Annotated in this window: 105 protein-coding genes, 1 pseudogene and 1 riboswitch (1 of these 107 cut by a window edge); of the genes and pseudogenes, 49 read left to right on the top strand and 57 right to left on the bottom strand. The window is 61.9% G+C overall.

All coding sequences use genetic code 11. The features are described from left to right. Nucleotides 1–1149 carry the 5' portion of a hypothetical protein gene (locus J3P89_RS10200; RefSeq protein WP_434697441.1) on the bottom strand. Its footprint begins 273 nt before the window's first position, so the window shows 1149 of its 1422 coding nt (coding positions 1–1149); it begins with the start codon at nt 1147–1149; its stop codon lies off the left edge, out of view. Between the two features lie 821 nt (nt 1150–1970). Here J3P89_RS10200 and J3P89_RS10195 point away from each other — a divergent pair. The 7 genes from J3P89_RS10195 (at nt 1971) to J3P89_RS10165 (ending at nt 9144) form a co-directional block, all read left to right on the top strand. Next, on the top strand, nt 1971–3269 hold the full coding sequence (locus tag J3P89_RS10195) for an OprD family porin (RefSeq protein WP_434630184.1): 1299 nt from the start codon (nt 1971–1973) through the stop codon (nt 3267–3269). Between the two features lie 170 nt (nt 3270–3439). Then, complete coding sequence (locus tag J3P89_RS10190) at nt 3440–4261, top strand: NAD-dependent epimerase/dehydratase family protein (RefSeq protein ID WP_434630182.1); 822 nt, start codon at nt 3440–3442, stop codon at nt 4259–4261. A gap of 39 nt (nt 4262–4300) precedes the next feature. Then, the gene (locus J3P89_RS10185) at nt 4301–5206 is read left to right on the top strand and encodes an SMP-30/gluconolactonase/LRE family protein (RefSeq protein WP_434697440.1); all 906 of its coding nucleotides are present in this window, start codon (nt 4301–4303) and stop codon (nt 5204–5206) included. A gap of 56 nt (nt 5207–5262) precedes the next feature. Then, nucleotides 5263–6231 (top strand): TRAP transporter substrate-binding protein, encoded by a 969-nt coding sequence (locus J3P89_RS10180; RefSeq protein ID WP_434697439.1) that lies wholly within the window; start codon nt 5263–5265, stop codon nt 6229–6231. Between the two features lie 76 nt (nt 6232–6307). Next, nucleotides 6308–6835, top strand: coding sequence for a TRAP transporter small permease (locus tag J3P89_RS10175; RefSeq protein WP_434697438.1), 528 nt, complete (start codon nt 6308–6310; stop codon nt 6833–6835). Next, entirely contained in the window at nt 6835–8115 is a 1281-nt protein-coding gene (locus J3P89_RS10170) for a TRAP transporter large permease (RefSeq protein WP_434573451.1), read from the top strand. The genes J3P89_RS10175 and J3P89_RS10170 overlap by 1 nt, the downstream gene beginning before the upstream one ends. Nucleotides 8116–8274: 159 nt before the next feature. Beyond that, the gene (locus tag J3P89_RS10165; RefSeq protein ID WP_434697437.1) at nt 8275–9144 is read left to right on the top strand and encodes an aldose 1-epimerase; all 870 of its coding nucleotides are present in this window, start codon (nt 8275–8277) and stop codon (nt 9142–9144) included. 133 nt (nt 9145–9277) lie between these two features. Here the strand turns inward: J3P89_RS10165 and J3P89_RS10160 are convergent, their stop codons facing one another. Continuing rightward, the gene (locus J3P89_RS10160) at nt 9278–10078 is read right to left on the bottom strand and encodes a sulfite exporter TauE/SafE family protein (RefSeq protein ID WP_434697436.1); all 801 of its coding nucleotides are present in this window, start codon (nt 10076–10078) and stop codon (nt 9278–9280) included. A 207-nt stretch (nt 10079–10285) separates the two neighbouring features. Between J3P89_RS10160 and J3P89_RS10155 the strand changes: the two genes are divergently transcribed. Then, nucleotides 10286–11149, top strand: a complete 864-nt coding sequence (locus J3P89_RS10155; protein WP_434697435.1) for an MBL fold metallo-hydrolase — start codon at nt 10286–10288, stop codon at nt 11147–11149. Between the two features lie 134 nt (nt 11150–11283). Here the strand turns inward: J3P89_RS10155 and bkdR are convergent, their stop codons facing one another. After that, the gene (gene bkdR, locus J3P89_RS10150) at nt 11284–11772 is read right to left on the bottom strand and encodes a Bkd operon transcriptional regulator BkdR (RefSeq protein ID WP_003202929.1); all 489 of its coding nucleotides are present in this window, start codon (nt 11770–11772) and stop codon (nt 11284–11286) included. A gap of 194 nt (nt 11773–11966) precedes the next feature. Here bkdR and J3P89_RS10145 point away from each other — a divergent pair, with 194 nt between their 5' ends. The 5 genes from J3P89_RS10145 to J3P89_RS10125 all read left to right on the top strand — a co-directional run bounded on the left by J3P89_RS10145 (nt 11967) and on the right by J3P89_RS10125 (nt 18194). After that, complete coding sequence (locus J3P89_RS10145; RefSeq protein ID WP_434697434.1) at nt 11967–13202, top strand: 3-methyl-2-oxobutanoate dehydrogenase (2-methylpropanoyl-transferring) subunit alpha; 1236 nt, start codon at nt 11967–11969, stop codon at nt 13200–13202. A gap of 1 nt (nt 13203) precedes the next feature. After that, entirely contained in the window at nt 13204–14262 is a 1059-nt protein-coding gene (locus J3P89_RS10140; protein ID WP_305500321.1) for an alpha-ketoacid dehydrogenase subunit beta, read from the top strand. Then, entirely contained in the window at nt 14263–15543 is a 1281-nt protein-coding gene (locus J3P89_RS10135) for a dihydrolipoamide acetyltransferase family protein (RefSeq protein WP_434697433.1), read from the top strand. Between the two features lie 18 nt (nt 15544–15561). Further along, nucleotides 15562–16944 carry a dihydrolipoyl dehydrogenase gene (gene lpdA / locus J3P89_RS10130; RefSeq protein ID WP_434697432.1) on the top strand — a complete coding sequence of 461 codons (1383 nt, stop codon included), beginning with the start codon at nt 15562–15564 and terminating at the stop codon, nt 16942–16944. A 230-nt stretch (nt 16945–17174) separates the two neighbouring features. After that, nucleotides 17175–18194 carry a branched-chain amino acid aminotransferase gene (locus J3P89_RS10125; protein ID WP_434697431.1) on the top strand — a complete coding sequence of 340 codons (1020 nt, stop codon included), beginning with the start codon at nt 17175–17177 and terminating at the stop codon, nt 18192–18194. Nucleotides 18195–18393: 199 nt separating this feature from the next. On the opposite strand, the gene J3P89_RS10120 is transcribed toward J3P89_RS10125, so the two are convergent. After that, nucleotides 18394–19149 (bottom strand): ArsR/SmtB family transcription factor, encoded by a 756-nt coding sequence (locus J3P89_RS10120; RefSeq protein WP_434697430.1) that lies wholly within the window; start codon nt 19147–19149, stop codon nt 18394–18396. An 82-nt stretch (nt 19150–19231) separates the two neighbouring features. Here J3P89_RS10120 and J3P89_RS10115 point away from each other — a divergent pair, with 82 nt between their 5' ends. Continuing rightward, nucleotides 19232–20350, top strand: coding sequence for a cytochrome P450 (locus tag J3P89_RS10115; RefSeq protein WP_434697429.1), 1119 nt, complete (start codon nt 19232–19234; stop codon nt 20348–20350). Between the two features lie 15 nt (nt 20351–20365). Here the strand turns inward: J3P89_RS10115 and J3P89_RS10110 are convergent, their stop codons facing one another. Beyond that, entirely contained in the window at nt 20366–20707 is a 342-nt protein-coding gene (locus tag J3P89_RS10110) for an FKBP-type peptidyl-prolyl cis-trans isomerase (protein ID WP_434697428.1), read from the bottom strand. Nucleotides 20708–20848: 141 nt separating this feature from the next. On the opposite strand from J3P89_RS10110, the gene J3P89_RS10105 reads away from it, so the two are divergent. Further along, the gene (locus J3P89_RS10105) at nt 20849–21913 is read left to right on the top strand and encodes a M4 family metallopeptidase (protein ID WP_434657029.1); all 1065 of its coding nucleotides are present in this window, start codon (nt 20849–20851) and stop codon (nt 21911–21913) included. Continuing rightward, nucleotides 21910–22233 (top strand): protealysin inhibitor emfourin, encoded by a 324-nt coding sequence (locus J3P89_RS10100; RefSeq protein ID WP_305500309.1) that lies wholly within the window; start codon nt 21910–21912, stop codon nt 22231–22233. The genes J3P89_RS10105 and J3P89_RS10100 overlap by 4 nt, the downstream gene beginning before the upstream one ends. A gap of 4 nt (nt 22234–22237) precedes the next feature. On the opposite strand, the gene J3P89_RS10095 is transcribed toward J3P89_RS10100, so the two are convergent. Continuing rightward, nucleotides 22238–22546, bottom strand: a complete 309-nt coding sequence (locus J3P89_RS10095; RefSeq protein WP_434573428.1) for an RcnB family protein — start codon at nt 22544–22546, stop codon at nt 22238–22240. A 258-nt stretch (nt 22547–22804) separates the two neighbouring features. Here J3P89_RS10095 and J3P89_RS10090 point away from each other — a divergent pair, with 258 nt between their 5' ends. Then, nucleotides 22805–23899, top strand: coding sequence for a DNA alkylation repair protein (locus J3P89_RS10090; RefSeq protein ID WP_434697427.1), 1095 nt, complete (start codon nt 22805–22807; stop codon nt 23897–23899). Nucleotides 23900–23908: 9 nt separating this feature from the next. Here J3P89_RS10090 and J3P89_RS10085 read toward each other — a convergent pair whose 3' ends face one another. Beyond that, nucleotides 23909–25987 carry a putative bifunctional diguanylate cyclase/phosphodiesterase gene (locus J3P89_RS10085; RefSeq protein WP_434697426.1) on the bottom strand — a complete coding sequence of 693 codons (2079 nt, stop codon included), beginning with the start codon at nt 25985–25987 and terminating at the stop codon, nt 23909–23911. A 295-nt stretch (nt 25988–26282) separates the two neighbouring features. On the opposite strand from J3P89_RS10085, the gene J3P89_RS10080 reads away from it, so the two are divergent. Beyond that, entirely contained in the window at nt 26283–26924 is a 642-nt protein-coding gene (locus tag J3P89_RS10080) for a DUF1345 domain-containing protein (protein ID WP_305500305.1), read from the top strand. A 53-nt stretch (nt 26925–26977) separates the two neighbouring features. Here the strand turns inward: J3P89_RS10080 and J3P89_RS10075 are convergent, their stop codons facing one another. The 5 genes and pseudogenes from J3P89_RS10075 to J3P89_RS10055 form a co-directional block, all read right to left on the bottom strand. Further along, nucleotides 26978–28279: an ATP-binding protein gene (locus J3P89_RS10075; RefSeq protein WP_434697425.1), complete on the bottom strand. Its 1302-nt coding sequence runs from the start codon at nt 28277–28279 to the stop codon at nt 26978–26980. Nucleotides 28280–28282: 3 nt separating this feature from the next. Next, nucleotides 28283–28984, bottom strand: coding sequence for a response regulator (locus J3P89_RS10070; RefSeq protein WP_434697424.1), 702 nt, complete (start codon nt 28982–28984; stop codon nt 28283–28285). Between the two features lie 216 nt (nt 28985–29200). After that, the gene (locus tag J3P89_RS10065) at nt 29201–30385 is read right to left on the bottom strand and encodes a pyridoxal phosphate-dependent aminotransferase (protein ID WP_434630148.1); all 1185 of its coding nucleotides are present in this window, start codon (nt 30383–30385) and stop codon (nt 29201–29203) included. A 41-nt stretch (nt 30386–30426) separates the two neighbouring features. Further along, nucleotides 30427–31290 (bottom strand): methyl-accepting chemotaxis protein, encoded by an 864-nt coding sequence (locus tag J3P89_RS10060; RefSeq protein WP_434697971.1) that lies wholly within the window; start codon nt 31288–31290, stop codon nt 30427–30429. Further along, nucleotides 31282–32052 (bottom strand): annotated as a pseudogene (locus J3P89_RS10055) (MCP four helix bundle domain-containing protein); the annotation flags it as partial. The gene J3P89_RS10060 and the pseudogene J3P89_RS10055, both read right to left, overlap by 9 nt. A 178-nt stretch (nt 32053–32230) precedes the next feature. Continuing rightward, nucleotides 32231–32451, top strand: a riboswitch (cobalamin riboswitch). Nucleotides 32452–32548: 97 nt separating this feature from the next. Between J3P89_RS10055 and J3P89_RS10050 the strand changes: the two are divergent. The 4 genes from J3P89_RS10050 to cobM all read left to right on the top strand — a co-directional run bounded on the left by J3P89_RS10050 (nt 32549) and on the right by cobM (nt 34659). Continuing rightward, nucleotides 32549–32737 (top strand): CbtB domain-containing protein, encoded by a 189-nt coding sequence (locus J3P89_RS10050; RefSeq protein ID WP_420764493.1) that lies wholly within the window; start codon nt 32549–32551, stop codon nt 32735–32737. Between the two features lie 11 nt (nt 32738–32748). Further along, nucleotides 32749–33444, top strand: coding sequence for a CbtA family protein (locus J3P89_RS10045; RefSeq protein ID WP_434697423.1), 696 nt, complete (start codon nt 32749–32751; stop codon nt 33442–33444). After that, complete coding sequence (locus tag J3P89_RS10040; protein ID WP_434697422.1) at nt 33441–33845, top strand: cobalamin biosynthesis protein; 405 nt, start codon at nt 33441–33443, stop codon at nt 33843–33845. Before J3P89_RS10045 ends, J3P89_RS10040 begins: the two co-directional genes overlap by 4 nt. 67 nt (nt 33846–33912) lie before the next feature. Then, nucleotides 33913–34659 (top strand): precorrin-4 C(11)-methyltransferase, encoded by a 747-nt coding sequence (gene cobM, locus J3P89_RS10035; protein WP_434697421.1) that lies wholly within the window; start codon nt 33913–33915, stop codon nt 34657–34659. Between the two features lie 435 nt (nt 34660–35094). Here cobM and nfuA read toward each other — a convergent pair whose 3' ends face one another. Beyond that, nucleotides 35095–35679, bottom strand: a complete 585-nt coding sequence (gene nfuA, locus J3P89_RS10030; protein ID WP_003182850.1) for a Fe-S biogenesis protein NfuA — start codon at nt 35677–35679, stop codon at nt 35095–35097. 37 nt (nt 35680–35716) lie between these two features. Beyond that, entirely contained in the window at nt 35717–35965 is a 249-nt protein-coding gene (locus tag J3P89_RS10025) for a hypothetical protein (protein ID WP_434697420.1), read from the bottom strand. Nucleotides 35966–36016: 51 nt separating this feature from the next. Here J3P89_RS10025 and metH point away from each other — a divergent pair, with 51 nt between their 5' ends. From metH to J3P89_RS10005, 4 genes are all read left to right on the top strand, one after another. After that, a complete protein-coding gene (gene metH, locus J3P89_RS10020) occupies nt 36017–39727 on the top strand; it encodes a methionine synthase (RefSeq protein WP_434697419.1) in 3711 nt (1236 codons plus the stop codon). 95 nt (nt 39728–39822) lie between these two features. Beyond that, a complete protein-coding gene (locus J3P89_RS10015; RefSeq protein WP_024781254.1) occupies nt 39823–40041 on the top strand; it encodes a DUF2970 domain-containing protein in 219 nt (72 codons plus the stop codon). Between the two features lie 542 nt (nt 40042–40583). After that, entirely contained in the window at nt 40584–42242 is a 1659-nt protein-coding gene (locus J3P89_RS10010; protein ID WP_434573404.1) for a nitrite/sulfite reductase, read from the top strand. Continuing rightward, a complete protein-coding gene (locus J3P89_RS10005) occupies nt 42226–42720 on the top strand; it encodes a DUF934 domain-containing protein (RefSeq protein WP_305500286.1) in 495 nt (164 codons plus the stop codon). The genes J3P89_RS10010 and J3P89_RS10005 overlap by 17 nt, the downstream gene beginning before the upstream one ends. Nucleotides 42721–42937: 217 nt before the next feature. Here J3P89_RS10005 and sohB read toward each other — a convergent pair whose 3' ends face one another. Next, the gene (sohB, locus tag J3P89_RS10000; RefSeq protein ID WP_305500284.1) at nt 42938–43969 is read right to left on the bottom strand and encodes a protease SohB; all 1032 of its coding nucleotides are present in this window, start codon (nt 43967–43969) and stop codon (nt 42938–42940) included. Nucleotides 43970–44195: 226 nt separating this feature from the next. Here sohB and J3P89_RS09995 point away from each other — a divergent pair, with 226 nt between their 5' ends. The 5 genes from J3P89_RS09995 to J3P89_RS09975 all read left to right on the top strand — a co-directional run bounded on the left by J3P89_RS09995 (nt 44196) and on the right by J3P89_RS09975 (nt 47536). Next, on the top strand, nt 44196–44906 hold the full coding sequence (locus tag J3P89_RS09995; protein ID WP_434697418.1) for a histidine phosphatase family protein: 711 nt from the start codon (nt 44196–44198) through the stop codon (nt 44904–44906). A gap of 52 nt (nt 44907–44958) precedes the next feature. Beyond that, nucleotides 44959–45276, top strand: a complete 318-nt coding sequence (locus tag J3P89_RS09990; RefSeq protein WP_434573401.1) for an SCP2 sterol-binding domain-containing protein — start codon at nt 44959–44961, stop codon at nt 45274–45276. A gap of 140 nt (nt 45277–45416) precedes the next feature. Next, nucleotides 45417–45719: a transposase gene (locus J3P89_RS09985; RefSeq protein WP_223551295.1), complete on the top strand. Its 303-nt coding sequence runs from the start codon at nt 45417–45419 to the stop codon at nt 45717–45719. Beyond that, complete coding sequence (locus J3P89_RS09980) at nt 45716–46552, top strand: IS3 family transposase (protein ID WP_434694567.1); 837 nt, start codon at nt 45716–45718, stop codon at nt 46550–46552. Before J3P89_RS09985 ends, J3P89_RS09980 begins: the two co-directional genes overlap by 4 nt. A gap of 120 nt (nt 46553–46672) precedes the next feature. Beyond that, a complete protein-coding gene (locus J3P89_RS09975) occupies nt 46673–47536 on the top strand; it encodes a LysR family transcriptional regulator (RefSeq protein WP_305501220.1) in 864 nt (287 codons plus the stop codon). Nucleotides 47537–47649: 113 nt separating this feature from the next. Here the strand turns inward: J3P89_RS09975 and J3P89_RS09970 are convergent, their stop codons facing one another. Next, on the bottom strand, nt 47650–47883 hold the full coding sequence (locus J3P89_RS09970) for a YdcH family protein (protein WP_434573399.1): 234 nt from the start codon (nt 47881–47883) through the stop codon (nt 47650–47652). 217 nt (nt 47884–48100) lie between these two features. Here J3P89_RS09970 and J3P89_RS09965 point away from each other — a divergent pair, with 217 nt between their 5' ends. Beyond that, a complete protein-coding gene (locus tag J3P89_RS09965) occupies nt 48101–48622 on the top strand; it encodes a DUF4142 domain-containing protein (RefSeq protein WP_434573397.1) in 522 nt (173 codons plus the stop codon). Between the two features lie 51 nt (nt 48623–48673). Here the strand turns inward: J3P89_RS09965 and J3P89_RS09960 are convergent, their stop codons facing one another. The 16 genes from J3P89_RS09960 to J3P89_RS09885 all read right to left on the bottom strand — a co-directional run bounded on the left by J3P89_RS09960 (nt 48674) and on the right by J3P89_RS09885 (nt 66653). Beyond that, entirely contained in the window at nt 48674–48940 is a 267-nt protein-coding gene (locus J3P89_RS09960; RefSeq protein ID WP_434573395.1) for a hypothetical protein, read from the bottom strand. Between the two features lie 93 nt (nt 48941–49033). Further along, nucleotides 49034–51145, bottom strand: a complete 2112-nt coding sequence (locus tag J3P89_RS09955; RefSeq protein WP_434697417.1) for an ATP-binding protein — start codon at nt 51143–51145, stop codon at nt 49034–49036. A 282-nt stretch (nt 51146–51427) separates the two neighbouring features. Further along, nucleotides 51428–54505: an error-prone DNA polymerase gene (locus J3P89_RS09950; RefSeq protein WP_434697416.1), complete on the bottom strand. Its 3078-nt coding sequence runs from the start codon at nt 54503–54505 to the stop codon at nt 51428–51430. Continuing rightward, the gene (locus J3P89_RS09945; RefSeq protein ID WP_434697415.1) at nt 54502–55923 is read right to left on the bottom strand and encodes a Y-family DNA polymerase; all 1422 of its coding nucleotides are present in this window, start codon (nt 55921–55923) and stop codon (nt 54502–54504) included. Before J3P89_RS09945 ends, J3P89_RS09950 begins: the two co-directional genes overlap by 4 nt. A gap of 7 nt (nt 55924–55930) precedes the next feature. Beyond that, on the bottom strand, nt 55931–56554 hold the full coding sequence (imuA, locus tag J3P89_RS09940) for a translesion DNA synthesis-associated protein ImuA (RefSeq protein ID WP_434697414.1): 624 nt from the start codon (nt 56552–56554) through the stop codon (nt 55931–55933). Further along, nucleotides 56554–57171 carry a transcriptional repressor LexA gene (lexA, locus tag J3P89_RS09935; protein ID WP_305500270.1) on the bottom strand — a complete coding sequence of 206 codons (618 nt, stop codon included), beginning with the start codon at nt 57169–57171 and terminating at the stop codon, nt 56554–56556. The genes imuA and lexA overlap by 1 nt, the downstream gene beginning before the upstream one ends. 606 nt (nt 57172–57777) lie before the next feature. Then, entirely contained in the window at nt 57778–58047 is a 270-nt protein-coding gene (locus tag J3P89_RS09930; RefSeq protein WP_434698081.1) for a hypothetical protein, read from the bottom strand. Between the two features lie 250 nt (nt 58048–58297). Further along, the gene (locus J3P89_RS09925; protein WP_434697413.1) at nt 58298–58573 is read right to left on the bottom strand and encodes a DUF971 domain-containing protein; all 276 of its coding nucleotides are present in this window, start codon (nt 58571–58573) and stop codon (nt 58298–58300) included. After that, the gene (locus tag J3P89_RS09920; protein ID WP_434697412.1) at nt 58570–59532 is read right to left on the bottom strand and encodes a HEAT repeat domain-containing protein; all 963 of its coding nucleotides are present in this window, start codon (nt 59530–59532) and stop codon (nt 58570–58572) included. Before J3P89_RS09920 ends, J3P89_RS09925 begins: the two co-directional genes overlap by 4 nt. Next, entirely contained in the window at nt 59529–60347 is an 819-nt protein-coding gene (locus J3P89_RS09915; protein ID WP_434697970.1) for an ABC transporter ATP-binding protein, read from the bottom strand. Before J3P89_RS09915 ends, J3P89_RS09920 begins: the two co-directional genes overlap by 4 nt. Nucleotides 60348–60375: 28 nt before the next feature. Further along, a complete protein-coding gene (locus tag J3P89_RS09910; RefSeq protein ID WP_434601190.1) occupies nt 60376–61158 on the bottom strand; it encodes an ABC transporter permease in 783 nt (260 codons plus the stop codon). A 129-nt stretch (nt 61159–61287) separates the two neighbouring features. Beyond that, complete coding sequence (locus J3P89_RS09905; protein ID WP_434697411.1) at nt 61288–62694, bottom strand: ABC transporter substrate-binding protein; 1407 nt, start codon at nt 62692–62694, stop codon at nt 61288–61290. A gap of 218 nt (nt 62695–62912) precedes the next feature. After that, nucleotides 62913–63158, bottom strand: coding sequence for a 4Fe-4S dicluster domain-containing protein (locus tag J3P89_RS09900; protein ID WP_003180418.1), 246 nt, complete (start codon nt 63156–63158; stop codon nt 62913–62915). Nucleotides 63159–63182: 24 nt separating this feature from the next. Next, on the bottom strand, nt 63183–64922 hold the full coding sequence (locus J3P89_RS09895) for a fumarate reductase/succinate dehydrogenase flavoprotein subunit (RefSeq protein ID WP_434601192.1): 1740 nt from the start codon (nt 64920–64922) through the stop codon (nt 63183–63185). Next, the gene (locus tag J3P89_RS09890) at nt 64919–65671 is read right to left on the bottom strand and encodes a GntR family transcriptional regulator (RefSeq protein ID WP_434697410.1); all 753 of its coding nucleotides are present in this window, start codon (nt 65669–65671) and stop codon (nt 64919–64921) included. Before J3P89_RS09890 ends, J3P89_RS09895 begins: the two co-directional genes overlap by 4 nt. Nucleotides 65672–65768: 97 nt before the next feature. Further along, complete coding sequence (locus tag J3P89_RS09885; protein ID WP_434697409.1) at nt 65769–66653, bottom strand: LysR family transcriptional regulator; 885 nt, start codon at nt 66651–66653, stop codon at nt 65769–65771. 129 nt (nt 66654–66782) lie between these two features. Between J3P89_RS09885 and J3P89_RS09880 the strand changes: the two genes are divergently transcribed. Together J3P89_RS09880 and J3P89_RS09875 are read left to right on the top strand one after the other, a co-directional pair. Beyond that, nucleotides 66783–68426 carry a GMC family oxidoreductase gene (locus J3P89_RS09880; protein WP_434697408.1) on the top strand — a complete coding sequence of 548 codons (1644 nt, stop codon included), beginning with the start codon at nt 66783–66785 and terminating at the stop codon, nt 68424–68426. Nucleotides 68427–68630: 204 nt separating this feature from the next. Continuing rightward, nucleotides 68631–70253: an MFS transporter gene (locus J3P89_RS09875; RefSeq protein WP_434697407.1), complete on the top strand. Its 1623-nt coding sequence runs from the start codon at nt 68631–68633 to the stop codon at nt 70251–70253. Between the two features lie 41 nt (nt 70254–70294). Here J3P89_RS09875 and J3P89_RS09870 read toward each other — a convergent pair whose 3' ends face one another. The 4 genes from J3P89_RS09870 to J3P89_RS09855 all read right to left on the bottom strand — a co-directional run bounded on the left by J3P89_RS09870 (nt 70295) and on the right by J3P89_RS09855 (nt 74865). Then, entirely contained in the window at nt 70295–72772 is a 2478-nt protein-coding gene (locus tag J3P89_RS09870) for a TonB-dependent siderophore receptor (protein ID WP_434697406.1), read from the bottom strand. A 111-nt stretch (nt 72773–72883) separates the two neighbouring features. After that, complete coding sequence (locus J3P89_RS09865) at nt 72884–73834, bottom strand: FecR domain-containing protein (protein ID WP_434697405.1); 951 nt, start codon at nt 73832–73834, stop codon at nt 72884–72886. Continuing rightward, nucleotides 73831–74352: a sigma-70 family RNA polymerase sigma factor gene (locus J3P89_RS09860; protein ID WP_434573352.1), complete on the bottom strand. Its 522-nt coding sequence runs from the start codon at nt 74350–74352 to the stop codon at nt 73831–73833. The genes J3P89_RS09865 and J3P89_RS09860 overlap by 4 nt, the downstream gene beginning before the upstream one ends. Nucleotides 74353–74457: 105 nt before the next feature. Beyond that, nucleotides 74458–74865 (bottom strand): response regulator, encoded by a 408-nt coding sequence (locus tag J3P89_RS09855; protein ID WP_305500247.1) that lies wholly within the window; start codon nt 74863–74865, stop codon nt 74458–74460. Nucleotides 74866–75106: 241 nt separating this feature from the next. On the opposite strand from J3P89_RS09855, the gene J3P89_RS09850 reads away from it, so the two are divergent. After that, nucleotides 75107–77053, top strand: coding sequence for a DNA topoisomerase III (locus tag J3P89_RS09850; protein ID WP_434697404.1), 1947 nt, complete (start codon nt 75107–75109; stop codon nt 77051–77053). Between the two features lie 663 nt (nt 77054–77716). Continuing rightward, nucleotides 77717–78046: a hypothetical protein gene (locus tag J3P89_RS09845; protein WP_305500244.1), complete on the top strand. Its 330-nt coding sequence runs from the start codon at nt 77717–77719 to the stop codon at nt 78044–78046. A gap of 56 nt (nt 78047–78102) precedes the next feature. Here the strand turns inward: J3P89_RS09845 and glsB are convergent, their stop codons facing one another. Beyond that, nucleotides 78103–79011, bottom strand: a complete 909-nt coding sequence (gene glsB, locus J3P89_RS09840; protein ID WP_434573347.1) for a glutaminase B — start codon at nt 79009–79011, stop codon at nt 78103–78105. A gap of 226 nt (nt 79012–79237) precedes the next feature. Here glsB and J3P89_RS09835 point away from each other — a divergent pair, with 226 nt between their 5' ends. Then, nucleotides 79238–79432, top strand: a complete 195-nt coding sequence (locus J3P89_RS09835; RefSeq protein WP_434573346.1) for a hypothetical protein — start codon at nt 79238–79240, stop codon at nt 79430–79432. A gap of 6 nt (nt 79433–79438) precedes the next feature. On the opposite strand, the gene J3P89_RS09830 is transcribed toward J3P89_RS09835, so the two are convergent. The 12 genes from J3P89_RS09830 to J3P89_RS09775 form a co-directional block, all read right to left on the bottom strand. Continuing rightward, complete coding sequence (locus J3P89_RS09830) at nt 79439–80458, bottom strand: hypothetical protein (protein ID WP_434697403.1); 1020 nt, start codon at nt 80456–80458, stop codon at nt 79439–79441. Between the two features lie 231 nt (nt 80459–80689). After that, the gene (locus J3P89_RS09825) at nt 80690–82096 is read right to left on the bottom strand and encodes a saccharopine dehydrogenase C-terminal domain-containing protein (RefSeq protein WP_434697402.1); all 1407 of its coding nucleotides are present in this window, start codon (nt 82094–82096) and stop codon (nt 80690–80692) included. A gap of 101 nt (nt 82097–82197) precedes the next feature. Beyond that, on the bottom strand, nt 82198–83007 hold the full coding sequence (locus J3P89_RS09820) for a DUF3618 domain-containing protein (protein ID WP_434630095.1): 810 nt from the start codon (nt 83005–83007) through the stop codon (nt 82198–82200). Beyond that, the gene (locus tag J3P89_RS09815) at nt 83004–83435 is read right to left on the bottom strand and encodes a phage holin family protein (RefSeq protein WP_434573341.1); all 432 of its coding nucleotides are present in this window, start codon (nt 83433–83435) and stop codon (nt 83004–83006) included. The genes J3P89_RS09820 and J3P89_RS09815 overlap by 4 nt, the downstream gene beginning before the upstream one ends. Continuing rightward, nucleotides 83435–84115, bottom strand: coding sequence for a hypothetical protein (locus J3P89_RS09810; RefSeq protein WP_434697401.1), 681 nt, complete (start codon nt 84113–84115; stop codon nt 83435–83437). The genes J3P89_RS09815 and J3P89_RS09810 overlap by 1 nt, the downstream gene beginning before the upstream one ends. 350 nt (nt 84116–84465) lie before the next feature. Next, nucleotides 84466–84966 carry a ferritin-like domain-containing protein gene (locus J3P89_RS09805; protein ID WP_434601204.1) on the bottom strand — a complete coding sequence of 167 codons (501 nt, stop codon included), beginning with the start codon at nt 84964–84966 and terminating at the stop codon, nt 84466–84468. A gap of 126 nt (nt 84967–85092) precedes the next feature. Beyond that, nucleotides 85093–86022, bottom strand: coding sequence for a ZIP family metal transporter (locus J3P89_RS09800; protein WP_434573336.1), 930 nt, complete (start codon nt 86020–86022; stop codon nt 85093–85095). A gap of 107 nt (nt 86023–86129) precedes the next feature. After that, nucleotides 86130–87011 (bottom strand): manganese catalase family protein, encoded by an 882-nt coding sequence (locus J3P89_RS09795; RefSeq protein WP_434557679.1) that lies wholly within the window; start codon nt 87009–87011, stop codon nt 86130–86132. Nucleotides 87012–87272: 261 nt separating this feature from the next. Further along, nucleotides 87273–87650, bottom strand: a complete 378-nt coding sequence (locus J3P89_RS09790) for a general stress protein (RefSeq protein ID WP_039589227.1) — start codon at nt 87648–87650, stop codon at nt 87273–87275. A gap of 513 nt (nt 87651–88163) precedes the next feature. Then, nucleotides 88164–88412 (bottom strand): metallothionein, encoded by a 249-nt coding sequence (locus J3P89_RS09785; protein ID WP_305500228.1) that lies wholly within the window; start codon nt 88410–88412, stop codon nt 88164–88166. A 26-nt stretch (nt 88413–88438) separates the two neighbouring features. After that, nucleotides 88439–88708, bottom strand: coding sequence for a hypothetical protein (locus J3P89_RS09780; protein ID WP_434656964.1), 270 nt, complete (start codon nt 88706–88708; stop codon nt 88439–88441). 72 nt (nt 88709–88780) lie between these two features. Then, entirely contained in the window at nt 88781–89290 is a 510-nt protein-coding gene (locus J3P89_RS09775; RefSeq protein WP_305500226.1) for a ferritin-like domain-containing protein, read from the bottom strand. Nucleotides 89291–89470: 180 nt separating this feature from the next. On the opposite strand from J3P89_RS09775, the gene J3P89_RS09770 reads away from it, so the two are divergent. After that, nucleotides 89471–90298 carry an NAD-dependent protein deacetylase gene (locus J3P89_RS09770; protein ID WP_434697400.1) on the top strand — a complete coding sequence of 276 codons (828 nt, stop codon included), beginning with the start codon at nt 89471–89473 and terminating at the stop codon, nt 90296–90298. A 111-nt stretch (nt 90299–90409) separates the two neighbouring features. Here the strand turns inward: J3P89_RS09770 and J3P89_RS09765 are convergent, their stop codons facing one another. Beyond that, nucleotides 90410–91312 carry a LysR substrate-binding domain-containing protein gene (locus J3P89_RS09765; protein WP_434697399.1) on the bottom strand — a complete coding sequence of 301 codons (903 nt, stop codon included), beginning with the start codon at nt 91310–91312 and terminating at the stop codon, nt 90410–90412. Between the two features lie 167 nt (nt 91313–91479). On the opposite strand from J3P89_RS09765, the gene J3P89_RS09760 reads away from it, so the two are divergent. Genes J3P89_RS09760 through J3P89_RS09750 form a run of 3 tightly spaced genes read left to right on the top strand, consistent with a single transcriptional unit; the run spans nt 91480 to nt 94072 of the window. Then, nucleotides 91480–92178, top strand: a complete 699-nt coding sequence (locus J3P89_RS09760) for a CoA transferase subunit A (RefSeq protein WP_434573329.1) — start codon at nt 91480–91482, stop codon at nt 92176–92178. Nucleotides 92179–92213: 35 nt separating this feature from the next. Beyond that, on the top strand, nt 92214–92879 hold the full coding sequence (locus J3P89_RS09755; protein ID WP_003180355.1) for a CoA transferase subunit B: 666 nt from the start codon (nt 92214–92216) through the stop codon (nt 92877–92879). Nucleotides 92880–92890: 11 nt separating this feature from the next. Continuing rightward, nucleotides 92891–94072, top strand: coding sequence for an acetyl-CoA C-acetyltransferase (locus J3P89_RS09750; protein ID WP_434697398.1), 1182 nt, complete (start codon nt 92891–92893; stop codon nt 94070–94072). Between the two features lie 327 nt (nt 94073–94399). Here J3P89_RS09750 and J3P89_RS09745 read toward each other — a convergent pair whose 3' ends face one another. Beyond that, entirely contained in the window at nt 94400–95113 is a 714-nt protein-coding gene (locus tag J3P89_RS09745; protein WP_434630082.1) for a FadR/GntR family transcriptional regulator, read from the bottom strand. Nucleotides 95114–95440: 327 nt separating this feature from the next. Between J3P89_RS09745 and J3P89_RS09740 the strand changes: the two genes are divergently transcribed. Both J3P89_RS09740 and gudD read left to right on the top strand, forming a co-directional pair. Beyond that, nucleotides 95441–96787 (top strand): MFS transporter, encoded by a 1347-nt coding sequence (locus J3P89_RS09740; RefSeq protein WP_434697397.1) that lies wholly within the window; start codon nt 95441–95443, stop codon nt 96785–96787. A gap of 30 nt (nt 96788–96817) precedes the next feature. Further along, the gene (gene gudD / locus J3P89_RS09735; protein WP_434697396.1) at nt 96818–98161 is read left to right on the top strand and encodes a glucarate dehydratase; all 1344 of its coding nucleotides are present in this window, start codon (nt 96818–96820) and stop codon (nt 98159–98161) included. Nucleotides 98162–98307: 146 nt separating this feature from the next. Here the strand turns inward: gudD and glgB are convergent, their stop codons facing one another. From glgB to J3P89_RS09720, 3 genes are all read right to left on the bottom strand, one after another. Beyond that, on the bottom strand, nt 98308–100542 hold the full coding sequence (gene glgB, locus J3P89_RS09730; protein ID WP_434697395.1) for a 1,4-alpha-glucan branching protein GlgB: 2235 nt from the start codon (nt 100540–100542) through the stop codon (nt 98308–98310). Between the two features lie 11 nt (nt 100543–100553). After that, on the bottom strand, nt 100554–103898 hold the full coding sequence (gene treS / locus J3P89_RS09725) for a maltose alpha-D-glucosyltransferase (protein ID WP_434697393.1): 3345 nt from the start codon (nt 103896–103898) through the stop codon (nt 100554–100556). 162 nt (nt 103899–104060) lie between these two features. Then, nucleotides 104061–106058, bottom strand: coding sequence for an alpha-1,4-glucan--maltose-1-phosphate maltosyltransferase (locus J3P89_RS09720; protein ID WP_434697392.1), 1998 nt, complete (start codon nt 106056–106058; stop codon nt 104061–104063). A gap of 210 nt (nt 106059–106268) precedes the next feature. On the opposite strand from J3P89_RS09720, the gene J3P89_RS09715 reads away from it, so the two are divergent. Together J3P89_RS09715 and J3P89_RS09710 are read left to right on the top strand one after the other, a co-directional pair. Further along, nucleotides 106269–106433, top strand: a complete 165-nt coding sequence (locus J3P89_RS09715) for a hypothetical protein (RefSeq protein WP_434573316.1) — start codon at nt 106269–106271, stop codon at nt 106431–106433. 623 nt (nt 106434–107056) lie between these two features. Beyond that, nucleotides 107057–107278 carry a hypothetical protein gene (locus tag J3P89_RS09710; protein WP_434697391.1) on the top strand — a complete coding sequence of 74 codons (222 nt, stop codon included), beginning with the start codon at nt 107057–107059 and terminating at the stop codon, nt 107276–107278. Here J3P89_RS09710 and J3P89_RS09705 read toward each other — a convergent pair. Next, the gene (locus tag J3P89_RS09705) at nt 107271–107768 is read right to left on the bottom strand and encodes an MgtC/SapB family protein (RefSeq protein WP_434697390.1); all 498 of its coding nucleotides are present in this window, start codon (nt 107766–107768) and stop codon (nt 107271–107273) included. The genes J3P89_RS09710 and J3P89_RS09705 overlap by 8 nt on opposite strands. Nucleotides 107769–107904: 136 nt before the next feature. Between J3P89_RS09705 and J3P89_RS09700 the strand changes: the two genes are divergently transcribed. The 3 genes from J3P89_RS09700 to mapR all read left to right on the top strand — a co-directional run bounded on the left by J3P89_RS09700 (nt 107905) and on the right by mapR (nt 111292). Continuing rightward, a complete protein-coding gene (locus J3P89_RS09700; protein ID WP_434697389.1) occupies nt 107905–108141 on the top strand; it encodes a DUF3203 family protein in 237 nt (78 codons plus the stop codon). A gap of 191 nt (nt 108142–108332) precedes the next feature. Then, entirely contained in the window at nt 108333–109745 is a 1413-nt protein-coding gene (gene ccoG, locus J3P89_RS09695; protein ID WP_434697388.1) for a cytochrome c oxidase accessory protein CcoG, read from the top strand. A gap of 137 nt (nt 109746–109882) precedes the next feature. Continuing rightward, nucleotides 109883–111292 carry a GntR family transcriptional regulator MpaR gene (gene mapR / locus J3P89_RS09690; protein WP_305500207.1) on the top strand — a complete coding sequence of 470 codons (1410 nt, stop codon included), beginning with the start codon at nt 109883–109885 and terminating at the stop codon, nt 111290–111292. 112 nt (nt 111293–111404) lie between these two features. On the opposite strand, the gene J3P89_RS09685 is transcribed toward mapR, so the two are convergent. Together J3P89_RS09685 and J3P89_RS09680 are read right to left on the bottom strand one after the other, a co-directional pair. Continuing rightward, on the bottom strand, nt 111405–112151 hold the full coding sequence (locus J3P89_RS09685) for an SDR family oxidoreductase (protein WP_305500206.1): 747 nt from the start codon (nt 112149–112151) through the stop codon (nt 111405–111407). A gap of 98 nt (nt 112152–112249) precedes the next feature. Further along, nucleotides 112250–113128, bottom strand: coding sequence for a Dyp-type peroxidase (locus J3P89_RS09680; RefSeq protein ID WP_434697387.1), 879 nt, complete (start codon nt 113126–113128; stop codon nt 112250–112252). A 224-nt stretch (nt 113129–113352) separates the two neighbouring features. Between J3P89_RS09680 and ampC the strand changes: the two genes are divergently transcribed. Then, entirely contained in the window at nt 113353–114501 is a 1149-nt protein-coding gene (ampC, locus tag J3P89_RS09675; protein WP_434697386.1) for a class C beta-lactamase, read from the top strand. Nucleotides 114502–114564: the final 63 nt, after the last annotated feature.

The raw sequence follows: 114564 nt of genomic DNA, 5'->3' as shown, positions 1-114564 counted from the left end.
TCCAACATAAGTTATTCGACCAGGGATATCTTTGCCCGTATTACCGGACATCTTGACGACCCCTGACTCGCGGCCGTGCGTGCTCACGGCACGAACGGTAATAACATAGTTACGGTCGGGACCGAAACGCTGATAGAGTTTCACATGCTGAGTCGAGTTAGGCTTATGCTCAACTCTTGAGGGCACACCATCCAGAGTGACTATAAAGTGCGTAACAGTATAGTTATATCTAAAGCGGTCGAACGTAACATGTAGACTGCCATACTCCCGGTCATAACCAACTCTAACATTCTCAGGGGTCGGAGGACGCGCATTAGCCAAGCTGGTGGCGATGCAGTTTTGCACAATGTTTGAAGCTTCGAAAAAGTCTACATTGATAATATTGGTTTTTGAAAGCCATGACGATAACGGCGCGAACCACTTATCAAGTTCTGCTTCAATTGTTTCCGGACCATAGAGATGACTGTATTTGACAACCTGTAACGATCTTAAGTAGCGTGGTGGATAATCCGCGCTGTTAATCTTGGAGTGGATGTAGCGTTTGATCTCTTCCACACTGGGCGTATCCTCCCCCACCCAGTCACGGGTGATTTTCCCGCCAAACGGATCACCGCCTTCGCCGTACAGAATGATAGTTCTGCCAGGGTACTGTTCCCGCAACTCTCTTAGCGTCAACCTAGCTGCCGAAGCCGGCAATACCCTGTCAGACAAACCGTCCAATAAGAGTTTGCGCACATAATCAATCTCATAATCCCCCGTCTTGGCTGAAGTTTTACCTATATCCAAAATGATGTATTCGCTATCTCTGGCGCCATTACCTTCTTTATAAAATTTAAGACAGTCGGAGATCAAATTTTCTACGCGCCTTACCGAGTGAAATGGACCATGATAAAAATGATAAACAGACTGAGAAACTTTCAATATGCGCAAATCAAGAACCCGAATCCCACCTCTTAGTTGATAAAGAAAGGAGTCTCTTTGACAAGCGATCCAGCCTTCGGCTGGACCGCTCACGCCTTTTTTATCCACCCCCGCGTTATGGGCGGAAGGGAGTGCCAGCTGATGAAGTTTAAGAACACCGAGCACAACCTTGTTATCGGTCATCCAAGTGGCAGTTCTGTGAGCTAGTGGTGCGATTGCAATTGACATCCTTGTACTCTCCTTGGGGCGATTAGGGTTAGATACTCGTATTACAGAGACCGATAAAATTTGGTAACTGCTGATCAGACAAGCATGCAATCTACGCGCACTGTCGCGGGAGCGCTACAGCCAGAAACAACCGGATTTTATTCTGCTGTTATAAGCCCTAACTTGATTATTACCAGAACAGGTTCCGACTTTCAGGCAGTTGCATACAAGTCGCAAGGAGATACATACGCCGCGGCGAGGGAGCAAGCCTCATCAAACAAAATGCATCCCTTTATTTAAAATCTTTCCAGGCCGCGACCAATCTGACGCTCAGTTTAGTACCCTTGCGCGGTGAAGCTCTAGGCTGGCGATCAAGACTTTTGGCCTCATATTCCTTATGCCTTGTTCCACATAAGGCTGTCCTTTTGGGCAGCATCAAATAAATCAGCCGGGTCAGTTGATGCGCGATGGATTTGGCCGGAATTGACGCCTACCCAATGTTCACGGCGACCCACATCGATACCCGCAGAATGAAGGTGAACCACTTCAAAGCCACAAGAGTTCCACCGTCTCGCCATTCGACTAATGTCTTAGACCAGTCATCGCACAACCCGGCCTGCTCGCAGCTTTTCTCAGACCACAGCTTTCCCCACAGACAAAGCCTTTCCAGCCTCAAGGTGCGCCCCATAACCTTACTAAATACCTATCCATCACCGGCTACCGGCAAGAAAAATCGCAGTAATGGCCAGTTGACAAGAATCACCCGCCACCAAATAATCCCTGCCATGTTGTACGACGACGTATAACAGATAAAAACAACAAAAAAGCAAGGGAGCGTCAGAGTGAGCACACGTGTCCGTTTTTCGCCCAAGAACCGTCCAACCCGTCCTTTTTCCCCATCGAATGTCGCCCTGGGCCTGATCAGTTGCAGCAGCCTGGCCATGTTCCTGCCCATGACTGCCAGCGCCGCAGGTTTTGTCGATGACGCCAAAGCCACGCTGAATCTGCGCAACGCCTATTTCAACCGCAACTTCGTCAACGACGCCGCCGCCCAAGGCAAAGCCGAGGAATGGACTCAAAGCTTCATCCTCGACGCCAAGTCCGGTTTCACCCAGGGCACGGTCGGTTTCGGCGTGGACGTGCTCGGCCTGTACTCGGTCAAGCTCGACGGCGGTCGTGGCACCGCCGGCACCCAGCTGCTGCCGGTGCACGACGACGGTCGTCCGGCCGATGACTTCGGCCGTTTGGGCGTGGCCCTCAAGGCCAAAGTCTCGAAGACTGAATTGAAAGTCGGCGAGTGGATGCCGGTGCTGCCGATCCTGCGTTCCGACGATGGCCGCTCCCTGCCGCAAACCTTCCAGGGCGGCCAGGTCACTTCCACCGAGATCAACGGCCTGAGCCTCTATGGCGGTCAGTTCCGTGGCAACAGCCCGCGCAACGACGCGAGCATGGAAGACATGTCGATGAACGGCCGCGGTGCCTTCACTTCCGACCGTTTCAATTTCGGCGGCGGCGAATATGCCTTCAACGAAAAACGCACCCAGGTCGGTGTCTGGTACGCGGAACTGTCCGACATCTACCAGCAGCAATATTTCAACCTGACCCACAGCCAACCCATGGGCGACTGGACCCTGGGCGCCAACCTGGGCTACTTCACCGGCAAGGAAGACGGCAGCGCCCTGGCCGGCGACCTGGATAACAAGACCGCGTTCGCCATGCTCTCCGCCAAGTACGGCGGCAACACCTTCTACGTCGGCCTGCAGAAAGTCGGCGGCGATGATGCCTGGATGCGCGTCAACGGCACCAGCGGCGGCACCCTGGCGAACGATAGCTACAACTCCAGCTACGACAACGCCAAGGAAAAATCCTGGCAGTTGCGCCATGACTTCAACTTCGCCGCCGTCGGCGTGCCGGGCCTGACCCTGATGAACCGCTACATCAGCGGTGACAACGTGCACACCGCCACCGTCGATGATGGCAAGGAATGGGGCCGCGAGACTGAGCTGGCTTATACCGTGCAGAGCGGTGCGCTGAAGAGCCTTAACGTAAAATGGCGAAACGCATCGATTCGTCGCGACTTCAGCACCAACGAATTCGACGAGAACCGGATCTTCATCAGCTACCCGATTTCGCTGCTGTAACGGAAGGATTCAGCCTGGGCGCATCCCATGGCAATCTACGGCAAGGACGCCGTTCCAGAGCGGTTCGTCGATCAAACGTTGACAAGGCAGCAGAAGGATAAGGATATTCGCCCTCGGTCGTACGACAACTTATAACAACTGTACCTCTCACTGTTTGCTCAGGTAATGCCATGACCACGACACAGATTCGCCACCCTTTCAATCGCTTGCTGTTGACCGGCGCCGCCGGCGGCCTTGGCAAAGTCTTGCGCGAACGCCTCAAGCCTTACGCCCGCCATATTCGCCTGTCGGACATCGCCAACATGGCACCGGCCATCGATGAAAGCGAAGAAGTGGTGCCCTGCGACCTGTCGGATAAACAGGCCGTGCACCAATTGGTGGAAGGCGTCGACGCCATCCTGCATTTTGGCGGTGTGTCGGTCGAGCGTCCGTTCGAAGAGATCCTCGGCGCCAACATCAGCGGCGTGTTCCATATTTATGAAGCCGCGCGCAAGCACGGCGTCAAGCGCGTGATCTTCGCCAGTTCCAACCATGTCATCGGTTTCTACAAGCAGGACCAGACCCTCGATGCCCTCTCCCCTCGCCGTCCGGATGGCTACTACGGCCTGTCCAAGTCCTACGGCGAAGACATGGCCAGTTTCTACTTCGATCGCTACGGCATCGAGACCGTGAGCATCCGCATCGGCTCGTCATTCCCGGAACCACAGAACCGCCGGATGATGAGCACCTGGCTGAGCTTCGACGACCTCACCCAACTGATCGAATGCTCGCTCTACACCCCGAAGGTCGGCCACACCGTGGTCTACGGCATGTCCGCCAACCGCGACGTCTGGTGGGACAACAGCCACGCCGCGCACCTGGGCTACCAGCCCAAGGACACCTCGGAAATCTTCCGCGCCAAAGTCGAAGCCCAGCCGATGCCGGCCGAGGATGACCCGGCCAGGATCTATCAGGGCGGCGCCTTTGTTGCTGCCGGCCCGTTCGACAACTGATTCGCCTGTTTCATGGGATACACAAACCAAGGAATCGCCATGCAAGCCGAATTGATTGTCGACGCACGCAATGCCGTCGGGGAAAGCCCGGTGTGGGTCCCCGAGGAAAATGCCCTCTATTGGGTGAACATCCCCAGCGGCGGCCTGCAACGCTGGAACGCCAGCACTGGAAAAATCCAGGGCTGGGAAGCACCGGAAATGCTCGCCTGCATTGCCCGTCACCAGGACGGCGGCTGGGTCGCGGGCATGGAAAGTGGTTTCTTCCGTCTGCAGCCCAATGACGATGGCAGCCTGGACAGCGAGCTGTGCGCCAGCGTCGAGCACAGCCGTACCGACATGCGCCTCAACGATGGCCGCTGTGATCGCCAGGGCCGTTTCTGGGCCGGCAGCATGGTGCTGAACATGGGCGCCAACGCCGACGAAGGCCGGATGTACCGATATGACGCCGGGCAACGCAGCCCGGTCGAGGCACAGCTCAGCGGTTTCATCGTGCCCAACGGCCTGGGTTTCAGCCCCGACGGACGGACGATGTACCTCTCCGATTCGCACCCGTTGATCCAGCAGATCTGGGCCTTCGACTACGACATCGACAGCGGCACCCCGTCCAACCGGCGGCTGTTCGTCGACATGATGCCCCTGGCCGGACGGCCGGACGGCGCGGCGGTGGATGCCGATGGTTGCTACTGGATCTGCGCCAATGACGCCGGGCTGATTCACCGCTTCACCCCGGACGGACGCCTCGACCGTTCGCTGGAAGTACCGGTGAAAAAACCGACCATGTGCGCCTTCGGCGGAAGCCAGCTCGATACCCTCTTCGTCACCTCGATCCGTCCGGGTGACGACAATGATCCGCAATCCCTGGCCGGCGGCGTGTTCGCCCTCAATCCCGGCGTCAAGGGCCTGGCTGAACCTGCTTTCGGAGGACGGAAACACTCCGCGAACTGATCTGCTTTGCCGCTTCACATCGATAGACATAAAAACAACAACACTGGAGATTGACCATGAATTTCAAACGCACGCTTCTGATCGCGGCCCTGCCCCTGGCCTTCCTGGCGCAGGCGGCACACGCACTCGATATCAAGATCGCCGACATCCACCCCAAGGGCTACCCGACCGTAGTCGCCGAGGAATCCATGGGTAAAACTCTCGAAGCAGAGAGCAAGGGCGAACTGAAGTTCAAGTTTTTCCCGGGTGGCGTACTGGGTTCCGAAAAAGAAGTCATCGAGCAGATGCAAGCCGGCGCGATCCAGATGTCCCGCGTCAGCCTGGGCATCGTCGGCCCTGTGGTGCCGGACGTGAACGTGTTCAACATGCCATTCATCTTCCGCGACCAGGCGCACATGCGCGCCGTCATCGACGGTGAGGTCGGCGATGCGATCCTCGACCGGATCACCAACTCCGAATTCGGCCTGGTGGCCCTGGCATGGATGGACGGCGGCACCCGCAACCTCTACACCAAGAAGCCGGTGCGCACGCCCGAAGACCTCAAGGGCATGAAAATCCGCGTCCAAGGCAACCCGATGTTCATTGAGATGATGAACGCCATGGGCGGCAACGGCATCGCGATGGACACTGGCGAGATCTTCAGCGCCTTGCAGACCGGCGTGATCGACGGCGCGGAAAACAACCCGCCGACCATGCTCGAGCACAACCACTACCAGAACGCCAAGTTCTACAGCCTGACCGGTCACCTGATCCTGCCTGAGCCGATCGTGATGTCGAAAATCACCTGGAACAAGCTCACCCCAGAGCAGCAGGACATGGTGAAAAAAGCGGCCAAGGCTGCCCAGGCTGAAGAGCGCGTGCTGTGGGACAAGAAGTCCGCCGCCAGTGAAGAAAAACTCAAGGCCGCCGGCGTCGAGTTCATCACCGTCGACAAGAAACCTTTCTACGACGCCACCGCGCCGGTCCGGGCCAAGTACGGTGCTCCGTATGCCGACCTGATCAAGCGCATCGAAGCTGTCCAGTAAGGCCTCTCAATCTGTATTCATGAAACGGCTGGGCGCGCCTGCGGTTAAAAGGCGCGCCCGGTTACGGTGGAACCCGATGAAGAATTTGCTGCTGCGTATCAACGACACGATTTACATGACTTGCATCTGGGTCGCCGGCCTGTCTGTCCTCGCCGTTGCGCTGATGATCCCTTGGGGCGTGTTCGCCCGCTACGTCCTCGGCACCGGCTCAAGCTGGCCGGAGCCCACCGCGATCTTGCTGATGATCGTATTTACCTTCATTGGTGCTGCTGCCAGCTACCGCTCCGGCTCGCACATGGCCGTGGACATGGTCACCAGCCGCATGTCCCCGCACTTGCAAACCCTGGCTTCGGTGTTCACCCAGCTGTTGATGGCGGCGGTATGCATTTTCATGACTGTCTGGGGCGCCAAGCTGTGCATGACCACCTGGAACCAGTTCATGAGCGCCATCCCTACCCTGCGCGTTGGCATCACTTACATGCCGATCCCGATCGGTGGGTTCCTGACCCTTATTTTTGTCCTGGAAAAACTCTTGCTGGGTGATCAAAGCAAGCGTCGGGTCGTGCAGTTCGACCTGGTTGAAGAAAACGAAGGTGCCGTTTAATGGACGCTCTGATTCTGCTGGGCAGTTTTTTGCTGTTGATCCTGATCGGCATGCCGGTCGCCTACGCGCTGGGCGCTGCCGCCCTGATCGGGGCATGGTGGATCGATATTCCGTTCCAGGCCATGATGATTCAGGTAACGGGCGGGGTGAACAAGTTCTCGCTGCTGGCCATTCCGTTCTTCGTCCTGGCCGGCGCGATCATGGCCGAGGGCGGCATGTCCCGCCGCTTGGTGGCATTCGCCAGTGTGTTGGTAGGCTTCGTGCGCGGTGGCCTGTCTTTGGTCAACCTCGTGGCCTCGAGCTTCTTTGGTGCGATCTCCGGCTCCTCGGTGGCCGATACCGCCTCGGTCGGCTCGGTGCTGATCCCGGAAATGACACGCCGGGGCTATCCGCGTGAATACGCCACCGCCGTCACTGTCAGCGGTTCGGTACAAGCGCTACTGACACCGCCCAGCCACAACGCGGTGCTGTACTCGCTCGCCGCTGGCGGCACCGTCTCCATTGGTTCGCTGTTCATGGCCGGCATCGTCCCCGGCATCATGATGAACCTGTGCCTGATGGCGCTGTGCCTGGTTTTTGCGAAAAAGCGCAATTACCCCAAGGGCGAAGTGATTCCGCTCAAGCAAGCGTTGAAGATCTGCAAGGAAGCCATGTGGGGCATGATGACCCTGTTCATCATCCTTGGCGGCATTCTCTCGGGTGTGTTCACCGCCACCGAATCGGCCGCGATTGCCGTGGTGTGGGCGTTCTTCGTGACCATGTGCATCTATCGCGACTACAAGTGGAGCGAGTTGCCGAAACTGATGCACCGTACGGTACGCACCATCTCCATCGTGATGATCCTGATCGGCTTCGCCGCCAGCTTCGGCTACATCATGACGCTGATGGAAATCCCGGCGAAGATCACCACCGCGTTCCTGACCCTTTCGGACAACCGCTACGTGATCCTGATGTGCATCAACGTGATGTTGCTGCTGTTGGGCACCGTGATGGACATGGCGCCGCTGATCCTGATCCTGACGCCGATCCTGATGCCGGTGATCGTCGGCATCGGCGTGGACCCGGTGCAGTTCGGCATGATCATGCTGGTGAACCTGGGTATCGGCCTGATCACACCGCCGGTGGGCGCGGTACTGTTCGTCGGTTCCGCCATCGGCAAGGTGAGCATCGAAAGCACCGTCAAGGCCCTGCTGCCGTTCTACGCCATGCTGTTCCTGGTCCTGCTGTTGGTGACCTACGTTCCTGCCATTTCGCTGTGGCTGCCGAATCTGGTGTTGTAACCCCAACAGTGAGCAAGCCCTCTTGTGGCGAGGGAGCTTGCTCCCGCTGGACTGCGCAGCAGGCCCCTGCGGTGTCAATCGGGGCGTCTGCTTCGCAGCCGAGCGGGAGCAAGCTCCCTCGCCACAAAAGCTTTCAGCCCTTACAAAAAAGACGCCGCCATGACACCACCTCTCCTTCATCTCGAAGACGAACTCACCCGCCTCACCCTGGCCCCGCACCTTGGCGCCAGTCTGGTTGAATGGACATTGCGCAGCACCGGAGCTCCGCTGCTGCGCCCGCCCGCACCGCAAGCACTGGAAAACCGCCTGCCGGGAAAGCTCGGCTGCTTTCCGTTGATCCCCTGGTCGAACAGGATCGCCCAAGGCGGTTTCGATTGCCCGGGCGGCTGGCTCGCCCTGGAAGCCAACAGCCCCAACGATCCCTTTCCGATCCATGGCAGTGCCTGGCAGCAGCCCTGGCAAGTCACCGAACAAACTAGCCAGGAAGCCTTGCTGCAACTGGACAGCCTGCACCCCTTCGCCTATTGCGCCAGCCTGCGGATCCGCTTGAGCGGCGGCCAACTGCAAATCGCCCTGCACGTCACCCACATGGCCGAACAGGCTGCCTGGCACGGGTTGGGCTTGCATCCATATTTTCCACGCACCGCCGGCACTCGCCTGCAAACCCGCGCCAGCGAAGTCTGGATGTGCGACGCCTCGAAACTGCCAACGGAACTGACGGGCGTACCCCCAGCGTGGGATTTCCAGCAACATCGACTACTGCCCGACACTCTCGTCGATAACGGTTTCGGCGGTTGGGATGGGCAGTGCCTGATCCAGCAACCTGACTTGGGCTACGAACTGGAATGTCGCGCCAGCGGCAGCGAATATTTCCTGTTGTACTGCCCCGTCGGTCTGGATTTCCTCTGCATCGAACCGGTCAGCCATCCGGTCAACGCGCATCACCTGCCAGGACGGCCGGGGTTGCGCTTGCTGGAGCAAGGGCAGTCGGTGGCGTTGGGGTTTTCGATGCAATGCCGGGAGTTGTAGAGCGCATGCCCTTGTGGCGAGGGGATTTATCCCCGTTCGGCTGCGAAGCAGTCGCCATGTTTGATAATGATCAGGCCTGCTTCGCAGGCCAGCGGGGATAAATCCCCTCGCCACAGGGGCCCTGTCCTGATCGCTACGCCCGTAGCAACATGAACCCCGCCACCGCCAGACACACCCCGGAAAACCCCACCTGCAACGCCCGCGCTGGAACCTTCGCCGAGAAGCGTCGCCCCAAAATCATCCCGACGATGCTCGCCGCAATGAACGCCGCCCCTACCCGGTCGATGCTGACCCCGGCATGAAACGCGCCCACCACGCCGATCAACGAAATCAGGCTGATGACCATCAAGGAGGTGGCGACAATGCCGCGCATCTGCACGTCGGTCAGTTGCTTGAACGCCGGGACTATCAGGAAACCGCCACCCACGCCCAGCAGGCCCGATACCATGCCCGTGACCGCGCCCAACGCCGACAGCGTGGCGGTGCAGCGGGCGGTCCAGGCCAGGCGCCCGGTCTGCTGATCCAGCATGCAGTTCTTCTGGCCCCAACTGGCCGCGCCGTGGTCGCTGGGTCCCGGCTGCGGGGTTTCTCGGCGCAGCATGCGCGCCGCCACCAGCACCATCAGCAGGCTGAACAGAATCATCAGGATTTTTTCTGAAAGCTGGTGGGCGAAATAGACACCCACCGGCGAGAACACCGCGCCCAGCAGCGCGATGAGCAAGGCCGCGCGGTAACGCACCAGCCCATGGCGCAACCCATCGATGGCGCCGACAGCTGCGGCGCTGCCCACTGCAAACAACGCCACCGGCGCGGCCTGGGTCATGCTCCAACCCAGGCCCAACACCAACGCCGGCACGGCCAGAATTCCGCCGCCCGCCCCTGTCAGGCCAAGGATCAGGCCCATGATCACACCAAAAAAACTTGCCAGTAACATAACCGTCTCTCACGCCGCGCACGCCTGTTGTCAGGCGTGATCGCATTTGCAGGACGCGGTGGCCCTCACTTAAGCTGCGGACCATATGTTGTAAGTCCCAAGCGTTGCAACTGGCTATTCATAGATTGGTCTATGACGAGGGAGCTTGCTCCCGCTGGGCCGCGTAGCAGCCCCTTTCATGAGTTCTTCCCGCACAGGTTCGTTGTCATGCCCGCGCAGATCCAAAGCTTCCTCGACCCCGCTTCAAAGACCTATACCTACGTGGTGTATGAACACGCTGGCGGGTCCTGTGCGGTGGTCGACCCGGTGCTCGACTACGACCCGGCGTCAGGCCGCAGCGGCACGGAGCAGGCCGATCGGGTGATCGCTTTCGTGGCTGAACACCAGTTGACGGTGCAATGGCTGCTGGAAACCCACGCCCATGCCGATCACTTGTCCGCCGCTCCTTACCTGCGGGGGAAACTGGGCGGCAAGATCGCCATCGGCGAATCCATCCATCAGGTACAGAGTGTCTTCAAGACGCTGTTCAATCTCGAAGCGCAATTTGCCGTGGATGGTTCACAGTTCGATCACCTGTTCGTGGCCGACGAATCTTTCTTTATCGGCAACCTCAAGGCCACCGCGCTGCACGTTCCCGGCCACACCCCGGCGGACATGGCCTACCTGATCGATGGCGATGTGATCCTGGTGGGTGACACGCTGTTCATGCCTGATGTGGGCACTGCCCGCTGCGACTTCCCTGGCGGCGATGCCCGTCAGCTTTACGCTTCGATCCGCAAGCTGCTGGCCTTTCCTGCCGGCGTTCGACTCTACGTTTGCCACGATTACCCGCCGGAGGGCCGCGAGCCCCAGTGCATGAGCACCGTGGGCGAGCAGCGCCAGCACAACATCCATGTTCGCGACGGCATCGACGAGGCCGCGTTCGTGACCATGCGCACCCAGCGCGACAAGACCCTGGGCATGCCGACGCTGCTGTTGCCAGCGATCCAGGTGAATGTGCGGGCAGGCCATTTGCCGCCGGCGGAGGGCAATGGCGTGACCTATCTGAAGATTCCGATCAATCAGCTCTAAGATCACCCATATCCAATGTGGGAGCGAGCTTGCTCCGGGCGGCGATCCGACGAAGGCGGTGGGTCAGCTTGCATTGATGTCGGATGTAATGGCCCCATCGCGAGCAAGCTCGCTCCCACAGGGATTGGGGTGACTCAGGTACCCAGCGTCAACCCATTGGCCGGCAGTGGCAGCGCGGTCTTGTAGCGCACCTGCTTGAGGGCGAAGCTTGAGCGGATGTTTGCCACCCCGGGGACTTTAGTCAGGAAATCCATCATGAATCGCTCCAGCGACTGGATGGTCGGCACCAGCACACGGATCAGGTAATCCGGGTCGCCCGCCATCAGGTAGCACTCCATCACTTCCGGCCGGTCGGAGATCGCCTCCTCGAAATGCTGCAGCGCCTCTTCCACCTGTTTCTCCAGGCTGACATGGATAAACACGTTGACGTGCAGGCCCAGCAGGTCGGCATCCAGCAGGGTGACCTGCTCGCGAATCACTCCCAGTTCCTCCATCGCCCGAACCCGGTTGAAGCACGGCGTCGGCGACAGGTTGACCGAACGGGCAAGGTCGGCATTGGTGATTCGGGCGTTTTCCTGAAGGCTGTTGAGAATGCCGATGTCGGTGCGATCCAATTTGCGCATGAGACAAAATTTCCCGTTTCTTATCGTTGTGCAGATTTTTTATCTGCAAATCATCCAAACAGCAAGCCAACAGAGAAAAAAATTCTCCTACGTCGAGCCTATGATTGTTGTAGGACAATTTCCCACCTACCCAGGGAAATTCGTCAGCTAGCGCGCCCACTACAAGAAATTCACAAGATCGAGCGTAGAAAGCCATGAACCCAGCGTACGAACCGCTACGCCTGCACGTCCCCGAACCTTCGGGCCGTCCCGGCTGCAAGACCGACTTCTCCTACCTGCATCTGACGGATGCCGGCACGGTGCGCAAACCTCCCATCGACGTCGAACCCGCCGACACCGCCGACCTGGCGCGCAGCCTGATCCGCGTGCTCGACGACCAAGGCAACGCCTTGGGCGAGTGGGCCGAGAACGTCCCTGTCGAGATCATGCGCAAGGGCATGCGCGCCATGCTCAAGACACGCATCTACGACAACCGCATGGTCGTCGCCCAGCGCCAGAAAAAAATGTCGTTCTACATGCAGAGCCTTGGCGAGGAAGCCATCGGCAGCGCCCAGGCCCTGGCCTTGAACATCGACGACATGTGCTTCCCCACCTACCGCCAGCAAAGCATCCTGATGGCCCGCGAAGTGCCGCTGGTGGACCTGATCTGCCAACTGCTGTCCAACGAGCGCGATCCGCTCAAGGGCCGGCAGTTGCCGATCATGTATTCGGTCAAGGACGCCGGTTTCTTCACCATTTCCGGCAACCTCGCCACCCAGTTCATCCAGGGCGTGGGCTGGGGCATGGCCTCGGCGATCAAGGGCGACACCAAGATCGCCTCGGCCTGGATCGGCGACGGCGCCACCGCCGAATCGGACTTCCACACCGCCCTCACCTTCGCCCACGTCTACCGCGCCCCGGTGATCCTCAACGTGGTCAACAATCAGTGGGCGATTTCCACTTTCCAGGCGATTGCCGGCGGTGAAGCGACTACTTTCGCCGGACGCGGCGTTGGCTGCGGCATCGCCTCGCTGCGGGTCGATGGCAACGATTTCATCGCCGTCTACGCCGCGTCGCGCTGGGCCGCCGAACGGGCTCGCCGCAACCTCGGTCCGGCCCTGATCGAATGGGTCACCTACCGCGCCGGCCCGCACTCCACATCTGACGATCCTTCGAAATACCGCCCCGCCGACGACTGGAGTCACTTCCCGTTGGGCGACCCGATTGCCCGCCTCAAGCAGCATCTGGTGAAAATCGGCCAGTGGTCCGAAGAGGAACACGCCGCTGTCACCGCCGAACTCGAAACCGAGGTGATCGCCGCGCAGAAAGAAGCCGAGCAGTACGGCACCCTTGCCGGCGGGCAGATTCCGAGCGCCGCGACCATGTTCGAGGACGTCTACAAAGAGATGCCGGAGCACTTGAAGCGCCAGCGTCAGCAGTTGGGGATCTGACATGAACGATCACAACAACAATATTGCGTTGGACACCGCCATGACCACTACCACCATGACCATGATCCAGGCGCTGCGCTCGGCCATGGACGTGATGCTCGAGCGCGACGACAACGTCGTGGTGTTCGGCCAGGACGTCGGTTATTTCGGGGGCGTGTTCCGCTGCACCGAAGGCCTGCAGAACAAGTACGGCACCTCGCGGGTGTTCGACGCGCCGATTTCCGAAAGCGGCATCGTCGGCGTGGCCGTGGGCATGGGCGCCTATGGGCTGCGGCCGGTGGCCGAGATCCAGTTCGCCGACTACGTCTACCCGGCGTCGGACCAGATCATTTCCGAAGCCGCGCGCCTGCGCTATCGCTCGGCCGGCGAGTTCACCGCACCGATGACCCTGCGCATGCCCTGCGGCGGCGGCATCTATGGCGGCCAGACCCACAGCCAGAGCATCGAGGCGATGTTTACCCAGGTCTGCGGGCTGCGCACCGTCATGCCGTCCAACCCCTACGACGCCAAGGGCCTGCTGATCGCCTCCATCGAAAACGATGACCCGGTGATCTTCCTTGAACCCAAGCGCCTGTATAACGGCCCGTTCGACGGTCACCATGACCGCCCGGTAACGCCGTGGTCCAAACACCCGCAGGCGCAAGTGCCCGACGGCTACTACACCGTGCCGCTGGACGTCGCCGCCATCACCCGTCCGGGCAAGGACGTGACGGTGCTCACCTACGGCACCACGGTCTACGTCTCCCAGGTAGCAGCCGAAGAAACCGGGATCGACGCCGAAGTCATCGACCTGCGCAGCCTGTGGCCGCTGGACCTGGACACCATCGTCAAATCCGTGAAGAAGACCGGCCGTTGCGTGGTGGTCCACGAAGCCACCCGCACCTGCGGTTTCGGCGCCGAGCTGGTGTCGCTGGTGCAAGAACATTGCTTCCACCACCTGGAAGCGCCCATCGAGCGTGTCACCGGTTGGGACACCCCCTACCCGCACGCGCAGGAGTGGGCGTATTTCCCTGGGCCGTCCCGTGTGGGCGCGGCGTTGAAACGGGTCATGGAGGTCTGAATGGGCACGCACGTTATCAAGATGCCGGACATCGGCGAAGGCATCGCGGAAGTTGAATTGTCGGTGTGGCACGTCAAGGTTGGCGACATGGTGGTCGAGGACCAGGTGTTGGCCGATGTCATGACTGACAAGGCGATGGTGGATATCCCTTCGCCGGTGCATGGCCGGGTCATTGCCCTCGGTGGTGAGCCGGGTGAGGTCATGGCAGTGGGCAGCGAGCTGATCCGCATTGAAGTGGAAGGCGCCGGCAACCTGAAGGAATCGGCGCAATCGGCGGCACCGGTGGCCAAGCCTGAGCCCGTCGCGAAGCCTGAACAGGCTTCCAGACCCGAGCCTGTGACGGAAAAACCTGTCGCCGCTCCCCGCCCGGCCCAAGCGGCACAGGCGCCTGTGGCCCGCGATCCCGACGAGCGCCCGCTAGCCTCGCCGGCCGTGCGCAAACACGCGCTAGACCTGGGTATCCAGCTGCGTCTGGTCCAGGGCAGCGGCCCCGCCGGGCGGATTCTGCACGAAGACCTGGAGGCTTATCTGGCCCAGGGGCCATCGTCCCAGGCCAAGGGCGGTTCGGGTTATGCCGAACGTCACGACGAACAGCAGATCCCGGTGATCGGCATGCGCCGCAAGATCGCCCAGCGCATGCAGGAAGCCACCCAGCGCGCCGCCCATTTCAGCTACGTCGAGGAAATCGACGTCACCGCCCTGGAAGAATTGCGTGTTCACCTAAATGAAAAACACGGCGCCAGTCGCGGCAAGTTGACGTTGCTGCCGTTCCTCGTGCGCGCCCTGGTCGTGGCGCTGCGGGATTTCCCGCAAATGAACGCCCGTTACGATGATGAAGCCCAGGTCATTCACCGCTCCGGCGCCGTGCATGTCGGCGTCGCCACTCAGAGTGACGTCGGCCTGATGGTGCCGGTGGTGCGCCACGCCGAGGCCCGCAGCCTGTGGGACAGCGCGGCGGAAATCTCGCGCCTGGCGACAGCGGCCCGCAACGGCAAGGCCAGTCGCGACGAACTGTCCGGTTCGACCATCACCCTCACCAGCCTCGGCGCGTTGGGCGGCATCGTCAGCACGCCGGTGCTGAACCTGCCTGAAGTGGCGATCGTCGGCGTCAACAAAATCGTCGAGCGGCCCGTGGTGATCAAGGGCCAGATCGTGATCCGCAAGATGATGAACCTTTCCAGCTCCTTCGATCACCGAGTGGTCGACGGCATGGATGCGGCGCAATTCATCCAGGCCCTGCGTGGCCTGCTCGAACAACCCGCCACTTTGTTTGTGGACTAATCATCAATGGAGCAGGCCATGCAGACTCAGAAAACCAAGCTGCTGATCATCGGCGGCGGTCCTGGCGGTTACGTGGCGGCGATCCGCGCCGGCCAACTGGGCATTGACACGATCCTGGTGGAAGGCCAGGCGTTGGGCGGGATTTGCCTGAACATCGGCTGCATTCCGTCCAAGGCGTTGATCCATGTGGCCGAGCAGTTCCACCAGACCCGCCATCACAGCCAGGGCTCGGCCTTGGGCATCACCGTGGCGGCGCCGAGCCTGGACATCGGCAAGAGTGTGGAATGGAAGGATGGCATCGTCGATCGCCTGACCACCGGCGTCGCGGCGTTGCTGAAAAAGCACAAGGTCCAGGTCATTCACGGCTGGGCCAAGGTGATCGATGGCAAGACCGTTGAAGTCGGTGACACCCGCATCCAGTGCGAACACCTGCTGCTGGCCACCGGCTCGAAAAGTGTCGAGCTGCCGATGCTGCCGATTGGCGGGCCGATCATTTCGTCCACCGAAGCCCTCGCCCCCACCTCGGTGCCCAAGCATCTGGTGGTGGTCGGCGGCGGCTACATCGGCCTGGAACTGGGCATTGCCTATCGTAAGTTGGGTGCTGAGGTCAGCGTGGTCGAGGCCCAGGAGCGGGTCCTGCCGGCCTACGACGGCGAGCTGACGCAACCGGTGCACGAGGCGCTCAAGCAACTGGGCGTGAAGCTGTACCTCAAGCACAGCGTCGAAGGCTTCGATGCCCAGGCCAGCACCTTGCAAGTGCGCGATCCCAACGGCGACACGCTGAACCTGGAGACCGACCGCGTGCTGGTGGCGGTCGGGCGCAAACCCAACACCCAGGGTTGGAACCTCGAAGCGCTGGACCTGGCGATGAACGGCTCGGCGCTGAAAATCGACAACCGGTGCCAGACCAGCATGCGCAATGTCTGGGCCATCGGTGACCTGAGCGGCGAACCGATGCTCGCCCACCGGGCCATGGCCCAGGGCGAAATGGTCGCCGAGCTGATTGCTGGCGAGCATCGGGAATTCAACCCGATGGCCATCGCGGCAGTGTGCTTCACCGATCCGGAGGTGGTCGTGGTCGGCAAGACGCCGGACGAGGCCAAGGCCGCCGGAGTCGATTGCATCGTGTCGAGCTTCCCGTTCGCCGCCAATGGCCGGGCCATGACTCTGGAATCGAAAAGCGGTTTTGTCCGGGTCGTGGCCCGCCGGGACAATCATCTGATTATCGGTTGGCAAGCGGTTGGCGTGGGGGTGTCGGAGCTGTCCACCGCGTTCGGCCAATCCTTGGAAATGGGGGCGCGCCTGGAGGATATCGCCGGCACTATCCACGCCCACCCGACGCTGGGCGAGGCCGTGCAGGAAGCGGCGCTGCGGGCATTGGGGCATGCGTTGCATCTGTAATTGTTTAAGTGATTGGCCTTGTGGCGAGGGGATTTATCCCCGCTCGAGTGCGAAGCACTCGCATGATTCTGCGGCTCGCCCAGGTAATTGGGGCCGCTTCGCAGCCCAGCGGGGATAAATCCCCTCGCCACAAGCTGCGAAACACCCCCGGAATGAAGTATTGTTGTCCCCATTAAAAAACGTCAGAAGCCTTGAACCGTTTCGACGGTTGTCAGGAAATAGAGGGTGTCATGGGTAACGAGAGCATCAATTGGGACAAACTGGGCTTTGACTACATCAAGACCGACAAGCGCTATCTGTCGCACTGGCGCGACGGCGCCTGGGACGCGGGCACCCTGACCGACGACAATGTGCTGCACATCAGCGAGGGTTCCACTGCTCTGCATTACGGCCAGCAATGCTTCGAAGGCCTGAAGGCCTATCGTTGCAAGGACGGTTCGATCAACCTGTTCCGCCCGGACCAGAACGCCGCCCGCATGCAACGCAGCTGCGCCCGCCTGCTGATGCCACATGTCGACACCGAGCAGTTCGTCGAAGCCTGCAAGCAAGTAGTTCGCGCCAACGAGCGCTTCATCCCGCCGTATGGCACCGGCGGTGCGCTGTACCTGCGCCCGTTCGTGATCGGCGTGGGTGACAACATCGGCGTGCGCACCGCGCCCGAGTTCATCTTCTCGATCTTCTGCATCCCGGTCGGCGCTTATTTCAAGGGCGGCCTGACCCCGCACAACTTCCTGATCTCCAGCTTCGACCGCGCGGCCCCGCAAGGCACCGGCGCGGCCAAGGTCGGTGGCAACTACGCCGCCAGCCTGATGCCCGGCTCGCAGGCCAAGAAGGCCAGTTTCGCCGACTGCATCTACCTGGACCCGCTGACCCATTCGAAAATCGAGGAAGTCGGCTCGGCCAACTTCTTCGGCATCACCCACGACAACAAATTCATCACCCCCAACTCCCCTTCGGTATTGCCGGGCATCACCCGCCTGTCGCTGATCGAACTGGCCAAATCGCGCCTGGGCCTGGAAGTGATCGAAGGCGACGTGTTCATCGACAAGCTGTCGGAGTTCAAGGAAGCCGGCGCCTGCGGTACCGCAGCCGTGATCACGCCGATCGGTGGTATCAGCTACAAGGACAAGCTGCATGTGTTCCACAGCGAAACCGAAGTCGGCCCGATCACCCAGAAGCTCTACAAAGAGCTGACCGGCGTACAGACCGGCGACGTGGAAGCACCCGCGGGCTGGATCGTCAGAGTCTGACCCAGACACCTCGGTAGCAAAGGCTCGCTCCCACAGGGATTGCCGGTGTCCAGAAAATCCTGGATTCACCTCAAATCCACTGTGGGAGCGAGCCTGCTCGCGAAAGCGGTGGGTCAGCTTGCAGCTATGTTGGATGTGCAGGCCCCTTCGCGAGCAGGCTCGCTCCCACAAGGATTGCCGGTGTCCAGAAATCCTGGATTCACCTCAAATCTACTGTGGGAGCGAGCTTGCTCGCGATGGCGCCTGTGGGTACGACATCGACTTCTGCATTGACCCCGAACCGCCCCGCCATTTCCCTGCGTCCGCAGGCCGTCAATGTCAGGGCCCGGCTGTCCAGGTCCTGCCGTACCCACTTGCGCTTGATCGCCAGTTGCAGCAACGCCGCGCCCAAGGCACCGCCCAGATGCGGTCGGCGCATGCTCCAGTCCAGGCACGGGCAGGCGAACCGGCGTCGTTGAATCATCAGCGTAGAAACGTCCATGCCTAGCCCTTCAAACAGCGCTTCGCCGGATTCACTGAGCCGATAGCCCCGCCCTTCCACCTCCACCAGCCACCCGGCTTCCAGCAAGCGATCATGCAGCCGCACCGCCAGCGTACCGGCCATATGGTCGTAGCAAGTGCGGGCGAACTGCAGGTGATCCGGCGTGCGCGGCGTGAAGGTCGGCCTGGCGCCCTGGCCAATCATCATCAACGCCTCCAGAGCCTCGGCTACGCGCTGGTCGGCAAGGCTGTAGTAACGGTGGCGCCCCTGGACGTGCAAACGCACCAAGGCGAGGTCCTTGAGCTTCGCCAAGTGCGCACTCGCGGTGGAAGCGCTGACCTCGGCAATCGCCGCCAACTCCGTGCTGGTGCGGGCGTGGCCGTCCATCAGCGCGCAGAGCATTCGGGTACGGGCCGGTTCGGCAATCGCTGCGGCCACCTGGGACACGCCCATGTCATGGTGTTCTGCGTTCATATTTCGCTCCCGGACGAATCAAGCCATGCATCGACTGGAGATAGTAGCAACACTTTCTCCACCACGAACGAGGCTGCGCTTCATGGACCCGATCACCGCCGCGACTCACGCTGATCCCTACCCTTACTACGCCAGCCTGCGAGCCAACGGAGGATTCGGTTTCGACGCGCATCTGAAACTCTGGGTCGCCAGCAGCGCCGAGGCGGTGTGCGCGGTACTGCATCATCCCGATTGCCATGTGCGCCCTGCCGACGAGCCGGTGCCCAAGGCAATTGCCGATGGCCCCGCCGGCCAAGTGTTCGCACACCTGATGCGCATGAACGAAGGCGAACGGCAGCGCTGTCCGAGGGCGGCGATTGCGCCGCGGTTGCAGGACATCGATCCGCGCCAGGTCGAGGCATTGGTCAGGGCACGCTTGCTAAGGGAGGGCGCCGCAGGCCTGCACCAGGCGCAGTTCGTCGGACCGGTCAGCGTGGTGGCGGCATTGCTGGGTTTCAACCCGGCGGAGAGCCGTCTGATCAGCGAATTGACCGCAGACTTCGTCGCCTGCCTGTCACCCCTGAGCCAGGTGAAGCAGCTTGAAGCCGCGCACCGGGCCAGCGAGCAATTGATGAGCCTTTTCCAGGAACGGATCGAGGCACAGGACGCTCCGTTGCTGAGCCTCATTTGCCAGGGTTTTGAAGGCGCCGCCCCGGACAGCCGGATCGCCAACCTGATCGGCCTGCTCTCGCAAACCTACGAAGCCACGGCGGGCTTGATTGGCAATGGGCTATTGGCGTTAGCTCGCGACCCCGCTTTACATCAGCAAGTTCGGGACGATCCCAAACAGATCGGCGCGTTGCTGGCTGAAGTGCAGCGCTTCGACCCGGCGGTGCAGAACACCCGGCGCTTCATCGCCATGCCCTGCGAAATCCTTGGCACTGCGCTAGAACCGGGAGATGTGGTACTGGTCCTGCTGGCTTCAGCCAACCGCGACCCGCAGCTCAACCCGCAACCGGACGCCTTGCTGCTGGATCGCGCCAACCGCCGCAGTTTCAGCTTTGGCAGCGGCCGCCATGAATGCCCTGGCCAAGACCTGGCCATGAATATCGCTCCGGCCACCGTGGAAACAATCCTTGAGCGCAATCCACGCCTGGATCGGTTGAGCTGGTGCTATCGCCCCTCGGTCAACGGGCGCATCCCGCTGTTCAGCAATCGGTGATGAAAAAAGGCGCCGTCAATCGTCGCGGGTCAGCACTTCCAGCAGCTCGATTTCAAAAACCAGGTTGCTGTTGGGCTTGATGTGAGCGCCCATGGAGCGCTCACCATAAGCCAGATGGGCCGGCACCAGCAGCTTGCGCTTGCCGCCGACTTTCATCCCCATCAGGCCGATATCCCAGCCCTTGATCACGCGACCGGTGCCGATCACGCATTGAAAGGGCTTGCCACGACTGTAGGACGAATCGAACTCGGTGCCGTCCTCGAGGGTGCCGCGATATTGAGTGGTAATCAGCGCTCCTTTGACTACGCTTTTGCCGTCGCCCGGTTCCAGGTCGATGATTTGCAGCTCTTCATTCATGGCGTTATTCCCGTGTGATCCAGGCGCGGGGTTTTCGCAGAAATCCGCGTGACAGGCAACCTTTTGCGGCACAGGGGAACCGCAACCGCCACTTCGGTTCACATGGGTATCGACCCTGCATTTTCAGATAAGGACCTTCTGATGATCGACTCTCGCCCGCTCCACGGTTTCATTCCGCCTTATATCCTCAATCGCATCATTGCCCATGGCTCAGAACAGCAACGTTCCAGCGCCCTCGGCACCCTGACCCACGTCAAGAATCTGCGCCACAACCCTGGCCCGCCGAGCAATCCACCCGCCACGGCGAAACTGCCCAGACCCGGCAAGGCCGGTCATCCACAGCGCAGCGTGCACGACGCGCAGAACAGCATGGAACTGCCCGGCCAACCGGTGCGCCTGGAGGGCCAGGCGGCCAGCGGCGACCCGGCGGTGGACGAAGCCTATGACGCCCTCGGCGCCACCTATGAGTTTTTCTGGAAAGTGCTCGGGCGCGACTCCATCGATAACAAGGGTTTTGCATTGGTCGGCAGCGTGCATTACGGCCAAGGTTATGAGAATGCCTTCTGGAACGGCGCGCAGATGGTGTTCGGTGACGGTGATGGCGAGATCTTCCAGCGTTTCACCCGCTCCCTGGACGTGGTGGCCCATGAACTGGCCCATGGCGTCACCGAAAGCGAAGCCGGCCTGATCTATGCCAACCAGTCCGGGGCGTTGAACGAGTCGATCTCCGACGTGTTCGGCGTGTTGGTCAAGCAATTCGTATTGGGCCAGACCGCCGACCAGGCCGACTGGCTGATCGGCGCCGACCTGCTCACCGACAGGATCAACGGTGACGGCCTGCGCAGCATGTCCAACCCTGGCACCGCCTACGATGACCCGCTGCTGGGCAAGGACCCGCAACCCGGGCATATGCGCGAATTCGTCATCACCCGTGAAGACAACGGCGGCGTGCACATCAATTCCGGCATTCCCAACAGGGCCTTTTATCTGGTGGCAACAACCCTGGGCGGATTTGCCTGGGAAAAGGCCGGGCGAATCTGGTATGACACCTTGTGCGACAGACAACTGGCCAACGACGCCTCCTTCAGTGCGTTCGCCCGCCTGACCGTCGAGCATGCCCGCCAGCGTTTCGGTGAGCAGGAAGTGCAAGCGGTGCAGGATGGCTGGGCGCAGGTGGGCGTCGACCTGAACGAGGAGAACGGATGAAAACCCTTCCAGACCTTGATGATAAAGCCGTGGTCAAGCTGTCACGCCAAGGTGGCGTGGCGGCCATCCATGCCCTGACCCGCCCCCGGGAAATAGAATTCGCCCAGTGCGATATCAACCAGCGCTCGCGCATCTGCTCGGTGCTGGAGGGCTGCCTGCCGCTCACGTCCTCCACGCCGGGTCGGGGCGACCAAAGGTATTTCCAGATCGAGGTACGTTATCGGGCGAACGATCAGGATGACGAGATGGTGCTGCAGGTGCCCGAGGACCGGGCACCTGGCGAGCTTGTCCACTTGTGGGACAAGGGCGAAGTGCTTTGAGGGCCTAGCGTGTAGCGGGAACGATCTTGACGATGGCGCCGGACACGGTTTCGATCAGCAGGTACTTGTCGTCGATCTGCACCCATTGCTGCTCGTCGGTCGGCTGCTCGAGTTTCTTCTGCTTCCAGTCCTTCATGGCCCTGTCCGCGCGCTGATAGTCTGCCGGTACCCGGTCATTTTCCACCAGCCGGCGGCCATTGCTCGGCGAATGCTCAAGGGCGTCTCCGGTTTTCTCGACCGCTTGCGCAACGGGCCCAAAGGCTCCGAGGCCGGCGATCAGGACCAGACTGGCGATCAAGGTTGGTTTACGCATAAAAAACTCCAGTTATTCAAGGTACTGAATCTGGGACTGCACTGGCGGCGAATCATTCCTTTTTCCATGAACCGCATCCCCGTGGCGAGGGAGCTTGCTCCCGCTGGGTTGCGTAGCAGCCCCAATCCAGACGGCGCGGTCGTTCAATGACAGTGCATTTACCGCGCTTACGACTGCTGCGCAGCCGAGCGGGAGCAAGCTCCCTCGCCACGGGTCCGCCATGGCATAGTGGCGAACTCCTGGACCACGGACCTCGCCATGACCTCTTCTTCCCCCGCCCTCAAGGAAATCTTCAACGCCGCGCGCCTTGAACACATCGCCAGCGAAATGCGCGCGGTGTACCCGGCCTTCGATGCCAAGGCGTTCTTGAGCCTGGCCAACGACGGATTGGCCGAATTGTCGGTCATGCAGCGCATGGCGCGGGTCAGCGAGTGCCTGCATGAGGTCCTGCCGCTGAGTTACGAAGCCTCGCTGGAGGTGCTGCGGGCCGTGGCCCCGCGTGTGAACAGCATGTTCGTCAGCATGTTCCTGCCGCACTATGTCGCCTTCTACGGTCGGCACACCTTCGAGCTGTCGATGGACGCGCTCAAGTATTTCACTCGGTTTGGCTCCGCTGAGTTTGCCGTGCGGCATTTTTTGCGCGACGACCTGACGCGCACCCTCGGGGTCATGCATGACTGGGCGCTGGACGCCAACGAGCACGTCCGCCGCCTGGCCAGCGAAGGCTGCCGGCCGCGCTTGCCTTGGTCGTTTCACCTGGAGCCGATCCAGGCCAACCCGGAACTCGCCGCCGGAATCCTTGATGCGCTCAAGGCCGACGACAGCCTGTACGTGCGCAAATCCGTCGCCAATCACCTGAACGACGTGACCAAGCAGCATCCCGATTGGGTTCTGGAGCGGATCGAAGGCTGGCCATTGCACGATCGCCATAGCGCATGGATTGCCCGACACGCCCTGCGCAGCCTGATCAAGCAAGGCAATCTGCGGGCACTGGCGGTTATCGGCGCGGGCGCCAGGGCGCAGGTGGAAGTTTCCGAGCTGCAAGTGACGCCAGCGGTGATTCGCCTGGGCGAGCCCATCACCTTGTCGTTCAAGGTGCAGTCCACGGCCGGACAAAGCCAGCGCCTGGTGATCGATTACGCGATCGACTATGTGAAAGCATCCGGCGGCACGTCAGCCAAAGTGTTCAAGCTGAAGACCTTCGACCTGCCCGCCCTGGCTTCTGCCAGTCTCAGCCGTTCCCAGCAGATTCGCGAGCTGACCACCCGCCGGCACTACGCGGGCCGGCATGCGGTCCATCTGCTGATCAATGGCGAACGGCTGGGCAGTACCGCATTCGAGATCGTCCCCTGAACGATCGCCTCAGGCCATCTCCACGCGTCGGGCCTGACGAATGTCCCTCAGGAAGTGTTCGGCCGGCTGCGGATGCCCCAGCAGATACCCCTGCAGCGAATCGCAGCCCAACTGGGTGAGGAAGTCCTGTTGCACATCGGTCTCCACGCCTTCGGCAACGATCCGCAGGCCCAAGGCCTGGCCGAGGGCGACGATGGCCGAGACGATAGCCGCGTCGTCACTGTCGTGCTCAAGGTCTCGCACGAAACCGCGGTCGATCTTCAGCTCGTTGGCCGGCAGGCGCTTGAGGTACATCAGGCTCGAATAACCGGTGCCGAAGTCGTCGATGGACAGGTCCACCCCCATGTCCGAGAGCTGTTGCAGTACCGTCATGCTCGCGTCCGCGTCGCTCATGGCAGTGGTCTCGGTGATTTCCAGGGTCAGGCTGTTGGCCGGCAAGTGGTGCGTCTCCAATGCCTTGGCCACGCTCTGCACCAGGCCCGTATGGCAGAACTGCAACGCCGACAGGTTCACCGCGATACGCCAGTCGGTGTAGCCCAACACGTACCATTCGCGCATCTGCCGGCAGGCTTCGTTCAGCACCCATTCGCCGATCGGGATGATCAGCCCGGTCTTTTCCGCCAGGTCGATGAAGGTATCGGGCATCAGCAGGCCCTGGGTCGGATGGTTCCAGCGCAGCAGTGCTTCGGCGCCCACCGGGCGGCCTTTCGCTGCGTCGAACTTGGGCTGGTAATAAAGGCTGAACTGGCGCTGTTCGACCGCGATGCGCAAATCCTGCAGCAGTTGCAGTTGCCGGCGGGCGTTGCTGTTCATCGAGGCGTCGAAAAAGCTGTAGCCATTCTTGCCGGCACCCTTGGCGTGGTACATCGCCGCATCGGCATTCATCAGCAATTCATCGGCGCTCTGGCCATTGCCAGGGTACAGCGCGATGCCGACGCTGGCGGAAATCTGCAGGTCATGGTCGGCGACCCGGAACGTGCGACCGATCAGCCCGACCTGACGCGCGGCCAGGCGCAAGGCGTCGTCCGGCTCGGCCAGTTGCACCAGCAGGACAAACTCGTCACCACCGATCCGCGCCAGGGTGTCCTGGCTGCGCAGGTCTTCACGCAGGCGCAGCGCGACGTCCCGCAGCAACAAGTCACCCATGTGGTGGCCAAAGGCATCGTTGACCGGTTTGAAGCCGTCCAGATCGATGAACATCAGGGCGAAACAACCGCCCTGCTCTTGCACCCGGTGCATCGCCTGGCCGATGCGATCCGCCAGCAAGACCCGGTTGGGCAGGCCGGTCAGGGGGTCGTGCAGGGCCAGTTGGGTCAGTTCGCGATTGGCCTGGGTCAAGGACCTGGCCAGTTCCGCGGTACGGGCTTCCAGGCGCGCATCGAGGATCGAAGTCAGCAAGGCAATCGCCAGCACCGCCAAGGTGGTGATCAACACCAGGTTATCCAGGCCCTTACCGCTCAAACCATCCAGGGAACCGCAGAAACTGCCTTCGCTGAACTGCGCCGCGGCCATGCCGGTGTAGTGCATGCCGACGATGGCAGCGCCCATCACCACGGCGGCACCGGCGCGAGCGAGACGTACATGAGGGGTGTTCTGGCGCAGGTGAAAGGCGATCCATAACGCCGCCGCGCACGCCACCACGGCTATTACCAACGAGGCGCCGAACAGCGTCGGGTCATAATCGATGCCCGGCTGCATCCGCAGGGCCGCCATACCGGTGTAGTGCATGGCGCTGATGCCAGTGCCCATCACCAGCGCGCCGAACACCAGCTGCCAGGCCCGCAGTTCTGGCTGGCTGACCAGCCAGAGGGCAAAGCCGCTGGAAAGGATGGCGATCAGCAGCGACAACGCAGTAATCGCCACATCGTAGCCAAGCTCCACCGGCAAGCTGAACGCGAGCATGCCGATGAAATGCATGGACCAGATGCCCACCCCCATCGCCAAGGCACCACCCGCCATCCAGAAATGCACGGCCCGACCCTGGGCAGTGGTAATGCGTCCGGTCAGGTCCAGCGCGGTATAGGACGCCAGGATCGCGACAAACAGGGAAATCGAAACAAGGGCGGGGGAATAGCTGCCGATGAGCATGGATTTTTCTCGTGGCCAAAAGGCCGAACTGCTTCCATGCCTGGTTGAAAAGTCGGCGATTGTACACAATTGGTACGGCGGTGCACGAACCAAGCATCAAAAAGCCATCACCGGCGGAACATTTGCGACGAAAGACACTTCGCCATCGCGATCAAGCTCGTCTATACACAAATTCATGTGGGAGCGAGCCTGCTCGCGAAGCCGGCAGTCGCCGCAAATGAAGAACCCGAGCCTGACTGCTTCGGCTAAGATCTGATTCATACTCCCCGGCATCCCCCCGCCACAGTGAGCTCCCATGCCCCGCCTCACCCGCACTCACCCGCGTCTTTCCTGCGCCACGGTCATCGGCCTGGCGGCAGGCCTGCTGATCCCTGCGGATTCGATCATCGGCAAGGTCCTGATCGGCTGGAACGTCGGGGTCTGGACCTACCTGGCGCTGATGTTCTGGCTGACGGTGCGAGCCAAGGCACCTGACGTCAAGCGCATCGCCGAAATCGAAGACGAGAACGCCGGGCTGGTCCTGCTGATGGTTTGCATCGCGGCCTTGGCGAGCCTGGCGACCATCACCTTCGAACTGGCCGGCAGCCGCGACCTGCAAACCGCAGGCAAGCTGCTGCATTACGGTTTCACGGCATTGACCGTGATCGGTTCATGGCTACTGATCGGGGTGATTTTCAGCGTGCACTACGCGCGCCTGTATTACACCTGGTCCGGCAAGGAGCCCGCCCTGCGTTTTGCCGAGGGACTGACCACGCCGAACTACTGGGATTTTTTGTACTTCTCTTTCACCATCGGCGTGGCGGTGCAGACTTCGGACGTGGGTGTTGCGACGCGGCAGCTGCGCAAGATCGTGTTGGCGCAGTCGTTGATCGGGTTTGTATTCAACACGGCGATCCTGGGGTTTTCGATCAATATTGCGGCGGGGTTGTTTGGCTGAAGGGGGCCACTTTGTGGCCCAGCGGGAGCAAGCTCCCTCGCCACAGGAGGGGATCAGCAGGTTGGGGGTAGCCAGAGCCGGAAGCGTGCCCCGCCCAGCGGCGAGGCTTCGACGATCAGGGTGCCGCCCTGGGCTTGCAGGGCGCGGCGGCTGATCGCCAGGCCGAGGCCGAAGCCGCCCGTGGCGCGATCACGGCTGCGGTCCAGCCGGTAGAACGGCTCGAATACCCGCTCACGCTCGCTGTCGGGAATGCCGATGCCGTCATCGTCGACCCAGATTTCGCAGCCTTGCTCGCTGACCAGCACCCCCACCTGGATGCGTTTTTCGCAATAGCGCATCGCATTGCGCAGCAGGTTCTGCAAGGCCCGGGCGGTGAGGCGCGGGTCGAGCTCGAAACGCTCCAGCGCCCCGTGCAGCAAAACGTCGATCACCACCTCCGGCGCCGCCAGGTCCTCATCGAGGCTGCCGAGGATGCTGTCGATGAACTCGTCCAGCGGCACTTCGACCCGCTCCGGCAGGCGCTCGGGGTTCTGCAGGCGGCTATAGGACAACAGCTCCAGCACCAACTCATCCAACTCACGAATGTGCGCCACCAACCCTTGCAGACGCTCGCGGCTGGGCGCCGGCAGATCCTCGGACAAGGCCAGTGCCAGGCCGAAATCGAGCCGGGTCAAAGGCGTGCGCAGCTCATGGGATACGGCATTGAGCAGGTCGCGCTGCTGATTGAGCAGATTCTCGATATCGCCCGCCATGGTGTCGAATACATGGGCCAGGCTGCCGATGTTGGAGCGCGGCGCGATATGCGTGCGCTCACCCAGGTGGCCCTTGCCGAAACGCTCGGCGGTGCGCTTGAGCCGCTCCAGATCGCGCCAGTGCGGCCGCAGCCAGAGCAGCAGACAGCCGAGCATCGTCGCGCCGATCAGCACGTTGATGCTCCAGTACAGCCAGCTGACATCCGCCGGATCCGGGGGAACGATCATCTTGACCGCGGTGCGCCCATCCAGCGGCGCGGCCGCCAGGGTTCGCCAACCCCAGTCGCCGATGCGCACCACATTCTCACCGCGCTGCAGACGCGCCTGCTCGGCGGCGGTGAAACCCGCATCATCGGTGGCGGCGAGCTCGATGCGCAGCGGCTCGAACTCCTTGTCCATCTGCGCTGCCAGCGCCGGCCATTGCGCGCTGGGCACGGCGCGAAACTGCTTGGCCATCAAGGTTTGCAGGCCACGGGAATAGTCCAGGTTGTAAGTCTGGAAGCGCTCATGGAACAGGCGGATCACCAGTTCCGGCATCAGGTAGATCGCCGCGCTGTAGGAGACGATGGTCACGAGATAGAGGCGAATCAGCAGTTTCCACATCGATCAGCATTCCCACTCGGAACGGCTGAACAGGTAACCCTTGCCCCACACGGTCTTGATCTTGCGCGCCTCGCCGGCGTTGTCGTCGAATTTGCGCCGCAGTTTGGAAATGGCCACGTCCACCGAGCGATCGGTGCCGTTGAATTCGATGCCGCGCAAGCGCTGCAAGATCTGGTCGCGGCTGAGCACCTCGCCGGAGTGCCGGGCCAGCACCACCAGCAGGTTGTACTCGCCGCTGGACAGCTCCACCGGTTGCCCGCGCCAGGTGACGGTGCGCTCGGACAGATCGATGCACAGGTTGCCCATGACGATGCGATCGTTGACCGTTTGCGGTTCGGTGAGGCTACTGCGCCGCAGCAGGGTGCGTACCCGCGCCAGCAATACCCGCGGCTCGCAGGGCTTGGTGACGTAGTCATCGGCGCCCATTTCCAGGCCCAGCACCTGGTCGTGGCTGTCGTCCCGAGCGGTGAGCATCAGGATCGGCAGGGTCGCCGAATCGGCGCGCAGCAGGCGGCAGACCTGCAAGCCATCCAGGCCCGGCAGCATCAGGTCGAGGATCACCAGGTCCGGCGGACTGGCCCGCGCCCGCTCACGGACGTGATCGCCACGGTTGAGGACGCTGACCTGATAGCCGTTGCGCTCCAGGTAGCTGGAGATCAGTTCGCAAAGGGCGGCGTCGTCTTCGACGAGGAGGATGTTGGGCATGGGTGGTCCAGAAAATACGGTGGCGCCTGGGAGGGCCTCATCGCGAGCAAGCTCGCTCCCACACGGTCTTTGCTGCGTACCGAAACCCCTGTGGGAGCGAGCTTGCTCGCGATAGCGGTCCCACAGGCGCAAGAAATCTCAAGCCACCAAGGATATACGCCGGCGCCCGTAGTCGAGCAAAACCCTTACACAATTTCACACAGCTTCTACAAAACTTCACCAATCGACCTGCAGCAAGGCCGCCGCACACTCGACGATCCGCCGGCACGCATCCGCCAATTGCACTTGGTCGACCACCAGGCCGATCCGGATATGCCCCGCCGCGCTCGGCCCGAACGCCTCGCCCGCCAGCACCGATACGCCATAGCCGTCCAGCAGGCGCTCGGCAAATGCCTGGGCGGCGAGACCCGTCTGGCGCACGTCGACCATCACGAACATCCCGCCATCGGGCCGTACTGGCCTGAGGCCCGCACGCCCCTCCAGCGCCGCGCACACCAGGTCACGGCGCTGGCGATATTCCTCGCGCATCCGCGCCACTTCAGGCAGATCCCGCTCAAGGGCAACCTGGGCGGCGCGCTGGACGAAGTCCGGCAGGCCGAACAGCATGCACAGCGACAGGTTGGCCAAGTGCCCGGCAAGGGACTCGGGGCCGATGGCCCAGCCGATGCGCCAGCCCGTCATGGCGTGGGATTTGGACAGGCTGTTGAGGGTGGCGGTGCGCTCGGCCATGCCCGGCAGGCTGGCCGGGCTGATATGTTCGCCGTCGTAGAGCAAGTCGCTGTAGACCTCATCGCTGATCAGCCACAGGTCATGCTCGATGCACAGTTGCGCCAACGCTTGCCAGGTGGCCAGCGGCAGGCTGGCGCCGGAGGGATTGTTGGGGCTGTTGAGCAGCATCGCGCGGGTACGCGGCGTGATCAGCCGGGCCACGTCGGCCGGCTCTACCCGAAAAGCGTTTTCCGGACGTACCGCCACCGGGACCACTTTCGCCCCGCAGGCGCCAAAGACCGCTTCGTAGGTGACGTACATCGGTTCGGCGACAATCACCTCGTCGCCGGGGTCGAGCAGGCACTGCGCGACCGCGAAGACCGCACACTGGGCCCCGGGCAGCACCGTAACGTGCCCGGCACCCACCGGCTGGCCGCAACGTTGCTGGTGGCGCCGGGCGATGCTGGCGCGCAACGCATGCAGGCCACGGGTATCCGAATAATGCGTGTCCCCCGCCCGCAGGCTGGCGACGGCGGCCTCGACAATGGCCGGTGGCGTGTCGAAATCCGGATCGCCCACCGACAGCAACAGCACCTCCCTGCCCTGTTCGCGCATGGCCAGCGCCCGGTCATGGATCTGCCAGGCGGCGGCGCCGTCGCCGGTGATGCGTTGGGTCAAGGCTGAAAAGCGCATGCATTGCTCCTGTTAGCGCGATATCCAGCTTCAACCCTATCTCAAATAACGAAGCGCGCCACCGTCGCATTCAAACCCACCGCCAGGCGCGACAGTTCGTGAGTGGCGTCGCTGGTCTGTTGCGCGCCGCTGGCCGATTGGGTCGCCAGATCACGGATGTTCATCAGGTTGCGGTCCACTTCGCGGGAGACCTGGGCCTGTTCTTCGGATGCGCTGGCAATGACCAGGTTGCGCTCGTTGATCTGGTGGATCGACTGGGTGATCTGTTCCAGCGCCACACCGGCGCCACGGGCCAGCTCCAGGGTGCTTTGGGTGCGCTGGTTGCTTTGCTGCATCGACTGCACGGCCTGGCCGGTGCCGTTCTGGATGCCGGCGACCATTTTTTCGATCTCCTGGGTCGATTGCGCGGTGCGATGGGCCAAGGCACGGACTTCGTCGGCCACCACCGCGAAACCACGTCCGGCCTCCCCGGCCCGGGCCGCTTCGATGGCCGCGTTGAGGGCCAGCAGGTTGGTCTGTTCGGCGATGGCGCGGATCACGTCCAGCACCTTGCCGATGTCGCGGCCCTGGACTGCCAGGCCCTCGATCATCGCGGCGGTGGCTTGCACGTCGTGGGTCATGGTCTGGATCGCATCGACGGTTTCCACCACCCGCGTGCGCCCTTCCTGGGCCGCCTGGGTGGACTGGTTCGAGGCTTCGGAAGTGGACACCGCGTTGCGGGCAACCTCCTCGACCGCGGCGGTCATCTCATTGACGGCAGTGGCCGCCTGCTCGATTTCGCTGTGCTGCCGTTGCAAGCCACGGGAAGACTCCTGGGTGACGGCACTCAACTCTTCAGCGGCGGCGCCAAGCTGGGTGGCGGAACCGGCAATCTGTTCGATGGTCTGGCGCAGGCTGCCCTGCATGGCGCCCAAGGCCTGGAGCAATCGCGCAGGTTCGTCCTTGCCGTCGTCGATGATGACGGTGACCAGATTGCCGCTGGCAATGGTCCGGGCTGCTTCGAGCGCCCGGTTCAGCGGCGTGACAATGCTGCGGGTCAGGAGCAAGGCCAGCAACACGGTCGCCAGCGCGGCGATAACCGAGACGACGATGATGCCGGTGATGGCGCTGGTGTAATAGTCGCCAGCCTTGGCCGATGCTTCGCCGGCGCTGGTCACGTTGAACTCGATGAGTTTGTTGAGCTGTTCGCCCATCAGGTCGGTGCCTTCCTTGATCCGCGTATTGATATGGGCGCGCAGTTGATCAAGCTTGTCCTGACGCGACAGCTGGAGCATTTCCTGCTGGGCCTCGAGATACTTTGCAAGCGTCGCGGAAAAAGTCTTGTACAGCTCGGCCTCTTGCGGGGTGGCCGGCAGCGCCGCATAGCTGTTATTGGCCTTGTGCAGTTTTTCCACCAGCACACCGATGCGCCCGTCGGCCTCGTTCAGGCTGGCCGGGTCACGGTTCACCAGTATGCGAAACGAGAGGATGCGCATGCGCAAGACGCTTTCCATCACACTGGCCAGATGGCTGACGCTGGGCACCTGGGTCTGCTCCATGTCCACCGAAGCCTGGCGGATGACCGACATGCGATTGGCGGCGAACACGCCGAGGACGACGACAAGCAGTGCGATGACAGTGAAGCCGAGAAAGGCTCTGGGGGCGATATTAAAGCTGCGTAGGGACATGGGAAGACCTCGGATGGTGGTCGAGCGTCCATGCCGCCGGCGTATTGTTTGGGATAATTGTGGGTACGCCTGCCTCGTTATCGGCCCGACTTGAGGCTTTTGCAGGGGGAGATGGAAAATATTCCGTGATGTCAGCGGCGCGAAGCCGCGATTGACGCCCCGGCCTCGCCCATGGTCTCCTGTCGGCCTAGTTACGGGTGCCCTTCACAGGGTGAAACGGGAAACCGGTGAATCGTGTGCTTTACTCCAAGGCCACGTCAGTCCGGTGCTGCCCCCGCAACGGTAAGCGAGCGAAGCGTCGAATCCACTGTGCCTTGGCATGGGAAGGTGACGCTTGCAGGCAAGGCTTCGGCCCAGCCCCTCGCGAGCCCGGAGACCGGCCCATGACTCAAGCTCAACAAACCCGCGGTGGGCGGGCGCTGTTCGAATTCTGGCGAGCCCTCGCCCGGATTTTCATTGCGCTCGCTTCCCCGCCGACAAACCCGAGGGAAGCGCCATGTCGACCATCAGCAGCACCGCCCGTACCACCAGCAGCACTGTCACCCTGAGCCAGCGCCTGAGCGCGGCGGTCCTCGCCTCGATCCTCGGTGCGGGCCTGGTCTACTTCGCCGGTTTCTCCCACATCGAAGCGGTGCACAACGCGGCCCACGACACCCGGCATAGCGCCGCGTTCCCGTGCCACTGAGACCTGACGACATGATCAAGCGTATCGCTCGGACTGCCGGTTTCAGTGGGCTGCTGGCCGCCCTGCTGTTGACTCTTCTACAAAGCCTGTGGGTCTCGCCGCTGATTCAGCAAGCCGAAACCTACGAAAAGGCCCCGGCCAGCGAAGTCCATGAGCATGTTTCGGGCGCTGCCCACAGCCATGACGACGAAGCCTGGGAGCCGCAAGACGGCTGGCAACGCCTGCTCGCCACCACGGGCGGCAACCTGGTGGTCGCGGTGGGTTTCGCCCTGATGCTGGCGGGCCTGTACACCTTGCGCGAGCCGACGCGTACGTCCCAGGGCTTGCTTTGGGGCCTGGCCGGCTACGCCACCTTCGTCCTCGCGCCAACGCTTGGCCTGCCACCGGAACTGCCTGGCACGGCGGCGGCTGAGCTGGCCCAGCGGCAGATGTGGTGGATCGGCACGGCGGCGTCCACGGCGGTAGGCATCGCCCTGATTGCCTTCGGCCGGCAGTGGCTGCTGAAGCTGCTGGGTGTCGCGACCTTGGTCGTTCCTCATGTCATCGGCGCGCCGCAGCCTGAAGTCCATTCGATGCTGGCTCCCGAGGCGCTGGAAAGCCAGTTCAAGATCGCCGCGCAACTGACCAATGTCGCGTTCTGGCTCGCCCTGGGCCTGATCAGCGCCTGGCTGTTTCGCCGTGGCGCCCAGCCTCGCCACGACACATGAGTAGCGGGCGGATCCTGGTGGTCGGCCTGGGCTGCCAACGCGGTTGCCCGGCCAGTGCGTTGCGGGCATTGATTGAGCAGACGCTGCTGGCCCACGGCATTGCGCTCGATGACGTACAGGCCTTGGCCAGTATCGATCTCAAGCACGACGAACCAGGCCTGCTGGAGCTGGCCGAGCAATTGGCGCTGCCACTGACCTGCTTCACTGCCGAGCAGTTGGCGAGTTATCAAACGCAGCTCAGCCAGCGTTCCCGGATCGCCTTCGAGCGTACGGGCTGCCACGGCGTCGCCGAAAGCGCCGCCCTTGCCCTGGCCGATCAACTGGGCGATTCGCCCGCGAGACTGCTGATTACCCGCCAGAAAAGTGCGCAAGCCACCCTGGCATTGGCGGCAGCTTCGTAACCCTCGATAATCGCCGCCGGAATCATGAGCGCTGCTCATGCAAGGCCCTTTTCTACAGGAACCGGTCATGACCGTTTACTTCATCGGTGCCGGCCCCGGCGACCCGGAACTGATTACCGTGAAAGGCCAGCGCCTGATCCACCGTTGCCCGGTGATCATCTACGCCGGCTCCCTGGTGCCGGCGGCCGTGCTCGAAGGCCACAGCGCCGAACAGGTGGTCAATAGCGCAGAGCTGCACCTGGAACAGATCGTCGAACTGATCAGGATCGCGCATCTGAACGGCCAGGACGTGGCCCGGGTGCACTCCGGCGATCCAAGTCTGTATGGCGCCATCGGCGAGCAGATCCGCTGCCTGCGGGAGCTGGACATCCCTTTCGAAATCGTTCCGGGCGTCACCGCCACCTCAGCCTGCGCGGCCCTGCTCGGCGCCGAGCTGACGCTACCGGACGTGTCCCAGAGCGTGATCCTGACCCGTTACGCGGACAAGACCGCGATGCCCGCCGGGGAAGAACTCGCCAGCCTGGCGCGGCATGGCGCAACCATGGCGATTCACCTGGGCGTCAATCACCTGGAAAAAATAGTCGGCGAACTGCTGCCCCACTACGGCGAGGATTGTCCGATCGCGGTGATTCACCGGGCCACTTGGCCGGATCAGGATTGGGTGGTGGGTACGCTGGAGGATATCGCCGGGAAGGTCCAAGCCAAGGGCTTTCGACGTACGGCGCTGATACTGGTGGGGCGTGTGTTGGGCAATGATGTGTTCAGTGAATCATCGCTGTATCGCGCCGGGCATGCGCATCTGTACAGGCCCTGACTCGTCGATATGGAGCGAGGTGGGAGCGAGCCTGCTCGCGAAAGCGGCGGATCAGCCGGCAACGATGTCGAATGTGCCGGCCCCTTCGCGAGCAGGCTCGCTCCCACACGATGCCCGCCGGAATCGTGACCCTGACCCGGATCCTGTGGGAGCGAGCTTGCTCGCGATGACCATGGCACATTCAACATCAACGCAAGCTGACCCACCGCTATCGCGAGCAAGCTCGCTCCCACAGGGATCGGCGGCGCCTCTAAGATGGCATGCTGGTCGCAGAAGCTTTTGTGGCGAGGGAGCTTGCTCCCGCTGGACCGCGTAGCGGTCCCCTGGCGACTCACGCGTCAATCACGGAAGGCGCGCGGGTTGCCTTGCGATTGCTACGCAATCGAGCGGGAGCAAGCTCCCTCGCCACAGTGTTCTGCACGCAGCTAGCACCTATCAGTAGTAGGCGTTTTCTTTCTGCGTGTGGTCGGTCACGTCGCGCACGCCCTTGAGTTCCGGGATGCGCTCGAGCAAGGTGCGCTCGATGCCTTCCTTCAAGGTCACGTCAGCCTGGCCGCAGCCCTGGCAACCGCCGCCGAACTGGAGCACGGCGATGCCGTCTTCCACCACGTCGATCAGCGACACCTGGCCGCCGTGGCTGGCCAGCCCCGGGTTGATCTCGGTTTGCAGGTAATAGTTGATGCGCTCGTTGACCGGACTGTCGGCGTTGACCATCGGTACCTTGGCGTTCGGCGCCTTGATGGTCAGCTGGCCGCCCATGCGGTCGGTGGCGTAGTCGACCACCGCATCGTCCAGGAAAGCTTCGCTGAACGAGTCGATGTACGCGGTGAAGCTCTTGAGCCCCAGCGCGGTGTCTTCGGGTTTTTCTTCTCCCGGCTTGCAGTAGGCAATGCACGTCTCTGCGTACTGGGTGCCGGGCTGGGTGATGAAGATGCGGATCCCGATACCCGGGGTGTTCTGCTTGGACAGCAGGTCGGCCAGGTAATCGTGGGCGGCATCGGTAATGGTAATGGCGGTCATGGAAACTCCTCGCAGGCTTGCCGGCAGTTTACGCCAATCATCGCGCCGGACAAAGTCCCAGTATTTTTGTCAGGAAAGCAGCCGACCGCGCAAGGGCGCGAAGCAGCAACTGCCGGGCGAGGTCGCGCTTGATCCGCGTCATCTTCGCTGCGCTCAAGCCATAGGTGATGTGGGTCTTGTGCACGATCCCCCCTGCACCGGCCAGAGCCGGTAATAGATCGGGCCGGTACCGCTTGCGAACATGAGCTAAATTCATGCAAAAGCCCTCCATGATCAAATCCTGCACAGGTTTGCTATCATTCCGGCCTTCGTAATGGTCTTTTTTCCAGGTAGTCCTATGTCTGATCGCAGCGCTCGCCTTTATCTTCTCCAGCAGGCCCTCAAGGAACGCATCCTGATCCTCGACGGCGGCATGGGCACGATGATCCAGAGCTACAAGCTGGAAGAGCAGGACTACCGTGGCAAACGCTTCGCCGACTGGCCGAGCGACGTCAAGGGCAACAACGATCTGCTCGTGCTGACCCGCCCCGACGTGATTGGCGCTATTGAAAAGGCCTACCTGGATGCCGGCGCCGACATCCTCGAAACCAACACCTTCAACGCCACCCAGGTGTCCCAGGCCGACTACGGCATGCAGGGCCTGGCCTACGAGCTGAACCTGGAAGGCGCGCGCCTGGCCCGCAAGGTGGCCGACGCCAAGACCCTCGAAACCCCGGACAAGCCGCGCTTCGTCGCCGGCGTGCTCGGCCCGACCAGCCGCACCTGCTCGCTGTCGCCGGATGTGAACAACCCCGGCTACCGCAACGTGACCTTCGACGAGCTGGTGGAGAACTACACCGAAGCCACCAAGGGCCTGATCGAAGGCGGTGCCGACCTGATCCTGATCGAGACCATTTTCGACACGCTCAATGCCAAGGCCGCGATCTTCGCCGTGCAAGGCGTCTATGAAGAGCTGGGCATCGAGTTGCCGATCATGATTTCCGGCACCATCACCGACGCCTCCGGCCGCACCCTCTCCGGCCAGACCACCGAAGCCTTCTGGAACTCGGTGGCCCACGCCAAGCCGATCTCCGTCGGCCTGAACTGCGCCCTCGGTGCCAGCGAACTGCGCCCGTACCTGGAAGAACTGTCGAACAAGGCCAGCACCCATGTATCGGCTCACCCCAACGCCGGCCTGCCCAACGAATTCGGCGAATACGACGAGCTGCCGGTGGACACCGCCAAGGTCATTGAAGAATTTGCCCAGAGCGGCTTCCTCAATATCGTCGGCGGTTGCTGCGGCACTACCCCGGCGCACATCGAAGCTATCGCCAAGGCCGTCGCTGGCTATGCTCCACGGCAGATTCCCGAGATTCCCCGGGCGTGCCGCCTGTCGGGCCTGGAACCGTTCACCATCGATCGCAACTCGCTGTTCGTCAACGTCGGCGAGCGGACCAACATCACCGGCTCCGCCAAATTCGCCCGGCTGATCCGCGAAGACAACTACACCGAAGCCCTGGAAGTGGCGCTGCAACAGGTCGAGGCCGGCGCCCAGGTGATCGACATCAACATGGACGAGGGCATGCTCGATTCGAAGAAGGCCATGGTGACCTTCCTCAATCTGATCGCCGGCGAACCGGATATTTCCCGCGTGCCGATCATGATCGACTCCTCCAAGTGGGAAGTCATCGAAGCTGGCCTCAAGTGCATCCAGGGCAAGGGCATCGTCAACTCCATCAGCATGAAGGAAGGCGTCGAGCAGTTCATCCATCACGCCAAGCTGTGCAAGCGCTACGGCGCCGCCGTGGTGGTGATGGCCTTCGACGAAGCCGGCCAGGCCGACACCGAGGCGCGCAAGAAGGAAATCTGCAAGCGCTCCTACGATATCTTGGTCAACGAGGTTGGCTTTCCGCCGGAAGACATCATCTTCGACCCGAACATCTTCGCCGTCGCCACCGGTATCGAAGAGCACAACAACTATGCCGTGGACTTCATCAACGCCTGCGCCTACATCCGCGACGAACTGCCCTACGCGCTGACCTCCGGTGGCGTGTCCAACGTGTCGTTCTCGTTCCGCGGCAACAACCCGGTGCGCGAGGCGATCCACTCGGTGTTCCTGCTGCACGCGATCCGCGCGGGCCTGACCATGGGCATCGTCAACGCCGGCCAACTGGAGATCTACGACCAGATCCCGGTGGAACTGCGCGACGCGGTGGAAGACGTGATCCTCAACCGTACACCCGAAGGCACCGACGCCCTCCTCGCGATCGCTGACAAGTACAAGGGCGACGGCAGCGTCAAGGAAGCGGAAACCGAAGAATGGCGCGGCTGGGAAGTGAACAAGCGCCTGGAGCACGCGCTGGTCAAGGGCATCACCACCCACATCGTCGAGGACACCGAGGAATCGCGCCTGTCCTTCGCCCGCCCGATCGAAGTGATCGAAGGCCCGCTGATGGCCGGCATGAACATCGTCGGCGACCTGTTTGGCGCCGGCAAGATGTTCCTGCCCCAGGTCGTCAAGTCCGCCCGCGTGATGAAGCAGGCCGTGGCGCACCTGATTCCGTTCATCGAAGCGGAAAAAGGCGACAAGCCAGAGGCCAAGGGCAAGATCTTGATGGCCACGGTCAAGGGCGACGTCCACGACATCGGCAAGAACATCGTCGGCGTGGTGCTGGGGTGCAACGGCTATGACGTGGTCGACCTCGGCGTGATGGTGCCGGCGGAGAAAATCCTCCAGGTAGCAAAGGACGAGAAGTGCGACATCATCGGCCTGTCCGGCCTGATCACACCGTCCCTGGATGAAATGGTGCATGTGGCGCGGGAGATGCAGCGCCAGGACTTCCACCTGCCGCTGATGATCGGTGGCGCCACGACCTCCAAGGCCCACACCGCCGTGAAGATCGAGCCCAAGTACAGCAATGATGCAGTGATTTACGTCACCGACGCCTCCCGCGCCGTGGGCGTGGCGACGCAGTTGCTGTCCAAGGAGCTCAAGCCGGCGTTCGTCGAGAAGACCCGCCTGGACTACATAGACGTGCGCGAGCGCACCTCCAACCGCAGCGCCCGCACGGAGCGCCTGAGCTACCCGGCGGCCGTGGCGAAGAAGCCGCAGTTCGACTGGAGCAGCTACCAGCCAGTCAAGCCGACTTTCACCGGCGCACGGGTGCTGGACGATATCGACCTGAACGTCCTGGCCGAGTACATCGACTGGACGCCGTTTTTCATTTCCTGGGACCTGGCCGGCAAATACCCGCGCATCCTCACCGACGAAGTGGTCGGCGAAGCGGCCACCGCGCTGTACGCCGATGCCCGGGCGATGCTGCGCAAGCTGATCGACGAGAAACTCATCAGCGCCCGCGCCGTGTTCGGCTTCTGGCCGGCCAACCAGGTGCATGACGACGACCTGGAAGTCTATGGCGACGACGGCAAGCCACTGGCGCGCCTGCATCACCTGCGCCAGCAGATCATCAAGACCGACGGTAAGCCGAACCTCTCCCTGGCCGACTTCGTCGCACCCAAGGACAGCGGCGTGACCGACTATGTCGGTGGCTTCATCACCACCGCCGGCATCGGTGCCGAAGAAGTCGCCAAGGCCTACCAGAACGCCGGCGACGACTACAACTCGATCATGGTCAAGGCCCTGGCCGACCGATTGGCCGAAGCTTGCGCCGAATGGCTGCACCAGCAGGTGCGCAAGGAATATTGGGGCTATGCCAAGGATGAGCGCCTGGACAACGAGGCGCTGATCAAGGAGCAATACACCGGCATCCGCCCTGCCCCCGGTTACCCGGCCTGCCCGGATCACACCGAGAAAGCCACCCTGTTCCGCCTGCTCGACCCCGAGGCCAGCGAACTGAAAGCCGGACGCAGCGGCGTGTTCCTCACCGAACACTACGCGATGTTCCCGGCGGCGGCGGTCAGCGGCTGGTACTTCGCCCATCCCCAGGCGCAGTATTTCGCCGTGGGCAAGATCGACAAGGACCAGGTCCAGAGCTACACCGCGCGCAAGGGCCAGGACCTGAGCGTGACCGAGCGCTGGCTGGCGCCGAACCTGGGCTACGACAACTGATCAGGCGCCCCTGAAAGATCGCAGCCGAGGCGCGCTGCGATCTTTTCCCCGGGGTTGTCTATGCTTGTCCCAAACCCATGGCAGACGAGGGATTTATGGACGATCCAGTCGACAACAAGCCGCCGACCCTGTTGCAGATGATGCACAGCGTGCTGGCCGCCGCTTTCGGCGTGCAGAGCGGCAAGAACCGCGCCCGGGATTTCACCCACGGCAAGCCGAGTCACTTCGTGATACTGGGAATCGCGTTCACGGTGATCTTCGCCTTGACCCTGTTTGGCATCGTCAAGCTGGTGGTGCATCTGGCGGGGTTGTAAAAATAGCCAACGGCACCCCGCCCCATGTGGGAGCGAGCTTGCTCGCGATGGCGATGTGTCAGTCGACCTCATGGTGACTGAACCACCGCCATCGCGAGCAAGCTCGCTCCCACAGTTTTCACCACCAGGGCTACCGTTTATTGATGACTGACCCAGAACACCGCCGTGCCCACCACCAGGATAATCAGGAACAGAATGGCCCAGGCATCAACGGTACTGTCGCTTTTCCTTGCTTTGGTCGGATTACTCATTGCATCGCCTCTTGTCGGTTTTGTAGGTGATTGCATAGGGACTCGACCACAGTTAAGACGATGATTGCCCGTACGACAAATGTGGGTTAGCCAATAATCTAAGGCATTAGTCGATTTGGTTCTTTACATATACTCAAACATCACTTTTGCGCATAACTCAAAACAGGTATCTTGCACCGGCTCCTCTAGGAGTGCGCGGCCGTGCGCGCAGAATTGCCGAGGCAGAACCCGATTTCAGCGAGCCAACCTGCAGCTGTTTCTGATCGGCCCAAGCCTGAGAACGAGACTTATATGTACGTATATGACGAGTACGATCAGCGGATCATCGAGGACCGCGTCAAGCAGTTCCGTGATCAGACCCGACGCTATCTGGCAGGCGAGCTGAGCGAAGAAGAATTCCGCCCTCTGCGCTTGCAGAATGGCCTGTATATCCAGCGCTTCGCCCCGATGCTGCGCGTGGCGGTGCCTTATGGCCAACTGACCTCGCGCCAGGTGCGCAAGCTGGCCCAGATTGCCCGCGACTATGACAAGGGCTATGCCCACATCAGTACCCGGCAGAACGTCCAGTACAACTGGCCTGCCCTGGAAGACGTGCCCGAGATCCTGGCGGAACTGGCCACCGTGCAGATGCACGCGATCCAGACCAGCGGCAACTGCCTGCGCAACGTGACCACCGACCAGTTTGCCGGCGTCGCGGCCGACGAGCTGATCGACCCGCGCCCATGGTGCGAGATCGTTCGCCAATGGACCACGTTCCACCCGGAATTCGCCTACCTGCCGCGCAAGTTCAAGATCGCCATCAATGGCTCGACCTCGGACCGCGCGGCCATCGAAGTCCATGACATCGGCCTCGAAGCGGTCTACAACGCCGCCGGCGAGCTGGGCTTCCGCGTGCTGGTAGGCGGCGGCCTGGGCCGTACGCCGGTGGTCGGCGCGTTCATCAACGAGTTCCTGCCATGGCAGGACCTGCTGAGCTACCTCGACGCCATCCTGCGGGTGTACAACCGCTACGGGCGTCGCGACAACAAATACAAGGCGCGGATCAAGATCTTGGTCAAGGCCCTGACGCCTGAAGTGTTCGCCGAAAAGGTCGAGGCCGAAATGGTCCACCTGCGTGGCGGCCAGACCACCCTGACCGAAGCCGAAGTCCATCGCGTGGCCAAGCATTTCGTCGACCCGGCCTACAAGGCCCTGGACAACCAGGACGCCGAACTGGCCGCCCTCGACAAGGAACACCCGGGCTTCGCGCGCTGGCGGACACGCAACACCCTCAAGCACAAGAAACCGGGCTACGTCGCAGTGACCCTGTCGCTGAAGCCGACCGGTGTCGCACCGGGCGATATCACCGACAAGCAGATGGACGCCGTGGCCGACCTGGCCGACCGCTACAGCTTTGGCCAGCTGCGCACGTCCCACGAGCAGAACATCATCCTGGCGGACGTTGAACAGAGCCAGTTGTTTACCCTGTGGGGCGAGCTACGCGAGCAAGGCTTCGCCACGCCGAACATCGGCCTGCTGACCGACATGATCTGCTGCCCGGGCGGGGATTTCTGCTCGCTGGCGAACGCCAAGTCGATTCCGATCGCCGAGTCGATCCAGCGCCGCTTCGACGACCTCGACTACCTGTTCGACATCGGCGAGCTGGACCTGAACATTTCCGGCTGCATGAATGCCTGCGGTCACCACCACGTCGGTCACATCGGCATCCTCGGCGTGGACAAGAAAGGCGAGGAGTTCTACCAGGTCTCCCTCGGTGGCAGCGGCAGCCGCGACGCCAGCCTGGGCAAGATCCTCGGCCCGTCGTTTGCCCAGGATGACATGCCGGATGTGATCGAGAAGCTGATCGACGTGTACATTGAACAACGTACCGAAGACGAGCGTTTCATCGACACTTATCAACGTATCGGCATCGACCTCTTCAAGGAACGCGTCTATGCAGCGAATCATTAAGAACAACGAGGTCATCGACGAAACCTGGCACTTGCTGCCCAAGGACGCGACCTTCGATGGCATTTCCAACTGCGACGACCTGATCGTGCCCCTCGCCCTTTGGCGCGACCATGCCCATGCGCTCAAAGCCCGTGATGGTGGCCTGGGCGTGTGGCTGGATGCCGACGAAGAAGCAGAAGAAATCGGCGATGATGCCAATCAGCTCCAGGTCATTGCCCTGAACTTCCCGGCCTTCACCGACGGGCGCAGCTACTCCAACGCGCGCCTGTTGCGCGAACGGTATGGCTTCAAGGGTGAATTGCGCGCCATTGGCGATGTGCTGCGCGACCAGTTGTTCTACATGCGCCGCTGCGGTTTTGACGCCTTTGCCCTGCGTGCCGACAAAGACCCCTATGAAGCCCTCGAAAGCCTCAAGGACTTTTCGGTGACCTACCAGGCGGCCACTGACGAACCGTTGCCACTGTTTCGCCGCCGCTGATAGTTGAAGTATGAAAAAGCCCTGATCCGGGTGTACCGGGTCAGGGCTTTTTTGTTGATGATGGGGGGCGAAACCTAATCTTCAGTCCACCCTGGACCTTGTGGGAGCGAGCTTGCTCGCGATAGCGCTGGCTCAGCTTGCATCTCTGTTGAATGTGCCGCCGCTATCGCGAGCAAGCTCGCTCCCACAGGGTTTAGTGTGTTCGCTCTTTCCCGGACTACCAGAACCGCTGCTGCGTCAGGCGGCTCCACCAGCTCAGCAGCACCCGGTCCACCGAACCGCTGGCCGCCATGCCGATGCGCTCCTGCAGGCTTTTGCGTTCGGCATAGTGCAGGTGATAGAGCTCGGCACCCTTGGCCCGTTCGGCCAGGTATTCATCGCTGGTCTTGAGCTCGTCCACCAGGCGTTTCTCCAGCGCGGCGACACCGAGCCAGACCTCGCCGGTTGCCACTTCATCGATAGCCAGCTGCGGGCGGTAGTTGGACACGAAGTTCTTGAACAGCTCATGGGTGATGTCCAGGTCCTCCTGGAATTTTTCCCGGCCCTTCTCGGTATTCTCGCCAAACACCGTCAATGTGCGTTTGTACTCGCCGGCGGTCAGCACTTCGAAATCGATGTCGTGCTTCTTCAGCAGGCGATTGACGTTGGGCAATTGGGCCACGACGCCGATGGAGCCGAGGATCGCGAACGGGGCGCTGATGATCTTCTCGCCGATGCACGCCATCATGTAGCCGCCGCTGGCTGCAACCTTGTCGATGCACACCGTCAGCGGCACGCCGGCCTGACGGATCCGCGCCAGTTGCGACGAGGCCAGGCCGTAGCTGTGGACCATGCCGCCACCGCTTTCCAGGCGCAGGACTACTTCGTCCTTCGGGGTCGCCAGGGTCAGCAGCGCGGTAATTTCGTGACGCAGGCTCTCGGTGGCGGAAGCCTTGATATCGCCATCGAAGTCCAGCACGAATACCCGGGGCTTGGCCGCCGGTTTGTCTTTCTGTTTCTTCCCGGCTTTTTCAGCCTTGCCTTCGCTCTTGCGCAGCGCCTTGAGCTGGTCCTTGTCCAGCAGCGTCTGCTCCAGACGCTCACGCAAGCCCTTGTAGAAATCGTTGAGCTTGCTGACTTGCAACTGCCCGGCCGACTTGCGCCGTCCCTTGCTGCGCAACGCAGCAAAACTGGCCATGACCACCAGAATGGCGATCACCAGCGTCACCGTCTTGGCCAGAAAACCGGCGTATTCGACAAAAAACTCCACAGCGACTCCTTAAATGCAATGCGCCACTGAACGCAGGCGCGTAACGGTCCCAGCATACCCATGCGCCTGCCCCGCTGCCAGCCATGAAACCTGCTGTTACCGTAACGCGGGTGAGTCCGGACGGGCCTGTAACGGTCATTTCAAACGAGCGTATGTTTTTTCGTTGACAGCCCCCCGCCATCCTCATAACCTCGCCAAACCTTCAACGTACCGGGATGACGCGGACGTGGGCAGCATTTATCTGATACGACATGGCCAGGCCTCCTTTGGTGCGGATGACTACGATGTCCTTTCGCCCAATGGCATACGCCAGGCCCAAGTGCTCGGCGGCCACCTGGCGGAGCTCGGCGTCGTGTTCGATCGCTGCCTCTCGGGCGACCTGCGTCGCCAGCAGGACACCGCTATCGGCACGCTGGGCGCGATGTCCGCTGTCGGGCTGCCGGTTCCCGAGGTGGAAATTGATGCGGCGTTCAACGAATTCGATGCCGACGCGGTGATCCGCGCGCTGCTCCCGGACATGCTGGCCCAGGAGCCCGAAGCGCTGCATATCCTGCGCAACGCGGCGCAGAACCGCGGAGAGTTCCAGCGCATTTTTGCCTTGATCGTCGAACGCTGGCTCAGCGGCCAGTATGACCCGCCCGGGCTGGAGAGCTGGCTGGGTTTTGTCGAGCGGGTCCAGGCCGGCCTGCACCGCATCCTCGAAAAGGCCGACAAGACCCACAAGATCGCCGTGTTCACCTCCGGCGGGACCATCACCGCCCTGCTTCACCTGATCACCCAGATGCCTGCCCGGCAAGCTTTCGAGCTGAACTGGCAGATCGTCAACACCTCGCTCAACCAACTGAAATTCAGAGGCCGCGAGGTGGCCCTGGCTTCCTTCAACAGTCATGCGCATCTGCAACTGCTGAAGACCCCGGACCTCATCACCTTCCGCTGAGGCCGGATTACTTGCAGACCCTTGCTGTACCACTCAAATAAGGATCGAAACAATGACCTCCGTAGCCGACGCCGTAAAAGCCATGCAAGCCAAGTTCAACCCAGCCGCCGCTGCCGGCCTGGACCTGGTATTTGGTTTCAATATCACTGACGAAGACAAGCAGTACGCCCTGATCGTCAAGGATGGCACCTGCGATATCCAGGAAGGCGCGAACCCCGACGCCAACTGCACGCTGGTCCTGGATAGCCAGACCCTCAAGGACATCGTCAGCGGCGAAACCGACGGCATGCAAGCCTTCATGGGCGGCAAGCTGCGCGTTGAAGGCGACATGATGCTGTCGATGAAACTGTCCGAGCTGTTCCCGTCCTGAGATCGGGTCGCGCCCTGGCTGTAACCAGATCCCGCCCTTGTGGCGGGATTTTTGTTTTTCGCGAGCAGGCTGAACTGGCCTAATGATTTTGGACACTTCAATCGGGCGCTATGATGGTGCCCAAATCGAGGTGTTTGGATATGCGTAAATCTTATTCCAGTGAGTTCAAGCTCAAAGCTGCCAGCATGGTGCTGGATGAAGGCCAATCAGTTCCCGATGTCTGTGCCAGCCTGGATATTGGCCCTACTGCCTTGCGCCGTTGGGTCGATCAGGTTCGCAAAGAGCGCTTGGGTTCGACCCCGGAGGGGGCCAGGGCGATTACCGCCGATCAGCGAGAGATCCAGCAGCTCAAAGCCTTGCTCAGGCAAAAAGACCTGGACATTGAAATCCTAAAAAAGGCCAGTGCTCTCCTGCTTTTGGACTCCAAAGATCATTCTCGTTGATCAACGAGCTGGACGAGCAGTACGGCGTTAACAATTGCTGTCGGGCGTTTGGAGTCAACCGCAGCAGCTTTTACGCCTGGCGTCAGCGCCAAGGCAAGGTGAAGCCTGAACGGGAGAAACTGAAAGCCGTGCTGGTCGAGCATCACAAGGAGTCCAGAGCGTCCGCTGGATCTCGCACCCTTTCCAAGGAGCTGCAAGCAAAGGGACATCGCGTCGGGCGGCATATGGCTCGCAGCTTGATGCGCGAAGCCGGTGTCGTCAGTCATCAGCGGCGTCGGCACAAGTACAAATCTTCTGGTGTGGAGGCCCTGGTGGCGCCGCATGTGCTCAAGCGCAAGTTTGATGTCACGGCGATCAATCAGGTGTGGTGTGGCGATGTGACGTACATCAAGGTTGGCAAGCGCTGGATGTATTTCGCAGCGGTGCTGGATTTGTTTGCTCGCCGGATCGTAGGGTGGTCATTTTCAATGATTTCCGATGCCACGCTGACCTGCGAAGCGTTGCGAATGGCGGTGCAATTGCGAGGCCGCCCAAAAGAGGTGCTGTTTCATTCTGATCAAGGTTGCCAATACACCAGCCACAAATTCAGGAATGAGATGCGCAAGCATGGACTCCTGCAAAGCATGAGCCGCAAAGGTGAATGCTGGGACAACGCCCCGATGGAGCGTTTCTTTGGAAGTCTGAAATCAGAATGGGTGCCGGAAGACGGCTATAACTCGGAGCATGAAGCCCGGGTGGATGTGCAGCGTTATGTGATGCGTTACAACAACGTCAGGCTCCATAGCTACAACGGCTACCGGTCGCCGGTAGCTATGGAGAAACTGGCGGCGTGAAACCTTAACTGGTGTCCAGAATTACTTGACCAGTTCAAGCTCGCTCCCACAGGGATGTGGATGGTATCGGATAGCTGGGCCAGCTCTTACAATGCCCGCTCCACCCGCTTCGGCCCGACCATGGACATCGACCTCGCCCGTACCTTCCTGGAAATCGTCCGCCACGGCAGCCTCGCCGCTGCGGCGCAAAAGCTGCACGTCACCCAGACGGCGATAACCGCCCGGGTCCAGAAGCTCGAAAGCCAGCTCGGCTGCGCGCTGTTCGTGCGTAACCGTGCCGGTGCGCGACTGACCGCCGATGGCGAAGCCTTCGTGGTCTACGCCAACCAGCTCGTACAGACGTGGGAGGCCGCCCGCCGGGACCTGCCGTTGCCCGAGGGTTATCGCAACGTCTTGCATCTCGGTGGCGAGGTCAGCTTGTGCAATCCCCTGATGCTTGCCTGGGCGGGGGAGCTGCGCCAGAAAATCCCCGGCCATGCCCTGCGCATGGACATCCGCGACGGTGAAAAACTCTTGCAGCAACTGGAGCTGGGTCTGCTGGATGCGGCGGTGGTCTATCAGCCCGAGTACTGGCCGCGATTGCAGGTGGAGCAGTTGCTGGAGGAGAAACTCATCCTGGTGCGCCTGGCCGCTCGCCCCGAGCCCTACGTGTACATCGACTGGAGCGCGGACTTCCGACGCCAGCACGACACGGCGCTTCCGGACAAGGCCAAGGCCGCCGTGACCTTCAATCTCGGTCCACTGGCGCTGCAATATATTCTGGAAAACGGCGGTAGCGGCTACTTCCGCACCCGGGTCGTGCAGAGCTACCTGGACAGCGGCATTCTGGAGCGGGTGCCCAAGGCGCCGGAGTTCAACTACCCGACCTACCTGGTGTATTCCAGGGACCGCGATTCGGCGGCATTGCAGCAGGCGTTCGAGGTGCTCCGGGGGATCGTCAAGGCTGGCAGTGACTGGTCCCAGCGTTGGGATCCGTTGGGCTGACAGATCAGGATGGGGCCGCTTCGCGGCCCAGCGGGAGCAAGCTCCCTCGCCACACAAGCGCCTACTGTCAAAAAGCCCTTTGCAGAACAAAGGGCCCGTACAACCTGGTTGGACTACGCCCGCATCAATTCGGCGATCTTGTCCTTGGTCTGCAAGCGTTCTTTCTTGAGTGTCTCCAAAGCAGGATCGGACAGCGTGACGGGCGGCTTCTCGGCATTCACGACCTCGGCGTCGATTCGCGCATACTTCTTGAGCAATTCGTCGAGCGTCGGATCCTCGCTACGCTTCTGCTGGATGTGGTCTTTTGTGCAATCAAGATCCTGGCAAAGATCATGGGACACCGGCATGGAGCACCTCCTTTGGTTGGTTCGGTGGCGAGTGCTTTTCATGGCACTGCCTGTCACCAGCATGGCCTTGCCGGTCGGCTTCTGTCGACCGCCAATCCGACCAGCGGTGACCGTTCGTCGTGCCGCGCCGCGCTCCGATCAAACCTTCGGCCCCTTCCCGCTCTCCATTGAACAGTGACCACAAGAACACTTGTACAACCTGTGTGGAGACTTACCTATGGACAGATTTACCCTGCGTCAACTCGGCCTGGCAGTTGCCTTGAGTACCAGCATGGGCATGGCATGGGCCGCGACGTCCAACGACTTTGTCGATAACGCGGCGGCCAATGGCATAGCGGAAATCGAAACCAGCAAACTGGCGCTGCAAAAAAGCCAATCGGCGGACATCAAGGAGTTCGCCAACAAGATGATCACCGACCACACCAAAGCCAACGAAGAGCTGAAGGCGCTGGCGCAAAAACACGACATCGAAGTACCGGATGACACCACGCTGATGAAAAAGGCCAAGGCCAAGATTCTCGATGTGCGTGACGAGTCCTTCGATCCAGCCTTCGCCAACAACCAGGTGATGGCCCATGAAGAAACCATCGCCCTGTTCAAGAAGGAAGCCGAGACCGTCACCGACGACAAGAAGCCTGGCAATACCGAACTCAAGGCGTTTGCCCAGAAAATGCTGCCCGACCTGCAGCACCACTTGGAAATGGCCAAGAAGCTCCAGGCCGCGCATCCTAGTAAATAACTCAAAGCAATGCATGAAAAAGCCCGACTCTCGAGTCGGGCTTTTTGTTGGCTAGCTGTCGGCGGTATCGATGTCGGCGTCGGTCTTGTCGCCGGGGCCAGGTCGATCCGGCTCTGGCTTGAAGCCAGGGCTGTAGGTGTTGTCGTTGTCCTGGTGATGTTGTTTCTGATCGACCTCGCTGGCAGCGCTGTGAGCCTGGTGCGTTCCAGCCGGACCGGCGGGCGGGTTGCCCGGCGCTTGGGGATCGACGGCCGGATCGTTACGCGAAGACTGGGTCTGCGTCTGGCCTTGTTGCTGGGTATTTGCAGGATCGCTCATTGGACACCTCGTTCATGACAGGGCCGGTTCAATCGACGGCCTTGGTTATTCGAAGGTGGCAAGGCGGCTGGGTTCCATTCTTTTGCAGCATGCTCAGCCGCCCAGTACCGACCTGACCATCCGGGTCAGCGCATCCGGGCTATAGGGTTTGCTCAGCAGATGGGTGTCCGGGCTCAACTGATGATTGCGCGAGATGATGTCGCGGGTGTGCCCCGACGTGAACAACACCGGCACCGGCGGGGACTGGACCTTGGCCCAGGCGGCCAGGTCGGAACTCTTGATCAGCCCGGGCATGACCACGTCGGTGAAGATCAGGTCGACCGAGGTGCCCTCCAGCAACAATTTCATGGCCTCGTCGCCATTCGCCGCGGTCAGGGTCCGATAACCCGACAGCTCGAGCAATTCCACCGAGGCACCGCGCACGTCATCGTTGTCCTCGACCACCAGGACAGTTTCCTGCAAGCCCGACTGATGCGTGCGGTGGTGCGTCTGCTCCTCCGACTCGGGCCTATGGCTGCGCGGGAAGTACATGTGCACCTGGGTGCCTTCTCCCGGATGGCTGGAAATTTCGATATGGCCGCCGCTCTGCTTGACGAACCCGAACACCATGCTCAACCCGAGTCCGGTACCGTGGCCGTCGGTCTTGGTGGTGAAGAACGGCTCGAAAACCTGCTTTAGGACTTCAGGCGCCATGCCCGCGCCACAATCGGTCACCGACAGCCGTACGTAATCGCCAGCCGCAACACCTTTACCGGCGCATGATGACTCATCCAGTGCGATGTTCTCGCCGATCAGGCAGATGGTCCCTTCGCCGCCCATGGCATCGCGGGCGTTGATCGCCAGGTTCAACAGGGCGTTTTCCAATTGGTTGCGGTCGACATGGATGCACCAAGGCTCATCCGGCAACGCTACCTCGATCCGGATGGTTTCCCCCAGTGCCCGTTGCAACAACTCGCCCAGGCCATCGTAGATGCGCCGGGGGTTGTAGACGGCCGGGGACAAGGGCTGGCGCCGGGCAAAAGCCAATAGTTGCGATGACAGCTTGGCGCCTCGCTCCACGGCTTCAATGGACGCCCCGACCCGCCGTTGCACGTTGGGATTGTCGGGTTCGTGGCGAGCCAGCAAATGCAGGTTTCCACCGATCACCTGGAGCAGATTGTTGAAGTCGTGGGCCACGCCCCCCGTAAGCCCGCCGATGGCCTCGAGCTTCTGCGATTGGCGCAACTGTTCTTCAGCCGCCAGCCGCGCCTGTACTTCATCGGCGACCCGTTGTTCCAGATCGCGGGTGAACTTGAGCAACGACGCTTCGGCAGTCTTGCGCTCATTGATGTCGATCAGCACACCGGGAAAACGCAGGGGCTTGCCCAACGCATCGAACTCGCAGCGGCCGCTGGCCAGCACCCAGAGGTATTCGCCCTCACCACGGCGCACACGGTATTCAGCGCTGTAGGGCGCGCCCGTGCGCACCGTCAGGTCGACACGTTGCTCCACGTCGGCAAGATCATCCGGATGGATGCGCTGGCGAGCGATCTCGATGGGCAGTGCATCCAACGAACATTCGGGCGGATAGCCGAACGTACGGGCGAAACGCTCGTCGCCGGACAGGGTGTCGGCCGGGATATCCCAGACAAACGAGCCCAGCAACGGCCCGGCCGAAAGCGCCAACTGAATACGCTCGTTGACCGCACGGTAGCTGCGTTCCGCCTCTTGTCGGGCCCGCTCGCTGAGCACCAGTTCGGTGGTTTCCACGACGATCGCCAGGACGCCAGCCGGCGAATGATCATCGTCGGGCACCGGGCTGTAATAGAGGTCCATCCAGACGTCTTCGGGCTTGCCGTCGCGCAGCAATACCAGTTCCTTGCTACGGTAGGACAAGGTGCCGCCAGCCAGGCACACGTCGAGTACATGGCGATTGAATTCAGCGACTTCCGGCCAACCCAGCTCCACCGCGCGCCCCAACAGGTACGGGTGACGGCCGCCGGCAAACTCGGCATAGGCATCGTTATAAATCATGAAGCCCTGGCGGCCCCACAACATGACCATCGGCAAGGGCGAAGCCAGCATCAACTGGACAGCGCTGCGCAGGCTGGCGGACCAGTGCTCGATCGCGCCCAGATCGGTGCGACTCCAATCGTAGGCCCGGATACGTCGGGCCATCTCACCGTCCCAACCGGGACACCCGTTACTCTGGGATAAGAACTTCATGGAACGACTCTCACCTCAAACTACCAGCAGGGAAGCGGCATACCACAAGTCCCTTGTGCTAGTGCTTCGAGCGCGGGGTTGGCAATTGGTTCATGCAGAAGCCTTTGCGCCGGTCCTGTCTGGTCCGGGGGACAGGGTGAACACCGTGGCGAGGGAGCTTGCTCCCGCTCGGCTGCGCAGCAGTCGTAAAAAACCCGCTGTTATCCAGATGTATCCTGCTGAATGGTTTTGGGGCTGCTGCGCAGCCCAGCGGGAGCAAGCTCCCTCGCCACAGGGTGCTGTTCAGCGGAAATCGCGGCTGCGCACATTGATGCCCGCCAGCAATCCAGTCAGGTCGCTCAGGCGCCCGGCGATCAGGTGCCGGACCTCGCCGACACTCTCCCAGCGCCCGTCCACCCGAAGCAATTGCGAACCCACCAGAACCTTGCGTTGACGCTCGGCCAGGTCGCGCCAGACCACCACGTTGAGGTTGCCGAATTCATCTTCCAGGGTGACGAAGGTCACGCCACTGGCCGTGCCCGGGCGCTGGCGGCCGGTGACCAGCCCGGCGACGCTGACGTTGCGACCGTGTTCCACCGCTTGCAATTCCCGCGAACTGCGGCAGCGCCGGGCGCGCAATTCGGGACGCAACAAGGCCAGCGGATGCGGCCCCAGCGTGGTGCCCAACGTGGCGTAGTCGGCGAACAGGTTCTCCCCCACCGTGGGCGTCGGCAAGACCACGGGCGGTTCCTCCTCGCTGGGCAAACCGGCGAACAGGCCCAGTTGTTTTTGCACCCCGGCGATTTCCCAGCGGGCACGGTGACGATCGCCGGCCATACCGCGCAACGCGCCGGCGTCGGCCAGTTGTTCCATGGCCCGGGCATCGAGTCGAGCCCGTTCGGCAAGGTCCGCCACATCGCTGAAAGGCCGCTGTCTACGAGCCGCCTCGATACGGCGGGCATCGTCTTCACGAAAGCCCTTGATCAGGCGCAAGCCCATGCGGATCGCCGGTTGCCGGCCCTCCAGGGGTTCGAGGCTGGATTCCCAGTCGCTGGCGCGCACGTCCGCCGCACGGATCTGCAACTGATGCCGGCGGGCATCCTGGAGGATCTGGTCCGGGCTATAGAAACCCATGGGCCAACTGTTGATCAGGGCGCAGGCGAACGCCGCCGGTTCGTGGCATTTGAGCCAACTGCTGGCGTAGGTCAGCAAGGCGAAACTGGCGGCATGGGATTCCGGAAAGCCATAGTTGCCGAAGCCCTTGATCTGCTCGAAGATCTGCGCGGCGAACTCGGGCGTGTAGCCGTTGTGCTTCATACCTTCTGCCAGGCGCTCGCGATGCGGCTCAAGGCCGCCGTGGCGTTTCCACGCGGCCATCGAGCGCCGCAACTGGTCCGCCTCGCCGGGCGTGTAGTCCGCCGCGACAATGGCGATCTGCATTACCTGTTCCTGGAACAACGGAATGCCCAAGGTGCGACCCAGCACTTTTTTCAGTTTTTCCGAAGGATAAGTGACGGGCTCCTCCTTGTTTCGTCGCCGTAGATACGGATGCACCATGCCGCCCTGGATCGGTCCCGGCCGTACGATCGCCACCTCGATCACCAGGTCGTAATACTCCTTGGGCTTGAGCCGGGGCAACATCGCCATCTGCGCCCGGGATTCGATCTGGAACACGCCGATGGTGTCGGCGCGGCTGATCATCTCGAACGTCGCCCGATCGTCCTTGGGCAATGACGCCAATGTATGCCGCACACCCCGGTAATGCGCGATCAGGTCGAAACAGCGGCGGATCGCGCTGAGCATGCCCAGGGCGAGGATGTCCACCTTGAGCAACCCGACCGCATCGAGGTCGTCCTTGTCCCACTGGATAATGGTGCGCTCAGCCATCGCGGCGTTTTCCACCGGCACCAGAGTGTCCAGCGGTTGCTGGGAAATCACGAAACCGCCGGGGTGTTGGGACAGGTGCCGGGGGAAGCCGATCAGTTGCCGGGTCAGGCTCAGCACCCGGCGCAACACCGGGCTGTCCGGGTCGAAACCACCTTCGCGCAAGCGGTCCAGGGGCGGCGCTTCATCGCTCCAGCGCCCACAGCAATCGGCCAGCGCATTGACCTGGTCCGGCGGCAGGCCCAAGGCCTTGGCCACATCGCGCACCGCCCCGGCGCCGTGGTAACTGCTGACCACCGCCGTCAACGCCGCGCGATGCCGGCCGTAACGCTGGAACACATACTGCAAGACTTCTTCGCGGCGCTCGTGTTCGAAATCGACATCGATATCCGGCGGCTCATTGCGCTCGCGGGACAGGAAGCGTTCGAACAACATGTCCGTCTGGCTCGGATCGATTTCGGTGATGCCCAGGGCGTAGCACACCGCCGAGTTGGCCGCCGAGCCTCGACCCTGGCAGAGAATGTGGCGGCTACGGGCGAAACTGACGATGTCCTGCACGGTGAGGAAGTAGCTGTCGTAGCCCAGTTCGGCGATCAGCTCCAATTCCTTGTCGATCTGCAGGCGCACCTTGTCTGTCACGCCGTTCACCCAGCGCTCGCGCAGGCCGCGCTCGGTCAATTCCCGCAGCCAGGAAGCCGGATCGTGACCCTCGGGCACCAGCTCGCGGGGGTATTCGTAGCGCAACTGGCCGAGGTCGAACGTACAACGCCGGGCGATCTTCAGGGTTTCATCGAGCAAGGCTCGCGGGTAGAGATCGGCCAGGGCCTGCAAGCTGCGCAGATGGCGTTCGCCGTTGGGGTGCAGGCGCTGGCCGGCCTCGGCCACGCTGACGTGGTGACGGATGGCGGTCATGGTGTCTTGCAAGGCACGCCGACCACGCACATGCATGTGCACATCCCCCGTGGCGACAGCGGAAAGGCCCAGGTGTCCGGCCAACGCGAGCAAGTCCGCCAGCCGCTGGCGATCGTCCTGGCCGCAATGCAACTGCACGGCCAGCCATAATCGCCTGTTGAAAACCTGTTGGAGCCAGCGCCCCTGCTCCTCGGGCGCCTTGCCTTCGGGGATCCACAGCGCCAGCAAACCCGGCAGAGGTTCGTCGAAGTCTTCCCGGACGATGCGATAACAGCCTTTCTCGCTACGCCGCCGGGCGCGGGTGATCAGCCGGCACAAGTTCTGGTAGCCCACGAGGTTCTCCACCAGCAGCACCAGTTTCGGGCCGTCCTCGACCTGGATTTCGCTGCCGACGATCAGTTGCAGTCCAAGCTCCCTGGCCGCCTGCCAGGCCCGGACGATCCCGGCCAGGGTGCATTCATCGGTAATCGCCAGGGCCGCATAACCCTGCTCCTTGGCGCGGCGACACAATTCCAGGGCGCTGGAGGCGCCGCGCTGGAAACTGAAGTTCGACAGGCAATGCAGCTCGGCGTATTCGATGCTCATGCGAACCAGCCCTGCAGCCACAACGGCCCGCCCTCGCCCACCGGTCGGTAGGCCCAGCCGCGTTGCCCGGCGCGGGTTTCGATCAGGTAGTAATCGCGGCGCACGTCGGCTCCGTCCCACCAGCCGGACTCGATGCGCTCCGGCCCCATGAGGATGCGCGCCTGGCCCTCGGGTAACGCCTGGGGCTCGCCGAGCAGCCAGCCGGGACGCTGGACTTCCTCGCGCAGCGGGCATGCCTGTTGCCGCGGCTGGGGAGTCATCTGCCAGGCGCACTCGGGTCGATGATCGTCACCGAATCCCAGCCCCAGCACGGCGTCATCCCCCAGGCGCGCCCGCAGCCGTTCGCGCAGTTGTTCCCAGGGCAAGGACTGTTGAGGACGCTCGTCGAACAACTCCAGGCGCTGGGGCACGAAGCTCGGCAGGTTGTCGGCACACAAGCGAAATCCGCGCACTGGCGCCTCGACCTGTACCTGTTCAAGACGACCATGGGCCAGTTCGAACAGCATCGAAGGCTCTCGCTCGGCGCTGAGCAGGCCGACCTTGATCACCGTGTCCGGCAGACCGGCGTGTTCCAGATGCAAGTCGAAACGCTGCACACCGCTGTCGCGCCCACACAGGAAAGCCGACAGGTCACCGGTCAACCGACGCAGCGGAAACAGCAGTGCCTGATGGGACTGCACGTCGTAATTGAGTTCGATGCGCACATCAAAACGGTCTGGAGGCAGGTAGAACGACAGCGCCAGGGTACGACTGCCCGTCAGCGCGTCGAGGTGCTTGAGCACATCGGCCTCGAAGCGCCGCGCCAGGGTGTGCCGAGGCAAGGCCCGGACCTGATCCAGGTGGCGCAGGCCCATGCGCGACAGTGCCGTGGCGACGTCGGGCGCCAGGCCGATGCGGTCCACCGGCATTTGTCCCAGGTACGCTTGCAAGGTTTCGCCATCGGGCACCACCAGGGCGTCATGGGCATTGGCCAACATCCGCGCCGCCACGGGGTTGGGGGCGGCGACGATGCGATGACGAAAGCCCAGCTCAGTCAGCTCGGCCCGCAACCGAGCCTCGAACACCGGCCAGGGCCCGAACAGCCCCAGGCTCGATTCGATTTCGAACAGCACCGTGCGCGGGTAATGCACGCTGACCTGGGAACTGAAGCGGTAGGCCCAGGCCGCCAGGAATTGTTGCCAGTGCTCGATCTGCGCCGCGTCGTACTCGGCCGTGGCAAACCCTTTGCTCAGGGCCTGGGCGGCGGTCATGGTCTGGCCGGGCCGCAAGCCCAGGGCGCGCGCCGGCTCATTGACCGCTTGCAACACCCGGCGCTGAGCCGGACCGGTCAACAGCGCCAGGGGCTCGTCGGGATCGGGGCGCTGGCGCAGCGCGGCGTCCAGCGCCAATCGCGGGAAGAGGATACAGACCCAGCGCATTGCAACCTCAATGCCCCGTGTGCGTGGTGAACGCAATCGGCGCCGAACGGGCCAGTCCGCCCCGGGACTTGAGCACCCGCAATTGTGCCGGGCGGGCATCGATGGCGATGCGCAAGGCCGCCGGGGATGGGTTGATCGCTTCCTGGATCGAGCGCCAGGCGAACGCCAGGGTCTGTCCGGTTTCCGCCGCGACCTGCAGGCGGCGCAAGGCCCGGTCATCCGCTTGGCGCGGCCAGCACAGCACCGCGCCGCAACTGCCCGAACGCAGGCATTGTTCGGTGGCCCACAAGGCATCCCGTGGGTCGGCCTGGATAATCGACAACTGGCGCAGGTCCACCCCGGCATTTCGCCAGGCCTGGGGATAGGGTACGAACGGCGGTGCCACCAGCACGATGCGCTCCCCCGCCACCGACAGCCGCGCCAGGGTCGGCCACACCAGTTGCAACTCGCCCACGCCCGGCGCGCCGATGAGGATTTCCGTCAACGCCGCGTCCGGCCAGCCACCACTGGGCAATGCCGCGTCCAACGCTGCATGACCGGTGGGCTGCGGGCTGGCGGCCGGCGGCGCAGGCCGGCCCCTCCAGACCTGGCCGCCATTGAACAGCGTGTCCAGCGCAACGACGGCGCCCATCAGCCTTGTCTCACCAGGCCACAGAACACGCCTTCGATCGCCAGGTCCTGGTCGGCTTCGACGATGATCGGCTGGTAGGCCGGGTTGCGTGGCAACAGGCGCACGCGCTCGCCGACTCGCTCGAAGCGCTTGATGGTCACTTCACCGTCCAGGCGCGCCACGACGATCTGCCCGTTGGCGGCCTGGGGCGTACGTTGTACACCGACCAGATCGCCATCGAGGATACCGTCCTCGATCATCGAATCGCCCTGGACCCGCAACAGGTAGTCCGGCGCCTTGGTGAAAATCGCCGGATCCAGCAACAGGCGGCTATGGACCTCGGCATCGGCGCCAATCGGCAGGCCGGCGGCCACCCGACCCAACACCGGCACGTCCAGCAGCTCGGGGCGCGGCGGCTGGTTCAACAGCCGGATGCCTCGGGCCTGGTGCGGATTGACTTCGATGAAACCGGCTTCGGTCAACGCCAGCACATGCTTGCGCGCCACGCTGCGGGAGGCAAAACCGAACGCCTCGCTGATTTCAGCGAGGCTGGGAGGCTGGCCCTGCTCGGCGATGCGTTCGCGGATGAAGGTCAGGATGGCGGTACGGCGGGGAGTGAGAGTCGTCATGGAGTACATTTGTACTCCTGTCGGTTTTGCCTGACAAGCGCCGCCAGTCAGTTCATGCGGTGGCCTTGTTGGGGTGTATATCCATTTTTTTGGTAACGGCTGCTTAGGGTTCCGCCCTTACGGCGGGTCACTTTTATGAAGCGTAAAAGTAACCAAAACGCTTTTGCCCCACCACTCGGCACCTCGCCTGGGCTCGGTGTGCCCTCACTCCGGCATTGCTCCGTGGGCCCGCCGCGAAGGGCCGTCCCTGGCCCAGCGCGGCTATCCCGGCATCCATGCCGGGATGCCCACTGCGCAATGCCTGCGTTCGGCCAGCGTGGTTAACGGGGCGCCGAAATCAACGTCCACCGCGAGGCGACCTTCGAGCCGACCTGGTTTGGTGGGTTTTGCATTTCCTCTGTGGGAGCGAGCCTGCTCGCGAAAGCGGTGGGTCAGCTTGCATGGATGGCGAATTTGTTGTTTTCCCCAAGAAAAGGATAAACCCGTGGCGAGGGAGCTTACTCCCGCTCGGCTGCGCAGCAGTCGTAAAAAACCTGCTGTTGTCCGGATGCATCCTGCTGAATGGTTTGGGGCTGCTGCGCAGCCCAGCGGGAGCAAGCTCCCTCGCCACGGGGTTCATCGTCGTCTTTTGAACAATATTCCTCCCGAGTAGGAGAATTTTTGCGAGGGCTTCAACACATTCAACATCCATGCGAGCAGTCCCACCGCCTTCGCGAGCAGGCTCGCTCCCACAGTTAGATCGGGGTATAGCTGAAGAGATGCCGCCTCGCTTTTGATCTTGATCTTGATCTTGATCTGGGGCGCCCCGTTAACCACGCTGGCCGAACGCAGGCATTGCGCAGTGGGCATCCCGGCATGGATGCCGGGATAGCCGCGCTGGGCCAAGGATGGCCCTTCGCGGCGGGCCCACGGAGCAATGCCGGAGTGAGGGCACACCGAGCCTAAGCGAGGTGCCGAGTGGTGGGGCGAAGCGTTTTTGGTTACTTTTGGCGCTCTTCCAAAAGTGACCCGCTGTAAGAGCGGAACCATAAGCGGCCGTTACCGAAAAAACGGATATGTACCCAATCAGACCGCCTTCGCGAGCAGGCTCGCTCCCACAAAGAATCTCCTACAAAGAATCTGCGAACAGTTGGATTCAACTAAAACCCGCCAGATAAGCCCAGGGAAAAATCCCCCGCTCGTGCCCATCACTGAACACCAGCTGAACCCCATACCCCTGGGCATTGACCTCAACCACACGCACCCGGGCATCGACCTGAACCGTCAGCCCTTGCAGGCGAAACGCTCGGCATTGGGAACACGGACATTGCCTGCGTAGCTCGACATGGTCCAGCCGCTGCTCGCGACCATCGGGCCAACTCAGCCGTAATTGGCCCTTGTCCCGGGAATTGCCGATCGTAAACGGACTCATTGCAACTGGCCCAAGGCGATGCGCACGGCCTTGCGCACTTCAGGGTCGCCATCGTCCCGGGCTGCCTGCAAGGCGGGGATCGCTCCCGGATCGTTCAACTCGCCCAACGCCAACGCCGCTTCCTTGCGCAGATTGCTGATTCGATGGCCCAGGGTTTCGATCAGTGCCGGCAACGCCTGGAGATAACGCAAGCGGCCAAGACTGCGGGTGGCGCGCAGGCGCACTTGCCAGTAATCATCATCCAGGGCATCGATCAGGGCCGGGCCGGCGTCGGCGTGACCCACTTTGCCCAGCGTGGTGGCGGCCTCTTCACGCACCGTCCAGGCCGGGTCGCGCAGGGCCTGGCGCAGCGCCGGCAAGACTTGCGCATCCGCAGCCAGGCCCAGGGCGCCGGTGGCCGCGCGGCGCACTTCACTGTCCGGGTCGGCGCTGGCGAGCCGGGCCAGGGCCGGCAGCGCCTCAAGCTGCTTGAGCCAGCCCAGTACGCCAACCGCCTCGCGACGCACGCCGGCATCGGCGTCGACCAGGGCCGCGATCGCAGCCGGTGCGGCAGCGCCCAGGCGCAACTCGCGCAAGGCCCGGAACGCAGCGATGCGCACGCTGGCATCCGCGTGGGTGGTCCAAGGCAATATCACCTCCCCCGCCGCCTCGCTCTTGAGCAGGCTCAGGCTCTGGGCAGCCGCGGCCTGCACGGTCGGGGCGGTATCGGTCAGGGCCTGGCACAGGGCCGCGACCACTGGCGCGTCCTCCCAGGCTTCGAGCAAGCGCGCGGCTTCGGCCCGCACCTCGGCGCTGGGATCCCGGGCCAGACGGTCGACAAGCCACAGCAGGCCTTCGGGTTCTTCCAGGTCAGCCAGTTCGATCAGGGCGATGCGGCGCACCCCGGCGTCGTCATCCGTCAGGCGTGGTTGCAGGGCAAGAATGTCATCGTTATCGGTGTTTTCGAATAGAGAAGTCATAGGGCAAATCGCGGCAAGGAGGTTTCAGGAGGAAGCCCGAGGGGATTGAGGCGCGGCAATTGCCGGCCGTCTTCATGGCGCAGCAGCTCGAGGCAATGGCGTTTCAATCGGGAAAATTCAGGACGGGTGACCAGGTCGGTGGTTCGTGGCCGGGGGAAATCCAGGCGCAAGTCCTCGATGATCCGGCCCGGGCGCGGGCTCATCACCAGCAAGCGATCAGCGAGGAACAACGCCTCGTCGATGTCGTGGGTGACGAAGACAACGGTGGTGCGGATGCGCGTCCAGATGTTCAGCAGCAGCTCCTGCATGTTCAACCGGGTCAACGCATCCAGCGCGCCGAAGGGCTCATCCATCAGCAACAGGCGCGGGCGGTTGACCAGCACCCAGGCGATCTCCACCCGTTGCTGCATGCCGCCAGACAATTGGTCCGGCCAGTGCCCGGCGAAACCTTCCAGGCCCACCAGGGCAAGGATTTCATCGGCGGCCCGGTGTCGTTCGGCCTTGCCCTGGCCGCGCATCTTCAGGCCGAAGGCGACGTTGTCGCGCACACTGCGCCACGGAAACAGGGTGTGCTGCTGGAACACCATGCCGCGCTGGGGCGACGGCCCGGCCACCGGCAGCGCATCGACATGCAGCGTGCCGGCACTGGGTCGCAGGTGCCCGGCGAGCGCGCCGAGCAACGTCGATTTGCCGCAGCCGGACGGCCCGAGGATGCAGACGAACTGGCCCGCCTCGATCTGACAATCCAGCCCCTGCACTGCTTCGAAGGCCTGGGCGCCCTGGCCCAGGACAATGGATAACTGGCGAATATCGATCCGCCCTTCGGGGTTTGCATCGCGCTCATCAGGCTTTTCCTCGGGGTCGGTGCCAAGGCGTGAACAGCCCGCCCAGGCGCTTGATCAACAAACTGCTGCCCATGCCCAGCACGCCGATCAGCAACATGCCGACGACAATGTCGGGGTAGTTCTGCACGGTGTAGGACGCCCAGGTGTAGTAGCCGATGCCGTACTGGCCGGCGATCATTTCCGCCGTCACCAGGCAGAACCAGGACGTGCCCATGCCGATAGCGAGGCCGGTGATGATGCTCGGCGCGGCGCCCGGCAGGATCACCTCCAGCAGGATCGCCCGGCGCCCTGCCCCCAGGCTTTTCGCCGATGCGACCAGGCGCCGGTCCACCCCTTCGACGCCGTGCACGGTGTTGAGCAGGATCGGGAACAGCGCACCGGTGAAGGTGATGAACACCATCGACAGTTCCGACGAGGGAAACATCAGGATCGCCAGCGGGATCCAGGCCACCGCCGGAATCGGCCGCAGCACTTCCAGCGGTGGCAGCAACAGGTCCTCGGCCCACCGGGAACGGCCGATGGCCAGGCCCAGCGCCACGCCCACCAGCAACGCCGCGCCATACCCGGCAAAGACCCGGCCCAGGCTGCTGCCCAAGTGCCGAACGAGATTGCCCGACTCGCCCAGGCCGAGCGCGGCCTCGATCACTGCCAGCGGGGCCGGAACGTTGGCGAAAGTCACCAGGCCGAGGTCCCAGTGGCCGTTGGCGGCGAGCTGCCAGAACAACAGGCAGAGCAGCAAGGAAGCGGCTCGCAGGAGCCAGCGTTTGGGTGATGGGTACACAAATCTATCCTCCGCAATGGACCCTGTGGGAGCGAGCTTGCTCGCGATAGCGGTATATCAGGCACTTCAACTTCAACTGACCTGACGCCATCGCGAGCAAGCTCGCTCCCACAGGGGTCGGTGTCAGGTTTATCGGGCGGCGACTGCCTGGGTGGTGGCTTCGGTAAAATCCAGGACCTTGCCGCCCTCGGCCGTGGCAAATTGCTCAGCCTGCCCTTTCAACAGGAACGCGCTGAGTTGGCCCTTGGCATCGCTGGCGAACCACGCCTGCTCGGCCAGCAGCTTGATCCCGCTGTCGCTGGCCTGGGCGTAGACGGCGCGGATGCCCTTGCCTTCCTGTTTGAGATTCGCCAGCGCGGTGAAGGCCGATTGCGCCGAGGCGTAATGACGCACTGTCGGCTCGCCGCGTACCCAGATCTGCGCCACATGGCGGGGATCGGTAATGGGCTGGCCGGTCAAGGCATCGGGGTTGCCAAGGGGCGTCTGGGCGTAGTTGCCCAGTTGCGCGGCGTAATCGAGGTTCGACGCCTTGAACGCGGCGCGGATGTACTGATCGTCGATGAAAGTGTTGAGGTCAAGGCCGCGATCAGCCTTCTTCAGCAATTTGAGGGTGTCGATCGCGGTGCCGACGGCTTGCCGGTATTCGGGTTTCCAGGTCAGGTCGCGGGTCTGTACGCCCAGCGGCCCGTGGAACAGGTAATTGACCTCGGCATCCACCCCGGTGACCTTGGCGATCAGCTCGCTGTATTTCTCAGGCTCGGCGGCCAGCAACTGACTGGCCTCGATGGTGGCGCGCAAATAAGCGACGACGATTTCCGGGTACTTTCTGGCATAGGCCTGGTCCACCAGCGCGCCGTGGAAAGTCGGCGTCCTGGCCTGGGCACCGTCGTAGATCTTGCGGGCGAAACCGCGGTTGGGGAACAGTTCGGCGAACGGTACAAAATCGGCGTGGGCGTCGATTTTGCCGGCCTGCAGCGCCGAGCCGGCGACCTCCGGCGGCTGGGCGATGATGTTCACATCCTTGAGTGGATCCCAGCCCTGGGCCGCAACGGCTCGCAGCAACATGCCATGGGCGGTGGAAGCAAACGGTACGGAAATCGTCTTGCCCTTGAGCTCGGCGAGGGACTGCACGCCCGAAGCGCTGGGCACGACAATGCCGTTGCCGCTGCCCTGGGTGCTGCCCGACAACACGCTGATGAACAGGCTGTGCTTGCCGGCCGTCTCGAACGCCACGCCGTTGAACGCCCCGGGGAAGTCGGCCATGGCGCCGAAGTCGAGTTTGCCGGCGACCATCTCGTTGGTCAGCGGCGCGCCGCTGGTGAAGTTTTTCCACTGGATGTCGTACTCGGCGTCCTTGTACGCGCCGTCGTGGGGCAGGTATTTATCCAGCAGGCCGAGCTCGCGGATCAACAACCCGCCGGCGGCGCAGTTGATGGTGGTGTCCTGGGTGCCGATGGCAATGCGGATGGTTTCTGCCTGGGCAGGCAAGGTCAATGAAGCCAGTACCAGACCGGCCAGCGCTGCACGCAATAACATGGGTGTATCCCCTCGATTCATTGATTGGATGTTCGTCTCCGCCACGATCAGGGCGCGGTGGGAAACGAGGGGTATTCTGGTTTTAGCGTCCGGAGTGGCCGGATGGCTTTTTTTGGGGGCTGCGGTGGCCTCTTCGCGAGCAGGCTCGCTCCCACATCGGACCGAGTCGCCGCTGAAAAACTGTGGGAGCGAGCCTGCTCGCGAAGGCGTCTATTCAGTCACCGCAGCAAATAAGGAATCTCCACTTTCACCGCCCCCGTCGGGCAGTCCTTTTCACAGGGCATGCAATACCAGCATTCATCGAACGCCATGTAGGCCTTCTGGGTGGCCGGGTTGATCGCCAACAGGTCCATCGGGCAGACATCAACGCAGACCGTGCAGCCCTTGTGGGCGATGCATTTGTCCTCGTCCACGGTGACGGGGGCATTGGAGCGGAAGAAGATTTCCTGGGGTTGATAGGCCATGGGAGTTCTCTCTGGGTATAGGGCTCACGCCGCGTCGGCACCGAGCCGAAGCCGGTCGTAGGCCTGCAGTTCGTCGGCATCGAGGGCGATGATGTAGGGCTCGACGGCTTTCTTGAACGAGGTCATCGCGCCGTCCTCGCCTTTCTTCAAATGGCAATGGCAGAACCAGTCGCTGTCGTTGCGTTGCGGATGATCGACCCGGTAGTGGTACAACCCCCAACGGCTTTCGGCGCGAAACAGCGATGCGCGGGCGGCCATCTCGGCGCAATCGCGGATCACGCTGACTTCCATGGCGCGCATCAGTTCGTGGGCGTTGTGGGCCTTGAGCTGATCAAGGTCGCGCTGAATATCGCTGAAGCGTTGCAGGCCGATCTGCATTTTTTTGCTGACCTTCGGCGGTTGCAGGTAATCGTTGACGAAGCGGCGCAGCTTGTATTCCACCTGGGCCGGCGGCAGGCCATGCGCACGGTCGAGCGGCGCGTAGACGCGGTTTTTTTCCTGCTCGATCTGCTGAGTATCCAGTGCCGAAAAGTCCTTGCCAGCGATAAAGTCCGCCGCGTTCTGGCCGGCAAACCAGCCGTAGGTGAACGCGCCGAGCATGTAGTTGTGCGGCACTGCCGCCATGTCGCCCGCCGAGTACAAACCCTTGACCGAGGTCTCGGCCCGCTCGTTGACCCACACTCCAGAGGCCGAATGACCGCTGCAGAAGCCGATCTCGGAAATGTGCATCTCCACCATCTGCGTGCGGTAATCGGTGCCCCGGTTGGCGTGGAACTGCCCGCGACTGGGGCGCTCGTTGCTGTGCAGGATTTCCTCGATGTTCTGGATGGTTTCCTCGGCCAGGTGATCGAGCTTGAGGAACACCGGACCGTTGCCGCCTTCGAGCTCCTGGTGGAACTCCCACATCATCTGCCCGCTCCAGTAGTCGCATTCGATAAAGCGCTCGCCCTTGTTGTTGGCGGTGTAGCCGCCCAGCGGGCCGGTGACGTAGGCGCACGCCGGGCCGTTGTAATCCTTGATCAACGGGTTGATCTGGAAGCACTCCAGGTTCGCCAGCTCGGCCCCGGCGTGATAGGCCATCGCATAACCGTCGCCGGCATTGGTCGGGTTCTCATAGGTGCCCATCAGGTAGCCGGAGGCCGGCAACCCCAGGCGCCCCGCCGCGCCGCAGCAGAGGATGACGGCCTTGGCCTTGATCACATGGAAGTCGGCGGTGCGGCAGTCAAAACCCATCACACCGTTCACCGCGCCCTCCCCGTCGGTCAGCAACCGGGTGCAGACCAGCCGGTTGGTGATGCTGACTCGCGCCCGTTTCAACTGGCGATAGAGGACTTTCTTGATGTCGTGACCTTCCGGCATCGGCAGCACATAAGCGCCCATGTGGTGAACCTTTTTCACCGCGTAATCGCCGGTTTCGTCCTTCTCGAACTTCACGCCCCAGCGGTCCAGCTGCTCGATCGTTTCGAAGCTGTGGGTGGCGTAGGCGTACACCGCCGCCTGGTTGACGATGCCGTCGTTGGCGATGGTGATTTCCTTGGTGTACTGCTCGGGCGTCGAATGGCCCGGGATAATCGCGTTGTTGAGCCCGTCCATGCCCATGCTGATGGCGCCGCTGCGCTTGACATTGGCCTTGTCGACCAGCAACACGCGCAGGTCGCGGTTGCGCTCCTTGGCCTTGATCGCCGCCATGGGGCCGGCGGTGCCGCCGCCGATGACGACGATGTCATATTCCTGTTCGAGGATATTCCTGGAGCTCTGGGTCATGCCTGCGTCCCTTTTTGCCGGTCGATCCGCAAGCGATACTGGAAGGCATCGCCACGGTAGTAGAGGTATTCGAAGTCCAGCGGCTCGCCGCCGGCGTCATGGGTCAGCCGTTCGATGCGCATGACCGGCGAGCCGGGCTCGACGTCGAGTGCCTGGCACAAGTCGCTGTCGGCCAGCACCGCATCGATGGCAAGGTCGGCGTGACCGAGGGCCAGGCCACAATCGTTTTCGAGGATCAGGAAGATGTCGCGGGTCACCAGGTCGGCTTTTTCCAGGCGCTCGCCGAGGGCCTTGGGCAGGTAGGTGATTTCCAGGGAAACCGGCTCGCGGTTGATCAGCCGCACCCGCTTGATCTGCGTAACCACGTCGCCTTCCGCCAGTTTCAGTCGCTCGGCCACCGACTTGTCCGCCGGGATGAACTTGAAACTGCGCAGGCGGTTGATCACCTCGTAGCCGCGACCGGTCATGGACTCGGCCAGGCCCTGCAGTGTGCTGACGTTCTGGAAGGTCTTGGGCTTGGCGACGAACGTGCCTTTGCCGTGGATCTTGAAAATCAGCCCTTCCTTTTGCAGATCGCCCAAGGCCTGGCGCACGGTGATGCGACTGACGCGAAACAGCGCGCCGAGCTCGCTTTCCGAGGGCATCTGGCTGCCTTGCGGGTATTCACCGTCAAGAATGCGCGCGCGCAGCACGTCGCGCAGTTGGGTGTGCAGCGGCACGCTGCTGAGGGAAAGAAGGTTGTCGGGCATGGGTCGCAAGTCACTTGTCATAACGAGTTATGACGTGATCTTAGGGAAAGCACTCGATGCTTGAGAAATACCGTTTGGACATAACCTTAGAGCCGGGTCAGGGCAACAGCAGCCCTTGCTCGCGCTCGCACAACTGCACCACGTAATCCCACAACACCCGCAACCGGACGGACTTGTGCAGCTCGCGGCGAGTGCTGATCCAATAGCTGCGGCGGATGGTTTCGTCCGGCAGCAGCGGCACCAGCGTCGGATCGCTGCTGGCCATGTAGCACGGCAGCACGGCGATCCCCAAGCCCGAGCGCGCAGCCTGTTGCTGGGCAATGACGCTGGTGCTGTGGAACACCACGCGAGGGTTTCGGCAAAAGCTGTTGAGGAACATCAGCTCCTGGCTGAACAGTAGGTCATCGACGTAGCCGATCCAGGCATGGCGGGCCAGATCCTCGCGACTGCGTAACGGTGGCGAACGGTCCAGGTAAGCCCGGCTGGCATAAAGCGCCAGGCTGTAGTCGGTGAGCTTGCGCGTCACCAGCAGGTCGGCCGCCGGGCGTTCGAGGTGAATGCTGATTTCCGCCTCGCGGTTGAGGATGCTGACAAACCGCGGCACGGCCACCAGTTCCACTTCAAGCCCCGGATAGCGCTGGAACAAGCCGTCCATGCGACTGGCGAGGAACATGATGCCCAGCCCTTCCGTTACGCCGAGGCGAATCTTGCCCAGCGGCGCGCTGGATTGGGTGATGTCTTCCTGGGCGAGCAACGCGACGTTCTCCATGGCCTCGGCATGCTTGAGCAGCGCTTCTCCGGCCGGAGTCAATTCATACCCTTGGGCGTGCTGGACAAACAACGCAGTGCCGAGGCTTTTCTCGATCGCTTCGATGTGACGCGCCACCGTGGCATGGGTGGTGTTGAGCCGTCGCGCGGCCGTCAGCAGGCGGCCGCTGCGTTGCAGTTCGAGGAAGTAGCGCAGGTCATTCCAGTCGAACATGAGCCATCCTTGAATCGCCTGAAGTCATGACTGTTCATAAACGCACAGCCGCTGCGCAAAAACTAACATTCTTTTGACGAAAACTAACAACTAGGATGAGTCCCACAAGAACAAAAAATGAGGTCGCGAATGCAACCTGTCGTCGATGAATACGATTACGTAATCGTGGGCGCCGGCCCTGCCGGCTGCCTGCTGGCGAACCGGCTTTCGGCCAATCCGCAACACCGGGTGCTGTTGCTCGAAGCCGGCGGGCGGGACAATTATCCGTGGATCCACATCCCGGTCGGCTACCTGTTCTGCATCGGTAACCCACGCACCGACTGGTGCTTCAAGACCGAAGCGCAACCCGGCCTGCAAGGGCGCGCCTTGAGTTATCCGCGCGGCAAGGTGTTGGGCGGCTGTTCGTCCATCAACGGCATGATCTACATGCGTGGCCAGGCGGCGGACTACGACGGCTGGGCCGCCGAAGGCAATGTCGGCTGGGGCTGGAAGGATGTGTTGCCGCTGTTCCGGCAGAGCGAAAATCACTTCGCGGGGGATTCCGAGCTTCACGGCGCAGCCGGGGAATGGCGAGTCGAACGCCAGCGCCTGTCATGGTCGATTCTCGATGCCTTCCGCACCGCCGCCGAACAGAGCGGCATCCCCAGCGTCGAGGATTTCAACGGTGGCGACAATGAAGGTTGCGGCTACTTCCAGGTCAACCAGAAAGCCGGGGTGCGCTGGAACGCAGCCAAGGCCTTCCTCAAACCGATTGGCAACCGCCCCAACCTGACGGTGCTGACCGACGTCGAGGTTAATCGGGTGTTGCTGCGTGACAACCGCGCCGACGCCGTCAGCGCCCGCTGGCAGGGCAAGAACATGAGCTTCAGGGCGCGCAAGGAAATCGTCCTGTGCGCCGGCGCCGTCGGCTCGCCGGGCATCTTGCAGCGCTCCGGGATCGGCCCGCGCAACCTGTTGCAGCGTCTGGGCATCGGCGTGCTGCATGAACTGCCCGGCGTCGGTGGCAACTTGCAGGACCACTTGCAACTGCGGCTGATCTACCAGCTGGAAAACGCCCGCACCCTGAACCAGATCGCCGGCACCCTGTGGGGCAAGATGGGCATGGGCCTGCGTTATCTGTACGACCGCAGTGGCCCGCTGTCCATGGCCCCCAGCCAACTCGGCGCGTTTGCCCGCTCGGGGCCGGAACAGGCCTCGGCCAACCTCGAATACCACGTACAACCGTTGTCCCTGGAACGTTTCGGCGAACCGCTGCACAGCTTCCCGGCGTTCACCGCGTCGGTGTGTGACCTGCGCCCGATGAGCCGTGGTCGCGTGGACATCCGCTCGGCCGATCCTCATGAGGCGCCGTCGATCCAACCCAATTACCTGAGCCATCCCGAGGACCTGCGGGTCGCCGCCGACGCCATCCGCCTGACCCGCAGAATTGTCGCCGCGCCGGCCCTGAGTGCTTTCAAACCGGTGGAATATCTGCCAGGCCCGAGCCTGCAGACCGAGGAAGAACTGCATCAGGCCGCCGCCCGCATCGGCACGACGATTTTTCATCCGGTGGGCACCTGTCGCATGGGCCAGGACGGCGAGGCGGTGGTGGATGCGCAACTGCGCGTCCACGGCATCAAGGGCCTGCGCATCGCCGACGCCTCGATCATGCCGCGCATCACCTCGGGCAACACCTGCTCGCCGACGCTGATGATCGCCGAGAAGGCCGCGCGGATGATGCTTGAGCCGGCCACCGTGGGCGCTACGCTGCAGAAGGAGCCCGCCACGGTCTGAAATCGCCGAGTTCCATATGGGAGCGAGCTTGCTCGCGATAGCGGCGGAACATTCACCACATCGGTGACAGACAGACCGCCATCGCGAGCAAGCTCGCTCCCACAGGGGAAATGAGTAGGCCAAGGAAGTGTGTCAAATCAGGAGACGCCCCAACCCGGCGTCGACAGTGGAACAACAAAAACAATCACTGTGAGGGATACCGCTATGTCTGAACATGTTCAGCCCCTGGAAGCCACGCGCAGCGCAGGCACCAGCCAGGAAACCCAGAAAGTAATCTTCGCCTCGTCCCTGGGGACGGTGTTCGAGTGGTACGACTTTTTCCTCTACGGCGCCCTCGCGGCGGTGATCAGCAAGCAATTCTTCGCCGGGGTGAACGACACCACGGCGTTCATTTTCGCCCTGATGGCTTTCGCCGCCGGTTTCATCGTGCGGCCCTTCGGGGCGCTGGTGTTTGGTCGGCTGGGGGACATGATCGGGCGCAAGTACACGTTCCTGGCAACCATCGTGCTCATGGGCCTGGCGACCTTCTGCGTCGGCCTGCTGCCCAACTATGCGAGCATCGGCATCGCCGCGCCGATCATCCTGGTGGTATTGCGCATGCTCCAGGGCCTGGCCCTGGGCGGTGAATACGGTGGCGCGGCGACCTATGTGGCCGAGCATGCACCGATGGGCAAGCGCGGCTTTCATACCAGCTGGATTCAGTCCACCGCGACGCTGGGCCTGTTGCTCTCGCTGCTGGTGGTGCTCGGTTGCCGTTACTTCACCGGTGACAAGTTCGAAGTCTGGGGCTGGCGCATTCCGTTCCTGCTGTCGATCCTGCTGCTGGGCATCTCCACCTGGATCCGCCTGAGCCTGCACGAGTCGCCGGCGTTCCTGAAGATGAAAGAAGAAGGCAAGTGCTGCAAGGCGCCAATCCGCGAGTCCTTCGGCAAGTGGGAAAACCTGAAGGTGGTGCTGATCGCCCTGTTCAGCATCAATGCCGGGCAAGCGGTGACCTTCTACGCCGCGCAATTCTACGTGCTGTTCTTCCTCACCCAGTTTCTCAAGATGGACCCGGCCCTTGCCAATAGCCTGTTGATTGTCAGCGTCGTGATCGGCGCGCCGTTCTTCATCTTCTTTGGCTGGCTGTCGGACAAGGTCGGGCGCAAACCGGTGCTGATGATCGGCCTGCTGCTGGCGACGGCGTTGTACTTTCCGATCTTCAAGACGCTCGCTCATTACGCCAACCCGGCCATCGACCTGGCGAGCCGCCAGGCGCCGATTACCGTCGTCGCCGACCCGGCCACCTGCACCTTCCAGTTCGACCCGGTGGGCAAGGCGCGTTTCGACAGCCCTTGCGACAAGGTCAAGACCTTCCTGGTCAAGCAAGGCCTGCCCTACACCAGCGTCGCGGCACCGGCCGGCAGCACCGTGCAGGTCAGCGTCGGCGACGTGAAACTTGAAGGCTACGACGAAGCCGCCCTGCGCGGCGCGGTAACCCTGGCGGGCTACCCGCAACAAGCCGACGCCCAGCAGATCAACCGGCCGATGATCGTCGCCCTGATCGTGGCGCTGATCATCATTTCGGCGATGTGCTACGGCCCGCTGGCGGCGCTGATGGTCGAACTGTTCCCGACCCGCATTCGCTATACGTCGATGTCCCTTCCGTATCACATCGGCAACGGCTGGTTCGGCGGTTTCCTGCCAACCGTGTCGTTCGCCCTGGTGGTCTACACCGGGGATATTTTCTACGGCCTGTGGTACCCGGTGGTGATCACCGGCGTGAGCCTGGTGGTGGGGATGATCTGCCTGCGGGAAACCCGCAACGTCGATCTGGATACCAACTGAAAACCGCCCGTGGCGAGGGGCAGGCCCCCTCGCCACGGCACTCAGAAGCGCGCCTTCACCGTCGCGGTGAAATTGCGCGGCTCACCGTAATAGTTACCGAAGCTTTCGGTGCCGATGGTGGTGTAGTAGCGCTTGTCCAACAGGTTGTTGCCGTTGAGCGCCACCGACCAGGTGTCATCGATGCGGTAGCCGATCCGACCGTTCCACACCGCATAGCCGGCCTGGGTGATCTTTTCACCGCTAAGCGGCGATACGCGGAAATTATCGCTCTGCGCATTGACCCCGGCGCCGACGCTGAACCGCTCGAAGGCGCCACCGAGGGCGTAATCGCCCCAAAGGCGCAGCACGTGGCGCGGCACATAGCTGTTGAACGAACCGCCATTGAGGCTGCTGTCGATGTCGTCCAGGGTCTTGGTCTGGGTGTAGGTATATCCGGCGAGCAGTTGCAGGCGCTCGATGACTTCGCCGCTGATCTCGGCCTCGAAGCCCTGGGCGCGGACCTTGCCAGCGTTCTCGTAGCAGTAGCCGTCCGATGAGGCGCAGGTGGAGTTGTAATCCGTCTGAGCCTGATCCTTCTGCACGGTGCGGAACAGGTTGAACGCCGTGTTCAGGCGCCCTTCGAACCACTCACCCTTGATCCCCAGTTCATAACTTTCGCCCACCAGCGGCTTGAGCGCCGAGCCGCTTTGCGAGCGGTAGTTGCCTTGGGGCGTGAAGATATCCGAATAACTGGCGTAGGCGGTCAGGTGTTCGTTGAGATCGAGCAACACGCCGGCAAATGGCGTGACCTGGCCGGTCTCGCTGCTCCTGGCGTGTTCCGTACCGCCGGTGAGAAATACCGAGTCGCTCTTGGAGCTGTACCAACTCACCCGACCGCCGACAACGAAGGTCAACGGATCCGCCAGTTTCAGGCGCAACGTGGAATACACGCCTTGCTGTTCGGTGAGGGTCTTGACCGGCCCGCCGCGGGTCGAGTTATCAATGAAGTAGCTGTCGTCCGGCTCCGGGATGTGCCGATCCGGGTCGAAGACGTTCTGCTTCTGCGGCAACAAGGCGACCGAATAGAAATCATCCTTGTCCGAACGACTGGCGTTGACTCCGAAGATCAATTCATGTTGCTGGCCGAAGGCGTCGAACTTGCCGTCCAGGTAGGCGTCGAGGCCGTAGTCGACCTGATCGTAGTCATACAGGCTGCCCAACAGATTGGTGGTAGAGCCCCCCGGCGTCACCGCACCCGATGCAAACGCGTATTTGGTGTCTTGGGTGTTTTTTGTGTAGACGCCTGCGACTTTCACGGCCCAGTCATCGTTGAGCTGATGCCGCAGGTCGCCGAAGACCGTGGTCCGCTGGCTGCGCCAAGTGTTCCACGAAGGGTCCAGGCAGGTGGAACGGCTGAGTTTCAGGTCGCGGCCATCGCGGTAGCGTGGCAGCCCGCCCCAGCAAGGGCTCGCGTCGACATCCTCGTACGCCACGCCCAGGCCGAGCGTGGTGTCGGGTGCAAGGTCCATATCCAGGGCGCCGTAATAAACCTGATCCGTACGCCGGGCATCGTCGTAGAAGTAGTGCCGGCTCTGCTCGGCGATCACCGCCCTGCCCCGCACGGTGCCGGCCTCGTTCAACGGGCCACCGGTATCGACCTGCCCGCGATAATTGTCCCAGGTGCCGCCCGAGAGGCTGAGTTCAGTCTGCGCCGTAGCCTGGCCGCGCTTGCGGACGAAATTGACGCCACCGGACGTACCGCCGGATCCCTTCATCATGCCGGCAGCGCCGCGCAGGACTTCGACCCGGTCGTAATAGGCCATGTCACTGCTGAAGCTGTCGGCCTGGACATAGCTGTTGCCCATGTCCAGCGGCACGCCGTCGTACTGGTATTGGCCGGACATCCGGAACCCGCGGGAATAGAAATACTTGCCGCCCATGGTCGAGTCGTAGACGGTGATACCCGGGGTCTTTTCCATCACCTGCTCGATGGTGTTGAGATTCTGATCGTCGAGCATCTTGCGAGTGATCACCGTCACCGACTGCGGCGTTTCGCGCAGCGAATGCTCGCCTTTGCCGATGGTCACCGCCCCAGTGGTATAGGACCCGCTGTTTTCGGTGGTTGCCGTGAGCAGTTGGCCGTCGATGGTCGTGGTGCCGAGCTCCAGCGCCGAGCCGGGCGCAGGTGCGGTACGCAGCCGGTAGGTCCCGTTGGCCTGGGGTTCGGCTTGCAGGCCGCTACTGCCGAGGATGCGCGCGAAACCTTCGGCCACGCCAAAGGAGCCTTTCAAGCCTGGCGATCGCAGCCCCTGCAGTTGTGCGGCATCGAACGAAATCGCGACGCCGGCGAGGCTGGAGAAACGCGTCAGCACATCCACCAGGGTGCCAGCGCCGATATCGTAGGCCTGCGCCGAGTGTTGTGGCACCGAAGCTTGCGCAACCGGACTGGCGTACGCCGCACAGGCGCCGAAAGACGTGGCGGCCAAAAAACCGATTTTCATTGCGATTGCCAGACGACCTGGCGTGTTCACGCGAGACATGTGTCCCCTCCCCCCAAACAGTCAAGAAAACTCACTGAGGGATGAGCCGAACGATGCCGAGGAAAAGTGCAAAAACATTTCAACCGGACCAACGTGAGCGCGTCGGCCTTGTCAGGCACGCGACACCTGGACCCAGAACCGGCTGTAGCGAGTCACGCGCAACGAGAAACCGGTTTCGAGTGCCGCCAGGGCAAGATCGGTATTGTCGATGGGAAAAACGCCGGAGACTTTCAAGTCGCCGATGACCGGGTCGCAGCGCAATATTCCCGTGCGATAGCGGGAAAGCTCCACCAGCAAGGCCGACAGCGGGCGGTCGATGGCGATGATGCTGCCCTGTTGCCAGGCACCCACCGATACATCATTGGCGCGCAACGCACCCAGCGACCGACCGGTGAAGCCCAGGCGATCACCCGCGTCGACCCGCTGGGCTGGCCCGCCGCTGCGCAAACTGACTTGCACGGCCTTCTCCAGCACCGCCACCTCACCGCCGTCGTCCTGAGCGCGGACGATGAATTGCGTCCCCAGGGCCAGCACTTCGACTTGGCCAGTGACGACCTTGAATGGCCGCTGCAAGGGATCGACCCCGGTCGTTACGAGAATTTCGCCCCACAACAGCGTCAATGTCCGCTGGCGGCCATCGAAACGGACGTTTACCGAGGTGTCGGTGTTGAGCAGCAGCGTGCTGCCGTCCACCAACTGGAACTCACGCCGCTCGCCTACGCCGGTCCGGTAATCGCAGAGCAGGTTCTGCGCGGTCTCGCTGCGCCAGCCCAGCCATCCCAGGCAGCCGGCGGAGGTCAGCAGCAAGGCGCTGCGCAGCACCTCTCGACGAGGTCGGCCAGGGTGGGCACTCAAGGTTGGCGCAGCCAATGCGCCCGGCACGCTGGCCATCTGTTCCGACACCGCCGCCATGCGTTGCCAGGCCTGCTCGTTCAGCGGATCCGCGGCCAGCCAGGCCCGCCACCCTTCGTGCTCCGCGTCAGTTGTGGTGCCGGAGTGAAGCCGGGCATACCATTGCGCCGCGACACGGATGGCCTGCAATTGCTCGGGCGACACGTTCATTCGGGCTGCAACTGGATGTGCATCAGACAGCAGTGTTCCATGGCTTTGGCCATGTGGTTGTTGACCGTCCGTACGCTAACGCCGAGGCGCTCGGCGATCTGCGGGTAGGTCAGGCCGTTGAACTGCGAGAGGATGAACGCCTGCTTGACCTTGGGTCCCAGGCCTTGCAGCAGCCGATCGATTTCCATCAGGGCCTGGAACAGGATCGCCTGCTCTTCCAGCGATGGCTGCTGCGCTTCAGGCATCGCGGCCAGCGCTTCGAGGTACGACTGCTCAAGGGAACGGCGGCGAAAGAGATCGATCAGCAGCCCTTTGGCGATCATCGACAGATAGGGCCGCGGCTCGCGGATATCCAGTGCCGAGCGCGCCTTGATCACCCGAACGAAGGTATCCTGGGCTAGGTCCGCCGCATCGAAGGTATTGCCGAGGCGCTTGCGCAGCCACCCCTGAAGCCAACCATGATGGTCGCAATACAGATCGTTGACAGCGCTGCGTAGGGACAGATCGTGGGCGGACATGACAATGGAATAATTCGCGACTGATAATGACTCGCATTGTCATCGTAGCGACCACCGTATTGCAACCGGATGTGAGCGAAAAACCCTGCCGTGGCTTCAGCCTGATCAGTGAACCGAATGGCTTTTAACAGTGCTCTCCACCAGATCGAGCATCTGTCCCAGCGCCCACGGCTTGGCGATGAACGAGGCCTGGTGCTTGATCCCCGCGCTTTCCGGCGTCTCGAAGCCCGACATGATCAGCAGCGGTATCTGCGGCCAGCGGTCCCCGGTCAGGTTGGCCAGGTCCGCTCCGTCCATCGCCCCGGGCATGGTGATATCGGTCAGCAGCAGGTCCACATAGTCGGCGCTCTCCTCCAGGAACGTCAGCGCCGAATCTGCGCTTTCCCGAGGCTCGACGACAAACCCTTCCTCTTCCAGGATTTCGCACAGAAACTCCAGGATGGTCGGATCATCCTCAACGACGAGAATCAAACGTGTGGTCGCCTGTCCGTTGCCCTTCGGCATCGAATTCATGAAAGTGACTCTCCTTGATTCCATTAGCTTGCTTTGCGGTTTCAGCCGCTCTGCAAGTTATGAGCGACGCCCTTGCGAGAAATTCATTCTGCTTGTGCAGACAACCGCCGGGCGTTGCGCCAAACGGCCCGTTGCAACGCAGCGCGACGTTTTATCTGTATATCCATACAGATAAAGCTTGCCGCGACGCCGATCCCTGACCATGCTAGCGCCCCATGAAACCTGCTTAGGAAGAGGCGTTATGCGGCTGTACCTGTGTGAAAAACCGTCCCAGGCCAAGGATATCGCCGCGGTACTGGGCGCCACGCGACGCGGCGACGGCTGCTGGCTGGGCGCAAACGTCACGGTCACCTGGTGCATCGGTCACCTCCTGGAGACGGCCCCGCCCGACGCCTACGATGCCCGCTACAAGCGCTGGGTGCTGGCCGACCTGCCCATCGTGCCGGCGCAATGGAAGATGACCGTCAAACCGAAGACCGCCAGCCAGTACAAAGCGGTCAAGCGCCTACTGGGCGAAGCAACGGAACTGGTCATCGCTACCGACGCCGACCGCGAGGGCGAAATGATCGCCCGCGAGCTGGTCGAGCATTGCCGCTATCGCGGGCCCATCCAGCGCCTGTGGCTGTCGGCGCTGGACGAAGCATCGATCCGCAAGGCCCTGGCCGCCCTCAAGCCCGGAGCGGAAACCTTCAACCTCTACCACTCGGCCCTGGGCCGCTCTCGGGCCGACTGGCTGATCGGCATGAACATGAGTCGCCTGTTCACGCTCCTTGGGCGTCAGTCCGGCTATCAGGGCGTGCTTCCGGTAGGCCGCGTGCAGACACCGACTTTGCGGCTGGTGGTAGACCGCGACCGTAGCATTGCCGATTTCGTCCCGGTCGCCTACTGGGCCGTCGACGTGCGACTGAGCCACGCCGGCACGGCCTTCACCGCCCAGTGGCGCGCCGATCCGGATGCCTGCGACGACCAGGAGCGCTGCCTGAACCAGGCCCTCGCCCGCGATGCGGCACAAGCCATGGGTAATGCCGCTACCGCCAGGGTGATCAAGGTCCGCACCGAACGGCTGCGTGAGGCCGCGCCGCTGCCGTTCGACCTGGGCACGCTGCAGGAGGTCTGCTCGAAGAAGCTCGGCCTTGGCGCCCAGGAAACCCTGGACATTGCCCAGTCGCTCTACGAAACCTACAAGCTCATCACCTATCCGCGCAGCGATTGCGGTTTCCTGCCCTTGAGCCAGCACGGCGAAGCACCCGCCATTCTCGCCGCCCTCGCCCAGGCCGACCCGGGCCTTGCGCCGCTGCGCGAGCACCTGCAACCGCAACGCAAATCCCGCGCCTGGAACGACGCCAAGGTCAGCGCGCACCACGGCATCATTCCCACGGCCGCGGCGAAGAACCTCGACAAGCTCGCCGGCAAGCAACGGGCCGTCTATACGCTGATTCGCGCGCGCTACCTGGCGCAATTCCTGCCCAACCATGAATACGACCGGACCCAGGCCGACTTCGATTGTGCCGGCCAGGCCCTGCGGGCCGTCGGCAAGCAGATCATCGAACCCGGCTGGAAACGCGCCCTGCCCGAAGCACTGGCACCCACACGCGGCCGCGAAGCCCCCGCGCCACAAACCCTGCCGCCGCTTGCCGAAGGCCGCGATTGCAATGTAGACGAGGTGATCCCCAAGGACCTGTGGACCCAGCCGCCCAAGCCGTTTACCGAGGGCGACCTGATCAAGGCGATGAAAAATGTCGCCAAGCTGGTGGAGGACCCGCTGCTCAAGCAGAAGCTCAAGGACACCACCGGCATCGGCACCGAAGCAACCCGAGCCTCGATCATCCAGGGTCTGCTCGATCGTGGTTACCTGGTGAAAAACGGCAAGGCCCTGTCCGCCACTCCAGCGGCGTTCAGCCTGATCGACGCGGTGCCTCGGGCGATCGCCGACCCCGGCACCACCGCCATTTGGGAACAGGCCCTGGACATGGTGCAGAGCGGCGAGATGAGCCTGGAAGAATTCGTCACGCGACAAGCCGCCTGGATGAGCAAGCACGTCGCACGCTGCCAAGGCATGAGCCTGACCATCAACGGCCCGGCCAGCCCCGCCGGACGTGGCGCGGCGCCGTGGAAGAAAAAACGCAAACCAGCCAAGCGCAAGGCCGACGGCGCACCGCGCAAAGCGGGCAAGGCCAAGGCCACCTGAACCCACTGAGTCCCTTCGTGGCGAGGGAGCTTGCTCCCGCTGGGCTGCGAAGCAGCCCCAAGTAACCTCACACGATATGCCTGACACAACGCATGCGCCTTTTTGGGGGCCGCTTCGCGCCCCAGCGGGAGCAAGCTCCCTCGCCACGGCAAACCAATCGCAGCCGGTTTTTCATACCCAAACCATTTTGTCCGACAATATGTAGTGACCAAAAATAATCACTACAAAACCGTTGACGCCTCCGATTTGCCCTTGCATGATGCAGACGTCTCCCCGATCGGGAGTACGGTAAATGTTTGAGCAAGCTCGTCTGACCGCCGAGCTGTTTTTTTCGATAAGGGACTGCCCACAAGGCAGATTGAAGGTGCTGACCTGGCAAGACCGTCCGGTAACAAGGACGAGAAACGCTGGCGATCAATCCTCATGACGCATGGGCTCGACTGTCGAAAGTCGACACTGACCTGAAGATTCTTCGCTGTTTCTCATCGTTGTAGCGCATTTGCGTAGCAGCCCTTCGATAACACTACACAACCGATGCACGACCCCGTCGGATTCGACGGACGAGCGCTGACGACCTGTTTTCGGTAGCAGGCAGGCAATTACCGAACAGCGAAGTTTTGCGAACCACCAGACAGATCAACCAAATGGTCAAGGGGCTTACACATGAATCTGAATAATCAACCATCTATTGATGAACTGGCTCGCATGTTCGCAGCACACAAGGACACCCTGGATAGCCATATCCTGTGGATCAGCAAGACTGGCCAGGTCCATATGGACTGCCTCTCGCCTTTCACCCAGGAAGAAGAATTCGAAAAAAGCCAGGAAGACCTGTGTGCCCGGCTGAAGATGTACCGTCGCGGCCAGGGCTACGTCGGCAAGAAAGCCGCCGCTGACAAGGACTTCATGGGCCGCGTGCTGCAAACGCTGACCCAGGCCTGGCAATCGGTGCAGAACTCTGCCGAGGTCCGGGTCATCGACCGCCTCTGCTGACATTCCACAAATACAAAGGGCCCGCTCCTGCGTCAGGAGCGGGACTTTTTTGGCTTCTAGAAAACCGACCAGCCGATCCGTTGGCTGAGCAGTTCCAGCGCGGCCATGCCGGCCAGGGAGTTGCCGGCGGTATTGAGTTCCGGCGACCAGACGCAGACGCTGAACTGCCCGGGCACCACCGCCACAATCCCGCCGCCCACGCCGCTCTTGCCAGGCAGGCCAACGCGATAGGCAAAGTTGCCGGCCTCATCGTACAAGCCGCTGGTGGCCATGATGGAGTTGACTTGCTGGGTCTGGCGAGCGCTGAGGATCTGCTCACCGCTGTGCTTGCAGAAACCATCGTTGGCCAGGAAGCAGAACGCCCGAGCCAGGTCGATGCAGTTCATTCGCAGCGCGCAATGGCTGAAATAGCTGCGCAATACCGCTTCCACGTCGTTATGGAAATTGCCGAAGGACTGCATCAGATAAGCCATCGCCGCGTTGCGGGCGCGGTGCTGGTATTCCGACTCGGCAACCTTGCCGTCTACCATCACTTGGGGATTGCCCGACAACCGTCGGACGAAATCGCGCATCGACAACGCCGGAGCGGCGAAGCGTGACTGGTTGATATCGCAAATCACCAAGGCACCGGCGTTGATGAATGGATTACGCGGCCGCCCGCGCTCGAATTCCAGTTGCACCAGGGAATTGAAGGGCTGGCCAGAGGGCTCATGGCCCAAGCGCTCCCAGATGGCTTCGCCGGAATGCTCGATGGCCTGCACCAGGCTGAAAACCTTGGAAATACTCTGCACCGAGAACGGCGTCTCGGCATCGCCCGCGCAATAGATCTCGCCATCGTTGCTGTACACGGCAATGCCGAGTTGATTGGCCGCCACGGTGCCGAGGGCAGGAATATAGTCGGCCACCTTGCCCTGACCAATCAGGGGGCGAACCGCATCGAGGATCTCGTTCAACAGTGCTTGCATGTGCGCAGGGGTCCGGTCATTCCCCGTTCGAGTGCGGGGATACAGACGCTAGACGCTGGTGGGTGGGGTCAGAGCACACTGATTATCTACCTTCAGGCACTCAACCCTTGTGGCGAGGGGATAAATCCCCTCGCCACAAGAGCCTCGCACAGTGCTTGAGCTGTGTGGGCGCTTGTCGTGAAATCCTGCGGTCTATAGTCAAGGATCAACCCGCAGGAGGTAACCGATGCGCCAGATCATGCAAAAGGAACCCTGGTGGGCCGCGCCGCCCCGGCCTGGGCAGGATGAAAGTGAATTGGAATGGGGCTGGCTGGTGGTCTACAGCGAAGGCGAGCCGCGTTTCGAGTTCATCAAGGAGCGTCCCACGGACGAACAGATCCGTCAGCGCAAAGGCTGCCGGGTCACGCTCGGGTCCGAGTGACCGCGCTCATGGTTCGATGACAGGCAGGAACACCGGTCGGTTGCTCAGGTCTGCCGCCACCAGGCTATCGTCGATTTGCCCAGCCAGGTAGTACACCGCCGCCATGACGCCGCTGAGGGGATGCTTGAGCGATTTGAACCACGCTTCCTCGAACGCCGCGCTCAGGCTTTTACGGATCTGCGCTTCCATTTCCGGCCGTTCGCCCTCATGGATGATCGCCCGGATGCCCGCCACGCCTACCGAAATCAGCGCCCCTGCCGCCTTCCCGGCGACGGCCGCCGCCGCACCGGTCGCTCCTCGCGTGGCGAACTGCGCCTCGATTTTTTCACTGGTACGTTGCGCCACCGTGGCAATCACGGCGTCCGACGGACCGGAACCGGTGTCGGCGGCTTTGTCGACATGATCGATCAGCGCCGCATAGGCCGGCAGTGTATTGAGCGGTTCGGTGTGGACCATTTCGTACAACGTTGCGTTGCGCGTCGCTGGCGGTCCCAGGTTGACGGCCGTAATTGCGTGCAGACGTCGATTCATCAGTTCGGTCGGGATTCGGTGCCGTTGCGCAATGACCTGGACCTGTTGGTTGAGCAGGCGCAGGTAATACCCCGTCGCGTTGGCCCGGATCGCCTCGGGATCGATTTCCACCGCCACCGGCTCCAGCACTTGCTCGCGATATTGTTCCTGCAGATAACCCGCCAGGCGCCTGGACGACGAGTCCGCCTCGCCCTTGGCGCTTGCCGAATACCAACTGACCTTCACGGCCAGCCACTCCTGGGTCCAGTAGCTGCTGAACCAAGGGATGAATGCAGCCTCGGTGCGCTCGTAGACCAGCACTCGCCATTGTTCCATCGATCCGCGCGCATAGAGTTCGGCTTGCTCGGTGGCGCTTTTCGACGCGGCGATGATCTGCCGGTCCGCCTGCCGCCAGGTGTCCGGCGCAATCACCACCGGGGCGACCTGTTGGCCGCGCTGCGACGTGGCGCACCCCGCCAGAACGAGCATCACGGCCAGCATCAGCGAACGCCGCACGATTGCGCCACCTTGGAATCTGTCATCCACGGAGCTGAGTATAGATCCATGGAAACAGAACCAGGCGGAACACCCAAAAACCGTGGCGAGGGAGCTTGCTCCCGCTGGGGCGCGTAGCGGCCCCTCGACCAGGCGATCCAATGAGTGAAATTGACCGGGTCGCCTGCATTGGGGGTTGCTGCGCAACCCAGCGGGAGCAAGCTCCCTCGCCACGAGTCGCGGTCGTGTCAGTTAAAACCGGGTGAAATGCTCGAATTGCCAGCCATCCGCCGCGCCGTCCTCGGACGGTTTATGCGAAGTGCCACTCGGCGTCCAGTCGGTGCGCTGCCCCACCAGAGTGCCGAGGTAGGGCCTGGCGACCTCCAGCACCCGCTCATGATCCAGCTGTTCCGGCTCGACGATGCCGCGATCCGGATGCTCAACCGCCCAGACGATGCCAGACAGCACGCCTGCCGCCACTTGCAGGGTGGTGGCACTGTTGAAAGGCACCAGCGCGCGAGCTTCGTCAATGCTCAGCACCGAGCCAAACCAGTAGGCATTCAGCTCATGCCCCATGAACAACACCCCCAGCGCATCCGCACCGCCGCTGTCGATTTCGCCGTTGAGGATGCGCTGCCGGGCTTGGGTTTGCCAGCCGCGACCGATCAGCTCGTGGACCGAGAGCAAGGCGTCGTTGCAGGGGTGGTAGGCGTAATGCAGGGTCGGTCGATAGATCAGTCGACGCTGGTCCTTCACGGTAAGCAGGTCGGCTGTGGAAGCGGTTTCATGATGGGTGATCATCAGCCCCAGGCATGGCCCGCCCAACGGCGTCCAAGTCTTGACCAGCACGCTGGCGCTCTGGCGTGCCAGGTAGATCGCATTGCGACTGCCGAAGCGATGGCGCCGGGCAGACGCTGGCCAGGTTCGCTCATGGCTGCCCCATGCCAGCTCCGCCGGTTGGCTGCCTTCGCTGATGAAGCCCTCCACCGACCAGGTGTTGACGAACTCATCGTCCTCCTTGGGTTGCCGGGAACGCTGGGTATCACGCTCGGCAAAATGAATCACCTTGATCCCCAATTCCATGCATAACCGGGCCCAATCGACACCGGCGCGGCGCTGAGGTATCGGATGCTCCAACTGCACCGCCAGCTCCACCAGGCCGGCCTTCAGCAAGTGGGTGATCAAGCCCGGATTGGCCCCGTGAGCGACCACCGCCGTCGGCCCTCCGGCCAATTTCTTGCGCAGGCTCAGGACCTGATAACGCAGCGCGTAATTGGTGCGATGGGAAAAATCCAGCTGCGGATCGTCATATCCGCCGGCCCACGGTTCGACACAGGTATCCAGGTACAGGACGCCCTTGGCGCAGGCATATTCGATAATTGCCAGGGAACTGACTTCCACCGAAAGATTGACGATGAAGTCACCGGGTTTGACCCAGCGATCCAGCGTCTGCGCGAAGGTTTGTTCGGTCAATGCCTTGCGGACAAAACGGATCCCCCGATCCTTGAACCAGAGGTTCTGGTCGATCACCGGCGCGATCACGGTAATTTGCCTGACCTCGATATGGTCCTGCCCCAGTACCAATGGCAACGTGGCCCGGGCGATGGAGCCGAAGCCGATGAAGACCAGGTGGCCGCTGAACGGAACCTGATGGTTCATGTGCCGCCTCCTTGACGGTTTACCGCGCCTGGAAATAACCAAGGCTGCCGTGAGTCCCGATAGATAAGGCGCGGGCCACCCCGCGCCGTATCATTGCCCGTTTACGAGGTACCCAGGCCGCCAGACAGATCCGCGCCGGAATGCGCGTGCCCGGTGGCCGGCGCAGCGCTTGGCTCGTCACGGTGCTCGGTGGTCTTGCTCACCGTATCGCGGACCGTTTCGTAGCCATCGCGGGCCTTTTGCTTGGCCTTGTCGGCCAGGCCGGCGCTGGTCTTGCCCATTACCCGCTGTTCGGTCGACGTGCTGGGTAGGGCTGCTCCGAGCATGGCGCCCAAGGCGATACCCGCTGCCGCCATCATCAGCGGTTGCTCCTTGAGCAGGCGGCTGAACTGATCGCCCAGATCCTGGGAACCGTGGGCCAGGCGGTCGCCTGTCTGCGTGGCGCTATGCCGTGCATTACGGGCGCTCGCCCCCAGGCCATCAGCCAGATGCGAGGCCTTGTCCTTGAGCTGATGAAACCCTTCGCGCAAGGAGTTGGTGGTGTCATGCAGATGACCGCGGGCGCTGTCCAGGCCACCGGACAGCCCCTCGCTCCAGCCATTGGTGTCCTGGTCGGGGCCAACGCGATAACCGACCCGGGGCGGGTGGTTCTGGCCGAGCATCAGCCAGCACAAGCCGACCGTGGTCAGCACGGTTGGCACCGGATTGTTGCGCACCGTCGTGCCCAGGTTGCCGAAAAATTCGGCGCCATTGCCTTTCACCATGCCCAAGGCCTGGTCAAGCATCTGCCCCGGCGTGAACTTGCTGCCCAAGGCATCGACGATGTGGCTGATATGGGCGCGCTGTTCGTCGATCTCGCGCTCGATGGTCTCCGGGCTCTTCTCCGCTTCAGTCTTCAATTCATCCTTCATGAGGCTTTCCTCCGCAGGGCTTCCTGGTCTTTGTGCATGGCATCGAGCGTTCGGTCAGGCTTGAAATGGGAAGGCTCGAATTGCTTCTTGCCGGACTGGACCATGACAAAACCGATGATCATCACCACCACGCCGACAATCAGCGCGGCCAGCCACGGCGCCATCATCGTGCTCAGGCCATACACCACTGCCATCAGGAGGATGATGAAGCCGGCCATCAGCACCATGGCGCCCCCGGCCACTGCGGCGATACCCGCCTTCAGGGTGTTGAGGCTCGCCTGGAATTCAGCCTTGGCCAGCGCCAGCTCCTTGGTAAAGAGCGAGGGGACTTCGTGGGTCAGTTGCCGCAGCAAGCCCATGACCGAGGCATCGTTTTCGGGCGTCGAGGCGCCGGCGGAACGCTGGATATCCGGGTCTGGTCGATTCATCACAATTCTCCTCTGGTATTGGCCAAACCCGGCAGCGAGCCGGTGGCGGAATCACTGGGATGGTCCTGAACGCTGGGTGAAGTCGGGGTTACGCCGGTGGCGAGGCCGCTGCTGGTCCCCGCCCCCGGACCGATAGGATCAGGCACAGGGTCAAAGGGGTGGGCGTCAAAGGGTTCGGCGTCGAAGGGCTGGGCGCCGAAACCTTCGGCGGCTGGATCCGACTCCGTGGAGGCAGGGCTTTGCACTTCGGTGGTGATCGGCGAGGTGCCAGCCTTGAGGAAACGCGACAGCCCAAACCCCACCGCAATACTGCCGGCGAGGAACAGGCCGGGGTTATCCCGCGCCAGGCGAGAGCCATCGTGCAGCAGCTCTTCAGCGCTCTTGTTGCGCAGTTTGCTGGCCAGGCCACTCATGCTGTCGGCCATGTCCGCCAGATAATGCGACAAGCCAAGGGTGTCGTTGGCTTCAAGCTCGGACATCGCGGACTTCGCGCCACGCGCCAGTGCATCGATCTGGTCCGCCGCGGTATCGCGGTACTGGCCGAAATGCGCATCGGCCTTTTCGCGGGCGCTGCCGATGGCTTCGTTAACGTCCTCCTTGATGTGGTTCAGGGATTCTTCAGGTCGTCCCTGGTTTGCGTTACCGCTTTGTCGCTCGGTGTTGTTGTCCGGGATAGTCATGTCTGTCCATCGCCTCCGTGATGAAAAACTCAACATCAGGCAAGCGCCAAAACGTTGCCTGGATAAGTGCCTCTCAGAACAAGTGACGGGACGCGCGGGAGCGTAGTTCCAACGAGTTTTATTGTCAGACGCTGTGCGGTCGTTGGGGGCGTTCGGCTGGGTTTCGCTTAAAAAAAATCGGGCATTGGGTGAACACCAATGCCCGATTCAACACTGCACCCGTGGCGAGGGAGCTTGCTCCCGCTGGGTTGCGCAGCAGCACTGAAAATTCCTGCGTCGACAACAACCTGGGCCTGCTGCGCAGTCCAGCGGGAGCAAGCTCCCTCGCCACAAGAGCTCGTCAATTCAACTCAGGTTTCCATCGTCGCCGCCTGGTTGCCGCCCTGCTCGGCGATTTTCGAAAGTTTCTCGTCGGTGGCTTTCTCTTCCTTGAGCGTCGCCAGCAACAAACCGACCACTTCGTCGCCCAGGTTCAAGTGCTTGGCCATGGCGATCAGCGTGCCGTAGCTGGCAATTTCGTAGTGCTCGATCTTCTGCTGGGCACCGATCAGCCCTGCATCGAGCACTGCGCCTTTTTCGATTTCTTCGATCAGCTCCTTGGACTCTTCCACCAGCCCTTCCATGGCAATGCATTTCATGCGCTTGAGCTTGATACCCGCCACTTCGACAAGGGTGTCGATGCGTTCGATCTGGCCTTGAGTTTCTTCAAGGTGATCGTTGAAGGCTTGCGCCAGCAAGGGGTTGGTGGTGGCTCGGGCCATGCGTGGCAAGGCACGAGTGATCTGTTTTTCGGCGCTGTAGACATCGGACAGTTCGTGAATGAACAGGTCCGTCACGGTTTTTCTGGCCATCTCGGCATCCTCCTTCGGGTTGAAGTGGTGAAGCGCCGCTTCACCTGTCATCAACACTGACCCGGAGCAAAATGCGGATGTTCAAGAAAATCCATGCACGCCTGGACAGAGGGTTCCGGGTGCGCTTTAACCCAGCGCAGTGTCGAGGAACATCATCACCGCAAAGCCCATCATCAGGCCCAGGGTCGCGGGTGTCTCGTGGCCGTTGCGATGGGTTTCCGGAATGACTTCATGGGACACCACGAAAATCATCGCCCCCGCCGCCAGCCCGAGGCTGATGGGGTAAGCCACGGCCACGCCCGAGGACATGCCCAGGCCGATCACCGCGCCCAGCGGCTCCATCAATCCCGAACCGACCGCGATAAGCGCGGCCCGCAGGGTGCTGATCCCGGTCACACGCAGCGCCATGGCAATGGCCAGGCCTTCGGGGATGTCCTGGATCGCGATAGCGGTGGTCAGGGGCAGACCGACCTTGAGATCGCCATTGGCAAAGCTGACGCCGATGGCCATGCCCTCCGGCAGGTTGTGCAGGGTGATCGCGAGGACGAACAACCACACCCGGTTGATGCGCTTGGCCTCGGGACCGCGGCGCCCACTCAGCTCATGTTCGTGGGGCACGAAGCGGTCGAGCCCGACCATCAGCGCGACGCCCAGCGCCAGGCCGATAACGACCACCAAGGCAGCAAGCAACTGGTTGCCGCAAATGATCTGCGCAGCCTCGATCCCCGGCAATATCAGCGAAAAAGAGCTGGCCGCGAGCATCATCCCGGCAGCGAAACCGAGCATGATGTCCTGGGTCCGCGATGAGATATCGCGTAGCACCACCGCCATCATCGCCCCCAGCGCGGTAGCGGCAAAACCGGATATCCCACCCAATGCCGCATAGCCGAGGTGTTGGCGATCGGCCCCCACCAGGGCGTTGTAGCCGCTATACAGCAGCAGTACGGCGACCAGTGCCAATCCCAGCCAGAAGCTCACGCCCAGCAGCAGGTTGTTTTGCACAGGATCAAGCCAGGTACGCCAGGGCGATCGGATCCGGGAGGTGGGCTGGTCCATCAAAGGTCCTTGTTGATTTGGCCGTGCAATACCCGACCGCCGAGCGCATTGGCAGAACGATCAGGCGGAATTTTCGGGCGGGGGGGCAAGGCCCCCTCGCCAACTTCTTACAATTTGTCACCTTGCATCCCCGAACCCAAATCGGCGCCCGTGGTGGGATTGCTTTCAGGATTGGACATCGTCCGCGCCTTCATGTCCATCAACAGTGCCTCGTCCTTTTCACTCAACTGCACGCTGGCCAGGCCATCGCCGCCGTCGACCGCTGGCGTCGGATTCTCGACGTACTCCCAATCGTCGCCCTGGTTCCATGGACCGCGCACGGTAGGTTCACCCTGGGACATGTTGAAGTACACGTTGGTGAACTCCGGCATGCCTGGCAGTTTACCTTGCGGGAAGTTGGGCTGGATGGAATGCAGGGCTTTTTCGAACGACAGCTGGTGGGCGATTTCCCGGGTCATCAAGAAGCCCAGGGCTTCTTTCACACCAGGATCGTCCGTCACGTTCATCAGCCGCTCATAAACGATCTTCGCCCGGGCCTCGGCGGCGATGTTCGAACGCATGTCCGCCGTCGGTTCGCCGATCGTATCGATGTAGGCGGCGGTCCATGGCACACCGGCCGAGTTGGTCAACGGCGAGCCGGCGCCATACAGCACACTGGTGATGTGCGAGTCATTGCCGGCCCCGTTGATTTCCCGGTACAGCTGGCCCTCCTGCTCGACGCCTTCAGCCATCTTGCCCTTGGCACCCTTGTTCAGCATGACGATGATCGAACCGATCACCTCCAGATGGCTGAGCTCTTCGGTGGCAATGTCCATCAGCAGGTCCTTGCGGCCCGGATCATCTTCGGACAAGGCTTGGGTGAAATAGCGCGACGCCGCCGCCAACTCGCCCTGGGCGCCGCCAAACTGTTCAAGCAACAGATTGGCCAGTCCTGGATTGGGCTCAGCGACACGCACGGTATATTGCAGTCGTTTGTTATGTACGAACATGGTAGAACTCCTCGATCAGGACACTCATGAGAACACTGCCGGCGGCAGGCCCATGAAAGTCAGAAGAAGTTAAACGGATAAGATTTGTTTTTTATTCAAGGCAGAAGACGAATGGTAGTTTCAATCAACAGAAACTCATCCACGTCTTAATATAAGTGAACAAACGGAGCCGGGCATGACATGACCGACGCTATTTAAATCGATAGTGGCCGAAACAGACCCCATGCCATCGGCATGGGGCCTGCAGAGACCACGGGGACATTACGATTTACGACCGCCACCGTGGCTGTTTTCACCGCCTTTCTTACCGGCTTCGGAAGCTTTTTCCCGGTCGTTGGCAAAGTTGCCACCCGACGCCTGGCCACCTTTGCGGCCCGCTTCAGAAGCCCGTTCAGGGTCATTGGCAAAGTTGCCACCCGAGGCTTGACCACCTTTGCGGCCGGCCTCTGCGGCACGTTCCGGATCGTTGGCAAAATTGCCACCCGACATATGGCCACCCTTACGGCCGGCCTCGGCTGCGCGTTCCGGATCGTTGGCGAAGTTGCCACCCGATGCCTGGCCGCCTTTCTTGCCGGCTTCCGATGCTTTCTCACGATCGTTAGCGAAATTGCCAGGGTTGTTATTGCCTGTATTTGCCATTTCATTCACCTCGTTAGTTGCTATTTGCGAACCCCGTTGGCTCGTACTTATTCGGAAAACCTGAACCGCTCAAGGTTTGAAGAAAGTGCTTCAAACGGCGACGAACGGTCATCCTGTTATTTATCTACCGCTGCGCCTGGCCTATATTGAAACTGGCTATCAAACAAGCGGCAATCAATTAACACTATCAAATTCAAAACCCTGTGGGAGCGAGCCTGCTCGCGAATGCAATTTATCAGTCGATACTAATGTTGAACTTTCCATTGCATTCGCGAGCAGGCTCGCTCCCACCAAAGGCGTCACTCCAAGCATGTAAAAACAGTGCGTGTCTTTCCACGCTGTCCGCCAAGGGCCGGATGGCGCCAGCACCCCATTGCACCGGTCTCGTCACCCAGGCCGCGCGCCGTTCCAGGAAGCCAAAACTCGCGAGCTGCCGGTGTTGTCTTGCACCACCGCACTGACCGGCTTGCGGTGTCCGGGCACCCTGTCGCCGATGCCCGGATAAAGCGATGTTCAGGGTGAAATCGGATCGCTGGCCGGGAACGTTTCCTCCAGCGCTTCATCCAGTTGGTTATTGGTAATGTCCCGCTCGCCGACCTTGCCACTTTGTTCACAATGACAATCCGCCGCCGGACATGGCTCGCCATTCGGGTGTTGTTCCGCGCAGGCCTGGCTGCAATAGGCCTCGCCGTCATGATTGAACACCCGCTCGGGATCTACCTCGCAATGGCAGCCGGGGCAGCCACACTGCAGTTCGCTCATGTTTGTCCTCCAGGGGACCGGTGTCGTCAGGATCCCACCAGTAATTGAACTTCAAGGTTGGCCGCCGCGACGCCGTGCTTCGCTACATACACTTCGTCGGTCCAGCCTTTGGTCAGGTTGCGATACGTCTGCATGCCAAGGGCCGCTCCGCTGTTCCATTCAATGACATCGCCAATGTCGACATCATTGGCGGGCCCTAGCTCAAGCACCGTGTGGCCGTCTTCTTCCGCCACATAGACGCCCACCCTGGCACTCTGTCGATTGATGGCTCTAACCTCACCGGTGGTCTGCTTCATACCTGTCCTCTTTGCGGTTGATGGCAGGTTTGGCGCGGCCGAACCGTGCCGGGCCGCGCCTCGCATTGCACCTCAGCGCTTGGCTTCGGTATGCGGATTGGCCGAACGCTCAAGGAACGCCTGGGTGATTTCCGGCAGATGATCGCGCAGCCATTCAGCCATGGCGATTTCCTGCGGCAGAATCTGCTCGCAGGCCTTTTGCGTTTCCACATCGCCGGCCACTTTCGCCGCTTCGATCAGCACCGTGTACGAAGCAATTTCCAGGTTCTCGAAGACGTAGCCACTCATGGCGCCCTTGACCACTTCGTCGCTCATCGCCATGCCACCCATGGCTTGACCGAACGCCATCAGCTTGCCGGCCATGTCCTTGAGCATCGACGGGCTACCGCCCAGGCGCTGGATGCATTGTTCCACCAGCTTCTGCTGGCCGAGCGTCTCTTCGATGTGCTGTTCGATCCGCGCCTTGAGCACGGGGTAGTGCTCCAGCCGCTCGGCCTGGGCCTTGAGCATTTTCTCCGCTTGCTGTTCCATGGCATGAGCGTCGTTGAGCCAATCCAGCAGGTTCTCTTTAGGGGTTGCCATTTACCTTCTCCTTAATCAGTGTTCATCGACGCACCGCAGTGCGAGAGCGCTGAAATACCGCACATAAGGTGGATGTCGCGCGCGCCGGGAAAGTTTGAACAATCACCTTCGGCGGGCGACGAAAGGCGCTTGGCGAAGCCGATGCTACCCTCAAGGAATCCAGGCCAGCGGAGTACACCCATGCCCGACGATCTACACCGTGACCCCGTCGAACAATTGCACGAATACCTGACCGGGCGGCGCTTCCTGGTGCTGACCGGAGCGGGCATCAGCACGCCGTCCGGCATACCCGATTACCGGGACAGCGACGGCGTGCGACGGGGCAGGCAACCGATGATGTACCAGGAGTTCCTCGCCAGGCCCGAAGCGCGACGGCGCTACTGGGCGCGAGCGATGCTGGGCTGGCCACGCTTGCGCCAGGCACGGCCGAACCAGGCCCATGAAGCCTTGGCGGCGTTGCAGGGGCAGGCGCGCATCAGCGGCTTGATCACCCAGAATGTCGACGCCTTGCATGACCGGGCCGGGAGCCGCGATGTCATCGAGTTGCACGGCAGCCTGCATCGGGTGGTGTGCCTGGACTGCGGCCAGCCGAGCGAGCGGCAGCAGATCCAGTTGTTGATGGAGGACCAGAACCCGTACCTGGCCGGTGTCGATGCGGTGCAAGCGCCCGACGGCGATACCTTGCTGGACCCGGCCTTCGAGGCCCGCTTTCAAATCCCCCGTTGCCCGCATTGCGATGGCGAACGCTTGAAACCCGACGTGGTGTTCTTTGGTGAAAACGTCGCCGCCGCTACCGCGACTCGCGCCACCGAGGCAGTCGGGCAGGCGGATGGATTGCTGGTGGTGGGATCATCGCTGATGGCGTATTCGGCCTTTCGCCTGTGCCGGGCGATCAAGGATCAGGGCAAGCCGCTGCTGGCGATCAACCGCGGCAAGACCCGCGCCGATGAGCTGTTGGATCTGAAGGTTGAAGTGGCTTGCGAAGACTTGTTGCCATTGCTGATCTAACACCGCCATCCACTGTGGGAGCGAGCTTGCTCGCGATAGCGTTGGATCAGTTGCATCAATGTTGGCAGACACACCGCTATCGCGAGCAAGCTCGCTCCCACAGGGATTGGGTTATGCCGAAGGTAACTGCGCGCCCATATCCTGATCCCTGAGCGTATCGAACATCGCCTGGGCCGCCGCCGACAATTCATGACCCGGCTTGGTCAGCACGCCGATGGCCCGCTCTATTACCGGATCGCTGAGGGTGATGCAGCGAGCGCCCAGCTCGTGCATCTGGCCGACACACAGAGCCGGTACGGCGCTCACGCCCAGGCCGCTGGCAACCATCCGCCCGACTGTCGCCAGCTGATGACTTTCAAACTCGACCGGCAATTTCATGCCGCGAGCCTGCAGATGCTCTTCGAGCATCACCCGTACCGTCGAGGGTCGTTGCAAGGTGATGAACGGCTGCTCCAGCAGCATTTGCCAACGGATCTCGCCGAGCTTGGCCAGCGGCGAATCCAGCGGCACCACCGCGACGAAGCGATCCAGGTACAACGGCGTGAACGCCAGCGACGAACTTTGCATCGGCTCGAACGCAACGCCCAGTTCCACGTGACGATCACGGACCATTTCCAGCACCTGCTCATTGATCACGTCGTTGACTGTGACGTTGACATTCGGGAACCGGGCGCGGAAGGTCTTGAGGATCGGCGGCAGCAGGTTGCCGGCAAACGAGGGCATCGCCGCCAGCGTCACGCGGCCGCGCTGCAAGGTGAAGCGCTGGCGCATTTCATCCTCGGCGTTTTCCCAGTCGGCCACCAGGCGGCGTGCCAATGGCAGCAGCGATTCACCCTCGGGCGTCAACGCCACGTTACGGGTGTTACGACTGAACAGGCGACCGCCGAGCCCTTCTTCCAGGCCCTTGATCGTCAGGCTCAGGGCCGATTGGGACAGATGTAGCCGCTCGCCGGCGACGGCGAAGCTCAGGCTCTGGGCCACGGCGAGGAAGGCGCGGATTTGCTTGAGGGTCATGGTCGCTGCGCTCCCAGCGGCAAGCAGTGAGTTCCAAGCTGCAAGTGAAGGGCAGCAACTATTGAGTTTTATCAATCAATCACACGTAAAAATCAACTTAACAAATATATGACTTGGCGCAACACTGCATTTCATTGCGACCCCACTCAAGAATAAAAGAGGTGTCTATGGCAGGTTTCGACAAACGCGTGAGCTCCTATGAGGAAGCGCTTGAGGGCTTGAAGGACGGCATGACTGTCATTGCCGGCGGCTTCGGCTTGTGCGGTATCCCGGAAAACCTGATCGCCGAGATCAAGCGCAAGGGCACCCGCGATCTCACCGTGGTTTCCAACAACTGCGGCGTCGACGGTTTCGGCCTCGGCGTGCTGCTGGAAGACCGGCAGATCCGCAAGGTAGTCGCCTCCTACGTTGGCGAAAACGCCCTGTTCGAGCAGCAACTTTTGAGTGGCGAAATCGAAGTCGTGCTCACCCCCCAAGGCACCCTCGCGGAAAAAATGCGTGCGGGTGGCGCTGGCATCCCGGCCTTCTTCACCGCCACCGGCGTCGGCACGCCAGTGGCCGAAGGCAAGGAAGTGCGTGAGTTCCATGGTCGCCAGTACCTGATGGAAGAGTCCATCACCGGTGACTTTGCCATTGTCAAAGGCTGGAAGGCAGACCATTTCGGTAATGTGGTCTATCGCCATACCGCGCAGAACTTCAATCCGCTGGCCGCCACGGCGGGCAAGATCACCGTGGTCGAAGTCGAGGAAATCGTCGAGCCCGGCGAGTTGGACCCGGCGCACATCCATACGCCCGGAATCTACGTCGACCGGGTCATTTGCGGCACGTTCGAAAAGCGCATCGAACAGCGCACCGTGCGTAAGTGATCCCCTGCCCCCGGCCCGAATGAAGGAATAACACCATGGCACTTTCCCGCGAACAAATGGCTCAGCGCGTCGCCCGCGAAATGCAGGACGGCTACTACGTGAACCTCGGTATCGGCATCCCGACCCTGGTCGCCAACTACATTCCCGAAGGCATGGAAGTCATGCTGCAATCGGAAAACGGCTTGCTCGGCATGGGCGCGTTCCCCACCGAAGCCGAAGTCGATGCGGACATGATCAACGCCGGCAAACAGACGGTCACCGCGCGCATCGGCGCTTCGATCTTTTCTTCGGCCGAATCCTTCGCCATGATCCGTGGCGGCCACATCGACCTGACCGTACTCGGCGCGTTCGAAGTCGACGTCGAGGGCAACATCGCGTCGTGGATGATTCCCGGCAAGCTGGTCAAGGGCATGGGCGGCGCGATGGACCTGGTGGCCGGTGCCGAGAACATCATCGTCACCATGACCCATGCGTCCAAGGACGGTGAGTCGAAACTGCTGCCGCGCTGCAGCCTGCCGCTGACCGGCGCCGGTTGCATCAAGCGCGTACTGACTGACCTCGCCTACCTGGAAATCCAGGACGGCGCCTTTATTCTCAAGGAACGTGCCCCAGGCGTCAGCGTCGAGGAAATCGTCGCCAAGACCGCCGGCAAGCTGATCGTGCCGGACCACGTACCTGAAATGCAGTTCGCTGCCCAGTGAGGAGAGATTCGATGCAAGAAGTCGTGATTGTCGCCGCTACCCGTACCGCCATCGGCAGCTTCCAGGGCTCGCTGGCGGCCATTCCCGCGCCGGAACTTGGCGCCGCGGTGATCCGTCGCTTGCTGGAACAGACCGGTCTTTCCGGCGAGCAAGTCGATGAAGTGATCCTCGGCCAGGTATTGACTGCAGGTTCCGGACAGAACCCGGCGCGCCAGGCGTCGATCCTCGCCGGCCTGCCCCATGCCGTGCCAGCACTGACCCTGAACAAAGTCTGCGGCTCGGGTCTCAAGGCGCTGCACCTGGGCGCCCAGGCGATTCGCTGCGGTGATGCCGAAGTCATCATCGCCGGCGGCATGGAGAACATGAGCCTGGCCCCGTACGTGTTGCCAGCGGCCCGCACCGGTTTGCGCATGGGTCACGCGAAGATGATCGACAGCATGATCACCGATGGCCTGTGGGACGCGTTCAACGATTACCACATGGGCATCACCGCCGAGAACCTGGTGGACAAATACGGCATCAGCCGCGAGGCGCAGGATGCCTTCGCCGCGGCGTCCCAACAGAAAGCCGTCGCCGCCATCGAAGGCGGTCGTTTCGCCGATGAGATCACGCCGATCCTGATTCCCCAGCGCAAGGGCGATCCGGTGGCCTTTGCTACTGACGAGCAGCCCCGCGCCGGTACTACCGCTGAATCCTTGGCCAAGCTCAAGCCGGCCTTCAAGAAAGACGGCAGCGTCACTGCGGGCAATGCGTCCTCGCTCAACGATGGCGCCGCCGCCGTGATCCTGATGAGCGCCGAAAAAGCCAAGGCGCTGGGCTTGCCGGTATTGGCAAAAATCAGTGCTTACGCCAACGCCGGTGTCGACCCGGCCATCATGGGCATCGGCCCGGTCTCGGCCACCCGTCGCTGCCTGGACAAGGCCGGCTGGTCGCTGGATCAACTTGACCTGATCGAAGCCAACGAAGCCTTCGCCGCCCAATCCCTGGCTGTGGCCAAGGAACTGCAATGGGACATGGACAAGGTCAACGTCAACGGCGGCGCCATTGCCCTGGGCCATCCGATCGGGGCATCGGGTTGCCGGGTGCTGGTGACGCTGTTGCATGAAATGATCAAGCGCGACGCCAGGAAAGGCCTCGCGACACTGTGCATCGGCGGTGGCCAGGGCGTGGCTCTCGCGCTGGAACGGGCGTAACCGGCAACAGGCAAAACGGTGGCTGCGCGGACCCACGATATCCGCGCGATCACTGGCAGCAGACCGGCACAACTTTGGTTGCGCCGGTTTTTTTTGCCTGCACCGGCCCCGTGGCGAGGGAGCTTGCTCCCGCTCGACTGCGCAGCAGTCGCAAAACCGGCTGACGCGATCAGACTGCGGGAATGCAAGGGGCCTGCTGCGCAGGCCAGCGGGAGCAAGCTCCCTCGCCACGGGGGATTCGCCATTGCGCCGAATTCGTCAGCGCCTGCAATCGAATGTGGGAGCGAGCCTGCTCGCGAAGGCGGTAGTTCAGGCGACGCGGATCCTTCAGGTCCCTGCGCCAAACCGGTCGCGGCTGTTGGTCAGGTGCAGCCACATGGCGGCGCGGGCGGCGTCGGGGTCCTGGCGCTGGATGGCGTTGAAAATCGCCTCGTGCTCCAGGTTCGCAAACTGCGCCAGCTTGCCCAGGTCCGCCTGGCCGCGCTCGGCCATGTTCACCCGGGTGCGGGGAATCATCGCACTGCCCAGGTGCTGCATGATTTCGACAAAACAGCTGTTGTCCGTGGCCTCAGCGATCAGCAAATGAAAACGCCGGTCAGCCTCGACGCAGCTGTCGTTGTTGTTGAGCAAGCGCTGGTAGTCATCCAGCGCCTGACGCATCTGCTGCAATTGCTCCTCACTGCGGCGCTGGGCCGCCAGCGCCGCGGCCTGGGTTTCCAGGCCCAGGCGCAATTCGAGAATCCCGCGCACGCCCGCTGCAGTATCGACGTTGAGCCTCAGCCCCTGCTCTCCCGTCTGCTCCAGCACAAAAGTGCCGATGCCATGGCGAGTCTCCACCAACCCCGAGGCCTGCAATTTGGAAATCGCCTCGCGCACCACCGTGCGGCTGACCCCATGCTCGCGCACGAAAGCACCCTCCGATGGCAGTTTCTCCCCGGGTTTCAACTGCCCCAGCAGGATGCTCTGGCTCAACTTCGCCACCAGGTCATGGGCCAGGTTGTGGGTGCGCTTGCGCAGAGGCGTTTGAGTGTCTTGCTGCATGTGCCACGGGTTCCTTGAAAACAGGCTCGTCGATCCTACCATCCGCCGCGTCGGAGTTGTTTGTCGATGCAAGCCAACTTGTATGACAACACTAAATATCACGCTGATTTAATCCTGGAAAGCTCACCAGGCATTTGTTGTCTCAACGCCTGACCAATCCGGCATAACCTCGTCAAAGCCAACAACCACAGCATAAGGATCGACCACACCCAATCCAATCGTGCTTAAAAACTGCTTGTCAGATAAAAAAATCAACTTGTATGATGTCTATCAACATCGGCACCTGCACGATGCCCCGCATAAAAATAAACAGTGGGAGAAAATCCAGTGAACTCATCCAGCCTCAAGGCAGATGCCGGCGCGGATCCGGTGCTGTCCTCGGCCATATCCAAGGTCAAGCGCCACATCCTGCCGCTGTTCGTCATCATGTTCATCGTCAACTACATCGACCGTGTGAACATCGGCTTCGTCCGTTCCCATATGGAGCACGACCTGGGCATCGGCGCAGCCGCCTATGGTTTTGGCGCCGGCCTGTTCTTCATCGGCTACGCGCTGTTCGAAGTCCCGTCCAACATCCTCCTGCAACGCATCGGCGCCCGTATCTGGCTGACCCGCATCATGCTCACCTGGGGCCTGGTGGCGGCAGGCATGGCCTTCATCCAGAACGAAACCCACTTCTACATCCTGCGTTTCCTGCTGGGTGTGGCCGAAGCCGGTTTCTTTCCCGGCGTGATCTACTACTTCACGCGGTGGCTGCCCGGCGTCGAGCGCGGCAAGGCCATCGCGATTTTCCTCAGCGGCTCGGCGATCGCTTCGCTGATCTCCGGCCCGCTGTCGGGGCTGCTTTTGCAGATCAACGGCCTGGGCATGCACGGCTGGCAGTGGATGTACTTCATCGAGGGGATGTTTTCGGTCTGCCTCTGTGTGTTCGTCTGGTTCTGGCTGGACTCCAAGCCTCACGACGCCAAGTGGCTCAGTCGCGACGAGCAGGATGCGCTGGTCAAGGCCATCGACGATGAACAGGCGGCCCGTGAAGCGGCGACGCCGATCAAACTGTCGATCGGCCAATTGCTCAAGGACCGCCAGATCATCCTGTTCTGCCTGATCTATTTCTTTATCCAACTGACCATCTACGCGGCGACCTTCTGGCTGCCGAGCATCATCAAGAAGATGGGCGAGCTCAGCGACCTTCAGGTAGGGCTGTTCAATTCGATTCCCTGGCTGCTGTCGATCGTCGGCATGTACGCCTTCGCCTCGCTGTCGGCCAAATGGAAGTTCCAGCAGGCCTGGGTTGCCGCTGCCCTGTTGATCGCTGCGGCAGGCATGTTCATGTCCACCACCGGCGGGCCGATCTTCGCCTTCGTTGCGATCTGCTTCGCGGCCCTGGGTTTCAAGTCCGCCTCTTCGCTGTTCTGGCCGATTCCTCAGGCCTACCTGGACGCACGGATCGCCGCCGGTGTCATCGCGCTGATCAATTCGGTGGGCAACCTCGGCGGATTCGTCGCCCCGACTACTTTCGGCCTGCTTGAGCAGCACACCGGCTCGATCCAGGGCGGGCTCTATGGCCTGGCGGCCACATCGATCATTGCCGCGATCATCGTGTTTGCCGCGCGCAATACGCCCAAGCCGAAAACCATCAAGCCTTCCACCGACCCGGCTACCAGTCACGCCTGACCACAACAATAACTCAAGGATCCGTACACGATGACTACCCAAGAAACCAGCAAAGCTCCGATCATCACCAGCATGCAAATTGTGCCCGTGGCTGGCCACGACGGCATGTTGCTCAACCTCAGCGGTGCCCATGGCCCGTTTTTCACCCGCAACATCGTGATTCTCAAGGACAACGCCGGGCATACTGGCGTGGGCGAAGTGCCCGGCGGTGAGCGCATTCGCCAGACCCTCGAAGATGCTCGCTCACTGGTGGTTGGCAGTCCGATCGGCACCTACCAGAAAATCCTCAACAGCGTACGCCAGGCCTTTGCCGATCGTGACGCCGGCGGTCGCGGCCTGCAGACCTTCGACCTGCGTATCACCATCCACGCCGTCACCGGCCTGGAAGCTGCGTTGCTCGACCTGCTCGGCCAGCACCTGGATGTGCCGGTCGCCGCCCTGCTCGGCGAAGGCCAGCAGCGCGATGAAGTGAAGATGCTCGGCTACCTGTTCTACGTCGGTGATCGCCAGCAGACCGACCTGCCCTACCGCAGCGAACCGCAGGCTGAAAATGACTGGTTCCGCGTACGCCACGAAAAAGCCCTGGATGCTGACGCGGTGGTACGTCTGGCCGAGGCGGCCCACGCGCACTATGGCTTCGAGGATTTCAAGCTCAAGGGCGGCGTGCTCAGGGGCGATGAAGAGATCGAAGCGGTGACGGCGTTGGCCGAGCGTTTCCCCCAGGCGCGCATCACCCTGGACCCGAACGGCGCCTGGTCACTCAAGGAGGCCATCCGCCTGTGCCGTGATCAGCACAAGGTGCTGGCCTATGCCGAAGACCCTTGCGGTGCCGAGAATGGTTATTCGGGTCGTGAAGTCATGGCCGAATTCCGTCGCGCCACAGGCCTCAAGACCGCCACCAACATGATTGCCACCGACTGGCGCGAAATGGGTCACGCGATTACGTTGCAGTCGGTCGACATTCCCTTGGCGGACCCGCATTTCTGGACGATGCAGGGTTCGGTGCGAGTGGCGCAAATGTGCAATGAATGGGGCCTGACCTGGGGCTCTCACTCCAACAATCACTTCGATATTTCCCTGGCGATGTTTACCCACGTCGCGGCCGCCGCACCGGGCGACATCACCGCCATCGACACTCACTGGATCTGGCAGGACGGCCAACGGCTGACCAAGGCGCCCTTGCAGATCCGCGGTGGCTGCGTGCAGGTGCCGAAGAAACCGGGGCTGGGGATCGAACTGGACATGGACCAGTTGGCCAAGGCTCATGAGTTGTACAAAGGCATGGGACTTGGGGCGCGGGATGATTCGGTGGCGATGCAGTATCTGATCCCGGGCTGGACATTCAACAACAAGCAGCCGTGCCTGGTGCGCTGAGAGGCTGAGGACTTTTAGCTCAGCACTGTGGGAGCGAGCCTGCTCGCGATAGCGGAGTGTCTGTCAGCACTTTTGTGACTGACTGACCGCCATCGCGAGCAAGCTCGCTCCCACATTGGATCAATGTGATCCAAATGAATCCGGGCCTATCCCTCCGGTCGCAGGATCAGCACCGCCAGCGGCGGCAGGTTCAGTTCCAGCGACAGCGCCTGGCCATGGCTGGGGATCGCCTCGGTGGATGCACCGCCGCCGTTGCCATAGTTGGAACCGGCATAGGTGTCGGCGTCGCTGTTGAGCAATTCCACCCAGCGTCCGCCAAACGGCACGCCGACCCGATACGCCTCGCGCGGCACCGGCGTGAAGTTGGCGACCACCAGCACCGGCCGGCCATCCTTGCTCCAGCGCAACCACGCATAGACACTGTTGACTGCGTCGTCTCCAATCAGCCATTGGAACCCTTGCGGCGCATCGTCCTGGTCGTGCAGCGCCGGTTCTTCGCGATAGAGCCGGTTCAGGTCGCTCACCAGTTTCTGCACGCCCCGGTGCTCCGGGTATTGCAGCAGGTACCAGTCCAATTGCTGGTCGTGGTTCCACTCGCGCCATTGGCCAAACTCGCAGCCCATGAACAACAGTTTTTTGCCGGGATGGCCCCACATGAAGCTCAGGTAGGCGCGCAGGTTGGCGAATTTCTGCCAGCGGTCACCGGGCATCTTGTCGATCAGCGAGCGTTTGCCGTGGACCACTTCATCATGGGAAATCGGCAAGACAAAACGCTCTGACCAGGCGTAAACCAGGCCGAAGCTCAGTTCGTTGTGGTGATGAGCGCGGTACACCGGGTCCTGCTGGATGTAATGCAGCGAATCGTGCATCCAGCCCATGTTCCATTTGTAGGCGAAACCCAGGCCGCCCTGCTGCGTGCTCTGGCTGACACCCGGCCACGCCGTGGACTCCTCGGCAATCACCAGCGCGCCGGGCGTCTCCAGTGCAACCACGTCGTTGAGGTGGCGCAGGAAGTCGATGGCTTCCAGGTTCTCCCGTCCGCCGTGGCGGTTGGGTACCCACTCGCCGGCCTTGCGCGAATAGTCGCGATACAGCATCGAGGCCACCGCATCGACCCGCAGGCCGTCGACGTGGAAATGCTTGAGCCAATGCAAGGCCGAGGCCAGCATGAACCCATGGACTTCGGTGCGCCCGAGGTTGTAGATCAGCGTGTCCCAATCCTGGTGGAAGCCTTCCAGCGGGTTGCCGTATTCATACAGCGCGGTCCCGTCGAACTGGGCCAGGCCGTGGGTATCGGTCGGGAAATGCGCCGGCACCCAATCGAGGATCACGCCGATATTGGCCTGGTGGCAGGCGTTGACGAACGCGGCGAAATCATCGGGCGAACCGAAACGCGCGGTTGGGGCAAATTGCGACAGCGGTTGATAGCCCCACGAGCCGCCAAACGGGTGTTCCATGATCGGCATCAGTTCGATGTGGGTGAAGCCCAGGTCCTTGACGTAGGGAATTAACCGCTCGGCCATTTCATGCCAGTTGTACTGCCGGGAAACCTCCCCCGCCTCGTCGATCTCGCACTGCCAGGAACCGGCGTGCAACTCGTAGATCGACAGCGGCGCACCTGGTAGCTGACGCTCGCGTCGGCTTTGCATCCACTCGTCGTCTTGCCACTCGATTTTCAACGGCGCGGCGACCTTGGATGCCGTGTCCGGCGGCATCTGGGTGGCCAGGGCCACCGGGTCGGCCTTGAGCGGCAGGATACCGTGAGCGCCGAGGATTTCGTATTTGTAGCCTTCACCCGGGCCCAGCCGCGGGATGAATATCTCCCACACGCCGGACGGATAACGGATGCGCATTGGATGCCGGCGCCCGTCCCAGACGTTGAAGTCCCCCACCACCGACACCCGGCGCGCGTTCGGCGCCCAGACTGCGAAGCGCACACCGTCGACGCCATCGACCGTCTTCAGTTGCGCACCGAGGCACGCGCTGAGGTCGCGGTGATTGCCCTCGGCGAACAGGTAAAGATCCATCTCCCCCAGCAGCGGGCCGAAGCTGTAGGGGTCTTCGGCAACCTGCTCGCCGCCCGCCCAACGGGTGCGCAGCAGGTACGGCTGTGCGCGGTCGAAATGGCCGACGAACAGGCCCGGCGTTTCGGTGGCCTGCAATTCGCCCAGCTCCTCGCCGCCGTCACGGGCGAGCACATGCACGCTCAACGCACCGGGCAGGTACGCGCGGATAAATTGCCCGCCCGCCTCGTCGCCATGCGGGCCCAGGATCGAGAACGGATCTTGGTGTTCGGCGCGCACCAGCGCGTCGATGTCGTGGGGGGCCGGCAACAATGCCTCTTTGGCCTGCCCCTGGGTTTCCTTGTTCGAGACGCTCATGATTCTCTCCACTAAATCGGTCCGGCTAAATCGGAAAAGGGTTGCAGCCCACTCAACAGCCCGTACAGACCGTGCAACGGCACGGGCAGCCAGGCGGGGCGATTCTCGGCTTCATAAGCCACTTCATAGGCCGCCTTCTCCAGGCCGAACAACGCCAGCGCGGCGTCCTCGCCTTCAGCATCCTTCCATTCATGGGCAAGACTAGCTGCCGCCAGCCGATACGCCTCGACAAATGCCTGGCGGGCCTCAATCAAATAGCGGTCGGCAACCCGTTTGCGCGCCGCATCGGCGTCGGCCGTGGTGTCCACGGTGTGCAGTTGAACCGCCATCGCTGCCGCGTAATCGAAGGAACGCAGCACGCCGCTGACGTCCTTGTACGGGCTGTGCTTGCCACGCCGCTCATGCAACGGCCGCGCCGGCTCACCCTCGAAGTCGATCAGGTAGGCGTCGCCCTTGATCACCAGCACCTGCCCCAGGTGCAGGTCGCCATGCACCCGGATACGCAAGCCACCGGCGGCCTTGCCGGCCAGTTCCTGGACATGGGCCAGCACGGTTTTCCTGTGTTCCAGCAAGCGTGCGACCATGGCTTGGTCCGCGGGGTTCAATTGCCCCTGGTTCTGCTTGAGCAGACGCAAGGCGTTTTCCACCTGGGCGACGACGTCCTTGCCGATCGCCTGGGCCTCTTTGGCGCTGGTGGCCTGCGGCGCGAAGTCCGGGTTGTCGGTGGGCTGGGCAAGCACCTTGTGCATTTCCCCCAGACGCTGGCCGAGCATGCCGGCGAAGTCCTTCAGCTCGCCCAGGGCGTTGTAATGCTGTTCCTGTTCGGACACCGCGTCCGCCAGTTCGTCGCGCAAGGCGCGCTCGAGGTTGTTCTGGGTCCATTCCCACGCATCACCCTGATTGCTCAGGTAACCCTGGGCGATCATCAGCAGCGCATCCTCGCCCCTCGCGTCGCGGCGAATCACCGAACCCAGCAGCGGCGAAATATTGCTGAAGCCGGCAGCGGTCAGGTAAGCACTCATCTCCAGTTCCGGATGCACGCCCGACGCGACCTTGCGGATCAGCTTGAGCACCAGGCTGCCGCCAACCACCACCGAACTGTTGGACTGCTCGGCGGACAGGTAGCGCACCTCCGGCTCGGCGCCAAGGTTCAGCGCCGCCAGGCCTGCGGTGGGTTCAAAACGCAACTCGCCATCGGCGCACGGCAATACCGTGTTGGCCTGGATGCCTTGCATCACGGCTCGCACGAAGCTCTCCAGGGTGAACGCATCGGTAATCAGCCCGACCTGACGCCCCCGGCGGACCCGCGATAAGGCCAGTTGCTGGGGCAGCGCCGGGCCCACCTGGTCCTCGGCCAACAGACCGAATGGCAGTTGATAGCGCAACGTCTGACCGGCGCTGGTCACGTCGATTTCGCTCAACAGCACAGGCCGTTGCGGATCACCGAAGCGCACGCCATAGACGATGTCGACTTTCTCGATGGCGCTGTCCTTGCCGGCGAACCAGCGACGGTTCTGCAGCCAGCTTGGCAGAATGCTCTGCTCCAACGTCGTGCGTGACGGCGCCTCAAGCAATTCTTCCAGGCGCTTTTTCAGTACCAGCGTGGTGAAGTCCGGCAGGCTCTGGGCAGGTTCCACATGCCAGCTCGGCATCTGGTTTTCCGCCGCCAGGGCGAACCAGTAGAAGCCGTACGGTGCCAGGGTCAGGAGGAAATTCAACTGGCCGATGGGCGGGAAGGCATTACCCCCGAGCATTTCCACCGGGACCATGCCGGCATAGGCCGACAGGTCCAGCTCCGCCGCCTGGGCGCTACGTGAAACGTTGGCCACGCAGAGAATGATTTCATGCTTGCCATCCGGGCCGGTGTATTCACGGGTGTAGGCAAGGATTCGGCGGTTGCTCGGCGACAGCATTTTCAGCGTGCCCCGGCCGAAGGCCTTGGACTGCTTGCGCACCGCGAGCATCCGACGGGTCCAGTTGAGCAGCGAATGCGGGTCGCCGGCCTGGGTCTCGACGTTCACCGAGAGGTAGCCGTACTGTGGATCCATGATCGGCGGCAGCACCAGACTCGCCGGGTCGGCGCGGGAGAAACCGCCGTTGCGGTCGATGGACCACTGCATCGGCGTGCGCACGCCGTCGCGGTCACCGAGGTAGATGTTGTCGCCCATGCCGATTTCATCGCCGTAATACAAAGTCGGCGTACCGGGCATCGACAGCAGCAAACTGTTGAGCAATTCCACGCGGCGACGGTCGCTCTCCATCAGCGGCGCCAGGCGACGGCGAATGCCCAGGTTGATCCGCGCCCGGCGATCGGCCGCGTAGTAATTCCACAGGTAGTCGCGCTCCTTGTCGGTGACCATTTCCAGGGTCAGCTCATCGTGGTTGCGCAAGAAAATCGCCCATTGGCAATTGGCCGGAATTTCCGGCGTCTGGCGCAGGATGTCGGTGATCGGGAAACGATCCTCCTGGGCCAGCGCCATGTACATGCGCGGCATCAGCGGAAAGTGGAACGCCATGTGGCATTCGTCGCCATTGAGGCCTTGAGCGTCGACATCGCCAAAATACAGCTGGGTGTCTTCCGGCCACTGATTGGCCTCGGCCAGCAGCATGCGGTCGGGGTAATTGGCGTCGATCTCGGCGCGGATCAACTTGAGGACATCATGGGTCTCGGGCAGATTCTCGTTGTTGGTGCCGTCGCGCTCGATCAGGTACGGAATCGCGTCCAGGCGCAGGCCATCGATGCCCATGTCGAGCCAGTAGCGCATCACCGACAGCACGGCCTTGATGACCTGCGGGTTGTCGAAGTTGAGGTCCGGCTGGTGAGAATAGAAGCGGTGCCAGAAGTACTGGCCGGCCACCGGATCCCAGGTCCAGTTGGACTTCTCGGTATCGAGGAAAATGATCCGCGTGCCGTCGTACTTGTGATCGTCATCCGACCAGACGTAGAAATCCCGCGCCTTCGAGCCCTTCTTGGCCTTGCGCGCGCGCTGGAACCAGGGATGCTGGTCCGAGGTGTGGTTGATGACCAGCTCGGTGATGACCCGCAGGTTGCGCTTGTGGGCCTCGGCAATGAAGCGCCGCGCATCGGCCATGGTGCCGTAGTCGGGGCTGACGCCACGGTACTCTGCAATGTCATAACCGTCATCGCGCCGGGGCGAAGGATAGAACGGCAGCAGCCAGATGGTGTTGACGCCCAGGTCGGCAATGTAGTCGAGCTTCTCGATCAGCCCGGGAAAGTCGCCGATCCCGTCGTTGTTGGAGTCGAAATAGGATTTGACGTGGACCTGATAGATCACCGCGTCCTTGTACCAGAGCGGGTCATTGATAAAGGTGGCAGACCGGGGTTTCTTGGCCATTTGCAACTCCTGAAAATTCGATAAAACCGCTGGGCTGGCTGGCGATATCTACGTGGCGAGGGAGCTTGCTCCCGCTGGGCTGCGTAGCGGCCCTCTGAGGTCACGACTGCTGCGCAGCCGAGCGGGAGCAAGCTCCCTCGCCACGAAAGCCGTTCTCGCGCCTCACGCCACGCTGATCCGCCAGATCCCGAACGGCTGGTATGCCGGGTCGATCCGCATGAACTGGTACTTGCCGTACCAGGTCCAGCGGTGGCCGTTCATCAAATCCTCGCCCTGGGTCTGGGCATCGTCCGGCAGGCCCATCTCCCACAACGGCAACTCGAAATTGGCTTCCTGGACGTTGTGCGGATCGAGGCTCACCGCCACCAGGATGAAATTGCTGCCATCCGGCGTGCGCTTGCCGAAGTACAGGATGTTGTCGTTCCAGGCGTTATAGATCTTCAGGCCCAGGTGTGTATGCAGCGCCGGGTTCTGGCGGCGGATACGGTTGAGCTGGGCGATCTCGGCGATGATGTTGCCCGGCGCGGTGAAATCCCTTGGACGGATTTCGTACTTCTCCGAATCGAGGTATTCCTCCTTGCCTGGCACCGCTGCTGATTCGCAAAGCTCGAAGCCCGAATACATGCCCCACAGGCCCGACCCCATGGTCGCCAGCGCGGCGCGAATCAGAAAACCGGCGCGCCCCGACTCATGGAGGAACGCCGGGTTGATATCCGGCGTATTGACGAAAAAATTCGGCCGGTAGCATTCGCGCAAAGGCGACTCATTGAGCTCAGTGAAATAGGTCGCCAGTTCGGCCTTGGTGTTGCGCCAGGTAAAATAGGTGTAGCTCTGGGAATAACCGACCTTGCCCAGCCGCGCCATCATCGCCGGCGTGGTGAAGGCTTCCGCCAGGAACATCACCTCTGGGTACTGCGCGCGCACGTCGGCGATCAGCCACTGCCAGAACGGCAACGGCTTGGTGTGGGGATTGTCGACGCGGAATATCTTCACGCCCTCGTTGACCCAGCCCACCACGATGTCACGCAGTTCGGTCCACAGGCTCGGTATCGCATCGGCGGCGTAGAAATCGACGTTGACGATGTCCTGGTATTTTTTCGGCGGATTCTCCGCGTATTTGATCGTGCCGTCCGGCCGCCAGCTGAACCAGCCCGGATGCTGCTTGAGCCAGGGGTGGTCCTGGGAACACTGGATGGCGAAGTCGAGGGCGATTTCCAGGCCGTGATCGGCTGCGGCGGCCACCAGGCGGCGGAAATCCTCGCGAGTGCCCAACTGCGGGTGAATCGCCTCGTGCCCGCCCTCCTCGCTGCCAATGGCGTAAGGGCTGCCCGGATCGTCAGGACCGGCGGTCAGGGAGTTGTTCGGACCTTTGCGGAAACTGCGACCGATCGGGTGGATCGGCGGGAAGTACAGCACGTCGAAGCCCATGTCCTGGATCACCGCCAGGCGCGAATGCACGTCATTGAACGTGCCGTGGCGGCTGGGATCATCGGTGATTGAACGGGGGAACAGCTCATACCAGCTGGCGAATTCGGCCCGTTCACGCTCCACGTCAAGCGGATACTCGGGACTGATGCTCAGGTAAGGCCGATGGTCGGCCAGCGACATCAGGTCCGCACTGCGTGGTTCAAGGAACAAGGCGACCTGTTCTTCCGGCAACAGACTCGAAAGCTGCTGGTGCAACTCGGCCAGCTGTTCGCTCAATTCGCCATCGCTGCGCTCGGCAGCCTGTTGCACGTGATTGCGCCCTTCCTGCAGCTCCAGGCTGATGGGGACCCCGGCGGCGAATTTTTTTTCCAGCTCGTAGCGGAAGCTGGCGAACTGATCAAACCAGGCCTCGATGCAAAACACGTAGCGGCCGACGGCCGGTACGTTAAATTGACCGCGCCAGCTGTTGTTGCCCAGCTCGGTCATCACTTCGCTGTTCCAGATATCGTCTTCCAGCGCACGCCAGCGGATTCGCACAGCCAACTTATCGTGGCCATCGGCAAACACCTTGCTGGTCACCGTCACGTCCTGTCCCGCCAGGGCCTTGGCGGCAAACTGCCCGCCATCGATCACCGGCATGGTGTTTTCAATCGCAATACGTGGCAATAACAAGGCCTGGGACAACGGCAGATGCGGGTTGTACACCAGGTCGGTCGGCTGTTCGGCAGTCATCGAGCATCGCTCCTTCTACGCCCCATGGACGCGCTTGTGGCGGTAAAGGCCCAATGGGTCCCTGATTTAACTCACTTAAGCTCCGAACCGGACCGGCGACCAAAAGTTCAGCGCGATTTACTGGCCGGCGCCGGGGAATCAAACCCGTCGGGCCATGGTCAACCAGACAAGCACGACTCAAGCCACATCCACCCCCGGAGGCCCGATCGAATGACCATTCCCATCCCGGCCGAAACACCCGATCCGAACATCGACGACCCGACCCTGCCGCCACCCGGTCCGGATCCCGAGCCGATTCCAGAGAAAGACCCACCGCTGGACCCGCAACCGCCTTTGGGCGATCCGCCGAGCGAGGCGCCGCCGGAGCGGGTTTGACAAATTAGCTTAGCTATCCATCGGCGAGAGGCGAACGCCGTGTCGTCTCGCGGCCCCATGACCGTTCGTCGCCTCGCCTAATTCATCACGTAAAAAAATAATGTTTCACAAGTAAGAATTTTCCTACCTGAAATTCAAGTAATAGACGCACAAGTTGAAACATCAAGAGAGTGCAATTGCTTGTATCTTCATAAAAAAACCATAGCCATACGTTTTTATTTCCCCTCCTTCGCCTTTCGCCTCCCAATATTTGCCACAAAAGCTCATCAGAAATTTCTCATGAGCATGAAGGATCCGTCCTACAAGATAAAAAAATCGAAATTGCAATATAACGACCCTTCCTTTAAATATTGAGCATCCAATATTTCGTTGGCTGCTTTAATCAAGGAAAGAGGCGCTCAACATGAAACTGACTAACAAGAAAACCCAAAAGCTGGGCGAAGTAATATTTTCCTTCACTGACGATTTTGGCAGTACACCATATACGGGAAGTGTAGGCTTCTTATGCTACGCAGGCTGTGCAGGTGATAAGCCCATTACATCCGTCAGGGATAAATACTAAACAGGCACACGCCCGGGTCTTTTAACAACAGGATTGCCAAAGACCCGCCTGAGAACCAATCATGAAACTAAGTCTTTATAACTACGAGCTGTTAAATTTCGACAGCGCGAATGCCGTTAGTCAAGATAAAGGCTTCGCACGCAGTGATTCCCCCGCAATATTGAAATCGCCGAAGGATCTGCAACTGGGAGAACGTATCACCAGAAGCGATATCGATGCTCTGCCCTCAAACCGCTACCTGGTTCCGAGGGCAGCCGTAATTAAAACCCCAGTTGTTACTTAGGCTCTTTTTCCAGCGCGCGAACAATCATCGGCATCACACTGAAAATCGCCAGCGCCAGCACCGTACTGAGCACCGCTGTCGCTTCCCGGCCCAATCCGGCGGCAACGCCGATGGCGGCGGTCATCCACAGGCCGGCGGCGGTGGTCAGGCCTTTTACGTGGCTTTCGTCGCCATTGTCGTTTTTCAGGATGGTGCCGGCGCCGAGGAAGCCGATGCCGGCGACGACGCCCTGGATCACCCGGCTCATCGCGTCGGCCTGGGAGCCGGACATTTGCGGCACCAGCACGAACAGCGCAGCGCCCAGGGCCACCAGCATATGGGTGCGCACGCCGGCGGCCTTGCCCTTGTGCTCACGCTCGAACCCGAGGATGCCCCCCAGCAGTGCAGCCATTACCAGGCGCACCGTCACCCGCGTCATTTGCTCGGTATCGGTGATGTCGGCGAATTCAGCTTGCAGGGTTATCCAGACTTCATCCCACCACGATTCCATGGACCTTCCTCTCTTCACTCGATAAATGATGGACCACAAGCGATGCGAGACGTGCGACCGACCGCTGATCAGCCGCAACGAACCCTGCCGGCGGCACGCCACCTAACGTTCAGACATTGAAGGAAGGAGCATCAGCATGACTGTACGAATCGATGACAACCGGACCTGCCACTTCGACACCCCCAACGGCCCGGAACAGCGACCGGCGAGCGAGTTGACGGTCATTACCGACCCGGACAAGGCCATGTCAGCCGTGGAGCTCAATGGCGGGCGGGTCTACCTGACCGAGGCGGAAGTGGATGCCCTGACCGTGGCCGGAGCGATTGACGGACGGCAAAACCTCAAGGCGACTGACAGCGACTCGGTGGTTTGAATCCTCAACGGCAAGGGAGCTTGCTCTCTTGCCGTTGAGGTTGTTCGGTCATCGCCGGGTGCATCAAAGTGTCGCAGGGCCGGGGCCGTGCGGCATCTGATCCGGTTTTTATCAAGCTACCTGAGTCTGTTATGCAAACAGTTCGATGGTCATAGTGCTCCGGCCAGATAGCGGCTGATGAGCGAACGACCATGAGCGAAAGAATCCCCGCCCAGTTGATACAGACCTTCGACCCCGCACCCACTAGGATCAGGTCCAGGACTACCGACAACCTGATCCACACCCGCAGCTTCAGCGGTTTGTTTCGTACCCTGCGTATCAGCGGTGCCGGCGTCCTGTTCCTGCTGTTCTTCGGCACGGTGTGGCTGGACTGGAACGGTCGCCAGGCAGTGCTCTGGGATCTTTCCGAAAGCAAATTCCACATTTTCGGCGCGACCTTCTGGCCCCAGGACTTCATCCTGCTCTCGGCGTTGTTGATCATTGCCGCGTTCGGCCTGTTTGCGATTACCGTGTTCGCCGGGCGCGTGTGGTGCGGCTACACCTGTCCTCAGAGCTCATGGACCTGGATCTTCATGTGGGTCGAGAAGATCACCGAAGGTGAGCGCAACCAGCGGATCAAGCTGCAAGCCGCGCCGTGGGGCGTGAACAAACTACTGCGACGCTCGGCCAAACATACGTTGTGGCTGGCCATCAGCCTGATCACCGGCCTGACGTTCGTAGGCTACTTCACCCCGATCCGGCCGCTGGCGGAAGAGCTGCTGACCCTGCAAATGGCTGGCGTCAGTCTGTTCTGGGTGGTTTTTTTCACCGGGGCGACCTACCTCAACGCCGGCTGGCTGCGCGAAGCCGTGTGCATGCACATGTGCCCTTATGCGCGGTTCCAGAGCGTGATGTTCGATAAAGACACATTGACCATTTCCTACGACATGGCCCGTGGCGAAATTCGCGGCCCGCGCAAACGCGATGCGATCCCGGCCAATATCGGGCTGGGCGACTGCATTGACTGCCAGATGTGCGTACAGGTCTGCCCGACCGGCATCGATATTCGCGACGGTCTGCAAATGGAATGCATCGGCTGTGCGGCCTGCATCGACGCCTGCGATTCGGTCATGGACAAGATGGGCTACGCCCGTGGCCTGATCAAATACACCTCCGAACGTCAGCTGCAAGGCGGCAAGACTCACCTGCTGAGACCACGGCTGGTCGGCTACACGGCGGTATTGATGGTCATGATCGCTGCGCTGGCCCTGGCACTGGTGGAGCGGCCAATGGTGTCGCTGGATGTGAGCAAGGACCGTGGCCTGTTCCGTGAGAACAGCCAGGGCCAGATCGAAAACATCTACAGCCTGAAGATCATCAACAAGACCCAGCAACGCCAGGCGTATCAATTATCGCTGTCGGACGGCGCTGGTTTCGTCCTGCAAGGCAGGACGCAGCTGAGCCTGGCACCCGGAGAAATCGTTGACGTGCCGGTGTCGGTGGCGATGCTCAGCGAACGGCCCCGGAGCGGGTCCCAGGAACTGACATTCAAGGTCGCCGACAGTGATGAGCCCGATATTTACAGCGAAGCAAAAAGCCGTTTTGTAGCACCGATGAATCGATGAAGCCTTAAGATGTGCCTTGTGATCGCGATGGCGGAACGCCAGACGACCTCAGCGTTGAATGTGCAGGCCTCATCGCGAGCAAGCTCGCTCCCACATTTAAAAACGCGAACCACGCGTTATTCCAAACCGGGCCTGCCATGAAACGCTACGAAAAATTTGCCGACGATATCGCCGAACTGATCCGCTCCGGCATGCTCGGGCCGGGCCAACGGGTGCCGTCGGTGCGCTACGCCAGCCAGACCTACGGCGTCAGTCCGTCAACCGTGTTCCAGGCCTATTACCTGCTGGAGCGACGTGGTCTGATCCGTGCCCGGCCGCGCTCCGGCTACTTCGTCAATCATCACGCGCCGAGCCCGTTCTGCGAGCCGGTCGCCAGCAGCCAGGTCCACGAGTCCACCGAGGTCGACGTCAGCGAACTGGTATTTTCGGTGCTCGACTCGATCAAGGATCCGACGACCGTACCGTTCGGCTCGGCATTCCCCAGCCCGACGCTGTTTCCCCTGCAACGCCTGTCCCGCTCGTTGTCCAGCGCCACGCGGGACATGGATCCTCGCGTAGTGGTCACCGACATGTCGCCGGGCAACCCTCAACTGCGCCGCCAGATCGCCCTGCGCTATATGGTCGGCGGGCTGATGCTGCCCATGGAGGAACTGCTCGTCACCAACGGCGCCCTGGAAGCATTGAACCTGTGCCTGCAAGCCGTGACCGAGCCGGGCGACCTGGTGGCAATCGAGGCGCCCGCCTTCTATGCCAGCCTGCAAGTGCTCGAACGGCTGAAACTCAAGGCGGTGGAAATCCCCGTCCACCCACGCGACGGCATTGATCTCGATGTGCTGGAACAGACGTTGGCGCGCCATCCGGTCAAGGCCTGCTGGTGCATGACCAGCTTCCAGAACCCGATTGGCGCGACCATGCCCGAAGCGCGAAAACAAGCCCTGGTCGAACTGTTGCGTCGCTACCAGGTGCCGTTGATCGAGGATGATGTCTATGCCGAACTCTACTACGGCCAGCAGGCTCCCAAGCCGGCGAAAGCGTTCGACACCGAAGGCCTGGTGATGCACTGCGGCTCATTCGCCAAGAGCCTGGCCCCGGGCTACCGCATCGGCTGGGTCGCCGCCGGGCGCTACGCCCGGAAGATCGAGCGACTCAAGCTGATGACTTCACTGTGCGCCTCGATGCCGGCCCAGGCCGCGATCGCCGATTACCTGCAGCATGGCGGCTACGACCGTCACCTGCGCAAGTTGCGCTACGCCCTGGAAGAACAGCAAAGCGCCATGCTCGCCGCCATAGCCCGGTATTTTCCGGCGCAGACTCGGGTGAGCCAGCCGGCGGGTGGGTACTTCTTGTGGCTGGAGCTGCCGGAGCAGATTGATTCGCTGAAACTATTCCAGATGGCTCTGGCGCAAGGCATCAGTATCGCACCGGGGCCGATCTTCTCAGCGACCCGGCGCTTCAGGAACTGTATTCGCCTGAACTATGGCGGGCCCTGGACCGATGTGTCGGAAAAGGCCATGGAGACGTTGGGGCGGATTATCCGATCGTTCTGAGTGCGATGTAGCCTTTGGGATTGCCTTCGCGAGCAGGCTCGCTCCCACAGGGGATCGCATTCCAATGTGGGAGCGAGCTTGCTCGCGATGGCGCCGGAACAGGCATCCAGGATCAGCGCCCGCCCCCCAGCTCCACAAACGTCCCGGTCGCATACGAAGCCTTGTCCGACAGCAGCCAGATAATCGCCTCGGCCACTTCGTCCGGACGTCCGCCCCGGGCCATGGGGATCGCCGATTCCAGCTTGCTGACCCGCTCCGGATCGCCGCTGAGGGCATGGAAATCGGTGTAGATGTAGCCCGGGCGGACCGCATTGACGCGAATACCTTCGCCAGCGACCTCCTTGGAAAGGCCGACGGTGAAGGTGTCCAATGCGCCTTTGGAGGCCGCGTAGTCGACATATTCACCCGGTGCGCCCAAGCGGGCGGCAACCGAGGAAACGTTGACGATGCTGCCGCCCTGCCCGCCATGCCGGGGCGACATGCGCAGCACCGCCTGCTTGGCGCACAACATCGGCCCGAGCACGTTGGTCTTCAGGATCTTGAGCATGCGGAACTCGGACATTTCATCGAGTCGGGATTTATGGGCAACCGTACCGGCGTTGTTCACCAGGGCGGTGACGCGGCCCAGCTCGGTGTCCACGCGGTTGAACAGGCCGACCACTTCGTCCTCGATGCTCACGTCGGCCCGCACCGCAATGGCCTGCGCGCCCTTGGCACGGATCTGGGCGAGCACATCCTGGGCGGCGTTTTCATCCGACTGGTAGTTGATGCAGATCCGATAGCCCAGGTCGGCCGCCAACAACGCCGTGGCCGCCCCGATCCCACGCCCGCCACCGGTGATGACGATGACTTTATCCACGCTTGCTCTCCCGTTTCCAGGCAAATACGTCGGGCCCAAGGATAGCGTTGACTCGACGATTTGCACAACGCGACCGGCCTGCCGGGGCGGGACGCTGCTTAGCGGGCGAGAGCCCGCAGGTCCAGGCGCCCGTCCAACTGCGGCGGGCACCAGTAGTAACCACCGGTAATCGGCCGACTCATGCGATACAGGCCATCGGTAATACCGTCCTCCAGACCGCTCATGCGCCGCAATTGCGCCTCGAAGGCGTCCAGGGAAAAACCGAACGCCAGGAACATCAGGCCAGCGCGGTCACCTTCGATCCAGGGCATGGAACGGCGTACGACAAAAGCCTCCGGAGCAAAGCTTTCCTGGGCCGTGCGCTTGACGTGGGCAGACTCAGGCGCATCTTCGAGCTCTTCGTTATCGCTCAGACGCCGGCCCATGATGTTGTCTCGCTCATGGGGCTGCATCGCGGCGAAACCGTCCAGGTCATGCTGCCATTGCTGGATCGCAGCAAAACTGCCACCGCGCAGCCCGTCGTTGCCCTGGGCCAGGGCGGCGGCCACGGCCGCTTCGTTGTGAGGGTTTTCGGTGCCATCTTCGTAGCCGGTCAGGTCGTGGCCGGTCATGTGCCGAAAGGTTTCGTTCATCTGCACCAGACGCAGTGCCGGCGCCAATGCCGCTTCGATGGCGCGACTGCGGTGCATCAGCTCGCCCCGGTCCTCGCCGTGCAGCCAGCACCAGAGCGCGTGCTGGGTCGACGGGTTGTCCACGCCGACGCCCGCCAGCGCCGGGAACGCGCGCAAGCCTTCGACCTTGGCGCCCAGCGCCTGGACCAGCGACTCGCCAAAGCCGACTACCACGCGGCCATCCAGTTGCAGCAACAGCTTGTCGATCGCAGCCGGCAGTGCCTCGACCGATTCCAGGGCAAAAAACAGATGACGGGCCTGAGGCGGAACAGGGGTGGCGAGAATGCCGGGCTGGTAGTAACTCATGGGAACTCCTTTGGAAAGAGCCGCGAGTTTACCCGGCGGCCGCCGCTTTGTGTGGTTTGGCTTGAGGCCGGTCGCGTCAGGCCGCCGGGCTTTTTGTAGGAATGCTCCCGCATCCTTGTGGGACCACTCTGAACCTGGCCTCTACTCGATAGCCTCGGATTGCCCGACAGCGGAAAACGTCCTAGATTGACCGCCCTCAAGGAAGGCTAACGAGAGCGGTCCAGATGCACATTGCCAAATCGATACTCGCCGGGACTTTTGCCCTGGCCTGCGGGACGACCCCGGGCTTCGCCCAGGAGCGCATTGAAGACACGGTCAATGCCGTTATCCAACCCTTGATGAAAGAGCAGGACATCGCGGGCATGGCCGTGGCGATCACGCACAACGGCCAACGCCGGTTCTTCAATTATGGCGTTGCCTCCAAAGACACCAGAAAAGCCGTCACCGAGCAGACCCTGTTCGAAGTCGGCTCGATCAGCAAGACCTTTACCGCGACACTCGGCGCCTACGCCCAGGCCCAGGGCAAACTGCAGCTGTCAGACCTTGCCGGGCGCTATGCCCCCGAACTGCGCGGCAGTGCCCTTGAAAACGCCCGCCTGCTCGATCTCGCCACCTATAGCGCGGGCGGCCTGCCGTTGCAGTTTCCCGACGATGCCGACCATCCCGACCGGATGTTCGGCTACTACAAATCCTGGAAACCGCTCTACCCGGCCGGCACCCAGCGGCTCTATTCGAACCCGAGCATCGGCTTGTTCGGCTTCCTGGCGGCCCGCAGCCTGGGTCGACCGTTTGATGAAGTGATGGAACAGACGCTGATGCCCGGGCTGGGTCTCAAGCACAGCTACGTACAAGTGCCACACAATCAAATGGCAACCTACGCCCAAGGCTACGCCAAGGATGGCAAGCCTGTGCGGGTCGGGCCTGGCGCGCTGGCCTCCGAAGCCTACGGGGTGAAGATCAGCTCAGCGGACCTGATCCGGTTTGTCGAGGTCAATCTGCAACCCGGGAAACTGGACGCGGATCTGCAGCGAGCCGTTGCTACGACACACACAGGTTTCTACAAGGTTGGAGGGATGCATCAGGGGCTGGGCTGGGAGTTCTACCTACCTCCGCTCACCCTCGATGGGTTGCTCGCCGGCAACAGTCCACAGATGGCTTTGACGCCGCAAAAGGCCGAGCCGCTCACCCCACCGCTCCCCACGCCCGACGGCGCCTGGATCAACAAGACAGGTTCGACTAACGGTTTCGGCGCATACGCAGCGTTCGTCGCTGGAGAGGACTTGGGAATCGTGATGCTGGCGAACAAGAACTACCCGATTGAAGAACGCGTGAGAGCCGCGCACCAGATCCTGATGGCATTAGAAGCGCGATGAGGTGCTTTTGTGGCGAGGGAGCTTGCTCCCGCTGGGTCGCGAAGCGGCCCAAATCTGTCAGAC

Origin of the sequence: Pseudomonas sp. Z1-14, from assembly GCF_051132005.1 — a bacterium.
GTDB lineage: Bacteria > Pseudomonadota > Gammaproteobacteria > Pseudomonadales > Pseudomonadaceae > Aquipseudomonas.
The sequence above is the reverse complement of the archived record's forward strand: the minus strand, read 5'-3'. Positions and strand labels throughout refer to the sequence as shown.

Bases quoted from the DNA above. Each gene is read 5' to 3' on its own strand.
- J3P89_RS09925 (WP_434697413.1), bottom strand. From the start codon at position 58,573: ATGAGTCCGTTTACGATCGGCAATTCCCGGGACAAGGGCCAATTACGG.
- J3P89_RS10190 (WP_434630182.1), top strand. From the start codon at position 3,440: ATGACCACGACACAGATTCGCCACCCTTTCAATCGCTTGCTGTTGACC.
- J3P89_RS10175 (WP_434697438.1), top strand. From the start codon at position 6,308: ATGAAGAATTTGCTGCTGCGTATCAACGACACGATTTACATGACTTGC.
- J3P89_RS09945 (WP_434697415.1), bottom strand. From the start codon at position 55,923: ATGCGCTGGGTCTGTATCCTCTTCCCGCGATTGGCGCTGGACGCCGCG.
- J3P89_RS09900 (WP_003180418.1), bottom strand. From the start codon at position 63,158: ATGGCCTATCAACCCCAGGAAATCTTCTTCCGCTCCAATGCCCCCGTC.
- nfuA (WP_003182850.1), bottom strand. From the start codon at position 35,679: ATGACCGCCATTACCATTACCGATGCCGCCCACGATTACCTGGCCGAC.
- J3P89_RS09860 (WP_434573352.1), bottom strand. From the start codon at position 74,352: ATGTCCGCCCACGATCTGTCCCTACGCAGCGCTGTCAACGATCTGTAT.
- J3P89_RS10090 (WP_434697427.1), top strand. From the start codon at position 22,805: ATGACCTCTTCTTCCCCCGCCCTCAAGGAAATCTTCAACGCCGCGCGC.
- glsB (WP_434573347.1), bottom strand. From the start codon at position 79,011: ATGCAAGCACTGTTGAACGAGATCCTCGATGCGGTTCGCCCCCTGATT.
- J3P89_RS09795 (WP_434557679.1), bottom strand. From the start codon at position 87,011: ATGTTCGTACATAACAAACGACTGCAATATACCGTGCGTGTCGCTGAG.
- J3P89_RS10115 (WP_434697429.1), top strand. From the start codon at position 19,232: ATGGACCCGATCACCGCCGCGACTCACGCTGATCCCTACCCTTACTAC.
- J3P89_RS09705 (WP_434697390.1), bottom strand. From the start codon at position 107,768: ATGGAATCGTGGTGGGATGAAGTCTGGATAACCCTGCAAGCTGAATTC.
- J3P89_RS09870 (WP_434697406.1), bottom strand. From the start codon at position 72,772: ATGTCTCGCGTGAACACGCCAGGTCGTCTGGCAATCGCAATGAAAATC.
- J3P89_RS09750 (WP_434697398.1), top strand. From the start codon at position 92,891: ATGCAAGAAGTCGTGATTGTCGCCGCTACCCGTACCGCCATCGGCAGC.
- J3P89_RS09895 (WP_434601192.1), bottom strand. From the start codon at position 64,922: ATGACCCAGAGCTCCAGGAATATCCTCGAACAGGAATATGACATCGTC.
- J3P89_RS10145 (WP_434697434.1), top strand. From the start codon at position 11,967: ATGAACCCAGCGTACGAACCGCTACGCCTGCACGTCCCCGAACCTTCG.
- J3P89_RS09785 (WP_305500228.1), bottom strand. From the start codon at position 88,412: ATGAGCGAACTGCAGTGTGGCTGCCCCGGCTGCCATTGCGAGGTAGAT.
- J3P89_RS10075 (WP_434697425.1), bottom strand. From the start codon at position 28,279: ATGTGGAAACTGCTGATTCGCCTCTATCTCGTGACCATCGTCTCCTAC.
- J3P89_RS10015 (WP_024781254.1), top strand. From the start codon at position 39,823: ATGGACGATCCAGTCGACAACAAGCCGCCGACCCTGTTGCAGATGATG.
- J3P89_RS10155 (WP_434697435.1), top strand. From the start codon at position 10,286: ATGCCCGCGCAGATCCAAAGCTTCCTCGACCCCGCTTCAAAGACCTAT.
- J3P89_RS10100 (WP_305500309.1), top strand. From the start codon at position 21,910: ATGAAAACCCTTCCAGACCTTGATGATAAAGCCGTGGTCAAGCTGTCA.
- J3P89_RS10095 (WP_434573428.1), bottom strand. From the start codon at position 22,546: ATGCGTAAACCAACCTTGATCGCCAGTCTGGTCCTGATCGCCGGCCTC.
- J3P89_RS09820 (WP_434630095.1), bottom strand. From the start codon at position 83,007: ATGAAGGATGAATTGAAGACTGAAGCGGAGAAGAGCCCGGAGACCATC.
- J3P89_RS09975 (WP_305501220.1), top strand. From the start codon at position 46,673: ATGGACATCGACCTCGCCCGTACCTTCCTGGAAATCGTCCGCCACGGC.
- J3P89_RS09885 (WP_434697409.1), bottom strand. From the start codon at position 66,653: ATGTTCGACTGGAATGACCTGCGCTACTTCCTCGAACTGCAACGCAGC.
- J3P89_RS09950 (WP_434697416.1), bottom strand. From the start codon at position 54,505: ATGAGCATCGAATACGCCGAGCTGCATTGCCTGTCGAACTTCAGTTTC.
- treS (WP_434697393.1), bottom strand. From the start codon at position 103,898: ATGGCCAAGAAACCCCGGTCTGCCACCTTTATCAATGACCCGCTCTGG.
- J3P89_RS09680 (WP_434697387.1), bottom strand. From the start codon at position 113,128: ATGAGTTACTACCAGCCCGGCATTCTCGCCACCCCTGTTCCGCCTCAG.
- J3P89_RS10080 (WP_305500305.1), top strand. From the start codon at position 26,283: ATGCCCCGCCTCACCCGCACTCACCCGCGTCTTTCCTGCGCCACGGTC.
- J3P89_RS10085 (WP_434697426.1), bottom strand. From the start codon at position 25,987: ATGCTCATCGGCAGCTATTCCCCCGCCCTTGTTTCGATTTCCCTGTTT.
- mapR (WP_305500207.1), top strand. From the start codon at position 109,883: ATGAAACGCTACGAAAAATTTGCCGACGATATCGCCGAACTGATCCGC.
- J3P89_RS09865 (WP_434697405.1), bottom strand. From the start codon at position 73,834: ATGAACGTGTCGCCCGAGCAATTGCAGGCCATCCGTGTCGCGGCGCAA.
- J3P89_RS10065 (WP_434630148.1), bottom strand. From the start codon at position 30,385: ATGCGCTTTTCAGCCTTGACCCAACGCATCACCGGCGACGGCGCCGCC.
- J3P89_RS10165 (WP_434697437.1), top strand. From the start codon at position 8,275: ATGACACCACCTCTCCTTCATCTCGAAGACGAACTCACCCGCCTCACC.
- cobM (WP_434697421.1), top strand. From the start codon at position 33,913: ATGACCGTTTACTTCATCGGTGCCGGCCCCGGCGACCCGGAACTGATT.
- J3P89_RS09835 (WP_434573346.1), top strand. From the start codon at position 79,238: ATGCGCCAGATCATGCAAAAGGAACCCTGGTGGGCCGCGCCGCCCCGG.
- J3P89_RS09710 (WP_434697391.1), top strand. From the start codon at position 107,057: ATGAAACTAAGTCTTTATAACTACGAGCTGTTAAATTTCGACAGCGCG.
- glgB (WP_434697395.1), bottom strand. From the start codon at position 100,542: ATGAGCGTCTCGAACAAGGAAACCCAGGGGCAGGCCAAAGAGGCATTG.
- J3P89_RS09755 (WP_003180355.1), top strand. From the start codon at position 92,214: ATGGCACTTTCCCGCGAACAAATGGCTCAGCGCGTCGCCCGCGAAATG.
- J3P89_RS10135 (WP_434697433.1), top strand. From the start codon at position 14,263: ATGGGCACGCACGTTATCAAGATGCCGGACATCGGCGAAGGCATCGCG.
- J3P89_RS10050 (WP_420764493.1), top strand. From the start codon at position 32,549: ATGTCGACCATCAGCAGCACCGCCCGTACCACCAGCAGCACTGTCACC.
- J3P89_RS10070 (WP_434697424.1), bottom strand. From the start codon at position 28,984: ATGCCCAACATCCTCCTCGTCGAAGACGACGCCGCCCTTTGCGAACTG.
- J3P89_RS09850 (WP_434697404.1), top strand. From the start codon at position 75,107: ATGCGGCTGTACCTGTGTGAAAAACCGTCCCAGGCCAAGGATATCGCC.
- J3P89_RS09965 (WP_434573397.1), top strand. From the start codon at position 48,101: ATGGACAGATTTACCCTGCGTCAACTCGGCCTGGCAGTTGCCTTGAGT.
- J3P89_RS09855 (WP_305500247.1), bottom strand. From the start codon at position 74,865: ATGAATTCGATGCCGAAGGGCAACGGACAGGCGACCACACGTTTGATT.
- J3P89_RS10005 (WP_305500286.1), top strand. From the start codon at position 42,226: ATGCAGCGAATCATTAAGAACAACGAGGTCATCGACGAAACCTGGCAC.
- J3P89_RS09810 (WP_434697401.1), bottom strand. From the start codon at position 84,115: ATGACTATCCCGGACAACAACACCGAGCGACAAAGCGGTAACGCAAAC.
- J3P89_RS09845 (WP_305500244.1), top strand. From the start codon at position 77,717: ATGAATCTGAATAATCAACCATCTATTGATGAACTGGCTCGCATGTTC.
- J3P89_RS10040 (WP_434697422.1), top strand. From the start codon at position 33,441: ATGAGTAGCGGGCGGATCCTGGTGGTCGGCCTGGGCTGCCAACGCGGT.
- J3P89_RS09985 (WP_223551295.1), top strand. From the start codon at position 45,417: ATGCGTAAATCTTATTCCAGTGAGTTCAAGCTCAAAGCTGCCAGCATG.
- J3P89_RS10110 (WP_434697428.1), bottom strand. From the start codon at position 20,707: ATGAATGAAGAGCTGCAAATCATCGACCTGGAACCGGGCGACGGCAAA.
- J3P89_RS10140 (WP_305500321.1), top strand. From the start codon at position 13,204: ATGAACGATCACAACAACAATATTGCGTTGGACACCGCCATGACCACT.
- J3P89_RS10045 (WP_434697423.1), top strand. From the start codon at position 32,749: ATGATCAAGCGTATCGCTCGGACTGCCGGTTTCAGTGGGCTGCTGGCC.
- J3P89_RS10180 (WP_434697439.1), top strand. From the start codon at position 5,263: ATGAATTTCAAACGCACGCTTCTGATCGCGGCCCTGCCCCTGGCCTTC.
- J3P89_RS09760 (WP_434573329.1), top strand. From the start codon at position 91,480: ATGGCAGGTTTCGACAAACGCGTGAGCTCCTATGAGGAAGCGCTTGAG.
- J3P89_RS10105 (WP_434657029.1), top strand. From the start codon at position 20,849: ATGATCGACTCTCGCCCGCTCCACGGTTTCATTCCGCCTTATATCCTC.
- J3P89_RS09720 (WP_434697392.1), bottom strand. From the start codon at position 106,058: ATGACTGCCGAACAGCCGACCGACCTGGTGTACAACCCGCATCTGCCG.
- J3P89_RS09960 (WP_434573395.1), bottom strand. From the start codon at position 48,940: ATGAGCGATCCTGCAAATACCCAGCAACAAGGCCAGACGCAGACCCAG.
- J3P89_RS10060 (WP_434697971.1), bottom strand. From the start codon at position 31,290: ATGCAGGGCAGCCTGCGCCAGACCATCGAACAGATTGCCGGTTCCGCC.
- J3P89_RS09800 (WP_434573336.1), bottom strand. From the start codon at position 86,022: ATGGACCAGCCCACCTCCCGGATCCGATCGCCCTGGCGTACCTGGCTT.
- J3P89_RS09790 (WP_039589227.1), bottom strand. From the start codon at position 87,650: ATGGCAAATACAGGCAATAACAACCCTGGCAATTTCGCTAACGATCGT.
- J3P89_RS10160 (WP_434697436.1), bottom strand. From the start codon at position 10,078: ATGTTACTGGCAAGTTTTTTTGGTGTGATCATGGGCCTGATCCTTGGC.
- J3P89_RS10010 (WP_434573404.1), top strand. From the start codon at position 40,584: ATGTACGTATATGACGAGTACGATCAGCGGATCATCGAGGACCGCGTC.
- gudD (WP_434697396.1), top strand. From the start codon at position 96,818: ATGACTACCCAAGAAACCAGCAAAGCTCCGATCATCACCAGCATGCAA.
- J3P89_RS09920 (WP_434697412.1), bottom strand. From the start codon at position 59,532: ATGACTTCTCTATTCGAAAACACCGATAACGATGACATTCTTGCCCTG.
- J3P89_RS09770 (WP_434697400.1), top strand. From the start codon at position 89,471: ATGCCCGACGATCTACACCGTGACCCCGTCGAACAATTGCACGAATAC.
- J3P89_RS09990 (WP_434573401.1), top strand. From the start codon at position 44,959: ATGACCTCCGTAGCCGACGCCGTAAAAGCCATGCAAGCCAAGTTCAAC.
- metH (WP_434697419.1), top strand. From the start codon at position 36,017: ATGTCTGATCGCAGCGCTCGCCTTTATCTTCTCCAGCAGGCCCTCAAG.
- ampC (WP_434697386.1), top strand. From the start codon at position 113,353: ATGCACATTGCCAAATCGATACTCGCCGGGACTTTTGCCCTGGCCTGC.
- J3P89_RS09780 (WP_434656964.1), bottom strand. From the start codon at position 88,708: ATGAAGCAGACCACCGGTGAGGTTAGAGCCATCAATCGACAGAGTGCC.
- J3P89_RS09700 (WP_434697389.1), top strand. From the start codon at position 107,905: ATGACTGTACGAATCGATGACAACCGGACCTGCCACTTCGACACCCCC.
- bkdR (WP_003202929.1), bottom strand. From the start codon at position 11,772: ATGCGCAAATTGGATCGCACCGACATCGGCATTCTCAACAGCCTTCAG.
- lexA (WP_305500270.1), bottom strand. From the start codon at position 57,171: ATGTACTCCATGACGACTCTCACTCCCCGCCGTACCGCCATCCTGACC.
- J3P89_RS10185 (WP_434697440.1), top strand. From the start codon at position 4,301: ATGCAAGCCGAATTGATTGTCGACGCACGCAATGCCGTCGGGGAAAGC.
- J3P89_RS09815 (WP_434573341.1), bottom strand. From the start codon at position 83,435: ATGAATCGACCAGACCCGGATATCCAGCGTTCCGCCGGCGCCTCGACG.
- J3P89_RS09955 (WP_434697417.1), bottom strand. From the start codon at position 51,145: ATGAAGTTCTTATCCCAGAGTAACGGGTGTCCCGGTTGGGACGGTGAG.
- J3P89_RS09825 (WP_434697402.1), bottom strand. From the start codon at position 82,096: ATGAACCATCAGGTTCCGTTCAGCGGCCACCTGGTCTTCATCGGCTTC.
- J3P89_RS10170 (WP_434573451.1), top strand. From the start codon at position 6,835: ATGGACGCTCTGATTCTGCTGGGCAGTTTTTTGCTGTTGATCCTGATC.
- J3P89_RS09745 (WP_434630082.1), bottom strand. From the start codon at position 95,113: ATGCAGCAAGACACTCAAACGCCTCTGCGCAAGCGCACCCACAACCTG.
- J3P89_RS09890 (WP_434697410.1), bottom strand. From the start codon at position 65,671: ATGCCCGACAACCTTCTTTCCCTCAGCAGCGTGCCGCTGCACACCCAA.
- J3P89_RS09875 (WP_434697407.1), top strand. From the start codon at position 68,631: ATGTCTGAACATGTTCAGCCCCTGGAAGCCACGCGCAGCGCAGGCACC.
- J3P89_RS10125 (WP_434697431.1), top strand. From the start codon at position 17,175: ATGGGTAACGAGAGCATCAATTGGGACAAACTGGGCTTTGACTACATC.
- J3P89_RS09905 (WP_434697411.1), bottom strand. From the start codon at position 62,694: ATGTTATTGCGTGCAGCGCTGGCCGGTCTGGTACTGGCTTCATTGACC.
- imuA (WP_434697414.1), bottom strand. From the start codon at position 56,554: ATGGGCGCCGTCGTTGCGCTGGACACGCTGTTCAATGGCGGCCAGGTC.
- J3P89_RS09775 (WP_305500226.1), bottom strand. From the start codon at position 89,290: ATGGCAACCCCTAAAGAGAACCTGCTGGATTGGCTCAACGACGCTCAT.
- ccoG (WP_434697388.1), top strand. From the start codon at position 108,333: ATGAGCGAAAGAATCCCCGCCCAGTTGATACAGACCTTCGACCCCGCA.
- J3P89_RS09970 (WP_434573399.1), bottom strand. From the start codon at position 47,883: ATGCCGGTGTCCCATGATCTTTGCCAGGATCTTGATTGCACAAAAGAC.
- J3P89_RS10120 (WP_434697430.1), bottom strand. From the start codon at position 19,149: ATGAACGCAGAACACCATGACATGGGCGTGTCCCAGGTGGCCGCAGCG.
- J3P89_RS09805 (WP_434601204.1), bottom strand. From the start codon at position 84,966: ATGGCCAGAAAAACCGTGACGGACCTGTTCATTCACGAACTGTCCGAT.
- J3P89_RS09715 (WP_434573316.1), top strand. From the start codon at position 106,269: ATGACCATTCCCATCCCGGCCGAAACACCCGATCCGAACATCGACGAC.
- J3P89_RS09765 (WP_434697399.1), bottom strand. From the start codon at position 91,312: ATGACCCTCAAGCAAATCCGCGCCTTCCTCGCCGTGGCCCAGAGCCTG.
- J3P89_RS09880 (WP_434697408.1), top strand. From the start codon at position 66,783: ATGCAACCTGTCGTCGATGAATACGATTACGTAATCGTGGGCGCCGGC.
- lpdA (WP_434697432.1), top strand. From the start codon at position 15,562: ATGCAGACTCAGAAAACCAAGCTGCTGATCATCGGCGGCGGTCCTGGC.